We start from the raw sequence: 112822 nt of genomic DNA, 5'->3' as shown, positions 1-112822 counted from the left end.
AGCAACATGCGCTTGACGTCGGCATGCTCGATGATGCGTATCTGCGGCTGGGAGGCGTCCTTGCCGCCCACACCCACCGGCCTGCCCTGTGGCCGGTTTTTGGCGTAGTCCAGGCTGGCGTAATAACCCGCCATGCCCAGCATGGTGGCGGCCGTGCCCACGCCTATGCGCGCCTCGTTCATCATGTGGAACATGCAACGCAGGCCCTCATGCGGTTTGCCCACCAGGTAGCCGACAGCGCCGGCCTGGCCGTCCACCGGGTATTTGCCTTCGCCAAAATTGAGCAAGGTGTTGGTGGTGCCGCGCCAGCCCAGCTTGTGGTTCAGGCCCGCCAGCGCCACGTCGTTGCGTACGCCGGTGAGTTCGCCCTTGATATTGACCATTTTCTTGGGCACGATGAACAGCGAAATGCCGCGCGTGCCGGCGATCAGCTTGCCGTCCGGCCCCGGTATCTTGGCCAGCACCAGGTGGATGATGTTGTCGGTCAGCTCATGCTCGCCGGCCGAAATCCACATCTTGTTGCCCTTGAGGCGGTAGCGCGCGCCCAGCGGGTCGGCCTCAAAACCTTCGCCGTCGGGCACGGCGCGCGTGCTCACGTCGCTCAGCGAGGAACCGGCCTGCGGCTCGGACAAACACATGGTGCCCGAGAAGCGGCCCGAGAACTCGTTCTTGGCGAAGACTTTTTTTTGCAGCTCGGTGCCGTGCACCATCAGCAGGTTGGCATTGCCGGTGGTCAAGAGGCCGGAACCTATGCTGACCGAGGCCATGGCAAAAAAAGCATTGGCCGCGGCTTCGACGGTATAGGGCAGCTGCATGCCGCCGACTTCATAGTCCTGCGCGGCGCTGAGCATGCCGGAGGCCGCATAGGCCTTCTGCGCATCGTGCGTGGCCTGCGGCAGTATCACTTTTTCGCCGTCGAAATGCGGCTCCTGCGTGTCCACCGTGCGGTTGAAAGGCGCGTATTTCTCGCGCGCGATGCGCTCGCAGGTGTCAAAGACCGCGTCAAAGGTCTCGCGCGAATGGTCGGCGAAGCGCTCGCGCTGGTTCAGCGACTCGGCGTCCAACCATTGGTACAGCAGGAAGTCCAGCGTGGGCCTGAGGCTCATGACGGGCTCCCCGGTTGGCAGGCAGGCGGGAAGGCAGGAAACACCTGCCCTTTCTGAAGGAGCAGGGTTTCATCCATGGTGCTTGCCCGGTTTAGAGAACTTCGTAAATGCCGGCCGCGCCCATGCCGCCGCCAATGCACATGGTCACGCAGACGCGCTTGGCGCCGCGGCGCTTGCCTTCGATCAGCGCATGGCCCGTCAGGCGCTGGCCGGTCACGCCATACGGGTGGCCAACGGCGATCGCGCCGCCGTTGACGTTGAGCTTGTCCATGGGAATGCCCAGCTTGTCGGCGCAGTACAGCACCTGCACGGCAAAAGCTTCATTCAGTTCCCAGAGGTCGATGTCGTCGATCTTCAGGCCCAGCTTGGCCAGCACCTTGGGGATCGCGAAGACCGGGCCTATGCCCATCTCGTCGGGTTCGCAGCCTGCGACCGCAAAACCGAGGAAGCGGCCCAAAGGCTTGAGGCCCTTCTTTTGCGCGACGGTTTCGCTCATGACGACCACGGCGCCGCCGCCGTCGGAGAACTGGCTGGCGTTGCCGGCCGCGATCACGCCGCCGGGGATCGCCGGCTTGATGCCGCTGATGCCTTCCTTGGTCGTGCCTTCGCGTATGCCCTCGTCCTTGCTGACGGTGACCTGTTTGGTCGTCAGGCCCATGACCTTGTCGGCCACGCCGGCCGTCACGGTGATGGGCGCGATTTCGGCTTCAAACAGGCCCGCGGCCTGCGCGGCCGTGGCCTTTTGCTGGCTCAGCGCGCCGTATTCGTCCATGCGGTCGCGCGAGATGTTGTAGCGCTTGGCGACCTGCTCGGCCGTCTGCAGCATGTTCCAGTAAATTTCAGGCTTGTTCTTGGCCAGCCAGGCTTCCTGCAGCATGTGGGTGTTCATTTCCTGCTGCACGCAGGAGATGCTTTCGACGCCGCCGGCCACATAGATGTCGGCTTCGCCGGCGATCACACGCTGGGCCGCCAGGGCGATGGTCTGCAGGCCCGACGAGCAAAAACGGTTGACCGTCATGCCCGACACGGTGACGGGGCAGCCGGCGCGCAGCGCGACCTGGCGCGCGATGTTGGCGCCGGTCGCGCCTTCGGGCGTGGCGCAACCCATGATCACGTCATCGACTTCACCAGCTTCGATGCCGGCGCGCTTAAGCGCGTGCTCGACGGCGTGGCCGCCCAGGGTGGCGCCGTGCGTCATGTTGAAAGAGCCCTTCCAGCTTTTGGCCAGGGGGGTGCGTGCGGTGGAAACAATGACTGCTGAGCTCATGAAATTCTCCGGAATCTGGGTGCGTTGATCTGTGCGGTGCGCTGGGTTCAGACGGTCGGGTTGAAGGTCTTGCCTTCAGCCGCCAGCTTGGCCAGCAGGGGCGCGGGCTTCCAGAATTTGGCGTCGTCCAGCGGGTTCTGGGCGAAGCGGTTCATGCTTTGCACCACGTTGAACAGGCCCAACTGGTCGGCGTAGAGCATGGGGCCGCCGCGGTAGACCGGGAAGCCGTAGCCCATGATATAGACCATGTCGATGTCGCTGGCCTTGGAGGCAATGCCCTCCTCCAGGATGTGCGCGGCCTCGTTGACCAGCGAGAACACCAGGCGCTGCACGATCTCCTCGTCGGAGATCTTGCGCGGCGTGATGCCCAGGCTCTTGCGGTGGTCTTCAATCATCTTGACGACCTCGGCGTTCGGGATGGCGTCGCGCTTGCCGGGCACATAGTCGTACCAGCCGGCGCCCGTCTTCTGGCCGAAGCGGCCTTTTTCGCACAGCAGGTCGGCCGTCTTGCTGTACTTCATGTCGGGCTTTTCGGTGTAGCGGCGCTTGCGGATGGCCCAGCCGATGTCGTTGCCGGCCAGGTCGCCCATGCGGAAAGGGCCCATGGCGAAACCGAATTTTTCGATGGCCTTGTCGACCTGCTCGGGCGTGCAGCCTTCATCGAGCAGGAAACCGCCCTGGCGGCCGTACTGCTCGATCATGCGGTTGCCGATAAAGCCGTCGCACACGCCGGAAACCACGGCCGTCTTGCGGATTTTCTTGCCCACTGCCATCACGGTGGCCAGCACGTCCTTGCCGGTCTTGGCGCCGCGCACCACTTCAAGCAGCTTCATGACGTTGGCGGGGCTGAAGAAATGCATGCCCACCACGTCCTGCGGGCGCTTGGTGAAGGCCGCGATCTGGTTGACGTCCAGCGTCGAGGTGTTGGACGCCAGGATGGCGCCGGGCTTCATCACGCGGTCCAGTTCCTTGAAGACTTTTTCCTTGACGCCCATGTCCTCGAACACGGCCTCGATCACCATGTCGGCGTCTTTCAGGTCGTCGTAGCTCAGCGTGGTGCTCAGCAAGCTCATGCGCTGCTCGTACTTGTCCTGCTTGAGCTTGCCCTTTTTGACCTGGGCTTCGTAGTTCTTGCGGATGATGCCCAGGCCCTTGTCCAGGGCTTCCTGCTTCATTTCCAGGATCTTGACCGGAACGCCGGCGTTCAGGAAGTTCATGGCGATGCCGCCGCCCATGGTGCCGGCGCCTATCACCGCAACGGAATTGATCTCACGCTTGGGCGTGTCTTCCGGCACGTCGGGAATCTTGGAGGCGGCGCGTTCGGCCATGAAGATGTGGCGCAGCGCGCGGCTTTCAGGCGTCCACATCAGGTTGATGAAAAACTCGCGCTCCAGGGCCATGCCTTCTTCGAATTTCTTCTTGGTGGCGGCTTCCACGGCGTCCACGCACTTGAGCGGCGCGGGGAAGTTCTTGGACATGCCCTTGACCATATTGCGGGCGAACTGGAAGTAGGCGTCGCCGTTGGGGTGCTTGGCGCGCAGCTCGCGCACCAGCGGCAGCGGCCGGGTGTCGGAGATCGACAGCGCGAAGGCCAGCGCTTCCTGGGCCAGCGATTCGGGCGAGGCGGCGAGCTTGTCAAACAGCTTCTGGCCGGGGATTTGCGCGAGCAGTTCGCTCTTGACGGGTTCGCCGCTCACGATCATGTTCAGGGCCGGCTCCACGCCGAGCACGCGCGGCAGGCGCTGCGTGCCGCCGGCACCGGGCAGCAGGCCCAGCTTGACTTCGGGCAAGGCGATGTTGGTGCCGGGTGCGGCGATGCGGTAGTGGCAGCCCAGGGCCAGCTCCAGGCCCCCGCCCATGCAGACGGAATGGATGGCTGCCACGACGGGCTTGGCGGAATTCTCGACGGCGCGGATCACGCTGAGCAGGTTGGGCTCGGTCAGCGCCTTGGGCGTGCCGAATTCCTTGATGTCGGCGCCGCCGGAAAAGGCCTTGCCGGCGCCGGTGATCACGATGGCCTTGACGGCCGCATCGGCATTGGCTTTTTGCAGGTTGTCGGTCAGGCTCAGGCGGGTAGCGTGGCCCAGGCCGTTGACGGGAGGGTTGCTCAGGGTGATGACGGCCACGCCGCCGTGAACTTCGTAAAGGGTGGTCATTGCTGCTTCTTTCCTTGATGGGAGTTTCAGTTGTTCAGTTGTCTCGGCTGGCGCTACGGCCCTGCAAGCCCGGGTCAGTCGCCCAAAAAAGTACGACCGTTCTTTTTCTATTGTAGGGGGCGTTTGTGACGGCACAAGGCCTCGGTTGGGGTGTTTGGTCTATTTTTGTCCCTGCGGCGACAGGCCCGGGACAGTCCATACCATTTTTTACACCTCAAGCCACTCTTTGCGGATGTAGGCATCGGCCCGCAGGCTGTCGGGCGTGCCGTCAAACACGATGCTGCCGTGGCCCATGACCAGTGCACGGTCGGAAATCGCCATGGCAATCGTCAGCTTCTGCTCGATCAGCAGCACTGAAATGCCCTTGGCCTTGAGCGTTTGCAAATACTGGCCCACGAGTTCAACGATTTTGGGCGCCAGGCCCTCGGTGGGCTCGTCGATGATGATCAGGTCGGGGTCGCCCATCAGCGTGCGGCACAAGGTCAGCATCTGCTGCTCGCCGCCCGAGAGCACACCGGCCTCGGTGTGCTGGCGTTCGCGCAGCCGGGGGAACATCTGGTACATGTCTTCAAACGACCAGCGCGAGCCCTTGCCCGATCCCTTCTGGCCCAGCAGCAGGTTCTGGTGCACCGTGAGCTTGGGGAAGATGTCGCGATTTTCAGGCACATAACCAATGCCCAGGTGGGCGATCTGGTAGGCCTTCTTGCCGACGATCTCCTGTTTTTTCCAGAGTATGGAGCCCTGGCAGTCGACCAGGCCCATGATGGCCTTGGCCGTGGTGGAGCGCCCCGAGCCGTTGCGGCCCAGCAAGGCGACGATCTGGCCGGGCTGCACGTCAAAGTGCACGCCGTGCAGCACATGGCTTTTGCCGTAGAAGGCATGGAGGTTCTGGATATGCAGCATCAGTGGCCTCCCGCCTGGGCATCTGCAACGGATGAGCCGAGATAAGCCTCTTGCACACGCTGGTCGGCGCGCACGGCCTCGGGTGTGTCGTAGGCAATGATTTCGCCGTAAACCACCACCGCGATCTTGTCGGCCAGACCGAAGACCACGCCCATGTCGTGCTCCACCGTCAGCAGGGTTTTGCCCACGGTGACTTCCTTGATCAGGCTGATAAAGCGGCTGGTTTCCGAGCGACTCATGCCGGCCGTGGGTTCATCCAGCAGGATGACGCTGGCGCCACCGGCGATGGTAATGCCGATTTCCAGCGCGCGCTGCTCGGCGTAAGTCAGGTTGGTGGCCAGCACGTCGCGTTTTTTGTCGAGCTTGATCATGGCCATCAGTTCCTCGGCGCGCTGGTTGGCGTCGTCCAGGTCGGCCAGGAAGCGCAAGAAGGTGTATTTGTAGCCCAGGCTCCAGAGCACGCCGCAGCGCAGGTTTTCAAACACACTGAGCTTGGGGAAGATATTGGTGATCTGGAAGCTGCGCGACAGGCCCAGCCGGTTGATCTCAAAGGGCTTCTTGCCGTCTATGCGCTGGCCGTTGAGCAACACCTCGCCGCTGGTGGGTTCAAAACGCCCGCTGATGAGGTTGAACAGCGTGGACTTGCCCGCGCCGTTGGGGCCGATGATGGCGACACGCTCGCCGGCCTGCACCTTCAGGTTGGCGCCGCGGATGATTTCGGTCTTGCCGAAGTTTTTCCGTAAATCCTTCAGTTCAAGCGAACAGGTGATTGCACTCACAACAGTTCCCTCCGCTTGATTTCTTTTTCAATGTCATCCTGGACTTCACTCCATTGCGTGAGGAATTGGCGGCGCGTGAGTTCAAACAGCCCAAGGCCGGTGGCCAGCACAAAACCCGCGCCCAGCCAGCTGTTGAGATTGGTCGCGTTAAGCCGCACACCCATGAAGCCGAGCTCGGGGCCCAGGGCCGCGTTGAGCTGCAGGTGGTAGACCATCTCGACCATGGCGGCCGCGCCGGCCAGCGCGGTGAAGGCCGTCACGGCCAGGCCCAGGTAGCCTACCCACAACTCCCTGAGCTTGCCGAAGGCGGCCACGCGCAGGTTCATCATGATGAGGCTGGCGATGCCGCCGGGCGCATACATCACCATGAACAGGAAGATCAGGCCCACATACAGCAGCCAGGCCATGGACAGCTCGGACAGCAGGATCAGCGCCACCACCAGCAGGCCCGCGCCGATGATGGGGCCGAAGAAAAAGGTCGCCCCGCCCAGGAAGGTGAACAGCAGCAGGCTGCCCGAGCGCACGCCGCTCACGACTTCGGCCGTGACGATTTCCGAGTTGATGGCCGCCAGCCCGCCGCCTATGCCAGCGAAAAAGCCGGCGATGATGAAGGCGTAGTAGCGCACGCGCTGCGTGTTGTAGCCGATGAACTCCACGCGCTCGGGGTTGTCGCACACGGCGTTCAGGATGCGGCCCAGCGGGGTGCGCGTGAAGGCGAACATCGCGGCGGTGCAGATAAAGCAGTAAAGGGCGATCAGGTAATAAACCTGGATCTGCGGGCCGAAACTGATGCCGAACACCGGCTTGCCGTAGGCCCGGTTGGTGGTGATGCCGCCCTCCCCGCCGAAGAATTCGGGGAACATCAGCGACATGGCGAACACCAGCTCGCCCACGCCCAGCGTGATCATGGCAAAGGTGGTGCCGGCCTTTCTGGTGGTGACGTAGCCGAACAGCACCGCGAAGAACAGGCCCGACAGGCCGCCCACCAGCGGGATCAGCGACAGCGGGATATAGAACGTGCCCTTGCCGGCCAGGTTCATCGCATGCACGGCCAGGAAGGAACCCAGCCCGGCATAGACCGCATGGCCGAAACTAAGCATGCCGCCCTGCCCCAGCAGGATGTTGTAGCTCAGGCAAATGATGACCAGGTAGCCGGCCTGCGACAGCATGGTCAGCGCCAGGCTGCTCTTGAACATCAGCGGCGCGGCGATCAGCAGCAGTGCGTACAGCGTCCACAGCAGCCAGCGGCCGACGTTATAGGGTTTGAATTGGTAGTAGGGAGTGGTAGCCATATGCGCGCCTCAGCCTTCCCGCGTACCGAGCAGGCCCTTGGGCCTGAAGATCAGGATCAGCACCAGGAACAGGAAGGGCAGTATCGGCGCCACCTGCGAAATCGTGAGTTTGAGCAGCGGGTAGCCGAAGGTCTCGGGTGTCACCCGGTAGTTAAAGTGGGCCAGCAAGGACATCAGCGACTGGTCCAGGGCCACCGCGAAGGTCTGTATCAGGCCTATCAGCAGCGAGGCCAGGAAAGCGCCGCTCAGCGAGCCCATGCCGCCCACCACCACGACCACAAAAATGATGGCGCCCACCGAGCCGGCCATGGCGGGCTCGGTGATGAAGGTGTTGCCGCCTATGACGCCGGCCAGGCCCGCGAGCGCCGCGCCGCCGCCGAAGACCAGCATGAAGACGCGCGGCACGTTGTGGCCGAGTGCCTCCACCGTTTCAGGATGGGTCAGCGCGGCCTGGATGACCAGACCTATGCGGGTGCGCGTGAGCAGCAGCCAGATGCCGGCCAGCATGGCCAGCGAGATGAACATGATGAAGGCGCGCGATTTCGGGAAGTTGGTGCCGAACACCGTGAACAGCGGGCCCCGCAGGCCTTCGGGCAGCACGTAGTTGACGGCCGAGCGGCCCCACACGAGTTGCACCAGCTCCAGCAACAGGTAGGACAGCCCGAAGGTGACCAGCAGCTCGGGCACATGGCCGAACTTGTGCACCTTGCGCAGGCAAAAGCGCTCGAAGGCCGCGCCCATGGCAAACACCAGCAGCGGCGCCACCAGCAGCGACCACCAAAAGCCTATGACCTGCGAGGTGCTGTAGGCGACGTAGGCGCCGACCATGTAGAAGGAGGCGTGCGCGAAATTGAGCACGCCCATCATGCTGAAGATCAGCGTCAGGCCGGAGCTAAGCATGAACAGCAGCAAGCCGTAGCTGAGGCCGTTGAGCATCGCGATGGTGAAGGATTCCAGATTCATCGATAAGCGCCTGTTGCAATAAAAGCCGGATGAAAAAAAGGCCCGAACTCGGATCGGGCCTGGGTCCGTCAGCGGGACGCCGGTGTCATCCCGGGCGCTTCATCTGGCACGAGGTGGGCGTGCTGGCCACATAGGGCTCATAGTATTTGACCGGCACAAAGGTGTAGCCCGTGTTCTCGGCATCGTAGGGGTATTTGCCGCCGGCTTTTTCCCATTTGTCGATGTAAAGGCCCTGTTGCAGCTGGTGGTCGGTCTTGCGCATCTCAACGTCGCCGTTAAAGCTCTTGAAGCGCAGGCCTTCCATGGCCTTGGCCACCACGGCCGGCTCGGTCGACTTGGTCTGCGCCATGGCTTCGGTCAGGATGGTGAAGGCGTGGTAAATCGCGCCGGTGTAGAAGTCGTCATTGAACTTCTTTTTGTACTCGGCCTGGATCTGCTGGATCTCGCCGCCCATGTTGAGGTGGTTGTAGGACACCATGTAGACGCGCCCGGCCGAGCCCGCGCCCAGCGCGGTCGGCGTGCCGGTGACGCCGGCGTAGTAGGTGTAGAACTTGACGTTGTTCAGGCCCGCCTCGTTGGCGGCCTTGACCAGCAGCGAAAGGTCGGAGCCCCAGTTGCCGGTGATCACGGTGTCGGCGCCCGACTGCTTGATCTTGGCGATGTAGGGCGCGAAGTCGCGCACCTGGGCCAGCGGGTGCAGGTCTTCACCGACGATCTGGATGTCGGGGCGCTTGGATGCAAGGTTGGCCTTGGCAAACTTGGCGACCTGCTGGCCGTGCGAGTAGTTCTGGTTGATCAGGTAGACCTTCTTGATGTCCGGCTGCTCCTTCATGAAGGCGGTCAGCGCCTCCATCTTCATGGAGGTGTCGGCATCCAGGCGGAAGTGCCAGTAGTCGCACTTGCTGTTGGTCAGGTCAGGGTCCACCGCGGCGTAGTTGAGGTAGACGACTTCCTTGCCGGGGTTGCGTTCGTTGTACTTGGACAGCGCGTCCATGATGGCCAGCGCCGGGCCCGAGCCGTTGCCCTGCACGATGTAGCGCGCGCCCTGGTCGATGGCGGACTTCAGCGCGTTGGTGGTTTCCTGCGGGCTGAGCTTGTTGTCGATGCCGATGATCTCGAACTTCACGCCGGCCTTGTTCTTTTTGCTGAACTGCTCGGCCAGGAACTGGAAGCCCTTGAGCTGGTTGGTGCCGACCGCCGCCATCAGGCCGGACAGCGGGTCCAGCCAGGCGATCTTGACGGTCTGGTTCAGGTTCACGGCGCCGCCGGCAGCGGGCGCCGCGACGGCGGCTTTGGCCGGAGCGGCGGCCTTGGCCGGCGCCTGGGCCAGCGTCATGCCGCTGTAGAGCATGGAAGACACCGCCAGGGCGATGCCTGCATGCCGCGCGAAAAATCGGGTTTGGGTTGTCATCCCTTGTCTCCTGAAAATTTATGAAAGTGCGAACGAAAACCTGACGGGGAAGCGGCAAAGGTTAGGTTAATTAATGCTGCACTGCGTCAGGGAATGCCCTAGCGCCATGTCGCCCTTGTGACCCGGGCCTAAGCGGCGAAAACTCTTCAGTACCAGCCGGGGCCGCGGAACCGGCTTTGCCGGGCCGCAGGCGCAGCGCCCCCTCGGGGGGCAGAGAGCTACACGCAGTGAGCGAAGGTGGGGGCTCATGTCTGTGGCAGTTTGTAATCCTTGAGCATCTCGCGCAGCTTGGTCTTGAGCATCTTGCCGGTGGCGCCCAGCGGGATGGCGTCGACAAAAACCACGTCGTCGGGGATTTGCCATTTCGCGGTCTTGCCTTCGTAGAAGCGCAGCAGCTCATCGCGCGTGACCTCCATACCCGGTTTTTTGACGACGGCGATGATGGGGCGCTCGTCCCACTTGGGATGGGCCACGCCTATGCAGGCGGCCATCGCCACGGCCGGGTGGGCCACGGCGATGTTCTCGATCTCGATGGAGCTGATCCATTCGCCGCCCGACTTGATGACGTCCTTGCTGCGGTCGGTGATCTGCAGGTAGCCGTCGGGGTCTATGGTGCCGACGTCGCCCGTGGGAAACCAGCCGTCCACCAGCGGGTCGCCGCCCTCGCCCTTGAAGTATTCGCGCACGATCCACGGCCCCTTGACGTGCAAGTCGCCGAAGACCTTGCCGTCCCAGGGCAGTTCCTCACCGTTGGCGTCAACGATCTTCATGTCGACGCCGTAGATGGCGCGCCCCTGCTTGAGGCGTATCTTCATTTTTTCGGCTTCGGGCAGCGCGTCGTGCTTGTTCTTGAGCGTGCACAGCGTGCCCAGCGGGCTCATCTCGGTCATGCCCCAGGCGTGCAGCACCTCCACGCCGTAGTCCTCGCGGAAGGCATGGATCATGGCCGGCGGGCAGGCCGAGCCGCCTATGACGGTGCGCTTCAGGGTGGAGAACTTCAGGCCCGCGGGTTTCATATGGGTCAGCAGCATCTGCCACACAGTGGGCACGCCGGCCGCGTAGGTGACTTTCTCGGCCTCTATCAGCTCATAGATCGACTTGCCGTCCAGCGCCGGGCCGGGGAACACCAGCTTGGCGCCGGTAAGCGCGGCCGAGTACGGAATGCCCCAGGCGTTGACGTGGAACATGGGCACCACGGGCAGGATGGAATCGCGCGCCGAGATGCACATCACATCGGGCAGCGCGGCCGCATAGGCATGCAGCGTGCTGGAGCGGTGGCTGTAGAGCGCGGCCTTGGGGTTGCCGGTGGTGCCGCTGGTGTAGCACATGCTCGAAGCCGTGTTCTCGTCAAAGCTGGGCCAGGTGTAGCCGGTGTTTTGCGCGTCTATCCAGCTTTCATAGCTCTGCAGGTTAGGCACACCCGAATCGGCCGGCAGCTTGTCGGCGTCGCACAGCGCGATGTAGTGCTTGATGGTGGGGCAGCGGGCGTGCACGGCCTGCACCAGCGGCAGGAAGCTCAGGTCGAAGCACAGCACCTGGTCCTCGGCATGGTTGGCAATCCAGGCGATCTGGTCCGGGTGCAGGCGCGGGTTGATGGTGTGCAGCACGCGGCCCGAGCCGCTCACGCCGTAATACAGCTCCAGGTGGCGGTAGCCGTTCCAGGCCAGCGTGGCGACCCGGTCGCTGAAGGCCAGCTTGAGGCCGTCCAGCGCCTTGGCGACGCGGCGGGCGCGCTGGCCCATGTCCTTGTAGCTGTAGCGATGCAGGTCGCCTTCCACGCGGCGCGAGACGATTTCGGCGTCGCCGTGGTGGCGCTCCGCAAACTCGATCAAACCGGAAATCAGCAGTGGCTGGCTTTGCATCAAACCTAACATCGTCGGCTTTCCTTTCCTGCCCGGTGGGCGTGTGGGTGAATCAACTGTCTGCGCGGCCATGGTACCCCTGGGCTTGCGCCTCAGGCCTCGGGAAAGTCCCCAGCGCCGCCGCCTTGGCGACACCGCGTGCCTGACTGTCGCCGCCAGTCGCGCGAAACGCAAAGCCTGTCGTCCGGCCGACAGGTTCTAGGTAAATACCCCCGTGCCGCGGCCGGAGGACAATGACGCCCATGCCCTTTGACCTCGCCTCTTTGCCGCATCGCTTCCTCAGCGGCCAGCCCTGGTTTCCCGGCCTGACGGCCGAGCACCAGGCGCGCTTGCTGGAGCGCAGCTTCACGCTGGACGGGCGCAAAGGCGAAGTGCTGCTGGGCGCGGGCGCGCCGGTCCAGGGCTGGTATGCGGTGCTGTCGGGTTTGGTGAAACTGCAAAGCACCTCGCCCGAAGGCCGGGTGTCGGCCTTCCTGGGTGTGCCCGACGGCGAGTGGTTTGGCGAGGGCTCGACGCTCAAGACCGAGCCGCGCCGTTACGACGTGATCGCGCTGCGCGACACCACGCTGCTCTGCCTGCCGCGCGCTGAATTCGACGAGCTGCTGGCCGGCTCCCTGGACTTCAACCACTACCTGGTCGCCCACCTGAACCGGCGCCTGGCCCAGGCCATGACCATCATCGAGGCGGGCCGTTTGCGCGCACCCGAGCAGCGTGTGGCGCTGTACCTGAGCCGGGTGTTCTGGCAGGGCCGGCGCAAGCTGCTGCTGTCACAAGAAGAACTGGGCCACCTGGCTGGCCTGTCGCGCCAGACCGTCAACCGCGTGCTGCAGACCCTGGAGGGGCTGGGCCTGGTGTCGCTGGAGTTCGGCCGCGTGGCCCTGCTCGACGAGCAGGCGCTGGCGGCCTATGCCAGCCGGCCAACGCCGGACAAGGCTTGACCCCAGTCCGGCACAGGTACCGGGGCGATAGCACAATGAGGCCATGAGCCTTCCACTCCCCGCCACCGACGCGCCCGAAAACACATTGGCGCAGGCCGGCTCCCCCGGCCTGAACTGGGTCAACAGCTTTGCCGCCCTGGGCCCGGACTTTTACACCGAGCTTCAGCCGACGCCCCTGCCTTCGCCCTACTGGGTGGGTAAAAGCCGCGCGTTCGCGCGTGAGCTCGGGCTTGAAGACAGCTGGCTGGAATCGGCCGACACCCTGGAAGCCCTCACGGGCAACCGCCAGTTGCCGGGCTCGCGGCCCCTGGCCAGCGTTTACAGCGGCCACCAGTTCGGCGTCTGGGCCGGGCAACTGGGTGACGGCCGCGCGCTGCTGCTGGGCGAGATCGACAGCCCGGGCGGCCCGCAGGAAATCCAGCTCAAGGGCGCCGGCAAAACCCCGTATTCGCGCATGGGCGACGGCCGGGCCGTGCTGCGCAGCTCGATTCGCGAGTTTTTGTGCTCCGAGGCCATGCACGGCCTGGGCATACCGACCACACGGGCGCTGTGCGTCACGGGCTCAGACGCGCCGGTGCGGCGCGAGGAAATCGAAACCGCCGCCGTGGTGACGCGCGCCGCACCCAGCTTTATCCGCTTCGGGCATTTCGAGCACTTCAGCTACAGCGGCCAGCACGCCCAGCTCAAGGCCCTGGCCGACTACGTCATAGACCGCTTTTACCCCGATTGCCGCGAGGCACCGCAGCCTTATGCGGCCCTGCTGGAGGCCGTCAGCGAACGCACGGCCCATCTGATGGCGGCCTGGCAGGCCGTGGGCTTTTGCCACGGCGTGATGAACACCGACAACATGAGCATCCTGGGCCTGACCATAGACTACGGCCCCTTCCAGTTCCTGGACGCCTTCGACCCCAACCACATCTGCAACCATTCGGACGCCCAGGGCCGCTATGCCTACAACCGCCAGCCGAACATGGCCTACTGGAATTTGTTCTGCCTGGGCCAGGCCCTGCTGCCGCTGATAGGCGAGCAGGAACTCGCGCTGGCCGCGCTGGAGCCTTACAAAACCTTGTTTCCCGACGCCCTCTACGCGCGCATGCGCGCCAAGCTGGGCCTGGCGGACGAGCAGCCGGATGACAAGGCCCTGGTGGACAATTGCTTCAAGCTGCTGGCCGGGAACAAGGTCGACTACAGCATCTTCTGGCGGCGCCTGAACGGCTTCACGCCGCAAAGCGGCCACGAACCTGTGCGCGACCTGTTCTTCGACCGCGAATCCTTCAACACCTGGGCGCAGGACTATTCGCGGCGGCTGGCCGGCGTGGACCAGGCACTGCGGGCCGGCCTGATGCACAAGAGCAACCCGAAATTCGTGCTGCGCAACCACCTGGGCGAAGAAGCCATACGCGCGGCGAAACTAAAAGACTTTTCGGGTGTCGACACCTTGCTTGCCCTGCTGCAATCCCCATGTGAGGAGCATCCCGGCCATGAGAGTTTTGCCGGTTTCCCGCCCGACTGGGCTTCGTCGATTGAAATTAGTTGCAGTTCGTAACATCAAAGCCACACCACAGGACCCGGAATATGAGCGCCAAGATCCAGAAAACCGACGCCGAATGGAAAGCCCTGCTGGCCGAAAAAGGGGCCGAACCAGCCGCCTTTGAAGTCACGCGCCACGCCGCCACCGAACGCCCCTATACCGGCAAGTACGAAGCCGTCTGGGCCGACGGCAGCTACCACTGCATTTGCTGCGGCGCCAAGCTGTTCGACTCCGAGACCAAATTCGACGCCGGCTGCGGCTGGCCCAGCTTTTCCGAGGAGGCCGTGCCGGGCGCGATCGAGGAAATCGTGGACCGCAAGCACGGCATGGTGCGCACCGAAACGGTGTGCGCCAGCTGCGGCGCGCACCTGGGCCATGTGTTCCCGGATGGGCCGACGCCAACCGGCCTGCGCTACTGCATGAATTCGGCCTCCCTCGACTTCAAACCAAAAGCCTGAGGGCGCACGGAATGCATGGGGGCCGGGCCGCGCGCCCGGCTGGGGATCGTTCAAAGGCCAGCGCTTAGGCCAGATAATCAGCACATGAAAATTCTTTTCGACTTTTTACCCATCGTCCTGTTTTTCGGCATGTTCAAGTACGCCGAAGGCCACAAGGATTGGGCCGCGACGACGGCCACCGACTGGCTGGGTTTTATGGTCTCGGGCGGCGTGGTGGGCCCCTCGGAGGCGCCGGTGCTGCTGGCCACCGTGGTGGTGATCATCGCCACGCTGGCGCAAATCCTCTGGCTCAAGGCGCGCGGCAAAAAGGTGGACACCATGCTGTGGGTCAGCCTGGCGCTGGTCACTGTGCTGGGCGGCGCCACGATCTATTTCCACAGTGAAAACTTCATCAAATGGAAGCCCACGGTGCTCTACTGGGTCATGGGCAGCGCCCTGCTGGTCGGCCAGTTGGTCTTCAAGAAAAACGGCATCAAGTCGCTGATGGGCGCGCAGATGGAGCTGCCGGACGCCATCTGGCGAGCCGTCAATTTCAGCTGGATCGGCTTTTTTGCCGTCATGGGCCTGCTCAACCTGTGGGTGGCCTTCACCTTCTCCACCGACACCTGGGTCAATTTCAAGCTCTTCGGCGGCCTGGGCCTGATGGTGGTGTTTGTGCTGGCGCAGGCGGTGTACCTCAACAAGCACATCAAACCCGGCACCACGCCATGATGGCCGGCGTTTCCAGCGCCCTGCCCGTGCGCGCCCATGACATAGAACTGCAGCTGCAGGCGCGGCTGCAGCCCACAAGGCTGGAGGTGCTGGACGAAAGCGCCGCCCATGCCGGGCATTCGGGTGCCAACGCCGAAGGCTACGGCAGCCACTTCCGCATCCGCATCGCGAGCCCGCTCTTTACCGGCCAAAGCCGGGTGGCGCGCCACCGCCTTGTGTATGATGCACTGCAAAATTTCATTGACCAGGGCCTGCACGCCCTGGCGATCGAGATCATCGAGTCACCCTGAAAACCGCGGCGCCTCTATAACTCCGGCCGCGAAGGCCAGGCCCCCTCCAGACGCCAACCCAAGCATTCACCAAAGGACTGCAAGACACCATGAAGAAACAATTTGTACTGGCTACCGCTGTTGCGGGCCTGCTGGCCCTGGGCGCCCAAGGCGTCCTGGCGCAAAACCTCGCCATCGTCAATGGCAAGGCCGTTCCCAAGTCCCGCCTGGACTCGCTGGCCCAGCAGGTCGCCAAGTCGGGCCGGCCCGTGACGCCGGACATGGAATCCCAGCTGCGCGAGGAAGTGATCGCGCGCGAGGTCTTCATGCAGGAAGCCGAAAAACGCGGCCTCTCCACCAGCGAAGACGTCAAGGTGCAGATGGAACTGGCGCGCCAGACCATCCTGATCCGCGAGCTGTTCGCCGACTACCAGAAGAACAACCCGGTCACCGAAGCCGAAATGAAGGCCGAGTACGACAAGTTCGCCGAAGCCAACGGCGGCAAGGAATACAAGGCGCGCCACATCCTGGTGGAAAAAGAAGCCGAAGCCAAGGAAATCATTGCCAGCCTGAAAAAAGGCGGCAAATTCGACGAGATCGCCAAGAAGAAATCCAAGGACCCCGGATCCGGCGCCAAGGGCGGCGACCTGGACTGGGCCAACCCTTCCAGCTACGTGCCTGAGTTCAGCGAAGCGCTGGGCAAGCTGGCCAAGGGCCAGACCACCGAAACCCCGGTGAAGACCCAGTTCGGCTACCACATCATCCGTGTCGACGACATCCGCACGGCGCAGCTGCCTTCGTATGAGGAAGTCAAACCACAGATCGCCCAGTCGATGCAGCAGCAAAAGCTGGCCACCTTCCAGGCCGACCTGCGCAAAAAAGCCAAGGTCGAATAAACCGCACAGCACCGCGGGCATCCTGCCCGCCCTGCCTCTTCTGAAAAAGCAGCCTTTGGGCTGCTTTTTTCCTGGGGCCAAGCGGATGGGGCGAATTGCCGATTGACGTCGGTGGCGGGGGCCGTTCCAATGGCTGACCCCCCTTCTGGAGCCTCCATGCCCAAGCGCTTTGTTTTTTCCCTGTGTTCCGCCGCGCAGTCGAGGCACGCATGACCCCTCCTGAACCTCTTTCCGCCCCCAGCCTTCCCCAGCCTGTGCAGGACGCCTTGCAGCGCGGCAACCTGGTCGAAGCCATCCAGCTGATGCGCGCCGGCACCGGCCTGGGCCTGAAGGAAACCAAGGACGCGCTGGAAGCCTATCTGCGCGGCGAAGCACCAGCGGGCGGCTTCGCGCCCAAGGCCTTGCCCGCCGGCGCGCCCCTGCCCGCGCAGGTGCAGGAGGCGCTGGACCAGGGCAACAAGATCGAGGCGGTACGGCGCTTGCGGGGCCTGACGGGTATGGGGCTGAAGGAAGCCAAGGATGCGGTGGAGGCCGGGCGCACGGGACTGGACACGGATACGGGTATGGGACCGGGCGCGAGCGAAGGACTGTCCCCGGGCCAGGTGCGCAGCTCCAACGGCTTGTGGTGGTGGCTTGCCGCGCTGGCCGTGCTGGCGCTGGCGGCTTTTGTGCTGCTGGGCTGCGCCACCAAGCCGCCGGCGCCCATCGCCGAACTGGCGCCTTCCGGCAAGCTCAAAGCCGCCATCAATTTCGGTAACCCCATCCTGGCGATTCGCTTGCCGGACGGTTCACCGCGCGGCGTCTCGGTGGATTTGTCCAACGAGCTAGGCAGGCGGCTGGGCGTACCGGTTGAACTGGTGACCTTCACGTCGGCCGGCAAGGTGGTGGAGGCGGTCAGGGATGCTCAGGTCGACATCGCCTTTGTCGCGATAGACCCGGTGCGCGGCGCCGACATGCTGCAGACGCCGCCCTACGTCATCATCGAAGGCGCCTATCTGGTGCGAAACGACTCGCCGATACGCCGCAATGAAGACGTGGACCAGGCGGCCCACCGCGTCGTGGTCGGCAACGGCAGCGCCTACGACCTTTACCTGAGCCGCGAACTCAAGGCCGCCAGGCTGGTGAAGGCCCCAACCTCACCGGCGGTGACCGACGTCATGGTCGCGCAAAACCTGGAGGTGGCGGCCGGCGTCAAGCAGCAGCTCGAAGCCGACGCCAAACGCCTGGCCGGCCTGCGCCTGCTGCCGGGGCGCTTTATGGTGATCAACCAGGCCATTGGCCTGCCCAAAGGGCGTGAAGCCGGCGCGCGTTACCTGGCGGCCTTTGTCGAAGAGATGAAAGCGTCCGGTTTTGTGGCCGCGGCGCTGTCGCGCCATGGCATTGAGGGCGCGGCGGTTGCGCCGCCCGTGAAGCCCTGACCGGAATCCCTGTAAGCATGGGCCTACGCCCAGGCAATAGGCGAGACTACGGCCGCTCATATGGTTGGGGTTAAGGTGGTGCTTACGGGGCCGGCAGCAGTTCGGCCCCATCAACAAGGTAAGCACTTGAAGGAGATTTTCATGTACACCATCAAGGAAGTCATGACTCGGCAGGTCGATGTCATCAGCCCCGACGCGAGCATCGCCGAAGCCGCCCAGCGTATGCGCACGGGCGATTTTGGTCTGCTGCCGGTGGGCGAGAACGACCGGCTGACAGGTGCCATCTCCGACCGCGACATCGTCATGCGCGCCGTCGCCGACGGCAAAGGGGCGGATACCCGCGTGCGGGAGGTCATGTCGGAAGGCATTCTTTGGGCCTATGACGACGACACGGTCGAGAATGCCGTGAAGATCATGAGCAAGCACCAGGTGCGCAGGCTGCCCATCGTCAATCACGACAAGCGCCTGGTCGGTATCGTGGCCCTTGGCGATCTTGCGATGAACAAGGCCGAGCTGCAACCCGCGGCCAAGGCCTTGGCCGGCATCTCAGCTTGAGCGAGACGCCAGGGCCCGCGCCCTAGCGTTCTGCTAACCCACCCACTTGCGCGCGTTGTGCCACAGGCTCATCCACGGGCTGCGCTCGCTGGGGTTGCCTGAGGTCCAGCTTTTCTGGATGTTACGGAACACGCGCTCGGGGTGCGGCATCATGGCCGTGAAGCGGCCGTCGGCCGTGGTCACACCCGTCAGGCCGCCGGCGCTGCCGTTGGGATTGGCCGGGTAGGCCTCCGTAGGCCGGCCGTGGTTGTCGGTAAAGCGCATCGCGGCAATCGCCTTGGAGGCGTCGCCCCGGAAGGCAAAGTTGGCATAACCCTCGCCGTGCGCAACCGCGATCGGCAGGCGGCTGCCGGCCATGCCCCGCAGGAAGATGCTGGGCGATTCCAGCACCTCGACCATGCTCAGGCGCGCCTCGAAGCGTTCGCTGCGGTTGGTGGTGAAACGCGGCCAGGCCTCGGCGCCCGGGATGATGTCGGCCAGCTCGGCAAACATCTGGCAGCCGTTGCATACGCCCAGGCCGAAGGTGTCCTGGCGCGCGAAGAAAGCCTTGAACTCGTCGGACAGCACCGGGTTGAAGGTGACGGAGCGCGCCCAGCCCACGCCGGCCCCCAGTGTGTCGCCGTAGCTGAAGCCGCCGCAGGCGACGATGCCCTTGAAGTCGGCCAGTTTGGCGCGGCCGGTTTGCAGGTCGGTCATGTGCACGTCGCAGGCTTCAAAACCGGCTTCGGTGAAGACGTAAGCCATTTCGATGTGCGAATTGACGCCCTGCTCGCGCAACACCGCGACGCGCGGCCGCGCCGACAGGTTGAGCGCGGGGGCGGCCGGGACCTTGGCCGGGTCAAAACTCAGCTTCACATGCAAGCCCGGGTCGGCGGGGTTGCCGGCGGCCGCGTGTTCGGTGTTGGCGCAGTCGGGGTTATCGCGCTGCTGGCAGATCTTCCAGCTGACCGAATCCCAGACCTGGTGCAGGTCCTGCAGCTTGGCCGAGAACACGGCCTTGGTGTCGCGCCAGACCTGGATCTCACCCTTGCCGACCTCGAGCGAAGCCTGCTGGGGCCGGGCCTTGCCGATGAAATGGCTGAATTTGGACAGGCCGTGTTCACGCAGGGCCTGCATGACCTCGTTGCGCTCTGAAGTCGCCACCTGGATGACGGCACCCAGTTCTTCGTTGAACAGCGCCTTGAGCGTGAGCTCTTCGCGGCGCGCGCCGACCTGGCTTGCCCAGTTCTTGCTGTCGCCGGTGTCCATGCGGCTGTCGGAAATGCCGTCGCCTTCGACCAGCAGCATGTCGATGTTGAGCGATACGCCCACATTGCCGGCAAACGCCATTTCGCAGACCGCGGCGAACAGGCCGCCGTCGCTGCGGTCGTGGTAGGCCAAAAGCTTGCCCTCTTTGCGCAGCGCATTGATGGCATTGACCAGCTTGACCAGATCCTGGGGGTCGTCGAGGTCGGGCACCTCGCCCTCTTCCTTGTCCAGCGTCTGCGCGAGAATGGAGCCGCCCATGCGGTTTTTGCCCTTGCCCAGGTCGACCAGGATCAGCGTGCTGTCGGCCTCGTCGCGGTCCAGCTGCGGCGTCAGCGTGCCGCGCACGTCGGGCAGCGTGGCGAAGGCGCTCACGATCAGGGAGACCGGCGAGGTAACCTTTTTGCCGGCGTCACCCTCGCTCCACACGGTGCGCATGGACAGGGAATCCTTGCCGACGGGAATCGACACGCCCAGCGCCGGGCACAGTTCCATGCCCACGGCCTTGACGGTTTCGTACAGCGCGGCATCCTGGCCGGGCTCGCCGCAGGCGGCCATCCAGTTGGCCGAGAGCTTGACGCGCGGCAGCTCGATCGGCGCGGCCAGCAGGTTGGTGATGGCCTCGGCAACCGCCATGCGGCCGGAGGCGGCCGCGTTGACGGTGGCCAGCGGCGTGCGTTCGCCCATGCTCATGGCCTCGCCGGCAAAACCGCTGTAGTCGGCCAGCGTGACGGCGCAATCGGCCACAGGCACCTGCCAAGGACCGACCATCTGGTCGCGATGCGTGAGGCCGCTCACGGTGCGGTCGCCAATGGTGATCAGGAAACGCTTGGAAGCCACGGTCGGGTGGCTCAGCACGGCGATCGCGCTTTTCTGAAGGTCCACGCCGGTCAGGTCTATGGGCTTGATCGCGTGTTTGACGGTTTTCACGTCGCGGTGCATCTTGGGCGGCTTGCCCAGCAGCACATTCATGGGCATGTCGACCGGTGCGGCGGCATCCTTGTCGGACAGCACCAGCTGTTTTTCTTCGGTGGCGACGCCGATGACCGCAAACGGGCAGCGCTCGCGTTCGCAGAAAGCCTGGAACTGCGGCAGCGACTCGGGCGCGACCGCCATCACGTAGCGTTCCTGGCTTTCGTTGCTCCAGATTTCCTTGGGCGAGAGGCCGCTTTCCTCAAGCGGCACGGCGCGCAGGTCGAACTTCGCGCCGCGGCCGGCGTCGTTGACGAGTTCGGGGAAGGCGTTGGACAAACCGCCCGCACCCACATCGTGAATGGCCAGAATGGGGTTGGCCGCGCCCAGCTGGGCGCACTGGTTGATGACTTCCTGGGCCCGGCGTTCGATTTCGGGGTTGCCGCGCTGCACCGAGTCGAAGTCGAGCTGGGCCGCGTTGGCGCCCGAGGCCATGGAGCTGGCCGCGCTGCCGCCCATGCCGATGCGCATGCCGGGGCCGCCCAGCTGGATCAGCAAGGTGCCGGCCGGAAACAGGATCTTCTTGGTCAAGGCTGCATCAATCGTGCCGACGCCGCCAGCGATCATGATGGGCTTGTGGTAACCCCAGCGCTGGCCGGCCACGGTCTGCTCGTATTCGCGGAAATAACCGGCCAGGTTGGGCCGGCCGAACTCGTTGTTAAAGGCCGCGCCGCCCAGCGGGCCCTCGGTCATGATCTGCAGCGGGCTGGCGATGTGTTCGGGCTTGCCATAAGACGTGCCGGCATCGTCAAATAGCCTGGAGACCGTAAAGCCCGTCAAACCCGCCTTGGGCTTGGAGCCGCGGCCGGTCGCGCCCTCATCGCGGATCTCGCCGCCGGCGCCGGTGGAGGCGCCCGGGAAGGGCGAAATCGCCGTGGGGTGGTTGTGCGTCTCGACCTTCATGAGCACGTGCATCTGCACGCCCTCGGTGGCGCTGTAGGTCTGGCGGCCGGTGGCGTCCGGCTTGGCGTAAAAACGCTGGCTTTTGTAGCCTTCCATGACGGAGGCATTGTCCGAATAAGCCACCACCGTGTGCTGGGGATGCAGCTTTTCGGTGTTGCGGATCATGCCGAACAGGCTTTTTTCCTGCGGCACGCCGTCAATCGTGAAATCGGCGTTGAATATCTTGTGGCGGCAGTGCTCGCTGTTGGCCTGGGCGAACATCATGAGTTCGACGTCGGTCGGGTTGCGCTTCAATTGCGTGAAAGCATTGACCAGGTAGTCGATCTCATCGGCGGCCAGCGCCAGGCCGAACTCGGCATTGGCTTTTTCGAGCGCGGCCTTGCCGCCGGCCAGCACGTCTATGGTCTGCAGCGGTGCGCCCTGCAGCTCGGTGAAGAGGCCCGCGGCTTCCGCGCGGTCGAACATCACGCTTTCAGTCATGCGGTCGTGCAGCAGGCCGGCGACCTGCTCGCGCTGGGCGGTGCTCAAGGCGGTCTTGCTGAAGAAGCCGCTTTTCAACGTGACGCGGTATTCGGTGATGCGCTCCACGCGCTTGACGGCCAGGCCGCAGTTGTGGGCGATGTCCGTGGCCTTGGAAGCCCAGGGCGAGACGGTGCCGAAACGCGGGGAGACGATAAAAACCAGGGCATCGCCCTCCTTGCCGGCAGCCGGCGCGCAGGGCTCGCCATAGCTGAGCAGCGCCGCGAGCTGGGCTTTGGCAGCCTCTGAAGGCGGCGATTCGGTGGCCACCAGGTGCACAAAACGGGCGCTGATGCCGGCGATCTTGTCATGGATGGCTTGCAGGCGGGGAAGGAGTTGCTGGACGCGGAAGTCGCTGAGGGCGCTGATCCCGTGGGGTTCGCCCTCAAAAGTCGTCAGGTGCAGGGTCACGGTAGCGGTGGCCTTGTAGTGGGAAGTGGGCAGCTCATGGCTGTTTGGGGGGTTAACACCACCTGCAAGCGCCTGTTGCCCTGTTTATGGCCGGCCTTTGCGGGGTTCGCGTTAACCCGTAATTTTATCAGCGACTGGGGGCTTGCCGGGCTTGCTGAGCGCCAGACACGGGCACTTTCGCGGATGATTCAGGCCAAAAACGCAAAAGCCCTGGCACTCATGCTGTAAGAACCTGCTCACGGCCTAAACGGGGTCGCGCAAACGCCTTCCCGGGATGGGATGCAAGGCGCGGTGCGCCGCCCATAGCACGGCTATGGGCTAGCGCCGCAACGCCGCAGACCGCCCGGGAAGGCATTTGCCCTCCGGGTTGGGGTGAAATCGGGCGATTGAGCCACCCAGGCCCTTGCATGGGCATTAGCCCACGCGGCGTGCCCGGTCGGCCCACTCATCCCGATTGCACCCCAACGCGGCCACGTTTAGGCCGTGAGCAGGTTCAATGCATGCCCCCGGGAGCGGTGGGATAATCAGGGCCATGAGTATTACTTACAAAGATGCGGCCGGGATCGAAGGCATGCGCCTGGCCGGCAGGCTGGCTTCCGAGGTACTGGACTATCTGGCCCCCTTCGTGAAACCGGGCGTGACCACCAATGAAATCGACCGGCTGGCCCATGACTATATGACCCAGGTCCAGGGCACCATTCCCGCGACCCTGGGCTACGGCCCCCCGGGCTATGTGCCCTACCCCAAATCGCTGTGCACCTCGGTCAACCACCAGGTCTGCCACGGCATTCCCAACGACAAGCCGCTCAAAAAGGGCGACATCGTCAACATCGACGTGACCGTCATCACCAAGGACGGCTGGCACGGCGACAACAGCCGCATGTATCTGGTCGGCGAGGCCTCGATCGCCGCCAAACGGCTGTGCAACATCACCTACGAAGCCATGTGGCAAGGCATCATGCGCGTCAAACCCGGCGTGCGGCTGGGCGACATCGGCTTTGCGATCCAGACCTTTGCCGAAAAACAGGGCTTTTCGGTGGTGCGCGAGTTCTGCGGCCACGGCATAGGCAAAAACTTCCATGAGGAACCCCAGGTGCTGCACTACGGCCGCCCCGGTACGCTCGAAGAGCTGGTTCCCGGCATGACCTTCACCATAGAGCCCATGATCAACGCCGGCAAGCGCGACATCAAGGACGGTCCCGAAAAAGACGGCTGGAGCATCGTGACGCGCGACCACTCGCTGTCGGCGCAGTGGGAGCACACCATCCTGGTGACCGACACCGGCTACGAGGTGCTGACCCTGTCGGCCGGCAGCCCGCCGATCCCGGCCTTTGTGCCGCAGCAAAGCCCGGTCCAGGCCACGGTCAGCGCCTGAGCGGCGCTCCTATGGCCCCCATGCCCGTGCCGCGCGCGTCCCCTGACACGGCCTCTACGGCAATGGCCGGCCTGCCCCAGCTGCGCGAGCAGTACAAGGCCGGCAAGGCCGCCCTACTGGCCTCGCTGGCCGCCAGCGGCGCGTCCTCGCGCGGCATCCACGGCCTGCTGCAAAAATTCGCCCGCCACACCGACGCCACGCTGCAGGCGCTCTGGGAAGGTGCCGGCTTTCCGGCCGCGGCCTGCCTGGTCGCCGCAGGCGGTTACGGCCGCGGCGAGCTGTTTCCCCACTCGGACGTGGACGTGCTGCTTCTGCTGCCGGACCACACCGACGTCGATGCCGACCCGGCGCTGAAAGCCAAGGTCGAGCGCTTCATTGGCGCCTGCTGGGACGTGGGCCTGGAAATCGGCTCCAGCGTGCGCACCGCGTCCGATTGTGTGGAGGAAGCCTCCAAGGACGTCACGGTGCAGACCTCGCTGCTGGAGGCCCGCCTGGTCGCCGGTGCCAAAAAGAACTTCCAGCAGCTGCAAAAACGCCTGGCCGCCGTGCTGGACCCGCAGGCTTTTTACGTGGCCAAGACGCTGGAGCTGCGCCAGCGCCACAACAAGTTCGAGAACACGCCCTACTCGCTGGAGCCCAACTGCAAGGAGTCACCGGGCGGCCTGCGCGACCTGCAGGTGATCCTCTGGGTGGCGCGCGCCGCCGGCCTGGGCAAGTCCTGGGACGACCTGGCGCGCAAGGGCCTGGCCACGGCCTTTGAGGTGCGGCAGATCAAGGCCAATGAAGCCCTGCTGAGCCTGATACGCGCGCGCCTGCACCTGATCGCCGGGCGCCGCGAAGACCGCCTGGTGTTCGACCTGCAGACCGCCGTGGCCGAATCCTTCGGGTATTCGGCCGAGGCCGACGACGGCAGCAAGCTGCCGCGTCGCGCCAGCGAGGCGTTGATGAAGCGCTACTACTGGGCGGCCAAGGCCGTGACACAGCTCAACCAGATCCTGCTGCTCAACATCGAGGAGCGGCTGAACCCCAACACCTACCCGCTGCGGCCCATCAACGAGCGCTTTTGCGACAAGGCCGGCATGCTGGAGGTGGCCAGCGACGACCTGTACGCGCGCGAGCCGCACGCCATCCTCGAGACCTTTTTGCTCTACGAAACCACGGTGGGCATCAAGGGCCTGTCGGCGCGCACGCTGCGCGCGCTCTACAACGCCCGCGGCCTGATGAACGCCAGCTTCCGAAGGGACCCGGTCAACCGCGCGACCTTTCTGCGCATCCTGCAGCAGCCCGAGGGCATCACCCATGCGATGCGGCTGATGAACCAGACCTCGGTACTGGGCCGCTACCTCTGGATCTTCCGCAAGATCGTCGGGCAGATGCAGCACGACCTGTTCCATGTCTACACGGTGGACCAGCACATCCTGATGGTGCTGCGCAATGTGCGGCGCTTCTTCATGGCCGAGCACTCGCACGAATACCCCATGTGCTCGCAGCTGGCGGCCGGCTGGGACAAGCCCTGGATCCTGTACATCGCCGCGCTGTTCCACGACATCGCCAAGGGCCGCGGCGGCGACCATTCCGAGCTGGGTTGCAAGGAAGTACATATTTTCTGCCGCCAGCACGGCATCGCCACCGAGGACGCAAAACTCATCGAATTCCTGGTCGGCGAGCACCTGAGCATGAGCCGCATCGCCCAGAAGGAAGACTTGAGCGACCCGGAAGTCATCGCGGCCTTCGCCAAGCGCGTGGGCAACGAGCGCTACCTGACGGCGCTTTACCTGCTGACGGTGGCCGACATACGCGGCACCAGCCCCAAGGTCTGGAACGCCTGGAAGGGCAAGCTGCTGGAAGACCTGTACCGCTACACCCTGCGTGTGCTGGGCGGCCGCGCGCCCGACGCGGACGCCGAGGTCGAGGCCCGCAAACGCGAGGCCCTGACCGTCCTGGCCCTGCATGCCGAGCCCTTCGAGGCGCACAAGGCGCTGTGGGACACGCTGGACGTCAGCTATTTCATGCGCCACGAGGCCTCCGACATCGCCTGGCACGCGCGCCAGCTCTCGCGCCACGTCGGCAAGGCCAAGGCGGTGGTGCGCGCGCGCCGCTCCCTGGCCGGCGAAGGCATGCAGGTGCTGGTCTACACGCCCGACGCGCCCGACCTGTTCGCGCGCATCTGCGGCTACTTTGACGAAGCCGGCTTCAGCATCCTGGACGCCAAGATCCACACCGCCCAGAACGGCTATGCGCTGGACACCTTCCAGGTCGTCAGCCCCACGCTGGCCGACCACTACCGCGAACTCGCGGCCATGGTGGAGGCCGACCTGGACCGCACCATCGAGGAGCCCGGCCCCCTGCCCCCGCCCGGCAAGGGCCGCGTGTCGCGCCGGGTCAAGAGTTTCCCGATCGCGCCGCGCGTGGACCTGCGGCCCGACGAAAAAGCCCAGCGCTGGCTGCTCAGCGTCTCGGCCAGCGACCGTGTCGGGCTGCTGTACCGTATCGCGCGGGTGCTGGCGCGCCACCGCATCAACCTGCAGCTGGCCAAGGTCAGCACCCTGGGCGAGCGCGTGGAAGACACGTTTTTGATCGACGGGCCCGAACTGCAGCACAACAAGGCGCAGATCGCGATCGAGACCGAGCTGCTCGAAGCGCTCAATACCTGAGTTTCAAGCCCGCAAGTACTGCAACAGGCGGCCCTTGTAGCTGCCCCCGGCCGGCAATTGCGTCACGCGCGTCTCGGTGCGTGAATAACCCAGCCCGTCCATCCTGCGATTAAAGCTGGCCCGGTTGCCGCGGTCCGGGTCCACGATCAGCACCTCGACCCGCGGCTGCGCATGCAGCTCGATAAAGCGCGACAGCGCCTCGGGCTGGCCGCGGTCGTAAAGCACGTCGCTGCCTATGATCAGGTCAAAGCGCTCCAGCAGGGGGTTGGCGCGCGACCAGTTGCCGGCCTGGTATTTCATCGCCGGCAGCTGGTTGAGCTTGAGGTTTTCCAGCAGAAACTCCGCCGCCAGCGGATGGCAGTCACTGGCGGTGATGTTGCCGCCGCGCCTGTGCACCACCAGGCTGGCCAGCGCCAGGCCGCAGCCCAGCTCCAGGATGCGCTTGCCTTCCAACTCGAAACTCAGCATGGTATGGGCCAGCACCCGGCCCGAGGGCCAGAGCAGGCCGAACAAGGGCCAGGCCGAGGAAGAAATGCCCTCGCGCTCGGCCTCGCCCAGGGGATCGTGGAATTGCTGGCGGTCCAGCAGGGAGCGCAGCTGCAGGTCCTCGCCGCTGCCGCTCACGGTTTCATACTTGAGCAGGTAGGGCTCGGCAGAGGCGGTTCCGGCGGCGGGAACCGGGCCCGGAACGGGAGCGTGCGGCATGCGGAAAACTTTCCTTGCGTACTACACGCTCAAACGGGGCGAAATAGCCCTCAACCTGGGCCAGTGTACCCCTGGCCCTTGTCAGCGCTCAGTCGTCGTCGGAGGCATCGAGCCCGGGAAACAGCACCTCGGTAAAACCAAAGCGGCTGAAATCGCGGATGCGCATGGGATACAGCGTGCCTATCAGGTGGTCGCACTCATGCTGCACCACACGCGCATGGAAACCCTCCACCGTGCGCTCTATCGCATCGCCGTACTGGTCAAACCCGGCATAGTGGATGCGCGAAAATCGCGGTACCACGCCGCGCAACCCGGGCACCGAGAGGCAGCCTTCCCAGCCCTCTTCTTCCTCAGGGCCCAGGGGCTTGATCACAGGGTTTAGCAGCACCGTGCGCGGCACCAGCGGCGCGTCGGGATAGCGCGGGTTCACCGCATCGGTACCGAAAATCACCAGTTGCAGGTCCACGCCGATCTGCGGCGCCGCCAGGCCCGCGCCGTTGACGGCGCGCATGGTGTCGAACATGTCCGAGACCAGCTGGTGCAGCTCATCGGTGTCAAAGGCGGTGACGGGCTGGGCAACCCGCAGCAGCCGGGGATCGCCCATCTTGAGGATTTCGCGAATGGTCATGCGCCGATTATGGCGGCGCGAAGCTTTTTTGGCTTAGCGCCAGTGCCTGTAGCCCCACCCGCGATAGTAGCCAGGTGCCGGTACCACCACGACGGGAGCGGGTTCGACATAAACGGGGCGGGACGGGTAAACCGCCACGGGAGGGCCGACAGGGGCGACGACACAACCGGACAGCAAGGCGGCCAGGCTGGTGGCGGCCAGCAAGGCGGGCAAACGTTTGTTATTCATGGAAAAGCTCCTGTGTACAGGTCTTTTCAACGTCCGGCGGGGGCGGCCGGCCTGACGTCCGGCATGCAAACCCCGGTAACGCCATGTAAGCCGAGGCCGGCGACAGCTACCTCGTGGTGCTGGCCCTTCGGCAGCCCCGGCTCAGCATCGGAAGAACGTCAGGAAACGTCACTCGGACGGCCCGGCCAGCATGGCCAGCAAGGCTGCCTCGTCAATCACCGGCACACCCAGCGTCAGCGCCTTGGCCAGCTTGCTGCCAGCCTCCTCGCCCGCGACCACAAAATCGGTCTTCTTGCTGACCGAGCCGGCCACCTTGCCGCCGGCGGCTTCCACTTTGTCCTTGGCCTCGTCGCGGCTCAGCGTGGGCAAGGTGCCGGTGATGACAAAGGTCTTGCCCGACAGCGGCTGCGGCGCGCGGGCGGCGGGTTCGCCCTCTTCCCAGTGGACGCCGCAGGCGCGCAGCTGTTCCACCACCTCGCGGTTGTGCGGCTGCTCGAAGAAAGTGCGAATACTTTGCGCAACGATGGGGCCGATATCGCTGACTTCCAGCAACTGCTCCTCGGTGGCGTCCATGATGGCGTCGAGCTTGCCGAAGTGGCGCGCCAGTTCCTTGGCGGTGGCTTCGCCGACATGGCGTATGCCCAGGCCGAACAGGAAACGCGGCAAGGTCGTCTGCTTGGATTTTTCGAGCGCCTCCAGCAGGTTGTTGGCCGATTTTTCGGCCATGCGGTCCAGGCCGGCCAGCGCCGTGAGGCCCAGCTTGTAAAGGTCGGGCAAGGTGCGGATGATGTTGGCGTCCACCAGTTGCTCAACCAGCTTGTCGCCCAGGCCTTCGACCTCGACGGCGCGACGGTGCGCGTAATGCAGAATGGCCTCCTTGCGCTGGGCGCCGCAGAACAGGCCGCCGGTGCAGCGGTAGTCGGCTTCGCCCTCTTCTCGCACAGCGTCGGAGCCGCAGACCGGGCATTTGCGCGGCATGGTGAACTGCGGCGCGTCCTGCACGCGCTTGTCCAGCAGCACGCTGACGACTTCGGGGATCACGTCGCCCGCGCGGCGCACGATCACCGTGTCGCCCACGCGCACGTCCTTGCGGCGCGCTTCGTCCTCGTTGTGCAGCGTGGCGTTGGTCACGGTGACGCCACCCACAAACACCGGCGCCAGCTTGGCAACCGGCGTGAGCTTGCCGGTGCGCCCCACCTGCACCTCGATGGCCTGCACGGTGGTGAGCTGCTCCTGCGCCGGGTATTTGTGCGCCACGGCCCAGCGTGGTTCGCGCGTGACAAAGCCCATCTTTTTTTGCAGCGCCAGGCTGTTGACCTTGTAGACCACGCCGTCGATGTCGTAAGGCAGGCTGTCGCGCTGCCGGCCCATGGCTTCGTGAAAGGCGATCAGCTCGGGCGCGCCCTGCGCGAGCTGCGTCTGCGACGCCACCGGAAAACCCCAGGATTTGAGCGTCAGCAGCATCTGGAAGTGGCTCTCGAAGGCCGGGCCGCCCTCTTCCGCCGGCGTGATCTCGCCCAGGCCATAGGCAAAAAAGCTCAGGCGCCGCCGCGCTGCCAGGGCCGGGTCCAGCTGGCGCACACCGCCGGCCGCCGCATTGCGCGGGTTGACGAAGGTTTTTTCGCCCTTGGCACCTTGCGCGATCTTCTCGCGCTGCTTTTCATTGAGCGCTTCAAAGTCGGCGCGGCGCATATACACCTCGCCGCGCACTTCCATTACAGGCGGAGCGTCAGCGGGCAGGCGCAAGGGAATCTGATTGATGGTGCGTATGTTCTGCGTGACGTCCTCGCCGACTTCGCCGTCGCCGCGCGTGGCGGCCTGCACCAGGATGCCGTTCTCGTAACGCAAGCTCATGGCCAGGCCGTCGAACTTGAGCTCAGCGACATACTCGACCGGCGGTTCGGACTCGGCCAGGCCCAGCTCCTTGCGCACGCGGGTGTCGAAGTTCTGCGCGCCCGTGGCCTCGGTGTCGGTCTCGGTGCGTATGCTGAGCATGGGCACCTTGTGGCGCACGCTGGCGAACTGGTCCAGGGGCTTGCCGCCCACACGCTGGGTCGGTGAGTCCGGCGTCAGCAGTTCGGGATGGGCGGCTTCGAGTTCCTGCAGTTCCCTGAAGAGCTTGTCGTACTCGGCATCGGGAATCGTCGGTTCGTCGAGCACGTAGTAGCGGTGCGCGTGCAGGTGCAGCTCGGCGCGCAGGGCGGCGGCCCGCGCCGCGGCGGCTGTCGGCTGCGGCGAAGGCTCGGGTGGCGCAAACAGGTCTTTGGTGGCCATGGAAATATCGAGAAAGGGCAACAGGGCCCGAGGAAATCAGGAAAAAAGCCGGCGCCCCAGCACCGAGCCGGCCGACAAATCGCGGCTGTCCAGCGTGTCATAGAGCTGCTCGAGGTCGGCATGTATGACTTCCATGGCCTCGGGGCGGATCAGGTTGCCGTTGTCGTCGATGATCACGCCGTCCATATTGGCGGCCAGGGACAGCGCCGCCTCGCACATGCGGGCGAAGGGCTGCTCGGAGCGCAGCACCTGGGGCACATCCAGCGACAGCGTGAGTTCGCGCAAGGCCGTCTGTTCGGGGTCTTCGGCCATGGCGGCCTGGGTGTCGAAAGCCAGGCCCAGGATGGGCGCATGGCCCGGCTGGCTAGCCGGCAGCACCATGCGGCCGGGGATGGAGCCCGGCACAAAACCGAGCCGGGCCGCGCTTTGCTGCACATAGCCGGGGCTCCAGGCGGTGTTGACGGCGCGAAGCGTGAAACTGAGCTGCGCATCGTGGGCGCTGGCGAACTGGTCGAGTTCGCGGGCGCGGGCGACCTCGTCCAGCATTTCGGGGAACTCGGGCTCACCGCCCACGGCGTCGGCAAAGGCCTGGGCCTTCATGACAAATTCGGAGTATTCGATCTGGTTGAGCGCGCCGGTGCGATTGGCCAATTGCACGCCGCACTGGAAAGCGCTGTAGCGGTGGCCGGCCGTCGGGAACTCCCATTCGCCGGTGATGACGCTCAGGCCCTCAACGCCGAAAGGCTTGCTGCCGGCGCGGCGCGTGCTGGGCATGGCAGCCAGCGCGGCCTCGCCCGAAACCACGTTGTCCAGGGCGATGGCCGCCATGGCGTCGATCAGGATGTCCAGGCCGGGCTTGCGCTCGGGCGTGGTGAGCCGGGTCAGCGCGTTCAGCGAAGCCAGGCCCGAGTCGGCGTCAAAGCTGGGCTCCAGCCGTTCAGCCTCGCCTTCGCCTGCAGTTGGCGGCTGCTGATCCGCCGCGGCGGGAGTTTCCGGCGCAGGCGCGGCCTCGGGTGTGGCGCGCTTGGGCAGGTTCCGGCGTGAGGACCAGGCGCTGTGGGCCACGACGCCGGCCAGCACCAGGCCGCCCACCACCGCCAGACTGATCTGCAAACTACTCATACGGGGATCAGGCCGCCTCGGCGAAGCCAATAGCGGCTTCCATGTCCACGGCCACGATGCGCGAGACACCCTGCTCCTGCATGGTCACACCTATCAGCTGCTCGGCCATTTCCATCGCGATCTTGTTGTGGCTGATGAACAGGAACTGGGTTTCCTTGCTCATGGAGCGCACCAGCTTGGCATAACGCTCGGTGTTGGCGTCGTCCAGCGGCGCGTCGACCTCATCCAGCAGGCAGAAAGGCGCTGGGTTGAGCTGAAAGATGGCGAACACCAGCGCGATGGCAGTCAGCGCTTTTTCGCCGCCGGACAGCAGGTGGATGGTCTGGTTCTTCTTGCCGGGCGGCTGGGCGATCACCTGCACGCCGGCGTCGAGGATTTCCTCGCCCGTCATCATGAGCTTGGCGTTGCCGCCGCCGAAAAGCTCGGGGAACATGCGGCCGAAATGACCGTTGACGGTGTCGAAGGTGCTGGAGAGCAGGTCGCGCGTTTCGATGTCGATCTTCTTGATCGCGTCTTCCAACGTGGTCATGGCCTCGTTGAGGTCCTTGGACTGCGAATCGAGGAACTGCTTGCGTTCGCGCGCGGCGCTCAGCTCATCAAGCGCGGCCAGGTTGACGGCTCCCAGCGACTGGATTTCGCGGTTGATGCGGTCGATTTCGCCCTGCAGGCCCGTGAGGCGCACATTGCCGGACTGTATGGACTGCTCCACAGCGGCGAGGTCGGCCTGGGCGTCGGCCAGCAACTGCTCGTACTGCTCGAAGCCCAGGCGCGCGGCCTGTTCCTTGAGCTGGAACTCGGTGATGCGCTGGCGCAGCGGGTCGAGCTCGCGCTCGAGCTGCAGGCGGCGCTCGTCGCTGGCGCGCAGCTTGCTGGTCAGGTCGTCGTACTGGCTGCGTTTGGCGCCCAGGTCGGCCTCGCGCTCGAGCTTGACGCTCAGGGCGCTTTGCAGGCCGGCCTGCGCGGCGGCATCGGTCAGGCGCGACAGCTCTTCGCGGGCCTGCGCCTCCTCGCTGGCGATGGAGGCCGCCTGCTGGGCGGCCATGTCGATGGAGCGGGTCAGTTCCTCGCGGCGCGAGGCCAGGCTGCGCAGCGCGAAGGCGGCTTCCTGGGCCTGGCGCTCCAGCGTGCGCTGCTGCTCGCGCGACTCGCCGAGCTTGCGTTCGGTCTCTATCACGCGGTCGTCGAGTTGGGCATGGCGTTCCTGGCTGTCGGCCAGCTGCATGTCCAGCTCTTCAAAGCGGCCCTCGGCCGTGACCTTGCGCTCCTGCAATTCGCCGAGCTGGGCTTCGATTTCGGCCATGTCGGCCTGGATCTGCTCGCTGCGGGCGCGGGTCTGCTCGGCCAGCTGCGTGAGGCGCAGCACTTCGACCTGCAGCTCGTGGGTACGGCTCTGGCCTTCGGCGGTTTCGCGGCGTGCCGTGGCCAGGCGCTGGGCGGCATCGGCATAGGCGGCTTCGGCACGCACCAGCGCGGAGCGGGCTTCTTCGCTGATCAGGGCTTGGGCCTTGAGTTGCTTGTCGAGGTTTTCAATTTCCTGGGCGCGCGCCAACAGGCCCGCCTGCTCGGAATCCTGGGCGTAAAAACTCACGCTGTGGTGCGTCACGGCATGGCCGCTTTGCACATAGATCACCTCGCCGGCCTGCAGCTTGTCGCGCGCGGCCAGCGCGTCGTCCAGGCTACCCGCGGTGTAGCAACCGTTGAGCCAGTCGCCCAGCAGCGCCGACTGGCCGGCGTCGTTCAGGCGCAGCAGCTCGGTCAGGGGCTTGAGGTTGATCGCGGGATTGACGCGCGCGGGCGCGGCAGCGCTGGGCGGCGAGTAAAACGCAAGCTTGGCCGGCGGCGTGCCCTGCCCGTCGCTGCCGGCAAAGCCGCGCACCATGTCGAGCCGGGACACCTCAAGGGCGCCAAGCCGCTCTCTGAGAGCGGCTTCCAGCGCATTCTCCCAGCCCTGCTCGATGTGGATGCGGCTCCACAGGCCCTGCAGGCCGTCCAGGCCGTGCTTGGCCAGCCAGGGCTTGAGTTTGCCGTCGGTTTTGACCTTTTCCTGCAAGGCCTTGAGGGCTTCCATGCGCGCCGACAGGTCGGCCCGCTTGGCCGATTCGGTGTTGACGGTCTGCTGCAGCGTGCGGCGCTCTTCGTCGAGCTGGGGCACGCTCTCGGTCAGCTCGTGCAAGCGGGCTTCGGCTTCGGCCTGGGCTTCCTGCGCGGCGGCGAACTGGGTGTTCAGGTTGGCCAGGCGGGCTTCGTCGGGCGCATTGAGCGCGTTGCGGTCGGCCGTGAGCTTTTCCAGGCGCAAGCCCAGGCTGCGCGACTGCTCCTCGATGTTGCGCTGGTCGGCGGCCAGCACCTGGATCTGCTGCTGCACCTGGCCCACGCTGGTGCGCTGCTCGTTGGCCTTGGCCTGGGCCTGGCGCAGCGCGTCCTCAAGGGCCGGCAGCTGCGTCAGGTGTTCTTCGGTCTGCGCGGCCAACAGTTCGGCCTTTTCCTCGGCTTCGATGGCCTGGGCGGCCAGGCTTTCGGTCTCGACGGCGGCGTCTTCCTTGCGGGTCGCCCACTGCGCGGTTTGTTCCTTGAGCTGGTTCAGCCGCTGCTCGACGCGCTGGCGGCCGTCGACCACGAAACGGATCTCGGCTTCCAGCCGGCCGACTTCGGCACTGGCCTCATACAGCTTGCCCTGGGCCTGGTTGACCTGGTCGCCGGCCGCGTAGTGCGCCTGGCGTATGGTTTCCAGGTCGGCCTCGATGTGGCGCAAATCGGCCACGCGGCTTTCCAGGTCGTTCACCGCCTTTTCGGCATCGGCCTTGACCTTGGCCTGGTCGGCCTCGCTTTCGGCGCGCTTCAAAAACCACAGCTGGTGCTGCTTGAGGCTGGCATCGGCGTGCAGGGTGTTGTAGCGCAGGGCCACTTCGGCCTGCTTTTCCAGCCGGTCCAGGTTGGCGTTGAGTTCGCGCAGGATGTCTTCGACGCGGGTCAGGTTTTCGCGGGTGTCGGACAGGCGGTTGGCCGTCTCGCGGCGGCGTTCCTTGTACTTGGAAACCCCGGCGGCTTCCTCGAGGAACAGGCGCAGCTCTTCGGGCTTGGACTCGATGATGCGGCTGATGGTGCCCTGGCCGATGATGGCGTAGGCGCGCGGGCCCAGGCCGGTACCCAGGAACACGTCCTGCACGTCACGGCGGCGCACCGGCTGGTTGTTGATGTAGTAGCTGGAAGTGCCGTCGCGCGTGAGCACGCGCTTGACGGCGATCTCGACAAACTGGCCCCACTGGCCGCCGGCGCGGTGGTCGGCGTTGTCGAACACCAGTTCCACGCTGGAGCGGCTGGCCGGCTTGCGCGAGGTGGTGCCGTTGAAAATCACGTCCTGCATGGACTCACCGCGCAGTTCAGAGGCCTTGCTCTCGCCCAGCACCCAGCGCACCGCGTCCATGATGTTGGACTTGCCGCAGCCGTTGGGGCCCACCACACCCACCAGTTGGCCCGGTAATACAAAATTGGTGGGCTCCGCGAATGACTTGAAACCAGATAGCTTGATCGAATTGAGACGCACGGCTGTCCCTGTTTTTGTGAGCTTGCGGTTAGCCCTAGGCTAACTCGTTGATTTTTATAGCGTTTTTACAACAACGCTGGCATATCGGGTGCCGCTTTCGGCAAGCGGCACGGTCCGCCATGTTACCCGAGCGGGACCGGGATTTTGCCGGGAAAAAGGCCCTTGACGGGGCCGGCGTGAAACACTTTGCTTCGCGCCGCACGCACCGGCCGGTGCGGCTACCGGCCTGCCGTGGCGGGCCGGCCTCAAAGCAGCGGCACCAATGCCGCCCCAGCGGCACCCAGCCTGACGCCCAAGCTATCAATTTGGCAGCAAGCCGGCCGTCCCGGAGGTGCGAGCCCGGCAGCCGGTCGTTTTGGGCCGGCCGCGAGGCTGGATAATCCGGGTATGAATCCCCTGCTTTCACGCCTCCAGCCCTATCCTTTTGAGCGGCTGCGCCAGTTGCACGCCGACGTCACCCCCAATCCCGCCTACAAAGCCATCAGCCTGGGCATAGGCGAGCCCCGCCATGCCACGCCGCAGCTGATCAAGGACGCGTTGACGGCCAGCCTGAGCGGCCTGGCGAACTACCCGGGCACCCTGGGCGAGCCCAAACTGCGCCAGGCCATGGCCGACTGGGTGGCCCGCCGCTACGACCTGAAGCTGGACCCGGCCACACAAATCCTGCCCGTCAACGGCTCGCGCGAGGCGCTGTTTTCGCTGGCGCAGACCGTGCTGGACGCCGGCAAGCCGGGCGCCACCGTGGTTTGCCCCAACCCGTTTTATCAAATCTACGAAGGCGCGGCCCTGCTGGCCGGCGCCCAGGCCTGGTTTGCCCCCAGCGACCCGACGCGCAATTTCGCGGTCGACTGGGCCGGTGTACCCGAGGCCGTCTGGGCCAGGACCCAGCTGGTGTTTGTCTGCTCGCCGGGCAACCCCACCGGCGCCGTGATGTCGCTGGATGAATGGAAGCTGCTGTTCGAGCTCAGCGACCGCCACGGCTTTGTGATCGCCTCTGACGAGTGCTACAGCGAAATCTACTTCCGCGACGAGGCGCCTCTGGGCGGCCTGCAGGCGGCGGCCAGGCTGGGCCGGCATGACTTCAAAAACCTGGTGTCGCTGACCAGCCTGTCCAAACGCAGCAATGTGCCCGGCCTGCGCAGCGGCTTTGTGGCCGGCGACGCTGCCCTGATCAAGCCCTTTTTGCTGTACCGCACCTACCACGGCAGCGCCATGAGCCCGGTCGTGCAGGCCGCCAGCATCGCGGCCTGGAATGACGAGCGGCACGTGGTGGACAACCGCGCGATGTACCGCGAAAAATTCGCCCAGGTCACGCCCATGCTCTCAGCCGTGATGGACGTCGCGCTGCCCGACGCGGGCTTTTACCTGTGGGCCGGAATCCCCGAGACTTTCAAGGGCTCGGACACCGCGTTTTCACGCGAGCTGCTCGCTCTCTACAATGTCGTGGTGTTGCCGGGCAGCTACCTGGCGCGCGACGCGCAGGGGCACAATCCCGGCGCCGGCAGAATCCGCATGGCGCTGGTGGCAGAAACCGCTGAATGCGTGGAAGCGGCGCAGCGCATCGTTCAATTCATCCAATCCAGAAACCCCTGACTTCACTGACAACAAGACTGAAACCAACATGACACAAGACAACCTGCAAAGCACCATTGACGCGGCCTGGGAAAATCGCGCGAACCTGTCGCCCCAATCGGCCCCCAAGGAAGTGCTGGACGCCGTCGAGCACACCATCGCCCAGCTCAACAGCGGCAAGCTGCGCGTGGCCACCCGCGAAGGCGTGGGCCAGTGGACCACCCACCAGTGGATCAAGAAGGCCGTGCTGCTGAGCTTTCGCCTGAAGGACAACGAACTGATGCGCGCCGGCGACCTGGGCTTTTTCGACAAGGTGCCCACCAAGTTCGCCCACCTGAGCGAAAGCGAAATGCGCGCCACCGGCGTGCGCGTGGTGCCGCCCGCCGTGGCGCGCCGCGGCAGCTACATCGCCAAGGGCGCGATCCTGATGCCCAGCTACGTCAACATCGGCGCCTGGGTCGGCGAAGGCACCATGGTCGACACCTGGGCCACCGTGGGCAGCTGCGCGCAGGTCGGCAACAACGTTCACCTCTCCGGCGGCGTGGGCCTGGGCGGCGTGCTCGAACCCCTGCAGGCCAACCCCACCATCATTGAAGACAACTGCTTCATAGGCGCGCGCTCCGAAGTCGTCGAAGGCGTGATCGTGGAAGAAAACTCGGTCATCTCCATGGGCGTTTATATCGGCCAGAGCACGCCGATTTACGACCGCGAAGCCGACACCGTCACCTACGGCCGTATTCCCGCGGGCTCCGTCGTGGTCTCGGGCAACCTGCCTAAGGCCGGCGGCAAGTACAGCATGTACTGCGCGGTGATCGTCAAGCGCGTGGACGCGAAAACCCGCTCCACCACCAGCCTGAACGACCTCTTGCGCGACTGAGCACTTTCCTTGCGGTTTGATTGACAGATTGAAATGACTGGGAGCGGACTATGAGCACGATGGAAAGAATCCTTCGTTTGATGGCGGACAAAAAGGCATCCGACGTTTACCTGTCGGCCCATTCCCCCGCCCTGATCAAAATCAACGGCCAGGCCATTCCGATCAACGCGCAAATCCTGCCGCCGGACGCGCCGCGCAACCTGCTGGCCGAGGTGCTGCCGCCCGAGCGCATCGAGGAGATGGAGGAAATCGGCGAGCTCAACATGGCGCTGCCGATTGCCGGCCTGGGCAACTTCCGTATCAGCGCCTTCAGGCAACGCAGCACCTATGCCGCGGTGATCCGTTTCATCCCCACGGAAATTCCGCCGCTGGACAGCCTGAACGTGCCGCCCATCCTGGCCGACCTGATCATGGAAAAGCGCGGGCTGCTGCTGATGGTGGGCTCCACCGGCGCCGGCAAGAGCACCACGCTGGCGGCCATGATGGACCGCCGCAACGAAATTTCGCTGGGCCACATCCTCACGATCGAGGACCCGGTCGAATTCCTGTTCACCAACAAGAAGTCGGTCGTCAACCAGCGCGAGGTCGGCAGCGACACACAATCGCTGCAGGTGGCGCTCAAGAACGCGCTGCGCCAGGCGCCCGACGTGATCCTGATCGGTGAAATCCGCGACCGGGAAACCATGTCGGCCGCCATTGCCTATGCGCAGTCGGGCCATCTGTGCCTGGCCACCATGCACGCCAACAACAGCTACCAGGCGCTCAACCGTATCCTGAGCTTTTACCCGGTCGAGGTGCGCAGCACCATGCTGGGCGACCTGGCCGCGGCGCTCAAGGCCATCGTCTCGCAGCGCCTGCTGCGCACCCAGGACGGCGGCCGCACGCCGGCGGTGGAGGTCATGCTCAACACCAAGCTGATCGCCGAGCTGATTGAAAAAGGCGATTTCTCGGGCGTCAAGGAAGCCATGGAAAAATCCATGGCCGAGGGCTCGCAGACCTTCGAGCAGGACATCGCCAAACTGATTGTGGACGGCACTGTCACCCGCAAGGAAGGCATTCTGTATGCCGACTCGCCGACCAACCTGATGTGGCGCCTCGAAAACGACTTCGCCGTCAAGGCCAAGGCGCTGGAGCCCGAAGAAGACCCGGATGACGAACCGTCCTTCACCGAAATCACGCTGGACGTGAAACACTGAAAAACACGACGGTGCTCGCTTCTTCGGGCCGACTCGAACGCGATTGACCGACCATGTCCCGAACCCTGCACCTCGTTGAACAACTGATCTCCCGCCCCTCCGTCACCCCCGACGACGCCGGCTGCCAGGCCCTGCTGATTGAACGCCTGGCGCCGCTGGGCTTCCAGTGCGAAACCATCAGCAGCGGCCCTGAAAACTTCCGCGTGACCAACCTCTGGGCCAAGCGCGCGGGCAAGCCGGCATCCGCCAAGACGCCGGCCAAGACGCTTGTATTTGCCGGCCATACCGACGTAGTGCCCACCGGCCCGCTTGAGCAGTGGCAGAGCCACCCCTTCACGCCCAGCCATCGCAACGGCCAGCTTTACGGGCGCGGCGCCGCCGACATGAAAACCTCCATCGCGGCCATGGTGGTGGCGGTCGAGGAGTTCCTGGCCGCGCATCCCGATCCAACCCTGTCCATCGCCTTCCTGGTCACCAGCGACGAGGAAGGCCCGGCGGTCGACGGCACGGTCGTGGTCTGCGAGCAGCTCAAGGCGCGCGGCGAGGTGCTGGACTACTGCATCGTGGGCGAGCCCACCTCGGTCGCCCAGCTGGGCGACATGATCAAGAACGGGCGACGCGGCACCCTGAGCGGCAAACTCACGGTCAAGGGCGTGCAAGGCCACATCGCCTACCCGCACCTGGCCAGAAACCCTATCCACCTGTTCGCGCCGGCGCTGGCCGAGCTGGTGGCCACCGAATGGGACAAGGGCAATGCCTTTTTCCCGGCTACCAGCTGGCAGGTGTCCAACATCCATGGCGGCACCGGCGCGTCCAACGTGATCCCGGGCGAGCTGGTGGTCGACTTCAACTTCCGCTTCTGCACCGAATCCACGCCCGAAAGCCTGCAGCAGCGCCTGCAGGCCTTGCTGAGCCGGCACCAGCTCGATTACGACCTCAAATGGACGCTGGGCGGCCTGCCCTTTCTGACCACACCGGGCACGCTGGTCGATGCGGTGCGCGGCGCCATCGAAGCCGAAACCGGGCTGCAGACCGAGCTGTCCACCACGGGCGGCACCAGCGACGGCCGTTTCATCGCCAAGATCTGCCCGCAGGTCATTGAATTCGGCCCGCTCAACGCCACCATCCACAAGATCAATGAATGTGTGCCGGTGAGCTCCCTCGATCCGCTCAAGAACATCTACAAGGGCGTGCTGGAACGGCTGGCGGCATGACAAAGGCCGCAACGCCCCTGACGGTGCTGGCACTGGTCGAGCAGATGGCGGCCAGGCTCGACGCCGCGGGCCTGAACTTTTCCAACGGCTTCGGCCAGGGCACGACCAACGCCTTCGACGAAGCCGCCTGGCTGGTGCTGTGGAAGCTGGGCTTGCCGCTGGACGACCTTGATTCTGTCGAAACTCGGCTGGTGACCACCGAAGAAGAAGCGCAGGTCGCCGCATTGCTGGATGCGCGCATCAGCACACGCAAGCCGGCTGCCTACCTCACGAACGAAGCCTGGCTCATGGGCCTGCCTTTTTACGTCGACGAACGCGTGATCATCCCGCGCTCGCTGATCGCCGAGCTGCTGGCCGACGCCAGCATAGACCCCTGGCTGGGCGAGCACACCCACCGCGTGCTCGACCTGTGCACCGGCAACGGCAGCCTGGCCGTTCTCGCGGCCATCACCTATCCCGACGTGATAGTGGAGGCCGCCGACATCAGCCTGGACGCCCTGGCCGTGGCCCGCATCAATGTGGACCGCCACCACCTGGACAACCGCATCACGCTGATTGAATCGGACGGACTGGCCGCCTGCGCGGGCCAATACGACCTGATCCTGTGCAATCCGCCCTATGTGAACGCGGCCAGCATGGCTGCCCTTCCCCCCGAATTCCGCGCGGAACCGGACCTGGCGCTGGCCGGCGGCAGCGACGGCATGGACTTCATTCGAGGCCTGATTCAAAACGCGGCGCGCCATATGAGCGAAAATGCGGTCCTGGTGCTGGAAATCGGCAATGAGCGCGAGAATTTCGAGCGCGCCTTCCCGACGCTTGAACCGCTGTGGTTCGAGACCAGCTCGGGCGCCGACCAGGTTTTGCTGCTGACGCGCGAACAACTGGCCTGAGCCGGCTTGACGGCCGGCATGAAGCCCTGGCGCGGCTCTTGCACCGCAAGGGCCAGGCGTGGACACCGCCGCCCGACTACTTTTCCTGAAATTGCACATTAAATGATTACCCTTAAAAACGTCGTGCTGCGCCGCGGCGCCAAAGTGATTCTGGACAGCGCGTCCGTCACCCTCAACCCCGGTGAAAAAATCGGTTTGGTGGGCCGCAACGGCGCGGGCAAATCCTCGCTGTTCGCCATGCTCAACGGCACGCTGCACGAGGACGGCGGCGATTTTTCGATTCCCGCGCAGTGGAGCATGGCGCAAGTGGCGCAGGACATGCCCGAGACCGACCAGAGCGCGACTGCCTTCGTGGTCGAAGGCGACGTCGTTCTGCTGGCCGCGCAGACCGAGGTAGAGGCCTCGGAGGCCAGCGGCGACGGCGACCGCATGGCCCACGCCTATATGGCGCTGTACGACGCCGGCGCGCACGACGCGCAAGCCAGGGCCCAGGCCCTGATCCTCGGGCTGGGTTTCAAGGTCAGCGAGCTCGACAACCCCGTCAACAGCTTCTCCGGCGGCTGGCGCATGCGCCTGCAGCTGGCGCGCGCGCTGATGTGCCCGTCCGACCTGCTGCTGCTCGACGAGCCCACCAACCACCTGGACCTGGACGCGCTGGTCTGGCTCGAAGCCTGGCTCAAAAAATACCAGGGCACCATGCTGGTCATCAGCCATGACCGCGAATTCCTCGACGCCGTGACCGACGTGACGGTGCACATCGAAAACGCCAGGCTGACACGCTACGGCGGCAACTACAGCAAGTTCGAAGACTTGCGTTCCGAGCAGATGGCCTTGCAGCAAACCGCCTTTGCCAAACAGCAGGACAAGATCGCCCACCTGCAGAAATTCATCGCGCGCTTCAAGGCCAAGGCCAGCAAGGCCAAGCAGGCGCAAAGCCGCGTCAAGGCGCTGGACCGCATGGAAAAAATCGCGCCGCTGCTGGCCGAGGCCGATTTCACCTTCGAGTTCAAGGAACCGGCCAACCTGCCCAATCCCATGCTCTCGATGCAGAACGCCTTCTTCGGCTACCCGCCGCCCGAAGGCTCACCCGAAGGCACGCCGCCCACGGTCATCGTGCAAAACGTCAGCAAGTCGGTGCTGGCCGGCCAGCGCATAGGCATCCTGGGCGCCAACGGCCAGGGCAAATCGACGCTGGTCAAGACCGTGGCGCGCGCATTGGCACCTATTCAAGGAGAGATGACCGAAGGCAAGGGCCTGAACATCGGCTACTTCGCCCAGCAGGAACTCGACGTGCTGCGCCCGGCCGACACGCCGCTGGAGCACATGATCCGCCTCGTCAAGGAAGTCACCGCCGCCGGCAAAATCAGCGGCCAACAAACGCGCGAGCAGGACCTGCGCGCCTTCCTGGGCATGTTCAATTTCAGCGGCGATATGGTCAAGCAGGCCGTGGGCAGCATGAGCGGCGGCGAAAAAGCCCGCCTGGTGCTGTGCATGATTGTCTGGCAGCGCCCCAACCTGTTGCTGCTCGACGAGCCGACCAACCATTTGGACCTGGCCACGCGCGAGGCGCTGTCGATGGCACTCAACGAGTTCGAAGGCACGGTGATGCTGGTCAGCCATGACCGCGCGCTGCTGCGCGCCGTCTGCGACGAGTTCTGGATGGTCTCGCGCGGCGGTGTTGCGCCCTTCGACGGCGACCTTGACGACTACCAGCGCTACCTGCTCGACGAGGCCAAGCGCCAGCGCGAAGAGGCCAAAAAAGCCGGCGCGGCCCCGGCCGCCAAAGCAGAAACACCAGCCCCCGCGCCCGCGGAAAAGAAACCCGTGCCGCGCGACACGCCCGAGCAGCGCAAGCTCGACGCGCAGCGCCGCCAGCAGCAGGCCGAGGCCACCAAGCCGCTGCGCAAGGAGGTCGAGAAAATCGACCAGCGCATGAAGGCGCTCAACACCGAACGTGACAGCCTGCAGGCCCTGCTGGCCACCACCACCGCGCCGGCCGAGCTGGCCCAGGCCGGCAAGCGCCTCAAGGCCATCGAAGGCGAAATAGGCATGCTGGAAGAACGGTGGCTGGAGCTGACCGAGCAGATAGAAACCGCTGCGGTGTAAAGTGGCTGCAGGCCTGCGCCTGCACCCCTTGTTTGCCCATGCAGGGCCGTCCTTGAAAGGATTTGATCCATGCCTTCCGCCTTGCACATGGCCGCGGATAACGCCGCGCTGTCAGCCGCCGTCAAACGCAGCCGCAAACTGCTCAACAGGCGCGCCGTGGTCGCGGCCGCGGCCAGCGCCGTGCCGGTGCCCGGCCTCGACTGGATGGTGGACGCGGCCATGCTGTCCCGGCTCATCCCCGAGATCAACAAGGAATTCGGCCTCACGCCGCAGCAGCTCGACCAGCTCGAACCGAAAAAGCGCGATCAGGTGCAAAAAGCCGTGGCCCTGGTGGGCTCAGTACTGATCGGCAAATTCATCAGCCGCGACCTGGTCATCAAGGCCGCCACCAAGATAGGCGTGCGCCTGACGGCCAAGCAGGCCGCCAAATACGTCCCGCTGGCCGGCCAGGTTGTCGCGGCCGCCGTCGGCTACGCGGCCATCCGCTACTTCGGTGAAGAGCACATGAAAGACTGCATACGGGTGGCGCGGCAGGCCCAGCTTGACGTGCCGGCGCTGGGGCATTCGGCCTGAATCGGACTGAGGCCGGACCCCGCGATGTCCCCGCGCAAAAACAAAAGGACTTGGCCTTTCGGCCAAGTCCTTTTGAGGGATGGTGGGTTCTGACAGATTCGAACTGTCGACCTACGGATTAAGAGTCCGCTGCTCTACCAACTGAGCTAAGAACCCGGAAATTCTGGTGGGACCAGCGGGGGTCGAACCCACGACAAACGGATTAAAAGTCCGCTGCTCTACCAACTGAGCTATGGTCCCGAGTTATATCACAGGGTTTCCCTCGCGATACATTCCGGTATTTGCCACTTCAAGAGCAGCAAAGCCTTGAATTATAGCGTGGTTTTTTAGCCCTTCGCAAAAACTCAGGCGGCAATTTTGTCGAGCGCCCAACCAGCTGCGCACAGGCCGAAGGTCGAGGTCACGCTCACGACCGACCCGTAGCCATGGCAGTTCAGGCTGCCGTCGCTTTGGGCCGCGGCGGCGGGCTGCAGCACGGCCTCGCGGCTGAATACGCATGCCACGCCCATCTTGCCCTTGCGCGCCGCGCCGTGCTCCTTGCGCAGACGGTAGCGCAGTTGCGCCAGCAAGGGGTCGTGTGTGACCAGCGACAGGTCGTCGATGTCGACACGGTGCGCCAGCCGCTTGCCGCCCGCCGCGCCCACACTGACGAGGCTCACCTTGTTGGCGATGGCCCAGGCGGCCATGGCGGTCTTGGCTTTCACCTGGTCGCAGGCGTCGATCACTGCCAGCTGCTTGCGGTCAAAACCGCCCTCAAGGCCCAAGATGCCGGGCCAGTTGGCGGCATCAACAAACTCCTCGATGCCGTCGACTCGGCAGCCTGGGTGGATTTGCGCGATGCGTTCACGCATGGCCTGCACCTTGGCCTGCCCCAGGGTGCTGTCCAGCGCATGGACCTGGCGGTTGATATTGGATTCGGCGATGTGGTCCAGGTCTATCAGGGTCAGCCGAGCCACGCCGCTGCGGGCCGCGGCTTCCGCCGCCCAGGAGCCCACGCCGCCCAGGCCCACGACCACGATGTGTGCCTCGCGTACGCGCTGCGCGCCCGCGGCGCCGTAAAGGCGCGCCAGGCCGCCGAAGCGGCGCTCCAGGTCGGCGGGGAGTTCTTCGATCAGGGAGGTCATGGCTGTGAAGCTATGCGCGCCTCAGGCCTGGCGCTCAAGGCGCCAGACCTGGTACTTCAAACCCGCCACGCAGCCCGCGAGTATGGCTGCCAGTGCCACAAAGCTCGTGAAGCTCAGGGTCGAGATGCCCGACAGGCCCTGCCCCACGGTGCAACCCATGGCGCAGACACCGCCCACGCCCATCAGCGTGGCGCCCACCAGGTGGTTGGCCGTGTCTTCCGCGTCGCGAAAGCCTTCCCAGCGGAAGCTGCGCGACAGCAGCGCATAGGCAGCCGAGCCGACCACCACGCCGAACACCGACACAATGCCCAGCGTGAGCACCTTGCTCTTGTCGCTGAAGAACATCAGCCAGTCCACGGTATAGGCCACGGGCGAAACAAAACTCAGCGCCTCGGCCCGGCCCGAATTGGTGGCCAGAAAAGCTTCCTGCAGCGTCTCGGGGTGTTCGGCCACATAGCCCAGGCGCCCGCTGACCCACCACATGGCCGCGATGACGCCGCCTATGCCCAGGCCCGCGAGCAGGCTGTCGAAGCGGCGGAAGTCCTCGCTGAACAAGGCCCAGACGATCAGGCCCAGGCCGATGAGAATGGCCAGGCCTATGCCGGCCGCGGCCGGCGTGATGCCGATGGCGCCGGCCACCCAGTTCGGCAGGGTCGCGTTGGCCGTGAAATCAATCGCCACCTTGTCGACGGTGGCCACGCGGACCACGGCGGTGATGCCCTTGAGCGTGGCGAAGGCCGCGATGCCCATCACGGCAAACACCACGACGGACTTGAGGCTGCCGCCGCCTATGCGCACCAGGGTTTTGCTGCCGCAGCCCGAAGCCAGCACCATGCCGAAACCGAACATCGCGCCGCCCACCAGGGCCGAGAGCCAGATGAATCGGTTGGATGCGTAAAGCGTCTTGGCGGGATCAATCACCCCGGCGGCCGCCATGGTGAAGAAACCTATCATGGCCACACCTATGGCCATGCCCCACATGCGCATGCGCGTCCAGTCGCCCATGTTCACGATGTCGCTGACGGCGCCCATGGTGCAGAAGTGGGTGCGCTGGGCAATCGCGCCAAAAACCATGGCCAGAATGAAACCGGCCCAGAGAACCTGGGCCGTGAGACTGTTGAGTGCGGAGATGTCCATTGCCCAATTTTAGTGGCGAATGGTCCACAAGCCCGGGCGTGCCGAATAGCCTGCCCGGGTTGCGGATTACTTCAGCTTGGCCAGGCGCTCCTTGGCGACGGAAGCCGCTTCGGCCTGGGGATAGGCCTTGATCAGGTCTTCCAGCGTCTTGCGTGCCGAACGGTTGTCCTTGAGCTCGCTCTGGCAGTTGGCCAGCGAAAGCAAGGCTTCCGGCGCGCGCATGTGCTCGGGTTCGGCCGTCACGAGCGCGCGGAAATTGGTCACCGCGTCACGGTAGTTGCGCAAGGCGTACTGCGCATTGCCCAGCCAGAACAGGGCGGAAGCGCGGTAACCGGTTTGCGGGTAGCGCTTCATGAAGGCCAGGAAGCTGGTCTGCGCGGCCGCGAAGTCGCCCTTGCGAAGCGTGGCCAGCGCGGCCTCGAACTCCTGCTTTTCGGCCGGCTCGGCGACAAACTCCTTGCCATCCACGTTGACCTTGCCCGGCTCGAACTTGCGCAGGCGCTCATCCACGCCCGTCGTCAGGTCCTTCTGGGTACGCTGCATCTCGGCCACGCTGCGCGTGAGGTTCTCGTTCTGCCCGCGCATGGTGGCGAGTTCATTGCGCAGGGCTTCGATCTGGTTGGACAGGTCCAGCAGGCTGCGGCGCAGCTGGGCATTGTCCTCGGTGGTCCTGCGCAGCTCTTCGGCCGTGCGGGTTTGCGCCGCATCGACTTTCTGGCGCAAATCGAGGATCGCCCGGCGAGCCTCGTCGTCTTCAAACAGTCCCGCGTGCGCGTTGAACGCCAGCAGGCCGGCCGCAAGGATCGCGGCGATCCGGAAGGTCTTCACGGTCGGCACCCGGCTTAGCGGTAGCTCAGTTCAGCGCGGCGGTTCTTGGCCATGGCTTCCTCGTCGGAGCCCGGCACCGCGGGTTTTTCCTTGCCGAAGCTCACGGCCTCGACTTGCGCATCGGCCACGCCCAGCAGGCCCAGCGCGCGGCGAACGGCTTCGGCGCGCTTCTGGCCCAGGGCCAGGTTGTATTCGCGGCCGCCGCGCTCGTCGGTGTGGCCTTCAATGGCCATCTTGCGGCCCTTGTTGGCGGTCAGGTACTTGGCATGGGCCTCGATCACGCCCTGGAATTCGGGCTTGACCACATAGCTGTCGAAATCAAAGTAGATAACCTTGGCCACATTGGCCGGGCCCGCGAGCGACGCATCGGCGCCATCCACCTGCACCGGCTGCACACCACGGCCGCTGGCGCCCGACGGGTCGCCTTGTGTGGTCTGGCCCGTGCGGTCTTCGACGGGAACGTCATTGAGCTTGACGCCGGAGCCGCAGGCCGTCAGCGTGGCCGCCAGGACCAGGGAGGAGATGATGGAAAAAATTCTGCGTTTCATGAAGTACCTCTACAAAAAATAAAAATGGGCCGGATCGAAAACGGTGGCTTGAAGCGCCTGGCTGGCGCCGTGGGTCAACGCTGGAAGGGTCCCCAATCGGGCTCCCGGATGTCGCCGCTGGCGCCGGACAGCTTGGCTTTGATCTTGCCGTCCAGCGTGGTGGTCATCAGCGCTTCCCTGCCCTGCTGGTGGGTCGCGTAGACGATCAGGCGGCTGTTGGGCGCGAAGCTCGGGCTTTCATCGGCTGAAGTGTCGGTGATTGGAGTGACGGTCCCCGTCGCAAGTTCCATGACGTGCAGCTTGAAGGCGCCGCCCACCCGCGAGATGTAGGCCAGCCAGCGCCCGTCGGGGCTGATGGCGGGTGAGATGTTGTAGCTCCCGGTAAAGGTGACGCGCTCGGCGTTGCCGCCATTCGGGCCCATGCGGTAGATCTGCGGCGCGCCGCCGCGGTCGCTGACGAAGTAGATATAACGCCCGTCGGGCGAGAAGGCGGGCTCGGTGTCTATGCTGGAAGACTGGGTCAGCCGTTTGGGATCGCCCCCATTGAGGCCTATGGCATAGAGCTGCGAGCCGCCGTCGCGGCTCAGCGTCGCCACCAGCTGTTTGCCGTCCGGCGACCAGGCCGGCGCGCTGTTGGAGCCGCGGAAATTGGCCAGCAGGCGGCGCTTGCCGCTGGCCACGTCGTGGGCGTAGATCACCGGCTTGCGCGATTCAAAAGACACATAGGCCAGTTGCGTGCCGTTGGGCGACCAGGCCGGCGAGATGATGGGCTCGGGACTGGTCAGCGCGGACTGGGCGCCCTCCCCGTCGGAGTCGGCCACCCAGAGGTTGTACTTCTGCGCCGCCTTGGTCACATAGGCGATGCGCGTCGAGAAAATGCCCTTCTCGCCGGTCAGTTTTTCATAGACAAAATCGGAGATGCGGTGCGCCGACAGGCGCAGGTCGGCCGGGCCCACGGTGTAGCTCTGCCCGCCCAGGTCCTGGCCGCGCACGATGTCCCAGAGGCGCAGGCGCACGTCGTAACGGCCGTCGGCCAGCAAGGTCACGCTGCCCGTGACCATGGAGTCCGCGCCCTTTTGCCGCCAGGCCGTCAGGTCCGGCCGGGTGTTCTCGTCGGCGGTGACACCGGTGGTGTCGACCGGGCGGAACATGCCGCTGCGCTCCAGGTCGGCCCGCACGATGGCGCCGATTTTTTGCGGCGCCTGCGCATCCCCGCGAAACGCGGCGACGGCGATGGGCAATTGGGTCAGGCCCACACCGGACACCTCGACGCGAAATTGCGCAAAAGCCGGCAGAACAGGGAAGGCGCCGGCCGCCAGCAGGCTGACAAGGGTGCGGCGGCGTAGAAAAGGTGCAATGCTCATAGGGAAGAATTGGATCCGTTCAGGGGGGTTATTTTGACGGTGGATTTGACGCCCGGGGAAGAATCAAGTTCACGAAGCCCTTTGTCGGCCAGGACCACATCGGTTTTCATGCGCTCAAGCACCCTTTTTTTGTTGATGGACTCCTGGTCGCGCGGGTTCTCGCGGTGCCAGAGGTGAAAGACTTCGGTGCCCATGAAACCGTTTTTGCGGTGAATGCCCAGGTGGTGAAGCCTGAGCACGAGGTCGGCATCTTCATGCCCCCAGCCTTCGAAGGTTTCATCAAATCCGTTGACATCGACAAAGTCCGCGCGCCAGACACCCAGGTTGCAGCTGCGTATGCCATGCCAGTGAAAGTCCGGTTTTACCCTGAATAAACGCCGCCCCCAGGGGAGCAGGTGCAATAATTTGTTGCTGCCCCCCGAGAGCCGCGCCCCCAGCCAGAACCATACAGGACGGCTGGGCAGGTCGATAGCGCCATTGACTACACGTTCTGTCAGACGTTGGCTGATAAGCACCCGGCTGCCGTTCACAAAGCAGCCTTTTTCGGCAAGCCGCGTGTGCGCTGCCACAAACGCCTTGTTGGGCACGCAGTCGCCGTCCAGAAAGACCAGGTAGTCGCCCGTGGCCCGGCTGGCCCCGAGGTTGCGCGCCCGCGCCGCGGTAAAGCCCACGTCGGGGTGCCAGATGTGGCGGGCCGGGCACCTGAACACGGGGCACTGCGCGAGCAGCATCTGCACCTGCTCGGGCCGCGAGCCGTCGTCGGCCACCAGCACCTCATGGTCCTCGCCGCACTGCGCAGCCAGCGACCGCAACACGGCCAGCAAGGCATCGGTGCGGTTGTAGGTCAGGACGATAAAGCTGATCTTCATCGGCCGGCCGGCGCTCCCTTGGCGCCCTGCTGCAGCAGCCACAGCTTGAGGTAGCGGTAATAGGTTCCCTCGGCGTTGGAGATGGCCAGCACCAGGCCCATCCGGCCGTCGAGGAAACCCAGGCGCAGAAAGTAGGTGCGGATAAAGGCCCACAGGCCGTGCCCTATGGCCTTGCCGACCGAGGCCGTTTTGCCCTTGCCCAGCAGACTCTGCGCGCCCGCCGTGGAATAGCGGTTGGCCTTGTCCAGAACCGCCTCGAAGTTGCGGAAACTTTCGTGCAGCAGCTCGGAGCGCAACTGGCCGACCGGCCCCTGGGCCAGCACTTTTTCATGCACCAGGTCCTCGCTGAAGCGGGCCGCCGTGCGGCGAAACAGCCGGGTGACCCGGTCGGGGTACCAGCCTGAATGGCGCATGTACTGCCCGCAGTAGCTCGAGAGCCGGGGAAAGGCATACACATCGAAGGCCGGGGCCCGCAGGCAGGCCAGGATTTCCAGCTGCAGCTCGGGCGTCACGCGTTCGTCTGCGTCAAGCGACAGCACCCAGTCCGAGGTGGCGAGCGCCAGGGCCCGGTTCTTCTGGATGCCGAAGCCCTGCCAGTCGGGGCTGACGCTGACTTCGGCGCCCAGGGAGCGGGCAATTTGCACGGTGTTGTCGGTACTGCCGGAATCGAGCACCACGACCTGGTCCGCGAAGCTCACGGAGCGAAGGCAGGCCTCCATGTTGTGGGCCTCGTTGTGGGTGATGACTGTGACGGACAAGCTTGCCAACGAATGCCTTTGCAATGAGGTGAAGGAGGAAACCACCCGGGATTTTGCCAGTGAAACCGGCCCCGCACGACGCGCTGACAGCATAGCAGAGCCCCCCGGCATTCAAGGCCTTGGCGGCAAATGGAATCGCCGATAATGCGGCATCCGCCAGGCAACCCCCACGACCATTTTGCGAATCAAGACAATCAATTTCCGGCTTGCCGTCATTTGCCTGGCGGCGGCTTCCGTGGGGTTGTCCATCGCCATCATCAGCATCGCCAAGCTGCTCTTGCTGCTCTGCGCCGTGGCGACCCTGCTCTTGCGCAAAGGCCTGTCCCGGGACGGCGTGGCCCTGGCACAAACCTTCACGCTGCCGGCCGTGCTGGCCGTGCTGCTGGCCTTTGTGCTGAGCCTGTTCTGGACGGTCGCCCCGCTGCAGGAGGCCGCCGGCTCCCTGGCCAAGTACGGCAAGCTCCTGCTCATCCTGGCGATGATGGCCTTGATCCGCGACCGCCGCGAAGCCCTGTATGCCCTCGCGGCCTTCGCCGTCACGCAACTGCTGGTGGTCATCAGTTCCTGGATGCTTTTTGCCGACATGCCGGTTGCCTGGGCCAGCTCCCGCACCACCGTCTCGCACTACACGGTGTTTTCGGGCTATCTTGACCAGGGCATCATGAGCGCCGTGTTCGCCGCGCTGTGCTGGCATTTGCGCGGCCTGGTGCCCGGCCGCTTCGGCCCGCGAATCGCTGCCGCGGCAGCCGTCCTCTCCCTGGCCAATGTGTTCTTTGTCATGGTGGGCCGCAGCGGCCAGCTGGTCGGCGTCGCGCTGCTGTCCCTGGCCATCATGTGGCAGTTGCCCGGAAGGTACCGCATGATCGTGGCCGCGCTGCCCTTCCTGCTTGTCACCGTCCTATTTTTCAGCTCGCCCATGATGCGCGACAGGTTGACCCAGCTCAAGACGGAGGTGCAAGGCTACTCGGCCAAACACGACGCCAGCACCTCGTCGGGTATACGGCTCGCGTTCTGGCGCCGGGCCGCCCAGGTGATTGCCCAAAGGCCGCTTGCCGGGGCGGGCGTTGGAAGCTGGAGCAGCGAGTACGACCGGCTGGAGCGCCTGGACAATCCCCGGCATGAGGACATCAACCGCGGCAGCAACCCGCACCAGGAATACCTGCTCTGGGGCGTGCAACTCGGCATTCCCGGCCTGCTGCTGATCGCCGGCTTCATGCTCTCGGTGCTGCGCGACACCCTGAAGATGGAGACGCCTTACGCCCGGGCCGCGCAGTCCGCCTTGCTGGCGCTGGCGGTCGCCTGCCTGTTCAACTCCACCCTTTACGATGGCCTGATCGGCGATTTCTTCTGCGTCCTGATCGGCCTGCTGCTGGCCTTGGGACTGAGCAAACCCGACAGCCTGCCCCCAACCCAACACACAACGTGAGCTCCACCACCGACATCCAAGCCCCCGCCACGGCCGCCAGACTGAGCCTGTGGCGCCGCCTCGCGCGGGTCTGGCCCTACTTCAGCGGCTCCCGCACGGGCTGGGCGCTGGCCGTGGGCGCAACCATCGTCGCCTCGGCCACCGAGCCCTTTGTGCCGGCCCTGCTCAAGCCGCTGCTGGACCGCGGCTTCCAAAAAGGCGCGCTGGACCTCTGGCTGGTGCCGGTGACCCTGATCCTGCTGTTCGCCGTGCGCGGCATCTCCGGCTTTGTGGCGCAGTATGCGCTGGCCAAGGTCACCAACGAGGGCCTGCAGTCGCTGCGCCGCGCGATGTTCGGCAAGCTGCTGAGCTCGCGCCTGTCGCTGTTCGCGGACCAGTCCTCCAGCGCCCTGGCCAACACCGTGGTCTACGAGGTCTTCAACGGCTCGTCGATGATGATCAACGCGGTCATGAAGCTGGCGCGCGACGTGCTCACGCTGGCGGCGCTGGTGGCCTACCTGCTGTTCCTCAACTGGAAGCTGATGCTCATCGTCTCCCTGCTGTTCCCGGCGGTCGCGCTGGTGATCCAGCTGCTGACGCGGCGCCTGTACCGCCTGACCCGCGAAAGCCAGGTAGCCACCGACAACCTGGCCTATGTCGTGGAAGAAAACGTGCTGGCCCACCGCGACGTGCGCCTGCACGGCGCGCAGGCCGGCCAGGCTTCGCGCTTCGAGGCGCTGAGCAATACGCTGCGCCGGCTGTCCATCAAATCCACCGTCGCCTATGCCGGCATGAGCGCCATCACCCAGGTGCTGGCCGCCATGGCCCTGTCGGCGGTGATCTCAATCGCCCTGCTCCAGGGTTCGGAAAACACCACCACGGTGGGCGGCTTCGTGGCCTTTGTGACCGCCATGCTGCTGCTGATCGCGCCCATCAAAAGCCTGTCCGACGGCGCCACGCCCATCACGCGCGGGCTGGCGGCGCTGGAGCGCGGGCTGGACCTGGTCGACCTGGTCGAGGACGAAAGCAGCGGCGGCTTCACCCTGCCCAGGGCCGCCGGGGACATCGAATTGTCCGGCGTGAGCGTGGTCTACAAGCCGGACGCGCCGCCGGCGCTGGAGCAGGTGAGCCTCGCGATACGCGCGGGCGAAACCGTGGCCCTGGTGGGATCATCCGGCTCCGGCAAGACCACCCTGGCCAGCCTGTTGCCGCGTTTTGTCGACTACAGCGCCGGCAGCATCAGGCTGGACGGCACCGAGCTGCGGGACTGGAACCTGGCATCCCTGCGTTCGCAGTTTGCCTTCGTGAGCCAGCACGTCGTCATGTTCAACAACAGCATGGCCTTCAACGTCGCGCTGGGCCAGTCTTTTGACAGGGACAAAGTCGTGCGCTGCCTGGCCGCCGCCAACCTGGGGCAGCTGCTCGAGGAATTGCCGCAAGGCATAGACACGGTGCTGGGCCACAACGCCATGCAGCTGTCCGGCGGCCAGCGCCAGCGGCTGGCGATTGCCCGGGCGCTGTACAAGGACGCGCCCGTGCTGATCCTCGACGAAGCCACCTCGGCCCTGGACACCGAATCGGAAAAAGCCGTCCAGGAGGCCATACAGCGGCTGGCCGCGGGCCGCACCTCGCTGATCATCGCCCACCGGCTGTCCACCATCCAGCACGCCGACCGGATCATCATGATGAACGCCGGCCGCATCGTCGAGCAAGGCAGCCACGCGCAGCTGCTCCAAAATAACGGCGCTTACGCCCACCTTTACCGCCTGGGCTTCCAGGGCGCGGCCTAAAACGGAACCTTATCGATGCCAGTCTCCATCAGCGGCTTTACCTTTATTCGAAACGGCGTGGGCCTGGGCTTTCCTTTTGAAGCCTCAATACGCTCCCTGCTGCCTTTGGTTGACGAATTCGTCGTGGCCGTCGGCAAAGGCGAGGACGACACGCTGGAGCGCGTCAGGGCCATCAATGACCCGAAAATCCGCATCATCGAAACCCTGTGGAACGAGCGCATGGCCGACCGCGGTTTTGTCTATGCCCAGCAGAAAATGATTGCGCAGTATTCGTGCACCGGCGACTGGGCTTTTTACCTCGAAGGCGATGAAGTCGTGCATGAGGGCGAACTGGCCGCCATCCGCGCCAGCGTCGAGCGCCACCACAACAACCCGGCCGTCGAGGCGCTGGTCTTCGACTACTTCCACTTTTACGGCTCGCCTGACTGGATTTCCATCAGCCCCGGCTGGTACCGCCGCGAATGCCGTTTGATCCGCAACACCATACGCAGCTACGCGCCCGACGGCCAGTACTGGCTGGTCACCACCCGGCACAAACGCGGGCGCAATCCCCAGGCCGCGCTGGCCAACGCCCACATCTACCACTACGGCTGGATACGCCGCAACGAGGAAATGCAGAAAAAACTGGACCAGGTCAGCAAATACTGGGGCGAAGCCCGCGCCGCGCAGATCACCTACAGCCAGTTTGACCGCCGCGCCCTCGCCCCCTTCGCCGGCACCCATCCCGAGGCGGTGAAGCAATGGCTGGCAACCGAGGCCGAACCGGTGCTCAACATAGACCCGGCCTACAAACCCACGCCCAAGGAAAACAAGTACCACTTCATGCGCCAGGTGGAGACGCTGACCGGGCTGGACTTCAGCCGCAAACACTTCAAGCTGGTCGCCTGAAGCCGTACACAAATCAGCGCGGCAAAGCCTTCGCCGCGACGGCTGAAAAATACAGCGCTTCCTGCTGCTGCGCGATTTCGCGCCACTGGTAGCGCTCGGCAAAGGCCGCGGCGCCGCGCGACAAGCCTTCGCGCAGCGCCGGCTGGCACAGCAAGTCCCCTAGCACCCGCGCCAGCTCGCCCGCATCGCGCGGGTCGTCCAGCAAGAGCGCATTGGTGCCCTGCGCCAGCAGCCCGGCAATGCCGCAGTACCGGGGCCCGCTGACCACCACCGGCAGGCCGTGGGCCATGGCCTCCAGCACCACCATCGCAAACGTGTCCTCGAAGGTGGGATGCACCAGGGCATCAGCCGCCTCGTAGGCCGGGCCCACGTCCTTGAGCGCGCCCAGGAAGAAAACGCGCGCGCCCAGCTTCAGCGCATCGGCGATCGCGCGGAATTCGGCGATATGCGCCGCGTTACCAACCACCGCCAGCACCACCTCGCCCGGCAGCTGGGCCAAAGCCCGCAGCAGGCCCTCCAGGCCCTTCTTGCGGTAGTCATTGCCGACAAACAGCAGGCAAGTGCCCGCGGCCGGCAAACCCAGCTGGGCCCTCGCCTCGCTTTTGCGGCTCGCGCTGATGGGCAGCTGCGGCATCGTGATGCCCGGGGTGACCACCGACAGCGCGGGGCGGCTGGCCGGGTAGGCGGCCTCCATGATGGGGCGCAGGCTTTCAGAGGTCACCACTACCTGCCGGCCCGGCTGGGGCGCATAACGCGCGCGCTCCAACCCCAGGTAAGCCAGCAAGCGCGGGCTGGTCACGACCTTGATCCAGCGCAGGACGCGGCGCACACCGCGGCGCCCCTGGAACAGGCTGTGCTTGACGGGCAGCACGTGCACCGTCTGCACCTCGCCATGCCAGGTGTTTTCGTGGGAATGCACGATGTCGAAGCCGCTTCGTGTCGCCCACCAACTGGCCGTGGCAAACCACAGCTGGTTGATCCAGCGCGGCTTGCGCAGCGGGGCCGAGACCTTGTGATACGTCACGCCCGGCCAATGGTGGTCGATTTCCTGCGCAAACACATGCAGCTCATGCCGGGCCGACAGCTGCTCGACCAGGGCGATGGAATAACGCTCCGCGCCGCCGCCCGTCGGCGAAAAAGTCCGGTTGAAAACGGCGATACGCAGTTTCCGGGGTAGAGCCGCCATAGGCGTGGGCTGGCTCATTTTTTCCGGCGGTCTTCGTAGGCCGTGGCGACCTTGAGCCAGAACACCGGCAAGGTGGTCGAGCGCAGCACCGGTACCCGCGGCAGCCGCAGCAGGTCCATGCCTTCATGGCAGCGGCTGCGCTGGGTGGTGGTGGCGGTGACAAAGCCCAGCATCCGCGCCGTTTCCACATGGCCGGCGTTGAAATGGCCGAAGGGGTAGCAAAAATGCGTCACCGGGCCGCCCGTGACGGCCTCCAACCCGCTTTTGCCCAGCACCATTTCCTCGACGCAGCCCGCCTCGTCGGTTTCCAGCAGGTTGGCGTGGCTGCGGGTGTGCGAACCTATCTCCTGCCCGCCCGCCACCCACTGGCGGATCTCGCCCTCGTCCATCAGCGGCGTCTGCGGGATGCCGATGTTCTGATCCCAGATGTTGGTCTTGCCCAGCAGCCCACTGACCGCGTAGCAAGTCGACGAAAACCCGTGTTTCACCAGCACCGGCAGGGCATGGGTCAGGTTGTTGCGGTAGCCGTCGTCAAAAGTAATGCCCACCACCTTGCCGCTGCGCTCGCCGCGCAAATAAGGCATCAGGCCGCCCATGGACAGGCCCGTGTAGCCCAGGCGCTTAAGCCAGGCCATTTGCCGCGCGAAAGCCGCGGGCGCCACATAGAGCCCGCGAAACGGGCTGCTGCCCTTGGGCGGGGCCTCGGCGATCTGGTGGTAGACCAGAATGGGAATCGGTTGGCGGTTCAGGGTCGGCATGAAGAAAGAAACATTCAGAGCAGGACGATGTCATATTGCTCCTGCGCCATCGCGGCCTCGGCCTGCAGGGAAATCGGCTTGCGGATGAAATCGCTGAGGCTGGCCAGGTGCTGGCTTTCCTCGTCGAGGAAAAGTTCTATCACCTTGGGTGAGGCCACCACCCGGAATTCGCGCGGGTTGAACTGGCGCGCCTCGCGCAGGATCTCGCGCAGGATGTCGTAAGTCACGCTGCGCGCGGTCTTGACCACGCCCTTGCCCATGCAGGCGCTGCAAGGCTCGCAGAGCTGGTGGGCCAGCGATTCGCGGGTGCGCTTGCGTGTCATCTCGAGCAGGCCCAGCGCCGAAAAACCGTTGACCGTGGTCTTGATGCGGTCGCGCGCCAGCTGCTTCTGGAATTCGGCCAGCACCGCCTCGCGGTGGTTTTCCTTGATCATGTCGATGAAGTCGACGATCACGATGCCGCCCAGGTTGCGCAGCCTGAGCTGGCGCGCGATGGCCTGCGAGGCCTCCAGGTTGGTCTTGAAAATCGTGTCGTCGAAATTGCGCGCGCCGACAAAACCGCCGGTGTTGACGTCCACCGTGGTCAGCGCCTCGGTCTGGTCGATGATCAGGTAGCCGCCCGACTTGAGGTCCACGCGCCGGCCCAGGGCCTTGGCGATTTCCTCGTCGATGTTGAAGAGGTCAAAAATCGGACGCTCGCCGCCGTAGTGCTGCAGCTTTTGCTCAGTCGCCGGCATGAATTCCGCGGCAAAGGTCCTGAGCTTGTCGAACTGCTCGCGCGAGTCTATGCGTATGGTCTGCGTGCCCTCCACCACCAGGTCGCGCAGCACGCGCTGCAGCAGGTTCAGGTCCTGGTGCAGCACCGAGGCCGGCGGCATGCGCAGCGAGGCGTCCTTGATGCGCGCCCAGGTCTTGCGCAGGTAGGTGATGTCCTCGGCCAGTTCATCGTCGGTCGCATCCTCGCCGTTGGTGCGCAGGATGAAACCGCCGCCCATGTCGCTGGCCAGGGCCTGCACGCGCTGGCGCAGTTCCTCGCGCTGGCGGGGTGGTATTTTCTGCGAGACGCCGATGTGGTTGTCCTGCGGCAGGAACACCAGCAGGCGGCCGGCGATGCTGATCTGCGCCGTCAGGCGCGCGCCCTTGCTGCCTATCGGGTCCTTGAGGACCTGCACCATCACCGCCTGGCCTTCAAAAAGCTGCTTTTCGATAGGCTGCAGCGAAGCCATGGCCGGCGAGGTGAGGCCGCCGGCGGCCTGGGCGTCGCTGTCGGCATGGCGGCTGTTGATGCTGCTCATGAGGTCGGCCACGTGCAGAAAAGCCGCGCGGTCCAGGCCGATATCGATAAAGGCCGACTGCATGCCGGGCAGCACGCGGGCGACCTTGCCCAGGTAGACATTGCCGACCAGGCCGCGTTCCAGGGTGCGTTCAACGTGAAGCTCCTGCACCGCGCCGTGCTCGACCACCGCCACCCGGGTTTCCTGGGGCGACCAGTTGATCAGGATGTCTTGTTGCATGGGGGTCCTGAAAAATGTGTGTGGAAGCTAGAGGCGAATACCGGCGGCTTTCAGCAAAAGCGCCGTTTCCCTCAGCGGAAGCCCCATGATGCCACTGTAGCTGCCGTCGATGCGGCTGATGTGCATGGCCACCCTGCCCTGCACCGCATAGGCGCCGGCCTTGCCCATGGGCTCGCCGCTGGCCACATAGGCGCGTATCTCGGCGGGCGTCAGTTCGTCGAAACTGACCTTCGAGTTGCTCAGCGCCTCGAAACGGCGGCGCCCGGCCTGCACGGCCACGGCCGTCAGCACGCGGTGCGTGCCGCCCGAGAGCTCGCGCAGCATGCGGGCCGCGTCCTTGGCGTCCTCCGGCTTGCCGTAAATCACGCGCCCCATGGCCACCGTGGTGTCCGAGCAGAGTATGGGCGCCGGCGGCAGCTTGCGCCGCTTCATGCGGGCGACTGCCGCGTCCAGTTTCAGGCCGGTGACGCGCTGGACATAAGCCGTGGGCGCTTCGTTTTTGAGCACCGCCTCCAGCGACTCGGCATCTTCATCGGCATCCGGCAGCAGCAGTTCGTGGCGTACGCCGAGCTGCTCCAGCAGTTGCCGCCGCCTGGGGCTTTGCGAGGCCAGGTAGATAAAGTCAGCCATGAACGGGCTACTCTCGATGATAAGGATGGTTAATCGTGATGCTCCAGGCCCGGTAGAGCTGCTCTATCAGCAGCACACGCACCATGGCATGGGGCAAGGTCAGGTCCGACAGGCGCAGGCGCTCGTGCGCGGCCTGCTTGAAGCCCGCGTCCAGCCCGTCGGGCCCGCCTATCACGATGGCCACGTCATCGCCCGACAGCTGCCAGGCTTTCAGCCTTTCGGCCAGGGCCACGGTGGTGACGGCGGTGCCGCGTTCATCGAGCGCCACGACACGGGTGCCGCGCGCGATGCTGGCTTCTATGCGGCCGCGCTCGGCGGACAGCAGGTTGTCCAGGGTCTTGGAGGCACGCGGCTCGGTCTTGACGGCCTTGAGCTCGACCTTGATTTCCGGCGGAAAGCGTTTGGCGTAGTCCTCATAGGCCGTCTGCGCCCAATCGGGCACCTTCTGGCCTACAGCTACGATCGTCAGCCTCATTTGCTCCGGGGAGCGGTTTTCCTGGCGGCGGGTTTCTTGGCCGCGGTCTTGGCGGCTGTTTTGGCCGCCGTCTTGCGCGCGGCGACCTTTTTGGGTGCCGGCACCTTGATGATGGGCGTCTTCACCGCGGGCTTGGCGGCCGGTTTGCCGGTCGCGGCCTTGGCGCCGGCGCGGGCCGGTTTGGCGGCGGGTTCGGCCGCCGTCGCGGTCGCATTGCGTTTGGCGGTCCAGTCGTTGCTCTTGCCGACCCGGCCCACATAGCTGGAGTCGGCGGTTTTGGCGGGCGCCTTGGCCGGTGCTTTTGCCGCGGATTTGGCCGCGGTCTTGGCGCCTGGCTTGGCAGCGGTTTTTGCGCCGGCGCGGCTTGCCTTGGGCTTGGCCTCGGGTTCGGCGTCGGCCCTGGACGCTTTCACCAACGGCGCGGGCGCGCCCAGCTTGAGCTTGATGGGCTTGTCGCCCCAGATCTCTTCGAGGTGGTAGTACTGGCGTATGGCCGGCTGCATGATGTGCGCCACGGCGGCGCCGCAGTCGACGATGATCCATTCGCCGTTGTCTTCGCCCTCGATGCGCGGCTTGGCGAAGCCCGCATCACGCACCGCATCGCGCACGCTGGCGGCCAGCGCCTTGGTCTGGCGGTTGGAGCTGCCCGTCGCCACGATCACACGCTCGAACAGCGAGGTGATGTGTTCGGTGTCGAAGACCTGGATGTCCTGCGCCTTGACGTCCTCCAGGCCATCGATGATGGCGCGCTGCAATTTCTGCACATCCTTTTTGTCGGCGGCGGCGGAGGTTTTGGCGGTGGTGGAGGTCATGCAGTGATGTGCTTCGATAAGGTAAGGAATTAATGGGAACGGTACAGCTGGTGCAGTGAAATATAACGTGCAACGGCTTCAGGGACCAAGCGGGTAATTTCCCCGGCCGTCGCCGCGCCCGAGGCCGTCAACTGGCGGATCTGGGTGGCGCTCACGGGCATCAGGGGGAGATCGAGCAGCGTAAAACGGCTGCTGCGGCTTTCATAGGCCTCAAATTGAGGCTGGGCCGGCATGGATTGTGCACGGCCAGCTATACAAATTATAGCAATATCCAGGATGTCCTGCCAGCGGTGCCATTGCCGGAAGGCGGCGAACTGGTCGGCGCCTATAAACAGGTAAATCTGGGCGCCCGGATTCTCGGCCTGCAGCGCCAGCAGCGTGTCTATGGTGAAGGTCGGCCCGGGGCGCTGCACCTCGCGCTCGTCCACCTGGACATGGGGGATGGACTCAAACGCCAGCCTGGCCATGGCCAGGCGATGCGCCGGCGCGCTCAGGGCCTGCGACTTGTGCCAGGCATGGCCGGTGGGCACCACAAACAGCGTGTCCAGGCCGAACTGCGCGATCGCCGCCCCGGCCAGGGCCACATGGGCATTGTGCGGTGGGTCAAAAGCGCCGCCGAAAACGCCTATGCGCCTGCCCGGCGGGAGCGGCTGTGTGCTCAAACCCAGTCCCGCCTCGGCAGAAACTCGGTGTAAAGCCGCTCTTCGGCGCTGCCGGCCTCGACGCCGCGCTGGTAGGACCAGCTCGCCAGCGGCGGCATGGACATCAGGATGGACTCGGTGCGCCCGCCCGACTGCAGGCCGAAATGCGTGCCGCGGTCCCAGACCAGGTTGAATTCCACATAGCGGCCGCGCCGGTACAGCTGGAATTCGCGTTCCCGCTCGCCGTAAGGCGTGTCCTTGCGACGCTCCACAATGGGCAGGTAGGCCTGCAAAAAAGCATCGGCCACGCCCTGCATCAGGGCAAAGCTGCGATCCGGGCCCAATTCCTGGAAATCGTCAAAGAACACGCCGCCTATGCCGCGCTGCTCCTGCCGGTGCTTGAGGTAGAAATACTCGTCGCACCACTGCTTGAAGCGCGGATATTTGTCCTCACCGAAAGGCGCCAGCGCGTCCTTGCAGGTCTGGTGGAAATGCACCGCGTCCTCTTCAAAGCCGTAATACGGCGTCAGGTCCATGCCGCCGCCGAACCAGCAGACCGGCGCATCGGGGCTGGAAACCGGCGCCGCGGCCAGCATGCGCACATTCATGTGCACCGTCGGCACGTAAGGGTTGCGCGGGTGGAATACCAGCGAAACCCCCAGGGCCTCAAAGGGCGCGCCGGCCAGCTCGGGCCGGTGCTGCGTCGCCGAGGGCGGCAGCTTGGGCCCGCGCACATGCGAGAAACCGCAGCCGGCGCGCTCGAACACCGCGCCCTGCTCCAGGATCATGGTCAGGCCGTTGCCCTGCAGCGGCTCGCCCGGCTCCTTCTGCCAGCGGTCGGCCACAAAAGCCTGGCCGTCAATGGCGGAAATGGCGCCGGTGATGCGCTGCTGCAGCGCCAGCAGAAAGTCTCTCACGCTTGAAATATCGGTCATGCTGAGGTGTTCCCCGGGGGACGAAAGCCGCACAGCGGCCTCCGTGCGATGGTCAGGGCTTGAGCGCGCGCCAGCCTATGTCCTTGCGGTACTGCGCGCCGTCAAAGCGTATGCCCTGGGCGACTTCGTAGGCGCGCTGCTGCGCGGCCTTCACCGTGCTGCCCAGCGCGGTCACGCAGAGCACGCGGCCGCCCGCGGTCAGCGTCGCGTCGCCCTCCTTGCGGGTGCCGGCATGGAACACCATGGCGTCTTCGGGCGCGTCGGCGGGCTTGACCAGGCCGTGGATGGCATCACCCTTGCGCGGGTTCAGCGGGTAGCCGTGCGCGGCCATCACCACGCCCAGCGCGGGCCGGCGGTCCCAGTCGAGCTCGATCTGGTCCAGCGTGCCCGAGGTCGCGGCCATCATCACGTCATAAAGGTCGGTCTTGAGCCGCATCATGATGGGCTGGGTTTCCGGGTCGCCCATGCGGCAGTTGAATTCCAGCGTCTTGGGCTTGCCTTCGGCATCGATCATCAGGCCGGCGTACAGAAAGCCGGTGAAAGGGATGCCGTCTTTTTCCATGCCCTTGATGGTCGGCAGGATGATCTCGCGCATGGCGCGGGCATGCACCTCGGGCGTGACCACCGGTGCCGGCGAGTACGCGCCCATGCCACCGGTGTTGGGGCCTTCATCGCCGTCCAGCAGGCGTTTGTGGTCCTGGCTGGTGGCCATGGCCGCCACGTTCTTGCCGTCGCACATCACGATGAAGCTGGCTTCCTCGCCCTGCAAAAACTCCTCGATGACCACGCGCGCGCCGCCCTCGTTGTGCGTCACGCCCAGCGGGTTGAAGTCCGGGTTGGGCGCGAGCATGAACTCGATGGCCTCATGCGCTTCCTGCAGCGTCATCGCCACCACCACGCCCTTGCCGGCCGCCAGGCCGTCGGCCTTGACGACGATGGGCGCGCCTTTTTCGTCCACATAGGCGTGGGCCGCGGCCGCGTCGCTAAAGGTTTCGTATTCGGCCGTGGGAATGCCGTGGCGCTTCATGAAGGCCTTGGAAAAGGCCTTGGAGCTTTCGAGTTGGGCGGCCGCCTTGGTCGGGCCGAAAACCCGCAGGCCGTGCGCGCGGAACTCATCGACCACACCGGCGGCCAGCGGCTGCTCGGGGCCGACCACGGTCAGCGCGATTTTTTCGGCTGTCGCCCATTCGCGCAACGCCTTGACGTCGGTGATCGCGATGTTTTCCAGCCGCGCATCGAGCGCGGTGCCGCCATTGCCGGGCGCAACATACACCGCCTGGACCTTCGGGGACTGCGCCAGTTTCCAGGCCAGCGCGTGCTCACGGCCGCCGCCGCCAATAACAAGAACTTTCACGGGAGGTTCAATCTAAAAAACAGCAAATAGCTGAGGTACACAACAAGAATAAATACGATGCCGAAGATGAGCTTGGCGGCCACCCTGGCGCGCCGCTGGATGTCCAGCGCCTGGTCGTTGACTTTGCCGGCTTTCACGATGTTGGCGCGGGTTTCGTCGACCAGCGACTTCTGCATTTCCAGGGATTCCCTCTGCAAGGCGATGGCCTCGCCGCGCAGGCGGTTGCCCTCCTGCAGCAGGTTTTCAATACGGGCCAGCCGCTCGGAATCATCCATCATGCCTCCATGGCCGTTCAGTTTTCGAGGACCGCGTTGTGGAACACGTCCTGGGTGTCGTCCAGGTCTTCCAGCACGTCCAGCAGCTTCTGCATTTTGCGCGCGTCCTCGCCGCTGAGCTCTATGGTGTTGTCGGCGCGCATGGTGACCTCGGCGATCTCGGGCTTGAGGCCGGCCGCCTCCAGCGCGTTGCGCACGGCTTCAAAGCCGGTGTAGGGCGTGAGCACCTCGATGGCACCGTCTTCATGCGTGATCACGTCGTCGGCGCCGGACTCCAGCGCCACTTCCATGATCTTGTCCTCACTGGTGCCGGGCGCAAAAATAATCTGGCCGCAGTGCTTGAACTGGAAGGCCACCGAACCTTCGGTGCCCATATTGCCGCCGTGCTTGGAAAACGCGTGGCGCACCTCGGCCACGGTGCGCACCTTGTTGTCCGTCATGCAGTCGATGATGATGGCCGCGCCGCCTATGCCGTAGCCCTCATAGCGCACCTCTTCGTAATGCACGCCTTCCAGGCTGCCGGTGGCCTTGGCGATGCCGTATTTGACGTTTTCATTGGGCATATTGGCCGCTTTGGCCTTGTCCACCGCCAGGCGCAGCCGCGGGTTGGTACCCAGGTCGCCGCCGCCCATGCGGGCCGCGACCATGATTTCGCGCATCACGCGCGTCCAGATACGCTGGCGTTTTTCGTCCTGTCGGCCCTTGCGGTGTTGAATATTCGCCCATTTACTATGACCAGCCACGACAGAAACCCTTTATTCGGTGATTAATTGATTTAATCTACAAACCGCATTTTACTTTTTCACCCACCGCACACCCCCATGGCCGAAACCACCGCCCTCCCCCTGCTCATCGCCCGCAATGCCGACACCCAGTGCGAGCTGTTGCCCGGCCTGGCGAACCGCCACGGCCTGATCACTGGCGCCACTGGCACCGGCAAGACCGTCACGCTGCAGACCCTGGCCGAGAATTTCTCCAAAATCGGCGTGCCGGTCTTCATGGCCGACGTCAAGGGCGACCTGACCGGCATCAGCCAGGCCGGCAGCATAGGCGCCAAGATGGCCGCCGTTCTCAAGGAGCGCGGCATAGCCATTCCCGAATCGCTGGCCTGCCCGGCCACGCTGTGGGACGTCTTCGGCGAACAAGGCCACCCGGTGCGCGCCACGGTCTCCGACATGGGGCCGCTGCTGCTGGGCCGCATGCTCAACCTCAACGAAACCCAGGCCGGCGTGCTCAACCTGGTGTTCAAGATCGCCGACGACAACGGCATGCTGCTGCTGGACCTCAAAGACCTGCGCGCCATGCTGCAATACGTGGGCGACAACGCCGGCGAGTTCACCACCCAGTACGGCAACGTCAGCGCCGCCAGCGTGGGGGCCATCCAGCGCGGCCTGCTGCAGGTCGAAAGCCAGGGCGGCGACAAGTTCTTCGGCGAGCCCATGCTCAACATCAGCGACTTCATGCAGACGGTGGATGGCAAGGGGGTGATCAACATCCTGGCCGCCGACAAGCTCATGAATTCGCCGCGCCTGTACGCCACCTTTTTGCTGTGGATGCTGTCCGAGCTGTTCGAGCAGCTGCCCGAAATCGGCGACCCCGAAAAACCCAAGCTGGTGTTTTTCTTCGACGAGGCGCATTTGCTGTTCAACGAAGCGCCCAAGGCGCTGGTCGAGCGCATCGAGCTCGTGGTGCGCCTGGTGCGCTCCAAGGGCGTCGGCGTGTATTTCGTGACGCAGAACCCGCTGGACATCCCCGACTCGGTGCTGGCCCAGCTGGGCAACCGCGTGCAGCACGCGCTGCGCGCCTTCACGCCGCGCGACCAGAAGGCCGTCAAGGCGACCGCACAGACCATGCGGCAAAAGCCCGGCCTGGACATCGAAACCGCCATCACCGAGCTGGCCGTGGGCGAGGCGCTGGTCAGCCTGCTCGACGCCAAGGGCCGGCCCGGTATCACCGAACGCGCCTATGTATTGCCGCCCGGCAGCCAGATCGGCCCCATCACGCCGCAACAGCGCCAGGCGCTGATCCAGGGCTCGCTGGTCGCGGGCGTTTATGAAAAAACCGTGGACCGCGAGTCGGCCTACGAAAAAATCAAGGGCCGTGCCGAAGTGGCGGCCGCCGAAGCCGGCAAGGCGCCCCAGGGCGGTGCGGCCGGCACCAGCGACTCCGGCGGCATCCTGGGTGGGCTCAACGACGTGCTCTTCGGCACCACCGGCCCGCGCGGCGGCAAGCACGACGGCCTGGCGCAAAGCATGGCCAAGTCGGCCGTGCGCACCATGGGCTCGGCCGTGGGCCGCGAGATCATTCGCGGCGTACTGGGCAGCATCTTCGGCGGCAAAAAACGCTGACACCGGGCGCGGCCCAAAGGGCGCGCCGCCTGTCGCGAATTAACGACCTCCGGCAGGCAGCGGGCTTGTCAAGCCCGGCACGCATCGCTACATTGGTTTTTTTGAAGGATACGCAATGCCTGCTGAAGTTGCCGCCCCGTCTTCCGGCGCACCTGGTTCTTCCCCTGGGCCTGCCGCGCCAGCCACCTCCAATGCCTCCACGTCCCACATCCGGCTGACCTCCCACGCGGGCGGCCACGGCGCGCTGCCCATCCATTGGGGCGCGGCCACGCCGGCCGAACGCGGACCCGTGGTCGGCACCACCACCAAGCGCAGCCACCGCAACGTCATCGGCACGCACAGCGGCTCCTACAGCGTCTACCGCGCGCTCGCCGTCGCTTCGGGTGCACTGTCGGCCAAACACAAGGCCGACCTCACCAACACCTCGCCCACCGACATCATCGGCCCCTACCCGCAGTGGAGCGAGCCCGGCCGCATCGCCGCCATGGACCCCTGGGGCGCCACGGTGGCCGACGTTTTTTCGGCCGAGCTGGCCGCGGGCTACGACATACGCCCGACCATCGCGGTGACACAAGCCCATGTGATCCTGCCCGAGGTCATAGAAGCCCTGCAGTCCGGGCGCCTGAAGGCCGACGGCAAATACCTCACGGCCGGCGGCGCGGCCGTGGTCACCAAGGTCGCGGTCGAGCCGGTCTGGTACCTGCCCGAAGTCGCCCGGCGCTTCGGCTGCAGCGAAACGGATCTGCGCCGCGTGCTGTTCGAGGAAACCGGCGGCATGTACCCCGAGCTCGTCACGCGCAGCGACCTGGAGGTGTTCCTCCCTCCCATCGGCGGCCTCACCGCCTACATCTTCGGCAAGCCGCGCGACTTGGCCAATCCCGAGATCGAACTGACCGCCCGCGTGCACGACGAATGCAACGGCTCGGATGTCTTCGGCTCCGACATCTGCACCTGCCGCCCCTACCTCACGCACGCCATCGAGGAATGCATACAGGGCGCGCAGCGCGGCGGCGTGGGCCTGGTCGCCTATTTCCGCAAGGAAGGCCGGGCGCTGGGCGAAGTCACCAAGTTCCTGGTCTACAACGCCCGCAAGCGCCAGGTCGGCGGCGACACCGCCGACCAGTACTTCGCGCGCACCGAATGTGTGGCCGGCGTGCAGGACATGCGCTTTCAGGAGTTGATGCCCGACGTGCTGAGCTGGCTGGGCATACGCAAGATCCACCGGCTGGTCTCCATGAGCAACATGAAATACGACGCCATCACGCGCGCCGGCATCGAAGTCGTCAAGCGCATCAACATCCCCGAAGGCCTGATCCCGGCCGACGCCCAGGTCGAGATGGACGCCAAGATGGCCGCCGGCTACTTCACGCCCGGCGCCGTGCCCGACGCAGAAGAACTCAAAAAAGCCAAGGGCCGGGGGCTGGATGCCTGAAGCCAACACGCCACCGCCCAATGCCAGCTACACCATCGCCGGCAACCTGCGCGGCATAGGCGCCGCCGCCGAACTGCGCTCCACCGCCACCATACGTTCGCGCGCCCGCGCCCTGCTGGCACGCGCGCGCCGCGGCGAATCGGCCTGGTTCAGCGTCAACGACGGCGCCATGGCCACCGCCGCCAGCCTGGTCGCCGAAATCACCCGCGCCCGCTACCCCAGCCTGGAGATTCCCTACCACTCGCGCTGGCGCCACTTCGAGGCCGGCGGCATCCAGCGCCCGGCCATGCTCAATGAAGCCCTGGCCTCGGCCACGTCGGCCGGCCGCGCGCGCGCCCAGATCGACCTGGCCCTGGTCAGCGTGCTGCTGGACGCCGGCGCCGGCCCGCAGTGGCGCTACCTCGAAGCCACCCAGGGCGAGCGGCCCGGCTGCGAATACAGCCGCTCCGAAGGCCTGGGCGTGGCCAGCTTCCATGCCTTCATGACCGGCATGTTTTCCAGCGACCCGCAGTACCCGCTGCAGGCTGACGCCGCCGGCCTGAAAGCCGTCACGGCCGACCAGCTGGCCGCCGCCTTCCAGGTCAGCGAAAGCAACCCGCTGGTGGGCCTGGAAGGCCGCGCCGCGCTGCTGCGCCGCCTGGGCCAGGCCCTGCAGGACCAGCCCGCGCTCTTCGGCCCGCGCGGCCGCCCCGGGCATTTGTTTGAAGTGCTGGTGCTGCCCGGCAAAAACACCGTCGAGGCGCATGAGCTGCTGTCCATCCTGCTGACCGGCCTGTCGTCCATCTGGCCGGCGCAGAACATGCTGGGCAGCATCCCGCTGGGCGACTGCTGGCGGCACCCGGCAGCCGGCGAAGCCGACAGCGGGCCCAGCCAGGGCTGGATGCCTTTCCACAAGCTCTCGCAGTGGCTCACCTATTCGCTGCTCGAGCCTTTTGAATGGGCCGGCGTGCAGGTCAACGGCCTGGACGCCCTGACCGGCCTGCCCGAGTACCGCAACGGCGGCCTGTTCCTGGACGCCGGCGTGCTGCTGTTCAAGGACCCGGCCCAGGCCCGGCGCCTGCACCAGGCCGGTGATGAATTGATTGTGGAATGGCGCGCGCTGACCGTGGCCCTGCTCGACGAACTCGCGCCCATGGTGCGCGAGCAGTTAGGATTGACGGCCGAGCAAATGCCGCTGGCCCGCGTGCTCGAAGGCGGCACCTGGGCCGCGGGGCGCGCACTGGCACAGCAATTGCATCAGGGTTTACCGCCCCTGAACATCGAAAGCGACGGCACGGTTTTCTGAGATTTCCGCTCTGCAAACCGGGCAAGGCACAAGAATGAAGAGGCATACACACACATGACGACCACCCGCAGCGACAAAGTCCACCTGGTAGACCACCCCCTGGTGCAGCACAAGCTCACCCTGATGCGCCGCAAGGACGCCTCCACCAACACCTTCCGCACCCTGCTCAACGAGCTCAGCATGCTGATGGCCTATGAGGTCACACGCGACATGCCCATGCAGGACATCGAGATCGAAACCCCGCTCGAAAAAACCACCTCCAGGGTCATAGATGGCAAGAAGCTGGTGTTTGTCTCCATCCTGCGCGCCGGCAACGGCATCCTCGAAGGCATGCTCAGCGTGGTGCCCGGCGCGCGCGTGGGCCACGTCGGCCTGTACCGCGACCCCAAGACGCTGACGGCCGTCGAGTATTACTTCAAGATGCCGCACGACATGGAAGAGCGCGACATCGTCGTCGTCGACCCCATGCTGGCCACCGGCAACTCGGCCATCGCGGCCGTCGAGCGGCTCAAGGAACTCAATCCCAAGTCCATCAAGTTTGTCTGCCTGCTGACCTGCCCCGAAGGCATCAAGGCGTTGCAGGCCGCGCACCCCGACGTGCCCATCTACACCGCCGCCATTGACCGCGAGCTCAACAGCCATGGCTATATCCTGCCGGGCCTGGGCGACGCAGGGGATCGCATCTTTGGCACCAAGTAGTCCCGCTTTCCCAACCTGAACCCACCAACCCGGAGAGTCCCATGTTTCAAGCCGCCCGTTTCAAGCGACGCCAGCTCGTCCTGCTCGCCACCGCCGCCGCCATCGCCCTGCCCGGCCTGGCGTTTGCCCAGGCCAAGACCAAGGTTGCCGCGCTCTACACCGTGCCGTTCGAGCAGCAATGGGTCAGCCGCCTGCACAAGGCGCTCAAAGCCGCCGAGGCGCGCGGCGAGATTGAATACAAGGCCACCGAGAACGTCTCCAACGCCGACTACGAGCGCGTGATGCGCGAATACGCCACGGCCGGCAACACGCTGATCGTCGGCGAGGCCTTTGCCGTCGAGGCCGCGGCCCGCAAGGTCGCCAAGGACTTCCCCAAGGTCTCCTTCCTGATGGGCTCGTCGGGCAAACCGCAGGCGCCCAACTTCTCGGTGTTCGACAACTACATCCAGGAGCCGGCTTACCTGACGGGCATGATTGCCGGCGGCGTGACCAAGAGCAACAAGATAGGCATGGTGGGCGGCTTCCCGATTCCCGAGGTCAACCGCCTGATGAATGCCTTTATGGCCGGCGCGAAAGAAACCAACCCCAAGGTCGAGTTCAGCGTGAGTTTTATCAACAGCTGGTTTGACCCGCCCAAGGCCAAGGAAGCCGCCTTCGCCATGATCGACAAGGGCGCCGACGTGATGTACGCCGAGCGCTTTGGCGTCAGCGACGCGGCCAAGGAAAAAGGCAAGCTGGCCATCGGCAACGTCATCAACACCCAGGACAAATACCCCGACACCGTGGTCGCCTCGGCGCTGTGGAATATGGAGCCCAGCATTGACCGCGCCATCAAGCTCGTCAAGGAAGGCAAGTTCACGGCCGAAGACTACGGCCCTTACTCCATGATGAAACACAAGGGCTCCGAACTCGCCCCGCTGGGCACCTTCGAGAAGAAGGTTCCCGCCGCCATCGTCGCCAAGGTCAAGGCCAAGGAAAAAGACATCCTAGACGGCAAATACAGCGTCAAGGTCGACGACAGCCAGCCCAAGTCCACCACCAAATAAGCCTGAGCTCCGGGAGGAAAGCGCCGTATGCATGTCCTTGTTTGCCTGCGGCGCATGCTCCCGTCCCGGCTGGCGGCTTTTGCCGTCGCCGGGCTGCTGGCGCTCAGCCTGGCCGGTTGCGCCACCGCGCCGGCCACCGGCACGCCGGTGCGGCTCGATGAAACCCCGCGCATCGCCGTGATCTCGGCCTTCGAGCCCGAACTCACCTTGCTGCTGCGGCAGCTGCAAACCCCGGCGCGGCACCGCGTCAACGGCGTCGAGTTCAGCACCGGCACGCTGCAGGGCAAGCCGGTCGTGCTGTTTCTCTCGGGCATCAGCATGGTCAATGCGTCCATGAACACCCAGCTGGTGCTGGACCGCTTCAACATCCAGGCCATTGTCTTCAGCGGCATCGCCGGCGGCGTCGACCCCAGCCTGCACATAGGCGATGTCAGCGTGCCGGCCCAGTGGGGCCAGTATCTCGAGGTGCTGATGGCGCGCGAAACCGCGCCCGGCCGCTACACCATACCGCCGCGCATGGAGGCCCAGACCCTGGCGCCCTTCGGCATGCTACACCCGCGCCCCGTCGAGACCCGCACCGCCGCCAGCCCGGCACCGGTGCGCAAATTCTGGTTCACCGTCGACCCCAGGATGCTGGAGACAGCGCGCGGCCTGGGCCCCATCGCGCTGCAATCCTGCAACGCCGGCGTCTGCCTGACACACAAGCCGCAGCTCCGGGTCGGCGGCAATGGCGTCTCCGGCCAGGCCTTTGTCGACAACGCCGCCTTCCGCGAATACGCCTTCAAGACCTTTGGCGCCAATGTGCTGGACATGGAAACCGCCGCTGTCGGCATGGTGGCCTACAGCAACAACGTGCCCTATATCGCCTTCCGCTCCCTCAGCGACCTGGCCGGCGGCGGGGAAGGCGCCAATGAGATGGTGACCTTCATGAATATCGCCGCCGATAACTCGGCAAAAGTGCTGCTGGCATTTCTCGCGGCCTGGAAATAGCATGCCCGAACTCACCGGGATCGACCACATCTACATTGCCGTGAGCGACATGGCAGCGTCGGAAGCGTTCTACGACAAACTCATGCTGACGGTACTCAGCTGCCGCAAAAACACCTTCACGATTGGCGGGGATCCGCACATCCAGTATTTCAACCGTTACTTCGGTTATGTCCTGCGGCCGGCCCGCTCCCAAGCCGCGCATGACCCCTACTCGCCCGGCCTTCACCACTTTTGCCTGCGCGTGGGCACCGTCGAAGACGTGGTCGAATGCGCCCGGCTGCTGCAGGCCTCAGGCATCAACGCCAGCGAGCCGCACCAGCACGACGAATACGCACCTGACTACTGGGCGACCTTCTTCAGCGACCCCGATGGCCTCCGTCTGGAAATCACCAACTACCGCCAGGAGCGGCGTGACCGGCATGACCACTGGACATCCCTCGGCTGAGAACACACAGCCGCCGGTGCTGCGCCTTGCCAACATCACCAAACGCTTCGGCCCGCTGCTCGCCAATGACGCAATTTCACTGGACCTGCAGGCCGGTGAAATCCTCGCGCTGCTCGGCGAGAACGGCGCGGGCAAGTCCACGCTGGTGTCCATTCTGTTCGGCCACTACACGGCCGACCAAGGCAGCATAGAAATCTTCGGCAAGCCGCTGGCGCCCGGCAACCCGCGCGCGGCGCTCGAGGCCGGCATAGGCATGGTGCACCAGCACTTCACGCTGGCCGACAACCTCAGTGTGCTCGACAACGTCATGATGGGCAGCGAGCCGCTGTGGCAGCTGTTCTCGCGCCGCGGCGCGGCGCGCGCCAAGCTGCTGGCCGTGGCGCAGCGCTTCGGCCTGCCGGTCGCACCCGAGGCCAAGGTCGGCAGCCTCTCGGTCGGCGAGCGCCAGCGTGTGGAGCTCCTCAAGGCCTTGTACCGCGGCGCGCGCATCCTGATCCTTGACGAACCCACGGCCGTGCTGACGCCGCAGGAAAGCGAGGCGCTGTTCGCCACGCTGGGCCAGATGGTGGCCCAGGGCCTGTCCATCATTTTTATCAGCCACAAGCTGGCCGAGGTGCTGCGCGTCTCGCAGCGCGTGGCCGTGCTGCGCGCCGGCAAGCTGGTCGCGCAAGCGCCGGCCGCCGGCACCAGCCAGGCCCAGCTTGCGCAATGGATGGTGGGCCATGCCGTCGCGGCCGCCCAGCGCCGGCCCGCACCGGCCACGGGCGCGGCGGTCTGCACGCTGGACGCCGTCAGCACCGCCGACGCCGGCCGTGACCGGCTCAACGGCGTCTCGCTGCAGCTCAAGGCCGGCGAGATCGTCGCGATTGCCGGCGTCTCGGGCAACGGCCAGCTCGCGCTGGCCGAGTTGCTGTGCGGCATGCGCACCGCCAGCCAAGGCATGGTCAGCCTGCTGGACCGGCCCATGAAGGCTTCGCCCGCCTGGCTGGTTTCGCAAGGCGTGGCACGTATTCCCGAAGACCGGCACGGCGTGGGTGTGGTCGGCGACCTTTGCGTCTGGGAAAACGCCGTATCGGAACGCCTGCGCAGCCCGGCGTTTTCCAAGGCGCTGTGGGTCAAACGCCAGGCCGCGCAAGCGCATGCGGCGCGCATTGTGCGCGAGTTTGACGTGCGCGGCGGCGGGCCGCAGACTGCAGCGCGTTCGCTCTCGGGCGGCAATATGCAAAAGCTGATCCTGGGCCGGGCCCTGGTCGCCCCCTCAACGGAAGCCATCGCGCAGCCACCCCAGCTCATCATTGCCCACCAGCCGACCTGGGGCCTGGACATAGGCGCGGTCGCTTATGTGCAGCAGCAGCTGATTGCCGCGCGCGATGCCGGCGCGGCCGTGCTGGTGATTTCCGACGACCTCGACGAAGTCATCGCACTGGGCGACCGCGTGGCTGTGATGCATGCGGGCCGGCTCACCGAAGCCCTGCCCGGCGAAGCCTGGACGCGCGAGGCCATAGGCCTGGCCATGGCGGGCGCCCAAGCCGCCCACGAGGCACAGCCATGAGACTGGAAAAGCGCACAGAGACTTCCAAGCTCGCCCTGCTGCTGGCCCCCATAACCGCGATCGCCTTCACCCTGCTGGTCAGCGCGCTGCTGGTGCTGTGGGCCGGCGCGCCGCTGGGCCAGACCTACAGCCTGCTGTTCAAGGGCGGTTTTGGTTCGGTCTTCGCGCTCAGCGAAACCCTGACCCGTGCGATTCCGCTGATCCTCACTGGCCTGGCCGCCACCGTGGCCTTCAAGGCGCGGCTCTTCAACATAGGCGCAGAGGGCCAGCTGTATGCCGGCGCGCTGGCCGCCGTGGCTGTGGGCGGCCTGCATGGCGGCACGGGTTTTGAGCTGCCCGTCTGGCTGCTGTTCGGCCTCATGCTGCTGGCCGCGGCGCTGGCCGGCGCCCTGCTGCTGCTGGGGCCGGCGCTGCTCAAAGCGCGGCTGGGCGTCGACGAGGTGGTCACCACCTTGCTGCTCAATTTTGTAATGCTGCTGTTTGTCTCGGCCATGCTGGACGGCCCCATGAAAGACCCCACCGCCATGGGCTGGCCGCAAAGCGTGGCGCTGCTGGGGGATCTGGAGCTGTCCAAACTGATTGAGCAGACGCGCATACACACCGGCTTGTTCTGGGCCCTGGGCCTGGCCGTGGCGCTGTGGGCCCTGCTCAAGTACACGGTGCTGGGTTTTGACATACGCGCCATGGGCGCCAACACCCGGGCGGCGGCCTTTGCCGGCGTGCCCGTCACGCGTACCGTGGTGCTGGTCGCCCTGCTGTCGGGCGCGCTGGCGGGCCTGGCCGGCGCCATCGAGGTGGCCGGCCGCACCAGCTATGTCACCCTGGACATGTCACCCGGCTACGGCTACACCGGCATCGTCATCGCCATGCTGGCCGCGCTCAACCCCCTGGGCGTGGTCGCCGCCGCCGTGTTTGTGGCCGGTGTGCTGGTGGGCGCCGACACCATGAGCCGCGCGGTCGGTGTGCCCACCTATATTGCCGATGTGATCGTCGCGGCTTCCTTGATTTCGGTATTGGTCGCAACCTTGATGACGCAATACAGGCTGGTGTGGGGGCGCAAGCCATGACCGAACTGCTTGACGTCCTCGCCGCCGCGCCCTTCTGGATCGCGGTATTGCGCATCGCCACACCGCTGATCCTGGGCACCCTGGGCGTGCTGCTCTGCGAGCGCGCCGGTGTGCTCAACCTCGGCATCGAAGGCATCATGGTCGCGGGCGCTTTCAGCGGCTGGCTGGCCGTCTATGGCGGCGCGCCGCTATGGCTGGGCGTGGTGGTGGCGGCGCTGACGGGTGCCGTCTTCGGCCTGCTGCACGCTTTCCTTACCGTGGGCCTGGCGCTGTCGCAGCATGTTGCCGGCCTGGGCATCACCCTGCTCGCAACTTCGCTGAGCTATTACGGCTACCGCGTGAGTTTCCCCAAGGTCGACACGCCGCCCACCGTCACGCCCTTTGCGCCCATGCACTGGCTGGACGGCACGGGCTTCAGCGTGCTGGCCGCGCAAACCCCGCTCACCCTGCTGGCCCTGGCCCTGGTGCCGCTGGTCGCCTGGCTGCTCTACCGCACGCCGGCCGGCCTGGCGATACGCATGGTCGGCGAGAACCCGCAAGCCGCCGAAGGCCAGGGTGTCTCGGTCGCGGCCACACGCACGGCCGCCATCGTGGCCGGCTCGGCCCTGATGGGTGTGGCCGGCGCCTTCCTCACGCTGTCGGCCTTTAACGCCTTTTTCTTTAACATGGTCAACGGCCGCGGCTGGGTGTGTGTGGCGCTGGTGGTGTTTGCCTCCTGGCGGCCCGGCAAGGCCTTGCTGGGCGCCCTGCTGTTCGCATTTTTTGACGCGCTGCAGCTGCGCCTGCAGACTTCCGGCCTGGTCAACGTGCCTTACCAGGTGTATTTGATGCTGCCTTATTTGCTCTCCATACTCGCACTCGTGCTGGTCGCGCGCAAGGCGGCGTATCCTCAGGCGCTGATGAAACCTTATCGCAAGGGAGAGCGCTGATGCGCAACCGCCAACCGGAAAACCCAGACCCGGCTTTCCTCAATGAAAAAACCGCCCGCAAGCAGGCCGAACGCCAGCTCCTGCTCGATGCCCTGGCCGGCGGCCTGGAAGCCGAGCCCATTGCCTGGGCGCCCGGCAACACCACCGTCATCGCGCCGGCCCTGCTGGCCAGCCCGCGCCTGCGGCTGCGCCCCTGGACGGACGCCGACCGCGAGCCCTTTGCCGCCATGACGGCCGATACCGAGGTCATGCGCCACTTTCCGGCGCCGCTCAGCCGCGCGCAAAGCGACGCCTGGATAGACCGCATGAACCGCAAGATCGAAGAACGCGGCTGGGGCTTCTGGGCCCTGGACTACCTGGCCGAAGGCGCGGCGCCGCAATTCGCGGGCTTTACCGGCCTCCATATTCCCGACCCGGAATTTCCTTGCGGCCCCTGCGTGGAAATCGGCTGGCGGCTGGCGCAGCGCTTCTGGGGCCTGGGCCTGGCCACCGAGGCGGCACGCCTGTCCTTGCGCGCCGGTTTCGAGTCCCTGGGCCTGCAGGAGATCGTCGCGATGACAACGCTGCGCAACACACGATCGCGCGCCGTCATGCAGCGCCTGGGCATGCAGGAAAGCCCTGCTGACGAATTCGACCACTGGGCTTACCCCGCGGACAGCCCTGAACGGCGCTGCTGTATCTACCGCCTGCCCCGCGCGCGCTGGTCCGCCGACCCGCAGCAACATCGCAGCTGAAAGGCCACGCCATGCTAGACCTGCTCATCACCAACGCCACGCTGCCCGACGGCCGCACCGGCATCTCCATCGCCGTGCAAAAGGGCAAGATCAGCGCCGTCCAGGCCGGCCTGCAGGCGCCGGCCCGCGAAACAGTCGACGCAAATGGCTACCTGCTCAGCCCACCCTTTGTCGACCCCCACTTCCACATGGACGCCACGCTGAGCTACGGCCTGCCGCGCGTCAATGAAAGCGGCACCCTGCTCGAAGGCATTGCGCTATGGGGCGAACTCAAGCCGCTGCTGACGGCCGAGGCCCTCATGGGACGCGCCCTCGCCTACTGCGACTGGGCCGTCGCCAAGGGCCTGCTGGCCATACGCAGCCACGTCGATACCAGTGACCCCAGCCTGCTGGCCGTCGACGCGCTGCTCGAAGTCAAAAAACAGGTCGCGCCTTATATAGACCTGCAGCTGGTCGCTTTCCCGCAGGACGGCGTGCTGCGCACAAAAGGCGGTGTCGACAACCTCAAACGCGCGCTGGACAAAGGCGTGGAGGTGGTCGGCGGCATCCCGCACTTTGAACGCACCATGGCCGACGGTGCGGCCAGCGTCAAGCTGCTCTGCGAGATCGCGGCCGAACGCGGCCTGCTGGTCGACATGCACTGCGACGAATCCGACGACCCGCTGTCGCGCCATATCGAAACCCTGGCCTTTGAGGCGCAGCGCCTGGGCCTGCAAGGCCGCGTCAACGGCAGCCACTGCACGTCGATGCACAGCATGGACAACTACTACGTCTCCAAGCTGCTACCCCTGATCGCCGGGAGCGGCGTCAGCGTCATCGCCAACCCCCTGATCAACATCACATTACAAGGCCGCCACGACACGTATCCGAAGCGGCGCGGCATGACCCGCGTGCCCGAACTCATGGCGGCCGGCGTGAATGTTGCCTTCGGCCACGACTGCGTCATGGACCCCTGGTACGGCATGGGCTCGGGCGACATGCTCGAAGTCGCCCACATGGGCCTGCATGTGGCGCAAATGACCAGCCAGAAAGGCATACGCCAGTGTTTTGACGCGGTGACGGTCAATGCCGCCAAGGTCATGCACCTGCAGGGCTACGGCCTGGACGTGGGCTGCGACGCGAGTTTTGTGCTGCTGCAGGCGCGGGATGCTGTGGAGGCGATTCGGTTGCGGGCGAATCGGCTCAAGGTGTGGAAGAAGGGAACGCTGCTGGCGCAGACGCCCGAAGTCTCGGCGCAACTGCGGCTGCCGGGCCGGCCGGTGACGACTGGTTTTACGGTTTCCCGATAGAGCCCATCAAGAAGTACCCCGTGAATTCATCCATAGCCCACGCCGAACTCATCGCCACATACAGGAAGGCGCAGGCAGAGGCCGCCCACAAATTCGGGTTGATCAAAACGGTTGCAGCAAAAGGCCCCAAGGCGATTCAGATGGCTGTCGAGACCGCGGAAAAGGCCGCAAAACGCAGGGATGCCTACGCCAAAAAGCTTGCGGCGCTCAAGGTGGATCTCAAGGATTAGCTCGCTGGCTTACGGATAATCAGGATTTGGAAAAAAACCGATGAACCCAGAAGTACCAGAAGAAGAACCCGAACCGATCGAGGAATACGTCCCCGGTGTCGCAAACGGCAGGCACTACATGGCCAGGCTGTGCCATCTCCCTGACGGCCCCTGGTACATCGACGTCATACACGTTGAATCGCTGCCGCCCCTGCACGGCAGCGACAGGACCTGGCCCACGCGCGAGGAGGCTGTTCAGGCGGCGGACAAGCTGGTCGCCGATCTGGCGCACTGAGCGGAGCGCCACTTTGCCGGCTAGCGTCCTCTCACCCCTTCCCCCGCTGGGGGAAGGCAGGGATGGGGGCCACCGGCCTCCAATCCAAAGCAGCCATGCCGTTGCGCGCCGCGGGCCCCCATCCCAACCTTCCCCCAAAGGGGGAAGGAGCAAAAAAGAATAAGCCGCACCCCAACACACGTCCCCTTGATGCAGACCCACCCCGTTTCACTGACCATTGCGCTCCCCTCCGGCGGCACCACTTCCGGCCTGCTGCAGGCGCCCGCCAGCGCCAAGGCTTGTTATGTGTTGGCCCACGGCGCAGGCGCGGGCATGAACCACGCCTTCATGGCGTCCATCGCCCAGGGCCTCGCGGAACGCAGCATTGCCAGCTTGCGCTTCAATTTTCCGTTCATGGAACAAGGCTCGAAACGCCCCGACTCCCCCGCCGTCGCGCATGCGGCGGTTCGGGCGGCAGTCGCTGAAGCAACGCGGCATATGCCTGCTGGTGTGCCGCTGTTTGCCGGCGGCAAGTCCTACGGCGGACGCATGAGCACGCAGGCGCAGGCGGCTGAGCCCTTGCCCGGAGTCAAGGGCCTTGTGCTGCTGGGCTTTCCGCTGCACCCGGCCGGTAAACCCTCCACCGAACGCGCCGCGCACCTGGAGGGCGTCAAGCTGCCCATGCTTTTTCTGCAAGGCACGCGCGATGGCCTCGCCGACCTGGAACTGATCACACAAACCACAGCAGGCCTCGGCAACAAGGCAAGCCTGTACATCGTGGACGGTGCCGACCACGCCTTCCATGTGCTGGTGCGTTCGGGCCGGACCGATGCGCAGGTGCGCGAGGAACTGTGCGACACCATGGCCGCGTGGATGACGAAGCGCTAGCGGTGCAAGAGGGTCATCAGCGACCGGCCGATGGCGCCTTAAGCCGTCACCAGTTTGGCGGACGCAACGGGCTCTTTCTCTTGAACCACCGCATACTCCACCGCCAGCCGCAGCATCGTCGGCGTGACGTAGTGGCGGTGCACATAGTCGATCGCCGCCATGTAAAAGCGGCCGAAGAAATTCTTGCAATGGACCCGGGTGCCCAGCATCACGTCCACGTGGTGCTTGTCGACGATCTCCACGCTGACGCAGGACCTGAACAGCAGGTGTTTGTCGTTGGCGCCCAGGATGACCTGCGCCTTGCTGTCGGTGGCATTGATGCTTTGGCCCAGCACCGGGTAGCGGTTGGCGAACAGGTTGCTGGTGTCCGGCGACAGCAGCGAAGATACCGGGCAGCCCAAGGGCGAGGTGCGCAGCCCCAGGGGTTTGACAAGCACGTTGCGCAGCGCCATGAGGTTGGACACACCGCTGGGTGCATTGAGCAAAAAACCCTCCAGAACCGCCGCCAGCAGATTCGTGGCGCTGGTGTGCCCGAAGTTGGTTCCGGTCACGCGCAGGCGAAAAGTGTCTTCATGGTGGATGCGCAAGCCGCTCAACTGCTCCAGCAGCAAGGAATCGGCCGGCGGGCTGCTGAGTTCCTTCACGCTTCGGGCGGAGCCGCCATGCGACAGAAAGCCTGAGGCCCCTTTCCACGAACCCCACAGGCCGCGCATCATGCCCGCGCCGCTGCGCACGGTGTTACAAACCACCCGATGAAAGGTCCCGGGCGGGGCGTCGAGTGACAAGGTCGTGGTCGGCACGGCCTCGGCCTTGAAGTCCTTGGCCTGAAGCAGCGCCTTCACCGCATCGGGCAACAACTCCGTCAGCGCCGGGATGCTGGCCTCGTTGTTCAATACTTTTTCTTTCAGGGCTTGCGGCAGATTACCGCCCAACTCATTGGTATGGCAGGACAGCGCAAAAAACACCGGGTGCAGGGAGTTGCGCGAAAGCGGCGCGAACTGGTGCCAGGTTTCCCCGCCAAAGCGCACGGTGAACAGGCAGTCCGGCGGTATGTTCACAAAACGCAGCGCGCGCATGAAGTTGTGAGGGTCTTCCTGAATTTGCTGCTCCGACGCGCTCGAAAAACGCAGCTGCGCCCCGCCGCTACCCGACACCGCCGTGAAGATGCGGTGGCCCGCATGACGGTGAAACGGATGGCCCTTGGGGCCCACCACAAAGGAATACAGCGAGGTAGCGTCGCCTTTGGAGAAGTCGGTTCCGCCCAGCTTGGCCGAGGGTTCATCGAGCTCATCGACAAACGCACTGTGCTGCCGCTGCCGGGACGCCACACTGGCAAACAGATGGTTGCCGGCGCCATGGCCTATCTGCGCGATCAAGGACACCTCAACGGCCAAGCCACCCGATTCGGATGGAATGCGAACCGATGGAAACGTTTCAATCACTTGCGTGAGATTCAGCATGAGTCCCTCTTTCCTGTTTTTGTCTCTGCTACTTACTTGGTTTTTTGTGTTTTGGCTGCGGCGCGTTCCCGCTTCAGGGGCCGCGCAACCGGGCAGAGTTCAAATGCGTAACCCGTGAGGCTGTTGACCAGGCTGTCGCCGTTGAGTTTGTAGAGCACAAACTGGCCGCTGCGCTCGCTGGTCACCAGGCCGGCGTTTTCAAGCACCGAGAGATGGCGCGAAATAGCCGGCGTGCTCATGGCAAAGCGCTCGGCCAGTTCGGTGGTGCTGAGCTCCTTCTCGGTGAGGTAGGCCAGGATCTGGCGCCTGGGGCCCGAGGCGAGGGCTTCAAAGATTTTGTCGACGGAGGCGGCCATTGGCTTGCTTGTTCGTTTACTTATTAACTTATTTGTTAATAACTTTATTCAAGAAGTTCGGCGCTGTCAAGCTTGAAGACCTGGTCGCGCTTATCACCAAGGGTTTACCCAAGCGACTGTCCTCCTACAAAGGGCGGATGTATCTATACCGATAAAGCGCTAAGGTAGCGACACAGATCTGCAATCTCTCTAAAGATCTGAATATAAAGAAGTGCTTCAACTCAAGGTGCCCTGTTAATCAACAGACAGTCAAAGTAAAGAAGGCAAAGAATGAAAAAAAACTTCGGAGTGGGAAATGGCTATTTATGAATACACCGGCAGTGAGATTGTTGAAGTACAGCCATCGACATTCGCGGCTCTAGATCTACGCGAACGCGAAGATGTGCAACGAGTACTGCGCGAGAACATTAACTCGATCACGCCGGAAACTGAGACGATGGTCCTCGCGGAGGAGTATTGCAACTGGGAAGACGCCAGGCGGCGTATCGACCTGCTTTGTGTTGACTCCGAGGCAAACCTGGTCGTCGTGGAACTCAAGCGAACGGAGACGGGCGGACACATGGAGCTGCAGGCCATTAGATACGCCGCTATGGTTTCCGCAATGAAGTTCGAGCATGCCGTTGAAGCTCATCGGACTTACCTCAGAGCTCTTGGAAGGCCAGTAGACCAAGCCGAAACAGCAATTCGGACGTTCCTAGGCAAGGAGGACGGTCCCGTAGCGTTTACCGACAAGGTACGTATCGTATTGGCGTCCGCCAACTTTTCCCGCGAAGTGACGACATCCGTGCTATGGCTTAACGCGCAAGGCCGGCTGGACATACGGTGCGTGCAAATGCGACCAATCGAATTTGCGGGACGCACCCTTTTTGATATTCAACAGGTCATACCACTACCCGAGGCGGCCGCATATCAGATAGCAATCCGCGAAAAGTCCATCGAACAAGAAGCTGCTGGCGGCGATGGCAGGGACTTCACACGGTATGACGTAATAGTCGCGGGAAAACTCTTTCCCAATCTGCCGAAACGCCGATTCATTTACCAGATGGTGGCCGAGGCGCTACGTTTGGGACTTACCCCTGAGGCCATCGGACAGGCCGTTCCTTGGCGACCGACAAGATTGTTCATCTTCGCGGAAGGGAACGTCTCAGGAGAGGAAGTGGCTCGACTTAACGGGAAAGATCCGGGCAGATATTTTTCTTCCGAAGAAGAGGTTTTTCGGATTGCCGGACGGACTTACGCCTTCATCAATCAGTGGGGTATCCGCACCGAGGAGGCCGTGAAAAATCTCTTGGCTCTAATGCCGAAAAACCACGGGATCTCATACAAAGTGGCGAACTGATGACTGAAGAGCGGTCTCGATCCAAAACGATAAACGAAGATGTCCACAAAGCACTAGAGAAAGAGCAATATGCCCCTCACGACACCAGAGAAACAGCATTTAAAAGAAATCGCGACCGAGGCTTTGAACGTCATAGACAAAGTTGCGGAAATTGCCGCTCAACAATTGAGAAGCCCCGGGCTCAGCGCTGAAAGTTTCGCTGTAGTGAACACATTGACATCAGAAAAGGCCACACAGAATCTCAACGATGTCAACGTCGCTCATCTGACGAGCAATGAGGTTCTAATGCGCGAACCAGTGATTGCTCGGGTGGTTGTTATCGACGAGCGTGAAAAGGAACAGGTTTACTACATTTGTCGCGCCACACCGGTCTCCGGTTCGCCGGGGTTACTAGCGAGCTACAAAGCCCCAGTTGGTCGACTCGCGTCACTTTCCATTGGCGACCAATATCTTCTACCGAATGGCAATAGCGTCGAGGTAGTGGAACGTACTCGCCTGCGCCCCCACCTAAAGTCAGACGGTTGGGACTCAAAGGATTCCATCTACGAAGATGTAAATCAACAACCACTCACCATCGAATCGCTACGCGCACTTCTGCGAAAAACTCCTGTCCAAGAAGCTGTACAGGACCTCCTTAGTCAAATACTCGAAGAAGATTCGAGCGCTATCCAAATATTTGAGGGGACTAGGCGCGATCGCATCACCAAGATGGGATTGCGTGATCAGCCGATACTTGATAAATATCAGGATGAGATTTTTCGTTTGCCATTAGATCAACGCCTATTGATATTGGGGCCGCCCGGCACAGGAAAAACAACAACCCTTATTCGACGTCTTAGCCAAAAGCTTGATATCGATGCACCTGACAGTCTGTCCGAAGGCGAGCGTCAGATCATTCGAACAGCAGTTCAAAACGGAGGAGTAGCACACTCAGACAGCTGGCAAATGTTTACGCCTACTGAACTCCTCAAACAGTACCTAAAAGAAGCCTTTGCTCGAGAAGGAGTTCCTGCATCTGACTTTCGCCTCAAAACTTGGGGGGATTACAGGCGTGATCTAGGGCGCAACGTACTAGGAATACTACGCGCCCCAGGAACAGGTGGCTACTTCACACTCAAAGACCAAGCACGCACACTAGTTGTCGAAGCCAATGATCGCCCTATTGCTTGGTTTGAGGACTTTGATATGTGGCAACGCCATGCATATTTAAAAGACCTCCAGCAAGGTGCACAATTTCTCACTCAGAGCGCAGACAAGCGAGCCACCGAACTTGGATCTCAGATTCAGGATTTGTTAAGGACGGCGAATATCACAAATATGCCGGCCCTATTTGTCGAGCTACAAACTACGGCAGTCGAGCTCCAAGCTCTCGCTGCGGAACTCAAGGTTCTGACGGATCGAAAAATTGATGACGCATTGAACTTGGCGCTAAACCGCAACGAGCGTTTTGTAGAAGAGCTAGGACAGTTTATTGATCAATTGCAGATCTTTGCCGAGCCTGAAACTGACACCGATGAAGATGCTGAGACGGAGGCAGATACCGAGGATGAAGATCCCTCGCTACCTAAGACTGGACGGGGACCAGCCATCAAGGCATTTCGACTGGCATTAAAAGCTCAAGCTCGCGCCGAAGTTACCAAGCGCAGCTTGGGCAAAGCAAGTCGTAACGCCAAGGTTATCGAATGGCTTGGTGAACGCACGCTCAGCAATGCTGATCGTGCCGTTGTTGGACCACAACTAATACTGCTAGCCACTGAGCGCCGCCTTCTGAATCCGGTAAGGCGATATCTGGACGGTCTGCCTAGGAGATACCGCCAATTTCGACGCGAGAAGCAGGAAGCAGGCACTTGGTATAGCCAAGAGAAATTTGCTGCAACAGATCTAAATCCTCTTGAGCTTGATCTCATCTTGCTTGCAAGCCTTCGTTGCGCGGGGGAGTTACTGAGCCGTCCCCAGATCGCCCGTCGTGTAGACGATGCGTACTGGGCTGCACTTCATACCATTCGTGGTCTTTACAAAAATCAGATACTCGTTGATGAGGCAACGGACTTCTCGCCAATCCAGCTTGCTTGTATGGGAGCACTGGCAAATCCTCAACTGCGATCATTTTTTGCCTGCGGAGACTTTAATCAAAGACTAACAACCTGGGGTAGTCGCAGTATTGATGAGATACGCTGGGTCTTCCCGGAGATTGATATCCGATACATCAACATTACCTATCGCCAAAGTCGTCAGCTTAACGAATTTGCCCGCTCCATCATCGAAGTACTGGGTGGAGACCTGCAAGACGCATTGCTTCCTCCGCACGTCAATAGTGATGGGGAAGAACCAGCGTTGCTGGAGCACGCGAGCTGGGATGACGCTATTGATTGGCTTGCCAAACAGATTCGTACAATTGCAGGCTACCTTAAACAGTTGCCCAGTACGGCGGTATTCGTTAATAGCGAGGCTGATGTGATTCCGATGGCCGATTCACTTAATCTAGCGTTAGAGGATGACAATATCCGTGTAGTCGCCTGTCCACGTGGACAGGTTATGGGGAACGATAACGATGTCCGAGTTTTCGACATTCAACACATCAAGGGCCTAGAGTTTGAGGCTGTATTTTTTGTTAGCATCGATCAACTAGCTAGGATGCATCCGTCACTCTTTAGTAAGTATCTCTATGTTGGTGCCACACGTGCAGCTATGTACCTCGGAATCACGTGCATGGAATCTCTACCGAAAACGATGGAACCTTTGCGCGGCCAATTCAGTAGCGGCTGGTAACCAGCATAAGCGCGAGAAAGCAGAAGCATGACAAGCTACTGGCTCATGAAATCCGAACCCGAAGAATGTTCAGTCGATGACGCGCTCGCAGCGAAAAATTCGACAGTCCCCTGGGTCGGCGTGCGCAACTACCAGGCGCGCAATTTCATGCGTGACGGGATGAAGGTCGGGGATGGCGTGCTGTTTTATCACTCGAGCTGCGCCGAGCCGGGCATTGTGGGCATCGCGCGCGTGGCGTCCACGGCCTACCCTGACCCCACGCAGTTCGATGCCAAGTCGCCCTACTACGACCCCAAGTCCAAGCGCGAGGAGCCGCGCTGGTTGCTAGTGGATGTGCAGGTCGTGAAAAAGATTCCCAACATCACCTTGCCTGAGCTGCGCGCGCGGCCCGAACTCGAGGACCTCATCATCCTGCGCAAGGGCAATCGGCTGTCGATCACGCCGGTGGAGCCTAAACACTGGAAGGCGATTGTGGGCGCTAAGCCTTAGTTCTTCATGCCGCGGGCGGTGGGCAAACCAATGGCTTAGGGTGTACCAAAACCGGCATCGCCCCTCACACTTTCGCGCGTGACAAACACACCACAGGCCAGTCTCGGCCCAATTAGTCACTGTCATTCCTGACACCGGCCGCCCCGGCCGGCATTTCGTCTGCATACATAGCGTTTCATCACGCCCGCCTTCCCCGCCCACACCCCCTATAACCGCCAAACCCTGTCAGGGCTAACAGGTTGACCGTTGCACGGGCCGCTCAACACAATGGTTCGCATCACAGGGGCGGGATTGACAGCAAGAGGGGGAGCGTTGGACGGCCCGCAGCATTGGCTGCGGGAACGGCCACGCGGGCATGCCGGGGCGCGGCAGTTGCCATCACTTGTCTTGTCATGAGTCCCACAGCGGTCAGGTTTTTTCACTCCAACAGAGGGCTTTTCATGACACGACTTCTTTCACGGCTTCTGTCACGGCGCGCGCTGGCCATCACGCAAGCGGCATTGCTGGCGGCGGCATCGTCCGGCGCCTGGGCCCAGGCCAATCCCGCCCAAGGCAACGCGGCCAGTGGCAAGCTGGCGCTCGCCAAGCCCGCGGCCGCGCGGCCTGCCGCCGCGGCGCCGGTGGCCATCGAGTGGCCGACCAAACCTATACGCCTGCTCATAGGTTTCCCACCCGGTTCGGTGCAGGATCTGTCGGCGCGCTCCATCAGCGAGCAGTTGTCAAAAACCCTGGGCCAGCCGGTGATTGTGGAGAACAAGGCCGGCGCTTCGGGCATCATCGCGGCCGACCAGGTGTCCAAGGCGACCGACATGCACACCTTTGGCGTGATGAACAACAGCCAGCTGACCATCGCCAAGCTGCTGAACCCGATGGCGCCTTACGACCCCGCCGTGGACCTGGCGCCCATCGCGCTGATAGGCACGACGCCCATGGTGATGGTGGTGAGCAATTTCGCGCAGGGCAACACGCCGCAGGAATGGCTGACCTGGCTGCGCAACCAGGGCGACAAGGCCAACTACGGCTCGCCGGGCGCGGGCACGCCGGGCCACCTGGGCATGGAGCTGATCAAGAGCCGCAGCGGCGGCCTGGGCGTGATGCATGTGCCCTACCCCGGCAACCCGCAGATCATCACGGCCATGCTGGGCGGCCAGCTGCAGGCGGCGCTGCTGCCGCCTGGCCTGGCGATGCAGCAGGTCAAGGCCGGCAAGATGAAAGTCATAGGCGTGACCTCGGAGCAGCGCAGCATGCTGGCGCCCGAGCTGCCGACGCTGCGCGAGGTGGGCATCATGGGCGCGGACATGGAGCTCTTCACCGCGCTGGCCGGCCCGGCCTCGCTGCCGGCCGCGGTGCGCGACAAGCTGGGCGCGGCGGTGATAGAGGCGCTCAAGACGGGCGACACGCGCCAGCGCCTGATCACGGTGGGCTGGCAGCCGGCGCCCTCCACGGCCGAAGGCCTGCGCACCCGCATGCGCGCCGACACGCGCAACCTGGGCGGCATCATCATGCTGCGCGGGATACGCGCGGACAGCTGAAGTTCTGCCATTGAACTGCACCGGCGCGGCGCGCACATGCCCGCGCCGCACGGTCGAAGGGCGGGCGCCAGGCAGGCGCGCCGCCCTTTTTTCTTTTCCACCCGTCCCGGGCCTGGCGGCTGCGGTTGCCCGCGCGGGGTGTGCAGTGCCAACGTAAAGTTGCCTGTTTCCGCCCGCGGTTTACGCGCGCTTTACCGCGGCCCTACCTGCCGGATGCGCAGGCGTTTTGAAATACGCGGGCGCAGAGGTTTGCGCGCCAGCACAGGAAAAGAACATGCGGATTTCATCGACACACTGGCGGACAGCTACGGCCGCCCTGCTGCTGGCCGCCACGGCCTGCGCCAGCCACGCCCAGTTCGGCGGCGGCGCGGGCGGCGGACAGCGCCACCGTGGCGGCCCCGGCCAGGGCCAGGCGGCGGGCCAGCCGCCGCAGCGCGCGCAAAGCTCATGGGAACAGGTCAGCCGCAAGCTCTACGACCTGCGCGTGCAACTGCTGGTCACGCGCGAACAGGGCCCGGCCTGGGAGAACTTTCGCGCCCGCTTCCTGGACATGGCGGCCAGCGGGCCGCCGGCCCCGCGCGTGGTGGACGAGCAGACGGCCAAAGACGCCTTCCAGCAATTGCTGGCCGACGCGCAGCGGCGCTCCAACACCCTGGCGGCGCTGGACGCGGCCGCGCAGGCCCTGCTGGCGCAGTTCAGCCCCGAGCAGCTGCAGATCGCCGACCGGGCGCTACCCGGGCTGCTGGCGGACTATGGCGGCAGCCGTTAAGACCCGGGCTAACCCGTCGTCGATTTCAGCGCCAGAATCAACCACGATGACCACAGCCAGCAGGAAGTCCTGGCTGGGGCGGCGCAGGTCGTGGACACCCTCTGACAGCTCGCCCTGGTATCCGGCGAATTCGCTATCCAGACGCAGCAAGGCCGTCCCCCGGCCCGGCGCTGTGTCACTATTTCCGCCCGCCCTGCATTGACAGGCTGTCGGGTGACCCACATAATTTGAACAAATGGATAAAACACTTGTTCAAACTAAAGGCCGGCGCCCGGCAGCGGCCAAAGCCGCGCCAGCCCGCGCCACGCGCGCTGACGGTATGTCCACCCGAACACTGATCCTCGAGGCCACCCGGCGGCGCCTGGTTGAGCAGGGCTACGCCAACCTCAATGTGCGCGACATCGCGAGCGATGCGGGCGTGAACCACGCCCTGATCGGCTACCACTTTCGCGGCAAGCAGCAACTGGTGCTGGCCGTGCTGGACGAGGCCAACACCCGCCTGCTCGAACGCCAGGCCGGCATGTATGCGGCGCCCACCCCTGCGTCGCAGAAGTGGCAGCAGGCGCGCGAGTTCTACGAAGAAGACCTGGCCTCGGGCTTCGTCAAGCTGCTGATGGAGCTGATGGCAGCGAGCTTTCACGACGAGGTGTTGCGCAGCGAATTCACGCCGCGGCTGCTGGCCTGGCAAAAGCTGATCGAAGGCGCGGTGGACGAATTTCTGGCCGGCTCGGGCCTGGAACTGCCTGTGTCGGGCCGGGCCATCTCGGCCTGGATCACCTGGTTCTGGATCGGCATGGAAGCCAGCATGGCGCTGGGCATTCCTGAAAAGCAGGGGCACCAGCACGAAGCCCTTGAAGCCCTGGCCTTGCTGCTGCGCCAGGCGGAGGCCCCTCAAACCCCACGCAACCGCAAGAGGACATGATGGCTGACACGTCCCCCCACATCCCCAAGCGCCTCGCGCTTGTCGCCGGCGAGCTGCCGGCGCCGGGCACCCTGCCCGAGCCCTATCCCTACGAAACCGTCGAGCCGCACCGCCAGGGCTTTGTTGAGCGGGACGGCGTGCGCACCTGGTACGGCCAGTTCGGCGAGAGCGGCCCATGGCTGGCCTTTGCACCCATCTACCAGATCGCCAACACCTACCTGCTGCGCGGCGTCGTGCCCTGGCTGTCGCAGCACTTCCGGGTGGCGGTGATGGACCTGCGCGGCAATGGCCGCTCCGACCGCCCCGCCACACAGGCCGGCTACAGCTTCGACCACTACTACGCGGATTTCGTGGCGGTTCTGGACGCGCTGGATATCGACCGCACCGCCGTCGTCGGCATCTCGGCCACCGCGATGACGGCCATCCGCCTGGCCCACGAGCAACCACAGCGCGTATCGCACCTCATCAGCGCCGGCGGCTGGGTGAACATGCGCATGGAAGACCCGGCCATGCACGAGGCCGCCCAGCAGGCGCTGCTGAAGATGCGCGGCAACTGGCCGGCCTTCCTGGACGGCTTCTTCGGCGCGGCGTTCAATGAACCGCATTCAACCAAGCCGCTCGAAGATGCGGTGGTTCGCAACGGCTGGGTCTCCAGCGGCGACACCGTGGCCATGGGCCGCACCGGCTGGCTGGGCAACGACGTGCGCGAACTGGCCAAGGGCGTGCGTTGCCCCACGCTGGTGATCCACGGCGACAACGACAGGATCGCGCCGCTCAGCCAGGGCGAAACCGTTGCCAGCCTGGTACCGGGCGCGCGCATGCTCAAAATCGAAGGCGGCGGCCATCTGCTGGCGGGCCGCGACCCAATTGCTTTTGCCCGCGCCGTGCGCGATTTTGTGGGTGCGGCGCCCACGCATGCCACCTGGGTGCGCGGCATGGCGCGCAAACGCAAAGCCCTTTTTATCTCCAGCGCCATCGGCCTGGGCCATGTGCAGCGCGACCTGGCGATCGCCCGCGAAATGCGGGCCCAGCAGCCCGACCTGCAGATCGACTGGTTCACCGTGCAGCCGGCGTCTACCTACCTGGAGCGCGAAGGCGAACGCGTCCACCCCATCTGCAAGCGCCTGGGCAACGAAAGCCGGCACTTCGAAAGCCAGGCGGGCGAACACGACCTGCAGGCCTTCTTCGCGCTGCGCACCATGGACGAGGTGATGGCGCTGAACTTCCTGGTCTTCGCCGAGCTGATGAAAGCCGAGCACTACGACATCGTCATCGGCGACGAGTCCTGGGAGGTGGACTACCACTACCATGAGAACCCCGAGCTCAAGCGCCAGCCATTCGTCTTCCTGACCGACTTCGTGGGTTGCCTGCCCATGGAAGAAGGCAATGAGCGCGAAGCCTTCCTGTGCGCCGACCGCAATGCCGACGACATCGAGCATGTGGCACGCTACCCCTGGATCCGCGACCGCGCGATTTTCGTGGGCAACGAGGACGACGTGCCCGACCTGCCTTTCGGCCCCGGGCTGCCCGACATCCGCGACTGGACAAAGCGCAACTTTGCCTTTACCGGCTATGCCCTGCCCTTTGACCCGAAGTCGCTGGCCGACACCGATGCCCTGCGCGCGCGCCACGGCTACGCCCGCGATGAAAAGCTGGTGATCGCGGCGGTGGGCGGAACCTCGGTGGGTGGCTCGCTGCTGCATCGCATCGCGCAGACCTTCCCGCTGATGAAGAAGCAGGTGCCCGAGCTGCGCATGGTGCTGGTAGCCGGCCCGCGACTGCCGCGCGACGCCTTTCCCACGATGGATGGCCTTGACGTTTTGCCCTATGTGCACAAGCTGTTCGAACACCTCGCCTGCTCCGACCTGGCACTGGTGCAGGGCGGGCTCAGCACCTGCATGGAGCTGGTGGCCACACGCCGCCCCTTCCTGCGCTTTCCGCTTGAGCGACATTTTGAGCAGTGCATCCACGTCACCAACCGCATGCGCAACTACTGCGCGGAGTGCACGGTGCGTTTCAGCGACCTGACGGTGCGCGAGCTGGCCGACAAGGCGCTGCAAACCATGCACGCGCCGGTCAGCTACAAGCCGGTGGAAACCGATGGCGCCGCGCGCGCAGCCCGGCATATCCTGGCGGTGATGGAGAACCGCGAGTGGGCGGCGGCCTGAGGACCCTGGCTAACCGGTGTGGGATTTCAGCGCCACCAGCACCACGATGACCGCTGCCAGGATCAGGGAAACACCCCGCCAGAAGGCCACGGGGTTGCGCTCGAGCAGCGGCTGGCGCGTCTTGTTCAGGAAGTCCTGGCTGGGGTGGCGCAGGTCGTGGACAAACTCCGAGAGCTCGCCGTAGCGTTTGGCCGGGTCGGGGTGCACGGCCTTGCGCAGCACCTCGTCTATCCAGGCCGGGATCTCTCGGTCGTCGCGCAGCGCGGAGTCGTAGCGCAGCTTGTTCTGCGCGGCGCGGGTGCGGCATTTGGCGACTTCGGCGCCGTAAGGCAGGCGGCCGGTCAGCATCTGGTAGGTGATGACGCCCAGGGAGAAAAGGTCGGAGCGCGGGCTGCCGCCCTCGCCCAGGAAATATTCAGGCGCCGAGTACTGGGCCGTGCCCAGGATCTTGTCTTGGCCGCCGGGTGTGTCCGCTTCCACAAGGCTGGCGACGCGGGTTGAGCCGAAGTCGATGATCTTGGCGGTGCCCGTGCCGTCGATCATGATGTTCTCGGGCCGCAAGTCCTGGTGCAGCATCTCGAGCCGGTGAAAGGCGCGCAGGCCTTTGGCGAGCTGCTCGACCAGGCCGCGCACCGCCTCGAGCGGGGGCCGGGGGTTGTCCCGCATCCATTGCGCCAGGGTCTGCCCGTCTATGTATTCGGTGGCCACATACACGTAGTGGCGCTTGCGGGTCGGCACATAGGGCTTGAGCACGTGCGCGCTGTTGATGCGCCTGGCGATCCACTCCTCGGTCAAAAAACGCTCCAGGTAGGCCGGGTCACCGCCCAGGTCTATGGATGGGGTTTTGAGGATGGCAAGCGCGCCGCTGTCGTTGTCGGTGGCCAGGTAGATATGGCTGCGGCTGCTGCCCTGCACTTCGCGAACAATGGTGTAGCCGTCAAACTGCGCCCTGGCCTCCAGCATGGGCGGCAGCGGCAGGCCCGACAGCTGCTGCAGCATCTCGCCGGCCTCGCGGCGCGGCAGCGCGTCGACGCGCACAACCTGGGCCGTGAGGTTGTCGGCGCTGCCGCGCTCAAAGGCCTTGCCGACGATGGACTTCGCGGCAGTATCCAGCCCGCCGGCTTCATCGGCATGGCTGCGAATGATGGCGGCCATGTCGTGCTCGCTCACGTGTTCGTACACGCCGTCGGTGGCCAGCAAAAAGATGTCGCCCGGCTCCAGCTGCTGGGTCTGGTAGTCGATTTCCAGCTGGGGCTTGAAGCCCAGCGCGCGGCCCAGGTAGCTCTGGCCCTGGGCGATCCACACGCGGTGGTCGCGGGTGAGCTGCTCCAGCGCCTTGCCGCGCAGGCGGTAAATACGTGAATCGCCAACATGAAAAATATGCGCGGTCGCCGACTTGATGACCATGGCGCTCAAGGTGCACACATAACCCTTGTCCTGGTCGTAGCGGTAAGGGCTTTTTTGCGTCTGCGCATGCAGCCAGGAGTTGGTGGCGCTCAGGATGCGCTCGGCCGATGTCTTGACCGTCCAGGCTTCCGAGGTGCAGTAATAGTCTTCCAGGAAACCGGCGACGGCGTACTGGCTGGCCACGTCGCTGACGGCGCTGCTGCTGATGCCGTCGGCCAGCGCGATGGCGATGCCCTTGGCGCTGAGCTGCGGCTCCTGCGGCACGTAGATGCCGTGGAAATCCTGGTTGCTTTCCTTGCGGCCCTTGTCCGAATACTGGCCTGCCGAGATCTTCAGTTCAGGGGACATAGGGGGTGGCGGCAAAACCCTCGCGCAACTGGCAGGCGCGAGGGCTTTTGTTGTGGAGGCGGATTATTTGAAGGAACGGGTCGGTCCGGTTTTAACGTGGGTGGCATACAGCGTCAAGCCGGTGAAGGCCAGGCCGCCCACCAGGTTGCCCAGCACCGTGGGGATTTCGTTCCAGATCAGGTAGTCCATGATGGTGAAGTGCGCGCCCAGCAGCAGGCCCGAGGGGAACAGAAACATGTTCACGATGGAGTGCTCGAACACCATGTAGAAAAACAGCATGATGGGCATCCACATCGCGATCACCTTGCCGCTGACCTGGGTGGAGATCATCGCGCCGACCACGCCGGCCGACACCATCCAGTTGCACAGCATGCCGCGCACGAAGAGCGTGAGCATGCCGTTGGCGCCGTACTTCTGGTAGCCCAGGGTGCGGTTCTCGCCCACCACGCCGATGGCCTTGCCGACCGCGCTGGGCTCCGTCGAGAAGCCGTTGGTGACGTAGATGGCCATCATCACGGCCACGGTGAAGGCCCCGAGGAAGTTGCCGGTAAAGACCAGGCCCCAGTTGCGCAGCACGCCCTTGACGGTGACGCCCGGGCGCTTGTCGATCAGCGCCAGCGGGCACAGCACGAAGACGCCGGTCAGCAAATCAAAGCCGAACAGGTAGAGCATGACAAACCCCACCGGGAACAGCACGGCGCCCAGCAGGGGCTGGCCGGTCTGCACATTGATGGTGACGGCGAACCAGGCCGCCAGGGCCAGGATGGCGCCGGCCATGTAGGCCCGGATAACGGTGTCGCGGGTGGACATGAATATCTTGGACTCCCCCGCGTCCACCATCTTGGTCACAAATTCCGAAGGCACTAGATAAGCCATATGTTCCTCAAGTTTTTTGCTATCGGCCTCAAACGGCCAAAAAAAAATCCACCCCCAGGCGCCCCCAAAGTGGGAGGCTGGAAGTGGACGTCGTTATCCATTGATCCGCCGGGCAACGGCCCCTACATAGGTACAGGCCGCGCCTTGCCCGGCCGTCGTTAGCCGGGCGGATCACTCAAAGCAACTACTGTGCCGCCGGGAATGCGGCCTGAAACCGGCTTTTTTGCCCCCGCATGCGCCGGCATGCCGGGCGCATTGCCCCAAATGCGTGCACCTTCCGGGGCTGGTTCACATTTTGGTGCCTACTTCACCAGTTCCAGCACCTCGGCTTTTTTCTTCTTGAGCAGCAGCACCAGGAATTTCGCGGGCTGGGTGGCGCTGGCATTGCGGCCCACGGTATGGATGTCGTTGGGGCCTTCATAAAAGCTCTGGCCGGCCGTCAAGGTGACTTCCTTGCCGCCTTTGACCTGCATCACGATGGAGCCCTCAAGCACATAGACAAAGGCATGCGCGTGATGGCGATGCACCGGGTCGGCGGCGCCGGGGGCGTAGTCCACCGTAATCATTAGAACCTGTTCACGGCCTAAACGGGACCGCGTTGGGGTGCAATCGGGATGAGTGGGCCGACCGGGCACGCCGCATGGGCTCATGCCCATGCAAGGGCCTGGGTGGCTCAATCGCCCGATTTCACCCCAACCCGGAGGGCAAGCGCCTTCTCGGGCGGTCTGCGGCGTTGCGGCGCTAACCCATAGCGGTGCTATGGGCAGCGCGCCGCGCCTTGCATCCCATCCCGAGAAGGTGCTTGCGCGGTCCCGTTTAGGCCGTGAACAGGTTCTTAGCCTTCCTTGCCCGGCAGGTCGGACAGGTCCTTGGCCATGACCGGCTTGACAGTCACGCCCTCGAGGCCGGCGGCCGTGGCGGGCTGGGCAAGCAAGGCGGCGCTTGCGAGAAACAGGGAAATACAGATTTTCTTCATGGTGAGGCTCTTTAAAGGGCTTGGTTGAGTGACTCGAATTGAGATGCACCTGCCCTTATGACGATTGACGGCACCGGTTTGTGACACCGGCGCCTACCTCCTCGCTGTTTAGGCGCGAGCCTGCGACTTGCTGAACCATTCTTCAAACCGGATGCCGCCCAAACGCGCCTTGCCGACCGGCACCAGGGTGTCGTCCTTGAGTTCGGCGCCAAAGTAGCGCGCCTGCGGGTCGGCGACGACCTTGCGCGGGTCATTGCTTGCCGTCAGGAAGCGCTGCACGAGGTCCGGCAAGCGCACTTTCTCCGGGCCGGCGATCTCGACCGTGCCGTTGACCGGCGCGCCCAGCGTGAAGTCGGCCATCGCGGCGGCCACGTCGTCGGACGCGATGGGTTGCACAAAGGCCGGCGACAGGCGCACCGTCTGCCCTTCGGTGCCCGACTGCGCGATACCGCCCAGGAATTCCATGAACTGGGTGGAGTGCACGATGGTGTAGGGGATGCTGCTGGCCCTGATGATTTTTTCCTGGGCGATCTTGCCGCGGAAATAACCGCTTTCCACCAGCTTGTCGGTGCCCACGACGGAGAGCGCGATGTGGTGCGTGACACCGGCGGCCGCTTCAGCCGCCAGCAGGTTGCGGCCCGAGGTTTCAAAAAATTCCAGCACGGCCTTGTCTTCAAATGAAGGCGAGTTGGCCACGTCGACCACCACCTGGGTGCCCGCAAGGACTTCCGCCAGCCCTTGGCCGGTGAGGGTGTTGACGCCGGATGCCGGTGATGCCGCGATGGCCTCGTGGCCGCGCTGGCGAAGGATGTTGACGAGTTTGGATCCGATGAGGCCTGAGCCTCCGATGACGACGATTTTCATAGATGTTCCTTCAGGTTGAGTGGCTCGAAGTTGAGTCCCACCTGCCTCTATGACGATTGACGCTGCCGGTTTGTGACGCCTGCGCCCTGCCCTGGCCATTTTTCTTGCCACTTCCCCCGGCGGGGAAGGAGTCGTTCACCAAGCGATGTCTACACGGAAAAAACCGGGCGCCCGCCGGCTGCCGGGAGCTCAGGCCGCTGCGGCTTTTCCTTCAAGCAGCTTGACCATGGCCCACAACACCCGGTTGGCGGGCACGGCCACGCCCAGCGCCTCGCCGCGTTTGACGATCAGGCCGTTGAGGTAGTCGATCTCGGTGGGCTTGCCGCGCGCCAGGTCTTGCGCGGTGGAGGCGTACTGCTTGGGCATGCTGCCGGCCAGCTTGTCGACGGCGGCATGCACGTCGCCGGCCACCTGCACACCTTCGGCCTTGGCGACCGCCAGGCATTCGGCGACCACGTCGCGCATGACGTCGATCACACCCACGCCCTGCACCGTCTTGCCGTAAGGCAGCTGGGCAATGGCCGAGACGGCGTTGTAGGCGCAGTTGAGGATGAGTTTGGCCCAGAGCGCGCCGCGCACATTGGCCGAGATCTCGGTGGGCACGCCGGCGGCAACCAGGGCTTGCGCCACGCTGTCGCTGAGGGCCGAAGGCTCGATCACCAGGTCGCCGCGGCCGTGGTGCTTGAGGTGGCCGGGGCCGGCCATTTCAGTCGCGACATAGACCACGGCGGCGGCCACGGCAGTTTCGGGCAGCACCGCGCGCAGGCGGTCGGCGTTGTCCACGCCGTTTTGCAGGCACAGCACCAGGGTGTCGGGCTTGAGATGCGGCCGCATCAATGCGCCGGCCGATTCGGTGTCGGTGGACTTGACGCAAAACAGCACCAGGTCGGCGCCCTTGACGGCAGCCGGTTCGCTGCTGGCGGCCAGGCGCACATGCTCGTCGAACATGCGGGTTTCCATGCGCAGGCCGTCGCGCTCAATCGCCGCCACATGCTGGGGCCGCGCGACCAGCACGACCTCATGGCCGGCACGCGCGAGCATGCCACCGAAATAACAACCGACGGCGCCTGCGCCCATCACGGCGACTTTGAGGGATTGGGTCATGACTGCCTTCTGGTGCGAGGGAGATGTGAAGACAGCGATTGTGGTGGAAGTCCGCCGTGCCTGCAGGCGGCGCCATGGAGTCCCTAACCCAGGCTGCCGGCAAATCGCCGGCCCAATTGTTCGCGCTCGAAGGCCTCGGCGACAAAGTCAATAAAAACACGGGTCCTGGCGGGCATCTGGCTACGCGTGGCGTAGTAAATCGAGATGGCGCCCGCATCCACATACCAGCGCGGCAGCAGCCTGACGAGCTCGCCGCGCTCCAGCTGCGGCAGCACGTCGGGCACGGCCAGCAAGGTCACGCCCAGGCCCATCAGGGCCGCGGCGCGCATGGCGGTGGGGTCGTTGACCACCACGGATTCGGGCTGGACGGCCGGCATTTCAGTGCCGGCCGCGTCGCGCATCAACCATTGCCGGACGCGGCCCGTGGCGCTGGAACGCATGAGGATGCCGCTGAGCGCGGCCAGGCCCGCGGGATCGGTGGGCAGCTGGCGGCCGGCCATAAAGGCAGGCGAAGCCACCGCGACCAGGTGTATGGGCGCCAGGGGTCGCGACACCACGCCGGGCGAGAGTTCAAAACCGCCGCCTATGGCGGCGTCGTAACTCTCGGCGATCAGGTCGACCGGGCGGTTCTCGAAATACCAGTCGGGGCGCACCAGCGGATAGCGCTCGAGGAAAGCCGGCAGCAGCGGCAGTATGTGTTCGACGCCAAAGGTGGGCGACATGCTGACCTTGAGCGGGCCGGCGGGCGCGCCGCTGTCGTCGGCCAGGGCCGCGATGGCGGATTGCAAAGCATCGAGGTTGCCGCCTATCGATGCCAGGAAGCGCTCGCCGGCTTCGGTCAAAGTGAGCTTGCGCGTGGAGCGCTGAAACAGGCGCACGCCGAGGTTGCGCTCCAGCATGGCGACATTGCGGCTGACGGCCGCCGGTGTCAGCGCCAGGCGCCGCGCCGCTTCGGAGAAGCTGCGGCCCTCTGCGCTGCGTACAAAGGATTCGAGGTTGGCCAGGGTCTCCATGGCTGCATCTTAAAGCAATGCTTGAAGATGATTCAAGTCATTACCTGCTTATCAAAACACAATCCAAATCCCATCATTCACTCTATCAACAACCCAAGGAGTGAATTCATGTCTACCCCCACCCACAACAGCAGCGCCAGCATCCCCAGCATAGGCATCATCGGTGCCGGCGCCATAGGCACGGCTTTCGCCAAAAACCTGGCCCGCCACGGCATACCCGCCACGCTGTCCAACAGCCGCGGTCCGGACTCGCTCAAGGACCTGGTGCGCGAACTGGGCCCGACCATCAAAGCCGGCACGCGCGAAGAAGCGGCCGCCAAGGACATCGTGTTTGTCGCCGTCAACTGGGGCCGCTTGCCGGCCGCGCTGGCCGGCCTGCCCAACTTCGGCGGCCGCATCGCCATCGACGCCAACAACCCGATTGAAGCGCCGCTGTTCAAGCCCGCCGAACTCAACGGCCGGCTTTCGAGCGAGGTGTTCAGCGACCTCGTTCCCGGCGCGCGTGTCGTGAAGGCGTTTAACCACCTGCAGGCCCAGCTACTGGCCGGCGACCCGGGCAGCGAAGGCGGCAAGCGTGTGTTGTTCTTCTCGGGCGATGATGCCGCGGCCAAAGCGACTGTGGCCGCGCTGATCGCCAAACTCGGCTTCTCGGGCATAGACCTGGGCGCGCTGGCCGTGGGCGCGCGCCTGGCGCAATTCCCGGGTGGCCCGCTGCCCATCCTGAACCTGGTGCACTTCGGCTGAGGCCCATCGGCCGGCGCGGCGCCTTGCGTAAAGTCACAGTTTTTTTACCGTGGGTTTACCGGTGCTAGACCGCCGCTATACCCAGCCATCGCTCAATGGCGGTGCGCAGGGTCCTGCGCGGCCTGGGCTGAACCAGGGCACTTGTTGCCCGCCCAGGCAGGTCAGAAGCTGCCGGCGCCATGCGCCGGCTTTTTCCGGAGAAAACATGAAGTTCACCTATTCATCCAAATTGTTGTGGCTGTCCACCGCCGCGCTGTCCCTGGGCGCCGCGCTGGCGCAACCGGCACAGGCGGCGCCGCTGGCGGCAAACTCACAGGATGTTTACATCGGCGGCAATATCGCCGCCAGCCGCGCGCCCGGCCTGGGCGGCAGCGTTGACGGCGCCCTGGCCAGCCAGGGGCTGGGCAGCAGCACCTCGACCGGCACGCCGGGCACCTCGGGCGGCCTGCGGCTGGGCTACCGCCTCAACCCCAATCTGGCCTTTGAGGCCAGCTATGACCGCATAGGCTCGACGGACCTGCAGTCGGCCATCGCCTCGCCGGCGGCGGACAGCGCCTCGGGCACCTGGAAGGCGCACGGCTTCGGCCTGCATGTGCTGGGCATCGCGCCGCTGGACAAGCAGTGGTCGGTTTACGGGCGCGCGGGTGTGGAGCAATGGCATACCTCGCTGGATACCGCTTCGGCCACCGGCAGCACTCCCAACGTCTCGACGACGGGCTCCAACACCTCGTTGGCGCTGGGCGCCGGCGTAGCCTATGCCATCTCGCCGAATGTGGATGCCACGGCGGAGCTGGTGCGCTACAACCGCGTCGGCACGTCGTCTACGGGCAGCAGCGCGGTGAACCAGGTCAACTTCGGCCTGCGCTACCACTTCCTCTGAGCGTACTTTTGAAATTACCCTGAAGGCAGGGTGATCCCAAGGCCGGCGCCTGCGCGCCGGCCTTTTTTGTTTTGGTCTTGTGCGGGCGAGCGTCAGGCCCGCGGCAGGCTGATCCGGGCGCACAGGCCGCCGCCTGCGGCCGGCAGCAGTTCAAACCTGCCGCCATGCACGCGCACGATGCGGTCCACGATGGCCAGGCCCAGCCCGGCGCCGGGAGGGCCGCCACGCGTGCTTTCAGCACGGCGAAAAGGCTGCTTCAAGGCCTCGGCCTGCGCGGCGGCAATGCCGGTGCCGTGGTCCGTGACCTCTATCCAGACCGAATCGCCCAGGCTGCCGGTGGCGATCGCGACCGGCGGCAGGCCGTGGCGCCAGGCGTTTTCGATGAGGTTGGTGAGCACGCGGCGCATCGCGCGCGGGCGCAGGGGCACGGGCGGCGGGTTGCCGGCCTCCAGCGCCACCGGCATGCCCTGGCCGGCCGAGGCGGCCGCCACCTCGGCCGCCAGCGCATCCAGCGACACGGGTACCGGCGCTTCGCTTTCGGTGCTGCGGGCAAAGTCCAGGAACTGGCCGATGATGGCGTCCATTTCTTCCACGCCGCGCGTCATGCGGGCCATGAGTTCTTCATCGGCCTTGTCACGCAAGATCTCTATGCCCAGGCGCAGCTTGGTCAGCGGCGTGCGCAGGTCGTGCGACACCCCCGCCAGCATCAACGCGCGCTCGTCATCGGCCCGGGCCAGGCCGCGCACCATCTGGTTGAAGCTGCGGCTCAGGTCGGCGATTTCCGTGGGGCCGTCTTCGGGCAGCGGCTGGGGGCTGCCGCCGCCGGCCAGTGTGTGCGCCGAAGCCACCACGCGGCGCAGGGGCCGGTTCAGGTGGCGGTGGATCAGCAGTGCGCCCAGCAAGGCCAGCAAGGCGCTGGTGAGCGAGGCCGCGATCCATGCGCCGGTGAATTCGCGCGCCGGCAGCACGCCGGGCAAGGTGACCCAATGGTCGGCGCCGTCCAGGCGCAGCCGCACCGCCAGGCTGCCGCCGGCTTCGCGGCGCCAGATGATTTCGGAGCCCTCGCCTTCCAGCGCAATGCCGCGTGAGGCTTCATGGACGAAGCGCCGCTCAAGCCGGCTCAGGAGCGGGCGCTGGCCGCGGCCGCCGCCCTCGCCGTCGTCCGCAATGCCCTGCATGGCACGGCGGTTGAACTGCGCCACAAAGGCTTCGCGCTGGGCAGCCGGCATGGCGGCCAGGCCGGCGCGGATGGCGCCGACGTTACGCGCCACCGCCACTGACAGCTGCGCCAGCCGCGGCTTGACGATCAGCTGGCGCACCAGCAGCGCGCTGGCCAGCTGGCCGACCACAACGAGCACCACGATGAGCAGCACGTTGCGCCCGAACAGGCTGCGCGGGAACAGCGTCATGGAAAAAACCTCATGGCTTGCCCGCCTTGCCGTGCCTGGCCGCGCCGCCTTCGGGCACAAACACATAACCGACGCCCCACACCGTCTGGATATGCGCCGGCTGTGACGGATCGGCTTCGATCAGCTTGCGCAGGCGCATGACCTGCACGTCAATGCTGCGATCGGTGGCTTCGTGGTCGCGGCCGTAGGCCAGCTCGATCAGCCTGTCGCGGCCCAGGGGACGGTTGGGGTGCAGGGCCAGCGCCTGCAACAGGCTGAACTCGCCGGTGGTGAGCGGCACGTCCTCACCGTTTTTGTCCAGCCGGCGCGCATCGAGCGCCAGGGTGAAGTCGCCGAAGCGCACCGTGCCCCGGCCGGGCAGCGGGCCGCTGTGCGCGCCCAGCATGCGCTGGCGGCGCACCAGCGCCTGGATGCGGGCCAGCAGTTCGCGCGGATTGAAAGGCTTGGGAAGGTAGTCGTCGGCGCCCATTTCCAACCCGACGATGCGGTCCACCGGGTCGCCGCGGGCGGTGAGCATGACGATGGGAATGGTTTCGCCCTGCGCGCGCAGGCGCCGGCACACGGCCAGGCCGTCTTCGCCGGGCATCATCACGTCGAGCACCAGCACGTCAAAGCGCTCGCGCGCCAGCAGGGTATCCAGGGTTTTGGCGTCTTCCAGCGTGCGCACGGCATATCCCTGGTCGCCCAGGTAGCGCTGCAGCAGGCTGCGCAGGTCGGCCTCGTCGTCGACCACCAGGACCCGGGCCAGCGGCTCGCTCATGGTGACGGACCCGTCCGCAAAAACGCCTTGGAAACAAGCATACGAAATCATCCCGACGCAAGAAAGATGCCCCCATGGTAGCGGCCCGCGCGAAGCCGGCCGTCCGGCAAATCATGACAAACGATGACAAAGCCGGGGTTTGTTCATGCCTTGTCATCAAGAGGCCGCTTGCCGCCATGCCTGGTTCACATCTGGCGGCCACAGTGGCGTCACGGCGCTGCAATACAGGTTTGCGCAGCGCCGAAAGCTCTCAAACCCCAAGCTTCCAGGAGTTCACCATGAAAATCACACTTTCCGCCACCGCCCTGACCTGTGCCCTGCTGGCCGCAGGTTTTTCCGCTACCCATGCCGAAGCGGCCGCCCGCCACGTGGTGCGAGCCAATGCCGACGGCGGCGTCTCGGCCACCACGGCCGTCAACCGCCACGGCCCGAACGGCGGCACACGGGTGCGCAACCGCAGCACCAGCACCGACGGGCAAGGCAATGCCAGCACCGCGGGCAGCGCCTCCACCACAGGCCCCAACGGTGCCACCGCCGTGCGTACCGGCCAGGCCAGCCGCAGCGCGGACGGCTCGGCCCAGCGCAGCGGCAGCTTTGCCGCCACCGGCGCCAAAGGCAATCTGGAAAGCAGCGGCAGCAGCAGCAAAACCGCCGACGGCAGCGTGAACGCCAGCCGCAACACCACGGCCACCAGCGCCGCCACCGGCAACAGCGTGCAAAGCACGGCTTCCTATAACCAGGCCACCGGCGTCACGCGCAGCACGACCTGCTATGACGCCACGGGTACGGCCATGAGCTGCCCCTTGCGCTGAGCGGGCCCGGCTTTTTTTGCCGAACCGGATTCTTCAACACCTTTCCAATCATCATCTGGAGCACTTTCATGACCCCCACCTTCAACCTCCGTGCGCTTTCCATCATGTCCCTGCTGGCACTGGGCACCTTGGCCCACGCCCAGTCGCCCAACGCCGGCCGCCTGGAAAAAGCCCGCACCGAACTGCAAAAGCGCTTTGACGCGGCCGACACCAACAAGGACGGCAAGCTGACACGTGAAGAAGCGCAGGCCAAAATGCCCAAGGTGTACAAAAACTTTGATGCCATCGACACCCGCCATAGCGGCAGCATTTCGCTGGCCGACATCGAGACCTTTTTGGTGTCGAAAAAAGGCTCGCGCAAGGCGGCCGGCTGAGCCGCATGCGTGGTTTTGCGTTCTTTCCGTCCCACCGGACGCTGATTGACTGGAGATTTTTGATGACGCTTCTTGCCACCCAGGCTCGGCATGCCGGCCTTGTCGCGACGCTGCTTTTGTCCGCCACCTTGAGCCTGGCCGCGCCGGCGCTACCCGAAGGCGTGCGCCGCATCGCCGACCTGCCCTACGGCCAGGACGAGCGCCAGCGCATGGACGTCTACCTGCCGACCTCAGCCACGGGCAGCACCGCGAAGGCGCCCGTCATCGTGATGGTGCACGGCGGCGCCTGGATGGTGGGCAACAAGGCCATGCCCAAGGTGGTGGACAACAAGGTGGTCTACTGGGTCAAACAGAAGGGTTACGTCTTTGTTTCGGTGGGCTACCGCCTGATGCCGCAGGCCGATCCCCTGCTGCAGGCGCGCGACGTGGCCACGGCGCTGGCCAAGGCGCAGGGCCTGGCGGCCTCCTGGGGCGGCGACCCGGCGAAGTTCATCCTGATGGGGCATTCGGCCGGCGCGCACCTGGTGGCGCTGCTGGCGGCCTCGCCGGCGCTGGCGCGCGAGGCCGGCGCCCGCCCCTGGCTGGGCACGGTCGCGCTCGACAGCGCGGCGCTGGACCTGGAACGCATCATGCGGGCGCGCCACATGCGCTTTTACGACAAGGTGTTCGGCGCCGACCCGGCTTACTGGCGCAGCGTGTCGCCCAGCACGGTGCTCGCAGCGGACGCCACGCCCATGCTGCTGGTGTGCTCGACACAGCGGGCCGACGGCTCATGCGCCCAGTCGCGCGATTTTGCCGCCAAGGTGATGGCCAAGGGCGTGCGCGCGAGCGTGCTGCCGCAGGACCTCACGCATGAGCAGGTCAACAGCACGCTGGGCCTGCCCGGTGCCTACACCGAGGCCGTCGACGGCTTTATGGCGAGCCTGCTGCCTCGTCCTTAGGTTGCTGCACTGGTGCGCGGCGGTGGTAGCTGAAGAAGGTCCACATCAGCAGCGAGGCATCGGGCCCATGCGGTTCGTTGAATTCGAGACTCGCATCGCCGCCGCTCCAGGCGTGGCCCAGCATGTCGACATCGCACTTGACGAGCTGCGGCTTGCGGCCCGCGTACCAGGTGGAGGTCTGGTAGGCATGGCGTGGCCGCCGGCCGCCGCGGCGCTCGGGGTGGCGGCGCACCACAGGCCCCTCGCGCGACGCGCCCTGGGTGATGACCGGGCCGTTGATGATTTCAAACTGCTCGGCCAGCTGGTCGGCATTGACCCGCCGCACCACGCTGTCGTGGTCGCCGTGAATCAGCAGGGCCGGCATGCCCGGGAACTCTGGCTGCTGGCTGGTAAAAAAACGCGCGGCCGCGCCGTAGGACGAGCCCGAGCCGTGCTGCATGGCGCGGTAGGCGCTGAAGGGTGAATGGGTGGTGCCGAAGACCGGCGCCGAATGCATGCCCACGGCCGCGATCAGCTGCGGGTGGCGCAAAGCCACGATGGCGGCCAGCGCGGCGCCGGCCGACAGGCCCGCGACGTAGGTGCGCGAGGCGTCCAGGCCGTGCTTGTTCTGCACCTGGGCAATCATCGCGGCGATGACTTCGACATCACCCTCGCCCTGCTGCGTGGCCCGCCTGTACCAGTGCCAGCAACGATGGGCATCGGCCGCGGCCGATTGTTGCGGATAAAGCACCGCAAAGCCCTTGCGCTCGGCCAGCGCGTTCATGCGGCTGCCCGCCGCGAAGTCGGCCGCTGTTTGCCGGCAGCCGTGCAGCATGACCACCAGCGGGCGCGGCGCCGCGGGGGCGGCATCAGGCGCCCCGGCCGCGGCGGCGGGCAGGTAAAGCCAGTACATCATGCGCCGCGCATCGGTGTAGAGGCCGTCCCCCGGCAAAGTGAACCAGGCCTTGCGCCAGGTACCGGGCAGACCGGCGGCCGCGCGCGCCTGCACCGCCGTAGGCCGGCGCGCTTTCCGGGTGGGCTGGGCCGCGGCAGGCTTGACCAGTTTGAGCTGGGGCTTGCGCGGCCTGCTGGCCGGCGCGGCCTTGGGCAACAAACTTTTGAACAGGCGCAATCCCTCCGCCTGCTGGACCTTGCTGACGCGGCGCATGCTTTTCAGCCAGAGGCTGCTCAGGCTTTTGGACATGGATGGGTCTGGGTTTGGGGGGTCATGGGAGATGTCCGGCACGGGGCCTGTCGGCATCCGTTTAATAAGTACACGGTTATTTTGCTGCATCGCAGCAAAATGTCCATCAGAAAGGTGCCTGAAACGGGGTACGCCGGCTTGAATCTGGTGCTTTTCGTCACAAAATCCGGCTTTCAAGGGCGTAAAAGTCCTGCCCGTTACCATTGCAGGCTTGGCTTACGCCTCCCGAAACGCCTGTTGGCATCCATTGACTCCGCTTTTTCTCCATGTCCCAGTTCCTGACCGCCGCCCTGTACCAATTCGTTGAGCTGCCCGATTTCGCCGCGCTGCAGGCGCCGCTGCTCGCGCATTGCGAGGCGCATGGCGTCAAGGGCACGCTGCTGCTGGCCGCTGAAGGCATTAACGGCACGATTGCGGGATTGCCTGAGGGGGTGCATGCGGTGCTGGCCTATCTGCGCGCCGACCCGCGCCTGGCGAAGCTGGAGCACAAGGAGGCCTGGGCCGAGCAGATGCCGTTTTACCGCATGAAAGTGCGGCTCAAGCGCGAGATCGTCACCATGGGCGTGCCCGAGGTCCACCCGGCGCTGATGGCCGGCGAATACGTCAAGCCGCAGGACTGGAACCAGCTGATCCATGAGCCCGGCGTGGTGCTGGTCGACACGCGCAACGACTATGAAGTCTCCATTGGCAGCTTCGAGGGCGCGATCAACCCGCACACCGGCAGTTTTTCGGAGCTGCCCGGCTGGGTGGAGCGCGAAATGGCCGAGGGCGGCAAGCTGGCCGAGCGCGACGGCAAAAAGCCCAAGGTGGCGATGTTTTGCACCGGCGGCATACGCTGCGAAAAATCCACCGCGCTGCTGCGCTCCAAGGGCTTTGAGGAGGTCTACCACCTCGAAGGCGGCATCCTCAAATACCTGGAGACCGTGCCCGAGGCGCAAAGCAGCTGGCAAGGCGAGTGTTTTGTGTTTGACGAGCGCGTCTCGGTGGGCCACGGGCTCAAGCCCGGCGGCTTCACGCTGTGCCGCTCCTGCCGCGACCCGCTCAGCGAGGAAGACCGGCGCTCGCCGCTGTATGAACTCGGCGTGAGCTGCCCGCACTGCCACGGCAAAACCAGCGACGAACAAAAAGCCGGCTATCGCGAACGCCAGCGCCAGGTCGAACTGGCCGAAAACCGCCAGGCCGCGCACATAGGCGTGCGCCAGCCCGGCGCCTGACCGTGGCCATGAGCGGCGCCCTGCCCGTCCTGTATTCCTTTCGCCGCTGCCCCTATGCGATGCGCGCCCGCCTGGCGCTGGCCGCGAGCGGCGAACCCTACGAATTGCGCGAAGTCGTGCTGCGCGACAAGCCGGCCGAACTGCTGGCCGCCTCGCCCAAGGGCACGGTGCCCGTGCTGGTGCTGCCTGACGGCACGGTGATAGACCAGAGCCTGGACGTGATGCTGTGGGCGCTGCGGCGCCATGACCCGCAGGGCTGGCTTGCGCCGCCGCATGCCTCCATGGACGAGATGCTCGCGCTGGTCGGCCACAACGACGGCGAGTTCAAGCGCCACCTGGACCGCTACAAATACCCCAACCGTTATCCCGACGAATCGGCCGGTGATGTGCAGGCGTTTGCGCTGCTGCACAGGACGGAAGGCGCGGCTTGGCTGGCCAGGCTGGACGGCATGCTGGGTGACGGCTGGCTGTTCGGCGCGCGCGCCAGCCTGGCCGACATGGCCCTGCTGCCCTTTGTGCGCCAGTTCGCCCACACCGATGCCGTATGGTTCGCCGCGCAAGCCTGGCCAAGACTGCAGGCCTGGCTGTCGGGCTTTGAGGCCGGTACGCTGTATGCGGGTGTGATGGGCAAACATGCGCCGTGGCGGGAAACGAACGCCCAGGTTCAATGCTGATATAAAGCACACAGCGACGCCCAGACCGGTCACACAACCGGCAGCGCCGCCGTCCAGGCCAGCCACCACCGGGAGGAATTTCTTGAACCAGCCCACGCAACCCAATCCCTTTGCGCCGCCGCAAGCACCCGTCGGCGATGTGGCTGAGCCGCTTGTTGCCTCGGACATCGACAACTTGCCTGTGTCCGACACCTGGAAAACCCGGTTCCGGATCATCGAGAAAGCCGGTGGCGTGAAGCTGCCGCAGTTCAAGGCCTTGAGCTTCGGCGAGCGCATGAAGATCAACTTCGGCGTGTTGCCTTTCCTGCTCGGCCCTTTCTATTACCTGGCCAAGGGCATGTGGAAAAAAGCCATCACCCTGTTTGTGGTGTGCCTGGTGCTTGTGGTGATCCTCGGCGTGCTGCTGGAATTGGCTGGCCTGGGCCGATTCAGCAACTCCCTGGGTTATGGGGTTGCGGCCATCTTCGCCGTGCGCGCGAACATCGATTACTACAAGAAGATGGTGCTCGGGCAAAACGGCTGGTGGTAGGCGCGGGTGCTGCGGGCAATGCATTGATGCGCTTCCCACCCATGCGTCCCCTCCTTCTGCTGCCCCTCGCCTTGCTGGCCGGCCCAGCCCAGGCCGAGGCACCGGCCTATCAAAAACTTCTGGCGCATTGCCAGAACCAGCAGCCTTCTTTTGATTGCGCCAAGACCATAGAACGCATCCAGGCGAAGTCGGCAATATCCCTCCGTTTTTCGAGAGCGGGCCCGCTTTTGAGCATCCGCACTGCCCAAAAGACCGTGCGACTGAGAGACAGGAACAACGAGAGCGACCAGGACGTGAGCTACATCTACCTCACCTACCTGGCCGATGCCCGGCTTCACGTTCTCTACGCCCACCTCTGGGAAGGCAGCAGCTACCTTGCCATCGACCACATCACCGGCCGGCAATACCCCATGCTGGGGTTTCCCGCCGTGTCACCCGACCACAAGAGAGCCGTAACGTTCTCGGCGGCCGGTGAGGCACGCTATGGCGCCAACGGCGTAGAGGTCTGGGAATTGCGGAAAGGCCGAGCCCGCGTTGAGTACACCTACGGGCCGGACGCCAGCGACTGGAGCCCTGTCGACGTGCGATGGAGCGGGCCTGCGACCGTCAAGGTCGCGGGCCGGTGCAACCCGGACCTGCTTGAAGCAAAGTCGTGTCCCAAGCGCCTTGAGTTGAAGGCAGGAATATGGTCTGTTGTGAACGACGACTAGCCCGGCAGTCAAATAAATGCATCCACCTGAAGCCATAAAACACCCCATGCGCAACATACTCACCGCCCTGGTCGTGCTGACGCTACTCTCAGCCTGCGTCACTCCGGTTGACATCTCACGCTACCAAAAGGCGGGTATCGCCCAGATGCGCGGAAACCGGGCTTTTGTTCCCGATCCCGCCTTCTCGCAGCCGGCGCACTTCAAGATCTCGCCCCAGGAAGTCGCCTCGTCGTTCGGGCATCTTTGCCAAGCCGATTACAACTGCACTTACTTTGCCGACCAGGACGCGTACTACCTCCTGCAGAATTTCGGTGCCGTACCATCCCTTTTCGTGAGTTCGCATGCCGTCGCCATCGTCGACGGTCGTACCGGAACGCTGCTGAAACCACCGGCCAAACCGTGAAACTCCCCTGCATGAAATGGCCAAATGCCATCGAGTTTGGCCGGCTACAAGCCTAGGGGTACTCAAATCCGTCTGCGCAAATCTTCGTCACAGATATGAAAACCATGACCTGGGTTGAAGTCCAAGGCGCCTTGCTGGCCGTGGCGCATGCGTCAAACCATGGCGCCACCGGTATGCCGGTACTTTTCCTGCACGCCAACGTCGCGGACAGCCGCATGTGGCAAAGCCAGTGGGATTTGCTGGCCACAACACATCCGGTCGCCAGCTATGACCGCCGGGGCTTCGGGGAGTCGCGCACCTTGCATCCAAGCCCGCATTCCAATGTGGCCGATCTTTGGGCGGTGATGGATTCCCTGGGCTATGACCGGGCAGTATTGGTCGGCTGCTCTTTGGGCGGCCGTGTTGCCATTGACGCGGCATTGGCCAGACCTGACCGGGTGGGCGGCCTGGTTCTTGTTGCGCCCGGCGTCAGCGGCGCGCCACCGGCGCAATATGGCGATCCGGTCAAGGCCTTGATGGATGCGATCAGCGATGCCGCGGCGCGGGGAGACCTCGATGCCAAGAATGAACTGCAGGCGCGCCTGTGGCTGGACGGCCCTTTAAGCCCGCCCAATCGGGTAGGCGGCGAGGCTCGACGGCTCTTTCTTTCGATGAACGGTGCCGCCTTGCGTGCCGCCAGCCCCGGTGCGGCGTCCGAGGAGCCCTCGGCATGGGAGCGCGTGGAGGCAATCCAGGCGCCTACGCTGGTGCTGTGGGGCGATCTTGACCTGCCGCACTTGCAGGAGAGATCCGAATTGCTTGCGCGGCGCATACCCGCGGCCCAGGGCTTGGTGATCCCAGGCACGGCACACCTGCCGCCGCTTGAAGCGCCCCGGCAATTCAACCCGGTGCTGGCGCGATACCTCCAGCAGTTGTAAGTTGGCATGCCGGGGCGGTCGCGCCCTCCTCAGCGCTGGATACGCGTGGACAGCACCACCGAGGTATGCGTGCGCTCCACCCCGTCGAGCAGGCCTATGCCGTCTATCAGCGCGTCCAGCCTTTCGATGGAGCCGGCCTGCACGATGGCGATCATGTCGTAGGCGCCGCTGATGGACAGCAGGGAGCGCACCTCGGGGATCTTGCGCAGCGCCGCCTCCACCGTGCCCGTGAGCTTGGGGCCTACGGTAAGCATCACGTGGGCAGACACCTGCGATTGCTCATAGGCCTCGCCGGTACGCGCGCCATAGCCGGTGATGACCTTGTCGCGTTCCAGCCGCGTGATGCGGGCCTGCACCGCCGTGCGCGACAGCCCGACCTTGCGCGCGAGCAGGGCCATGGGACAGCGCGCGTTGTCGCGCAGTTCGGCAAGCAGGGTCTGGTCTATGGCGTCGAGTTGCATGGCATTCATCCAAAATAGTTAAATCGCGTATTTAGATAGCCTGTTTATCTAAAGTATCACGTTATTTTGTCTAAATTGATACTGGTAACTGCCTGCCCGGGCTTCCACAATGGGCCATGCCTCGCACCGGGGCACATTCCCTTAGGAGAGCCTTATGAAGAAGATCATGGTCGCAGGCGCCGGAAAAATCGGCTCGGCGATTGCCGCGCTGCTGGGCGCCACCCGGGACTATTCGGTGACGGTGGCCGATGCCTCGCCGGCGGCGCTGGCGGGCATCAAGACCGGCCCGCGCGTGCAAGGGCTGGCACTGGACATCAGCAACCCGGCAGCCCTGCGCACCGCGCTGGCCGGGCACTATGCGGTGCTCAGCGCGGCGCCCTTCCACCTGACCACGGCGATTGCCGAGGCCGCCGTGGCCGAAGGCGTGCACTACCTGGACTTGACCGAAGACGTGGCGAGCACGCGGCGCGTGAAGGAGCTGGCCGCCGCGGGCGCGCGCACGGCATTGATCCCGCAGTGCGGCCTGGCGCCGGGTTTTGTCTCCATCGTCGCGGCCGACCTGTGCCGGCGTTTTGACAACCTGCACAGCGTGCGCATGCGGGTCGGCGCGCTGCCGCAGTTCCCGTCGAACGCGCTCAATTACAACCTGACCTGGAGCACCGACGGCGTCATCAACGAGTATTGCGAGCCCTGCGAGGCGATTGTCGAAGGCGTGCTGCGCCAGGTGCCGCCGCTGGCCGAGCATGAGGAGTTCTCGCTGGACGGCGTGACCTACGAAGCCTTCAACACCTCGGGCGGCCTGGGCACGCTGTGCGAAACCCTGCAGGGCAAGGTCACCCACCTCAACTACAAAACCATACGCTACCCGGGCCACGCGGCCATCATGAAGGTGCTGCTGAACGACCTGCGCCTGCGCGAACGCCGCCACGTGCTCAAGGACCTGCTCGAAAACGCCCTGCCCGTCACGCTGCAGGACGTGGTCATCGTTTTTGTCACCGTGAGCGGCCAGCGCGAAGGCCGGCTGATGCAGGAAACCTATGCGCACAAGGTCTACAGCCAGGTGGTGGACGGCGTGCTGCGCAGCGCGATCCAGGTCACCACTGCGTCTGGCATCTGTGCGGTGCTGGATTTGCTGGCGTCGGGCAAGCTGCCGGCACAGGGGTTTGTGCGGCAGGAAGAGATTGCGTTGGGGGATTTTCTGGCCAACCGCTTTGGCAGGGCTTATGCCGAGCATCCGGCCGAACGCGCCGCAGCCTGAGGACTGCGCTTAGAGCTCGGGCGCTATCGCCTCGGCATAGTCATACAACGAGCCCAAGATGGCCTCACCGCGCTCATCGGCAGTCTCCGAAAGCGTGTCTATGCGCGCAAACAGCGCGTCCACGTTGCGCGCCCCACCCTCGCCTTCGAGCAGCCACGCAACCCGGTGCGCCTCCCAGCGTTCGGCGTCTTCAGGCGACAGGGTTTCGGGGAAGTTGCGGGCGCGGTAGCGGAACAGCATTTCTTCAAGCCGGTCGTCGTCAAAGCCGGTGCGGCTGTGGGCGAGTTCGGCGGGCGACAGCGCGCGCAGCTGGTTCAGGCGGCGACGGTCGGCGTTGCCGACAAAACCACCATAAAGGTCTTCGTCGACGTCGGGCGCGGCCTCCTTGGGGCGCTGGAAGACTTCCGGCCAGATGGCGCTCATGTCGGGCAGGCCTGCGGCTTTTTCGGCGTTGCGCAGGGCCGCGGGGATGTCCACGCCCCACTGGGCCGCCATCTCGGGCGTCAGGGTGGCCAGCTTGCGCACCACCATGGGCGACTTGTTGAGGTGCACCGACTTGATGGGCAGGCGCTGCACGCCCTCGGGCAGGTCGGCGGAGCGGCTGAACAGGCGCTGGCGCAGCGTGGCGACGTCCAGCAGCGGCAGTTCGGCGGGGTCTTGCGACAGGTCCCAGGCCAGCAGCTCGTTCTTGTTGGTGGGGTGCGTGGCCAGCGGCCACATGACGGCCAGGCAGCCGCGCTCGGGCGGGAACATGCCGGAGATGTGCAAAAAGGGCTGGGCCGTCTGCGGGCTGGTGGGCAGGCCGAGTTCGGCGGCGACCCTGTCCTTTTTGTGCAGGCTCAGGGCAAAGTCGAAAAGCTTGGGCTGGGCCTGGCGTATCAGCCGCGCCAGCGCGATGGTGGCGCGCACGTCGGACAGCGCGTCATGCGCCGCATCGTGCATCAGGCCGTTGGCGCGCGCCAGGTCTTCGAGCTTGAAGCTGGGGCGGGTCACCTTGGGATCGTCCGGAAAACGTTCGTCGGGCTTGCGCGGCCAGGTGATGCCCTCAGGCCGCAGGGCGTAGCACATGCGCACCACGTCCAGCAAATCCCAGCGGCCGCAGTCGTTCTGCCATTCGCGCGCGTAGGGATCTATCAGGTTGCGCCAGAACAGGTGGCGCGTGACCTCATCGTCAAAACGTATGGTGTTGTAGCCCACGCCTATGGTGCCGGGCTGGGCCAGCACGGACTCGATGCGGGCGGCGAATTCATGCTCGGCCACGCCGCGCTCCAGGCACAGCTGGGGCGTGATGCCGGTGAGCAGACAGGACTCCGGGTCGGGCAGGTAGTCGCTGGCGGGCTTGCAGTAGAGCATCAGCGGCTCGCCGATTTCATTGAGCTCGGCGTCGGTGCGTATGCCGGCGAACTGGGCGGGCCGGTCGCGCCGCGGGTTGATGCCGAAGGTCTCGTAGTCGTGCCAGAGAAAGGTATGGGAGGCCATGGAGCGTCTCGAAAAGGATTTAAAGCAAGGGGGAGAACAGCCGCGCGGTGGCGTCGGCCAGCCGCATCAGGAAACGCTGCGGCCTGTGGGCGCGCACGGCTACGGCGCTGCGCAGGTCGATTTCAAACTGCTCGGCCAGGGGGCCAGCCAGCGCCGGGCCGTAGACCACCGCCATGACCTCGAAGTTCAGGCGAAAGCTGCGGTTGTCGAAGTTGGCGGTGCCGGCCATGGCGCAGTTGTCGTCGACCACCAGGGTCTTGGAATGCAGCATGCGGGCCTTGTATTCCCAGACCTGGACGCCGGCGGCAATCAGCTCGTCGTAATAGGAGCGCGCGGCGGCGCTGACGATAAAGCTGTCGCTGCGGCGCGGCAGCAGCAGGCGCACGTCGACGCCACGCAGCGCGGCGCTGGTCAGCGCCATCAGGGCCGGCTCGCCGGGCACGAAATACGGTGTGGTCAGCCAGGCGCGCTGGGTGGAGGCGTTGATGGCCGCGACCTGCATACGGTGTATGGGCTCCAGCGTGGTGTCGGGCCCGCTGGTGACGATTTGCACCGGGATATCGCCGGCCTCGGCGTCGGGCTGCAGGTGCGGCAGCAGTTGCGGCAGGTCGCGCTGCCCGCCTTTGAGTGGCTCGCCGGTGGTGTAGGCCCAGTCTTCGAGGAAGGTGGTCTGCAGCCAGCGCACGGCGCTGCCTTCTATGCGCAGGTGCACGTCGTGGTAGGCGTCGCGGCGTGCGCGCCGGTCTTCTTCGTCGGTGATGTTGACGCCGCCGGTAAAGCCTATGCTGCCGTCGCAAACCACGATCTTGCGATGGGTGCGGTAGTTGGTCACCGGACGCAGCCGCCGGCCTATGCGGGTATCGTGGAAAAACGCGACCTGGCCGCCGGCGGCCAGCAGCGGCGCCAGGAACTTGCTGCCCAGGCGCTTGGAGCCCAGCGCGTCGACCAGCAGGCGTACGGTGACGCCCTCCCCGGCTTTTTGCACCAGCAGGTCGCGCAGCAGGGTGCCTATCTGGTCGGGCTCGAAGATGTAGTACTCGAGGTGGACATGGTCGCGCGCGCCGCGCACGGCCTTGAAGATGCTGTCAAAGGTGCGCACGCCGCCAGAGAGCAGCTTGACCGAGGTCGCGCTGGACACCGGCAGGCCGCAGGCGGCGGTGCCCAGCGCCGCCATCTGCCGCAGCGCCGCGGGCGCTTTTTCAGCCGCCTCGCGCAGCAGGGCCAGGTCCGCTCCCGCGCGCTCGCCGGCACGGCTGCGCAGGCGCTTGAGGCGCTGTTTTTTCAGGCGCTGGGGCCCGAGGAAGTAATAAATGACAAAGCCCGCGAAAGGCAACAGGGCCAGCGACAGTATCCAGCTCATGGTGGACACCGGGGCGCGCTTTTGCATCACGATCCAGATGGACAGCACCGCGATGTAAAGGCTCCAGGCCAGGGAAAGGCCGGTTTTCCATTCGGAGCTGAGTTCGGGGAGCGTCAAGGCGGGGGCTGAAAGGGTTGGCGGCGCTGGCGGACATAAAAAAAGGCCGATAGCGTGATGCTACCGGCCTTTTGGGTGGGTGCCGGGAATTCAGCGCCCGGGTTTGCTTCAGTTGGTTTCCGCCGCCTCGGCTTCTGGCTTGGCCTTGCCCTCTTTCTTGGGCAAGGGCTGGATGTCGAGTTCGACTTCGCCGGTTTCCACGCC

104 protein-coding genes, 2 tRNA genes and 1 pseudogene (2 of these 107 only partly in view) are annotated in these 112822 nt (G+C 64.8%); 55 read left to right on the top strand and 52 right to left on the bottom strand.

What is annotated here, in order from left to right; genetic code table 11:
* From BLQ85_RS01340 to BLQ85_RS01300, 9 genes are all read right to left on the bottom strand, one after another.
* On the bottom strand, nucleotides 1-1106 hold the 5' portion of the coding sequence (locus BLQ85_RS01340) for an acyl-CoA dehydrogenase (RefSeq protein ID WP_074574257.1). The gene continues 718 nt to the left of window position 1, outside the view; 1106 of the gene's 1824 nt are visible here — the first part of the coding sequence; its start codon is at nucleotides 1104-1106; its stop codon lies beyond the left edge, outside the window.
* A gap of 91 nt (nucleotides 1107-1197) precedes the next feature.
* Nucleotides 1198-2373, bottom strand: coding sequence for an acetyl-CoA C-acyltransferase (locus BLQ85_RS01335; protein ID WP_074574256.1), 1176 nt, complete (start codon nucleotides 2371-2373; stop codon nucleotides 1198-1200).
* A 47-nt stretch (nucleotides 2374-2420) separates the two neighbouring features.
* Complete coding sequence (locus BLQ85_RS01330) at nucleotides 2421-4529, bottom strand: 3-hydroxyacyl-CoA dehydrogenase NAD-binding domain-containing protein (RefSeq protein WP_074574255.1); 2109 nt, start codon at nucleotides 4527-4529, stop codon at nucleotides 2421-2423.
* 207 nt (nucleotides 4530-4736) lie between these two features.
* Nucleotides 4737-5432: an ABC transporter ATP-binding protein gene (locus BLQ85_RS01325; RefSeq protein ID WP_074574254.1), complete on the bottom strand. Its 696-nt coding sequence runs from the start codon at nucleotides 5430-5432 to the stop codon at nucleotides 4737-4739.
* Nucleotides 5432-6211, bottom strand: coding sequence for an ABC transporter ATP-binding protein (locus BLQ85_RS01320; RefSeq protein ID WP_074574253.1), 780 nt, complete (start codon nucleotides 6209-6211; stop codon nucleotides 5432-5434). Before BLQ85_RS01320 ends, BLQ85_RS01325 begins: the two co-directional genes overlap by 1 nt.
* Entirely contained in the window at nucleotides 6208-7503 is a 1296-nt protein-coding gene (locus BLQ85_RS01315) for a branched-chain amino acid ABC transporter permease (RefSeq protein WP_074574252.1), read from the bottom strand. The genes BLQ85_RS01320 and BLQ85_RS01315 overlap by 4 nt, the downstream gene beginning before the upstream one ends.
* Before the next feature lie 9 nt (nucleotides 7504-7512).
* On the bottom strand, nucleotides 7513-8466 hold the full coding sequence (locus BLQ85_RS01310) for a branched-chain amino acid ABC transporter permease (RefSeq protein ID WP_074574251.1): 954 nt from the start codon (nucleotides 8464-8466) through the stop codon (nucleotides 7513-7515).
* Nucleotides 8467-8551: 85 nt separating this feature from the next.
* A complete protein-coding gene (locus tag BLQ85_RS01305) occupies nucleotides 8552-9817 on the bottom strand; it encodes a branched-chain amino acid ABC transporter substrate-binding protein (RefSeq protein ID WP_175456042.1) in 1266 nt (421 codons plus the stop codon).
* A gap of 305 nt (nucleotides 9818-10122) precedes the next feature.
* On the bottom strand, nucleotides 10123-11751 hold the full coding sequence (locus tag BLQ85_RS01300) for a 3-(methylthio)propionyl-CoA ligase (RefSeq protein ID WP_074574250.1): 1629 nt from the start codon (nucleotides 11749-11751) through the stop codon (nucleotides 10123-10125).
* A gap of 230 nt (nucleotides 11752-11981) precedes the next feature.
* Here BLQ85_RS01300 and BLQ85_RS01295 point away from each other — a divergent pair, with 230 nt between their 5' ends.
* From BLQ85_RS01295 to BLQ85_RS01255, 9 genes and pseudogenes are all read left to right on the top strand, one after another.
* Nucleotides 11982-12677, top strand: a complete 696-nt coding sequence (locus BLQ85_RS01295) for a Crp/Fnr family transcriptional regulator (protein WP_074575096.1) — start codon at nucleotides 11982-11984, stop codon at nucleotides 12675-12677.
* Between the two features lie 43 nt (nucleotides 12678-12720).
* Nucleotides 12721-14223 (top strand): protein adenylyltransferase SelO, encoded by a 1503-nt coding sequence (locus BLQ85_RS01290; RefSeq protein ID WP_254779635.1) that lies wholly within the window; start codon nucleotides 12721-12723, stop codon nucleotides 14221-14223.
* Nucleotides 14224-14252: 29 nt separating this feature from the next.
* Nucleotides 14253-14666: a peptide-methionine (R)-S-oxide reductase MsrB gene (msrB, locus tag BLQ85_RS01285; RefSeq protein WP_074574249.1), complete on the top strand. Its 414-nt coding sequence runs from the start codon at nucleotides 14253-14255 to the stop codon at nucleotides 14664-14666.
* An 84-nt stretch (nucleotides 14667-14750) separates the two neighbouring features.
* Nucleotides 14751-15377, top strand: coding sequence for a septation protein A (locus tag BLQ85_RS01280; protein ID WP_074574248.1), 627 nt, complete (start codon nucleotides 14751-14753; stop codon nucleotides 15375-15377).
* The gene (locus BLQ85_RS01275) at nucleotides 15374-15667 is read left to right on the top strand and encodes a BolA family protein (RefSeq protein ID WP_371327253.1); all 294 of its coding nucleotides are present in this window, start codon (nucleotides 15374-15376) and stop codon (nucleotides 15665-15667) included. Before BLQ85_RS01280 ends, BLQ85_RS01275 begins: the two co-directional genes overlap by 4 nt.
* A gap of 89 nt (nucleotides 15668-15756) precedes the next feature.
* Entirely contained in the window at nucleotides 15757-16542 is a 786-nt protein-coding gene (locus BLQ85_RS01270) for a peptidylprolyl isomerase (protein ID WP_074574247.1), read from the top strand.
* 209 nt (nucleotides 16543-16751) lie between these two features.
* A pseudogene (locus BLQ85_RS24735) lies at nucleotides 16752-17063 on the top strand (hypothetical protein); the annotation flags it as partial.
* 150 nt (nucleotides 17064-17213) lie between these two features.
* Complete coding sequence (locus BLQ85_RS24730) at nucleotides 17214-17960, top strand: ABC transporter substrate-binding protein (RefSeq protein ID WP_371327260.1); 747 nt, start codon at nucleotides 17214-17216, stop codon at nucleotides 17958-17960.
* A gap of 141 nt (nucleotides 17961-18101) precedes the next feature.
* A complete protein-coding gene (locus tag BLQ85_RS01255) occupies nucleotides 18102-18515 on the top strand; it encodes a CBS domain-containing protein (protein WP_074574246.1) in 414 nt (137 codons plus the stop codon).
* A gap of 33 nt (nucleotides 18516-18548) precedes the next feature.
* Here BLQ85_RS01255 and purL read toward each other — a convergent pair whose 3' ends face one another.
* Nucleotides 18549-22565, bottom strand: coding sequence for a phosphoribosylformylglycinamidine synthase (gene purL, locus BLQ85_RS01250; RefSeq protein ID WP_074574245.1), 4017 nt, complete (start codon nucleotides 22563-22565; stop codon nucleotides 18549-18551).
* Nucleotides 22566-23097: 532 nt separating this feature from the next.
* Between purL and map the strand changes: the two genes are divergently transcribed.
* Entirely contained in the window at nucleotides 23098-23940 is an 843-nt protein-coding gene (gene map / locus BLQ85_RS01245) for a type I methionyl aminopeptidase (RefSeq protein WP_074574244.1), read from the top strand.
* 62 nt (nucleotides 23941-24002) lie between these two features.
* Nucleotides 24003-26594, top strand: a complete 2592-nt coding sequence (locus BLQ85_RS01240) for a [protein-PII] uridylyltransferase (RefSeq protein WP_074574243.1) — start codon at nucleotides 24003-24005, stop codon at nucleotides 26592-26594.
* A 3-nt stretch (nucleotides 26595-26597) separates the two neighbouring features.
* Here the strand turns inward: BLQ85_RS01240 and BLQ85_RS01235 are convergent, their stop codons facing one another.
* The 6 genes from BLQ85_RS01235 to smc all read right to left on the bottom strand — a co-directional run bounded on the left by BLQ85_RS01235 (nucleotide 26598) and on the right by smc (nucleotide 35095).
* Nucleotides 26598-27299 carry a class I SAM-dependent methyltransferase gene (locus tag BLQ85_RS01235; RefSeq protein ID WP_074574242.1) on the bottom strand — a complete coding sequence of 234 codons (702 nt, stop codon included), beginning with the start codon at nucleotides 27297-27299 and terminating at the stop codon, nucleotides 26598-26600.
* A gap of 88 nt (nucleotides 27300-27387) precedes the next feature.
* On the bottom strand, nucleotides 27388-27927 hold the full coding sequence (def, locus tag BLQ85_RS01230; RefSeq protein ID WP_074574241.1) for a peptide deformylase: 540 nt from the start codon (nucleotides 27925-27927) through the stop codon (nucleotides 27388-27390).
* Nucleotides 27928-27960: 33 nt separating this feature from the next.
* Nucleotides 27961-28155: a hypothetical protein gene (locus BLQ85_RS01225; RefSeq protein WP_074574240.1), complete on the bottom strand. Its 195-nt coding sequence runs from the start codon at nucleotides 28153-28155 to the stop codon at nucleotides 27961-27963.
* 168 nt (nucleotides 28156-28323) lie between these two features.
* Entirely contained in the window at nucleotides 28324-30429 is a 2106-nt protein-coding gene (gene ligA / locus BLQ85_RS01220; protein WP_074574239.1) for an NAD-dependent DNA ligase LigA, read from the bottom strand.
* Between the two features lie 36 nt (nucleotides 30430-30465).
* Entirely contained in the window at nucleotides 30466-31551 is a 1086-nt protein-coding gene (locus BLQ85_RS01215; protein ID WP_074574238.1) for a cell division protein ZipA C-terminal FtsZ-binding domain-containing protein, read from the bottom strand.
* A gap of 7 nt (nucleotides 31552-31558) precedes the next feature.
* Complete coding sequence (gene smc, locus BLQ85_RS01210) at nucleotides 31559-35095, bottom strand: chromosome segregation protein SMC (protein ID WP_074574237.1); 3537 nt, start codon at nucleotides 35093-35095, stop codon at nucleotides 31559-31561.
* Nucleotides 35096-35482: 387 nt separating this feature from the next.
* On the opposite strand from smc, the gene dapC reads away from it, so the two are divergent.
* From dapC to BLQ85_RS01175, 7 genes are all read left to right on the top strand, one after another.
* On the top strand, nucleotides 35483-36688 hold the full coding sequence (dapC, locus tag BLQ85_RS01205; protein ID WP_074574236.1) for a succinyldiaminopimelate transaminase: 1206 nt from the start codon (nucleotides 35483-35485) through the stop codon (nucleotides 36686-36688).
* Nucleotides 36689-36716: 28 nt separating this feature from the next.
* On the top strand, nucleotides 36717-37544 hold the full coding sequence (gene dapD / locus BLQ85_RS01200) for a 2,3,4,5-tetrahydropyridine-2,6-dicarboxylate N-succinyltransferase (protein ID WP_074574235.1): 828 nt from the start codon (nucleotides 36717-36719) through the stop codon (nucleotides 37542-37544).
* 50 nt (nucleotides 37545-37594) lie between these two features.
* On the top strand, nucleotides 37595-38740 hold the full coding sequence (locus tag BLQ85_RS01195) for a PilT/PilU family type 4a pilus ATPase (protein WP_074574234.1): 1146 nt from the start codon (nucleotides 37595-37597) through the stop codon (nucleotides 38738-38740).
* 53 nt (nucleotides 38741-38793) lie between these two features.
* Nucleotides 38794-39954: a succinyl-diaminopimelate desuccinylase gene (gene dapE / locus BLQ85_RS01190; protein ID WP_074574233.1), complete on the top strand. Its 1161-nt coding sequence runs from the start codon at nucleotides 38794-38796 to the stop codon at nucleotides 39952-39954.
* A complete protein-coding gene (gene prmB / locus BLQ85_RS01185; RefSeq protein ID WP_074574232.1) occupies nucleotides 39951-40844 on the top strand; it encodes a 50S ribosomal protein L3 N(5)-glutamine methyltransferase in 894 nt (297 codons plus the stop codon). Before dapE ends, prmB begins: the two co-directional genes overlap by 4 nt.
* A gap of 102 nt (nucleotides 40845-40946) precedes the next feature.
* A complete protein-coding gene (locus BLQ85_RS01180) occupies nucleotides 40947-42950 on the top strand; it encodes an ABC-F family ATP-binding cassette domain-containing protein (protein WP_074574231.1) in 2004 nt (667 codons plus the stop codon).
* A 69-nt stretch (nucleotides 42951-43019) separates the two neighbouring features.
* Nucleotides 43020-43523, top strand: a complete 504-nt coding sequence (locus BLQ85_RS01175; protein ID WP_074574230.1) for a hypothetical protein — start codon at nucleotides 43020-43022, stop codon at nucleotides 43521-43523.
* A gap of 80 nt (nucleotides 43524-43603) precedes the next feature.
* Here the strand turns inward: BLQ85_RS01175 and BLQ85_RS01170 are convergent.
* The 9 genes from BLQ85_RS01170 to BLQ85_RS01130 all read right to left on the bottom strand — a co-directional run bounded on the left by BLQ85_RS01170 (nucleotide 43604) and on the right by BLQ85_RS01130 (nucleotide 50160).
* Nucleotides 43604-43679: transfer RNA gene (locus BLQ85_RS01170), tRNA-Lys, on the bottom strand.
* 8 nt (nucleotides 43680-43687) lie between these two features.
* Nucleotides 43688-43763 (bottom strand) — tRNA-Lys (locus BLQ85_RS01165).
* Nucleotides 43764-43867: 104 nt separating this feature from the next.
* Complete coding sequence (locus BLQ85_RS01160) at nucleotides 43868-44647, bottom strand: tRNA threonylcarbamoyladenosine dehydratase (protein WP_074574229.1); 780 nt, start codon at nucleotides 44645-44647, stop codon at nucleotides 43868-43870.
* A gap of 21 nt (nucleotides 44648-44668) precedes the next feature.
* A complete protein-coding gene (locus BLQ85_RS01155; RefSeq protein ID WP_074574228.1) occupies nucleotides 44669-45784 on the bottom strand; it encodes a YeeE/YedE family protein in 1116 nt (371 codons plus the stop codon).
* Nucleotides 45785-45850: 66 nt separating this feature from the next.
* Nucleotides 45851-46612 (bottom strand): tol-pal system protein YbgF, encoded by a 762-nt coding sequence (gene ybgF, locus BLQ85_RS01150; protein WP_074575092.1) that lies wholly within the window; start codon nucleotides 46610-46612, stop codon nucleotides 45851-45853.
* A gap of 14 nt (nucleotides 46613-46626) precedes the next feature.
* Entirely contained in the window at nucleotides 46627-47160 is a 534-nt protein-coding gene (pal, locus tag BLQ85_RS01145) for a peptidoglycan-associated lipoprotein Pal (protein ID WP_074574227.1), read from the bottom strand.
* Between the two features lie 74 nt (nucleotides 47161-47234).
* A complete protein-coding gene (tolB, locus tag BLQ85_RS01140; protein ID WP_074574226.1) occupies nucleotides 47235-48524 on the bottom strand; it encodes a Tol-Pal system beta propeller repeat protein TolB in 1290 nt (429 codons plus the stop codon).
* Nucleotides 48521-49393 (bottom strand): glycosyltransferase family 2 protein, encoded by an 873-nt coding sequence (locus tag BLQ85_RS01135; protein ID WP_074574225.1) that lies wholly within the window; start codon nucleotides 49391-49393, stop codon nucleotides 48521-48523. The genes tolB and BLQ85_RS01135 overlap by 4 nt, the downstream gene beginning before the upstream one ends.
* Nucleotides 49390-50160 (bottom strand): glycosyltransferase family 2 protein, encoded by a 771-nt coding sequence (locus tag BLQ85_RS01130; protein ID WP_074574224.1) that lies wholly within the window; start codon nucleotides 50158-50160, stop codon nucleotides 49390-49392. Before BLQ85_RS01130 ends, BLQ85_RS01135 begins: the two co-directional genes overlap by 4 nt.
* Before the next feature lie 169 nt (nucleotides 50161-50329).
* Here BLQ85_RS01130 and BLQ85_RS01125 point away from each other — a divergent pair, with 169 nt between their 5' ends.
* The 3 genes from BLQ85_RS01125 to BLQ85_RS01115 are packed head-to-tail and all read left to right on the top strand — an operon-like array spanning nucleotide 50330 to nucleotide 54234.
* The gene (locus tag BLQ85_RS01125; RefSeq protein WP_254779633.1) at nucleotides 50330-51577 is read left to right on the top strand and encodes an O-antigen ligase family protein; all 1248 of its coding nucleotides are present in this window, start codon (nucleotides 50330-50332) and stop codon (nucleotides 51575-51577) included.
* Nucleotides 51574-53346: a lipid A export permease/ATP-binding protein MsbA gene (msbA, locus tag BLQ85_RS01120; RefSeq protein ID WP_083336686.1), complete on the top strand. Its 1773-nt coding sequence runs from the start codon at nucleotides 51574-51576 to the stop codon at nucleotides 53344-53346. Before BLQ85_RS01125 ends, msbA begins: the two co-directional genes overlap by 4 nt.
* Before the next feature lie 15 nt (nucleotides 53347-53361).
* On the top strand, nucleotides 53362-54234 hold the full coding sequence (locus tag BLQ85_RS01115; RefSeq protein ID WP_074574223.1) for a glycosyltransferase family protein: 873 nt from the start codon (nucleotides 53362-53364) through the stop codon (nucleotides 54232-54234).
* Between the two features lie 13 nt (nucleotides 54235-54247).
* Here the strand turns inward: BLQ85_RS01115 and BLQ85_RS01110 are convergent, their stop codons facing one another.
* Genes BLQ85_RS01110 through BLQ85_RS01060 form a run of 11 tightly spaced genes read right to left on the bottom strand, consistent with a single transcriptional unit; the run spans nucleotide 54248 to nucleotide 63557 of the window.
* Entirely contained in the window at nucleotides 54248-55438 is a 1191-nt protein-coding gene (locus BLQ85_RS01110) for a glycosyltransferase family 4 protein (protein WP_074574222.1), read from the bottom strand.
* Nucleotides 55435-56178, bottom strand: coding sequence for a polysaccharide deacetylase family protein (locus BLQ85_RS01105; RefSeq protein ID WP_074574221.1), 744 nt, complete (start codon nucleotides 56176-56178; stop codon nucleotides 55435-55437). Before BLQ85_RS01105 ends, BLQ85_RS01110 begins: the two co-directional genes overlap by 4 nt.
* Nucleotides 56179-56192: 14 nt before the next feature.
* Entirely contained in the window at nucleotides 56193-57692 is a 1500-nt protein-coding gene (gene rng, locus BLQ85_RS01100) for a ribonuclease G (RefSeq protein WP_074574220.1), read from the bottom strand.
* 27 nt (nucleotides 57693-57719) lie between these two features.
* Complete coding sequence (locus BLQ85_RS01095) at nucleotides 57720-58322, bottom strand: Maf family protein (protein ID WP_074574219.1); 603 nt, start codon at nucleotides 58320-58322, stop codon at nucleotides 57720-57722.
* 7 nt (nucleotides 58323-58329) lie between these two features.
* Nucleotides 58330-58797, bottom strand: a complete 468-nt coding sequence (gene rlmH, locus BLQ85_RS01090; protein ID WP_007871802.1) for a 23S rRNA (pseudouridine(1915)-N(3))-methyltransferase RlmH — start codon at nucleotides 58795-58797, stop codon at nucleotides 58330-58332.
* Nucleotides 58794-59609, bottom strand: coding sequence for a ribosome silencing factor (gene rsfS / locus BLQ85_RS01085; protein ID WP_074574218.1), 816 nt, complete (start codon nucleotides 59607-59609; stop codon nucleotides 58794-58796). Before rsfS ends, rlmH begins: the two co-directional genes overlap by 4 nt.
* Before the next feature lie 29 nt (nucleotides 59610-59638).
* Nucleotides 59639-60271, bottom strand: coding sequence for a nicotinate (nicotinamide) nucleotide adenylyltransferase (gene nadD, locus BLQ85_RS01080; protein ID WP_074574217.1), 633 nt, complete (start codon nucleotides 60269-60271; stop codon nucleotides 59639-59641).
* Nucleotides 60268-61185: an oxygen-dependent coproporphyrinogen oxidase gene (gene hemF / locus BLQ85_RS01075; RefSeq protein WP_074574216.1), complete on the bottom strand. Its 918-nt coding sequence runs from the start codon at nucleotides 61183-61185 to the stop codon at nucleotides 60268-60270. Before hemF ends, nadD begins: the two co-directional genes overlap by 4 nt.
* 52 nt (nucleotides 61186-61237) lie before the next feature.
* Nucleotides 61238-62539, bottom strand: coding sequence for a phosphoribosylamine--glycine ligase (gene purD, locus BLQ85_RS01070; protein WP_074574215.1), 1302 nt, complete (start codon nucleotides 62537-62539; stop codon nucleotides 61238-61240).
* Nucleotides 62536-62814, bottom strand: a complete 279-nt coding sequence (locus tag BLQ85_RS01065; RefSeq protein ID WP_074575089.1) for a hypothetical protein — start codon at nucleotides 62812-62814, stop codon at nucleotides 62536-62538. Before BLQ85_RS01065 ends, purD begins: the two co-directional genes overlap by 4 nt.
* Before the next feature lie 17 nt (nucleotides 62815-62831).
* Complete coding sequence (locus tag BLQ85_RS01060) at nucleotides 62832-63557, bottom strand: YebC/PmpR family DNA-binding transcriptional regulator (RefSeq protein WP_074574214.1); 726 nt, start codon at nucleotides 63555-63557, stop codon at nucleotides 62832-62834.
* Nucleotides 63558-63635: 78 nt separating this feature from the next.
* On the opposite strand from BLQ85_RS01060, the gene BLQ85_RS01055 reads away from it, so the two are divergent.
* From BLQ85_RS01055 to BLQ85_RS00985, 15 genes are all read left to right on the top strand, one after another.
* Nucleotides 63636-65162, top strand: a complete 1527-nt coding sequence (locus BLQ85_RS01055) for a helicase HerA-like C-terminal domain-containing protein (RefSeq protein WP_074574213.1) — start codon at nucleotides 63636-63638, stop codon at nucleotides 65160-65162.
* Between the two features lie 115 nt (nucleotides 65163-65277).
* Complete coding sequence (locus BLQ85_RS01050; RefSeq protein ID WP_074574212.1) at nucleotides 65278-66594, top strand: GTP cyclohydrolase II; 1317 nt, start codon at nucleotides 65278-65280, stop codon at nucleotides 66592-66594.
* Nucleotides 66587-67879, top strand: a complete 1293-nt coding sequence (locus BLQ85_RS01045; RefSeq protein WP_217631792.1) for a URC4/urg3 family protein — start codon at nucleotides 66587-66589, stop codon at nucleotides 67877-67879. Before BLQ85_RS01050 ends, BLQ85_RS01045 begins: the two co-directional genes overlap by 8 nt.
* A gap of 54 nt (nucleotides 67880-67933) precedes the next feature.
* Nucleotides 67934-68578 (top strand): uracil phosphoribosyltransferase, encoded by a 645-nt coding sequence (upp, locus tag BLQ85_RS01040; protein ID WP_074574211.1) that lies wholly within the window; start codon nucleotides 67934-67936, stop codon nucleotides 68576-68578.
* 41 nt (nucleotides 68579-68619) lie between these two features.
* Entirely contained in the window at nucleotides 68620-69624 is a 1005-nt protein-coding gene (locus BLQ85_RS01035; protein WP_074574210.1) for a BMP family protein, read from the top strand.
* A gap of 27 nt (nucleotides 69625-69651) precedes the next feature.
* Nucleotides 69652-70614: a 5'-methylthioadenosine/S-adenosylhomocysteine nucleosidase gene (locus BLQ85_RS01030; protein WP_139200844.1), complete on the top strand. Its 963-nt coding sequence runs from the start codon at nucleotides 69652-69654 to the stop codon at nucleotides 70612-70614.
* Between the two features lies 1 nt (nucleotide 70615).
* A complete protein-coding gene (locus tag BLQ85_RS01025) occupies nucleotides 70616-71059 on the top strand; it encodes a VOC family protein (RefSeq protein ID WP_074574208.1) in 444 nt (147 codons plus the stop codon).
* A complete protein-coding gene (locus BLQ85_RS01020) occupies nucleotides 71034-72611 on the top strand; it encodes an ABC transporter ATP-binding protein (protein ID WP_074574207.1) in 1578 nt (525 codons plus the stop codon). Before BLQ85_RS01025 ends, BLQ85_RS01020 begins: the two co-directional genes overlap by 26 nt.
* The gene (locus tag BLQ85_RS01015; RefSeq protein ID WP_074574206.1) at nucleotides 72608-73678 is read left to right on the top strand and encodes an ABC transporter permease; all 1071 of its coding nucleotides are present in this window, start codon (nucleotides 72608-72610) and stop codon (nucleotides 73676-73678) included. Before BLQ85_RS01020 ends, BLQ85_RS01015 begins: the two co-directional genes overlap by 4 nt.
* Nucleotides 73675-74607, top strand: coding sequence for an ABC transporter permease (locus BLQ85_RS01010; protein WP_074575087.1), 933 nt, complete (start codon nucleotides 73675-73677; stop codon nucleotides 74605-74607). The genes BLQ85_RS01015 and BLQ85_RS01010 overlap by 4 nt, the downstream gene beginning before the upstream one ends.
* Nucleotides 74607-75341, top strand: a complete 735-nt coding sequence (locus tag BLQ85_RS01005; RefSeq protein ID WP_083336685.1) for a GNAT family N-acetyltransferase — start codon at nucleotides 74607-74609, stop codon at nucleotides 75339-75341. Before BLQ85_RS01010 ends, BLQ85_RS01005 begins: the two co-directional genes overlap by 1 nt.
* Before the next feature lie 11 nt (nucleotides 75342-75352).
* Entirely contained in the window at nucleotides 75353-76630 is a 1278-nt protein-coding gene (locus BLQ85_RS01000) for an amidohydrolase family protein (RefSeq protein ID WP_074574205.1), read from the top strand.
* Nucleotides 76631-76650: 20 nt separating this feature from the next.
* On the top strand, nucleotides 76651-76860 hold the full coding sequence (locus BLQ85_RS00995; RefSeq protein ID WP_074574204.1) for a hypothetical protein: 210 nt from the start codon (nucleotides 76651-76653) through the stop codon (nucleotides 76858-76860).
* Nucleotides 76861-76900: 40 nt separating this feature from the next.
* A complete protein-coding gene (locus tag BLQ85_RS00990; RefSeq protein ID WP_074574203.1) occupies nucleotides 76901-77134 on the top strand; it encodes a hypothetical protein in 234 nt (77 codons plus the stop codon).
* A 189-nt stretch (nucleotides 77135-77323) separates the two neighbouring features.
* Nucleotides 77324-78001, top strand: a complete 678-nt coding sequence (locus tag BLQ85_RS00985; protein WP_074574202.1) for an alpha/beta family hydrolase — start codon at nucleotides 77324-77326, stop codon at nucleotides 77999-78001.
* Nucleotides 78002-78039: 38 nt separating this feature from the next.
* Here BLQ85_RS00985 and BLQ85_RS00980 read toward each other — a convergent pair whose 3' ends face one another.
* Both BLQ85_RS00980 and BLQ85_RS00975 read right to left on the bottom strand, forming a co-directional pair.
* Nucleotides 78040-79461: a DUF2867 domain-containing protein gene (locus tag BLQ85_RS00980; protein WP_074574201.1), complete on the bottom strand. Its 1422-nt coding sequence runs from the start codon at nucleotides 79459-79461 to the stop codon at nucleotides 78040-78042.
* A gap of 32 nt (nucleotides 79462-79493) precedes the next feature.
* A complete protein-coding gene (locus BLQ85_RS00975; protein WP_074574200.1) occupies nucleotides 79494-79817 on the bottom strand; it encodes a metalloregulator ArsR/SmtB family transcription factor in 324 nt (107 codons plus the stop codon).
* Between the two features lie 295 nt (nucleotides 79818-80112).
* Here BLQ85_RS00975 and BLQ85_RS00970 point away from each other — a divergent pair, with 295 nt between their 5' ends.
* From BLQ85_RS00970 to BLQ85_RS00940, 7 genes are all read left to right on the top strand, one after another.
* Nucleotides 80113-81156 (top strand): PDDEXK family nuclease, encoded by a 1044-nt coding sequence (locus tag BLQ85_RS00970; protein WP_074574199.1) that lies wholly within the window; start codon nucleotides 80113-80115, stop codon nucleotides 81154-81156.
* Between the two features lie 69 nt (nucleotides 81157-81225).
* Nucleotides 81226-83925 carry an ATP-binding domain-containing protein gene (locus BLQ85_RS00965; RefSeq protein WP_074574198.1) on the top strand — a complete coding sequence of 900 codons (2700 nt, stop codon included), beginning with the start codon at nucleotides 81226-81228 and terminating at the stop codon, nucleotides 83923-83925.
* 27 nt (nucleotides 83926-83952) lie between these two features.
* Nucleotides 83953-84414: an EVE domain-containing protein gene (locus BLQ85_RS00960; protein WP_074574197.1), complete on the top strand. Its 462-nt coding sequence runs from the start codon at nucleotides 83953-83955 to the stop codon at nucleotides 84412-84414.
* Between the two features lie 440 nt (nucleotides 84415-84854).
* Nucleotides 84855-85946, top strand: a complete 1092-nt coding sequence (locus BLQ85_RS00955; RefSeq protein WP_074574196.1) for a Bug family tripartite tricarboxylate transporter substrate binding protein — start codon at nucleotides 84855-84857, stop codon at nucleotides 85944-85946.
* Nucleotides 85947-86220: 274 nt separating this feature from the next.
* Nucleotides 86221-86715, top strand: a complete 495-nt coding sequence (locus BLQ85_RS00950; protein WP_074574195.1) for a hypothetical protein — start codon at nucleotides 86221-86223, stop codon at nucleotides 86713-86715.
* A 319-nt stretch (nucleotides 86716-87034) separates the two neighbouring features.
* Entirely contained in the window at nucleotides 87035-87637 is a 603-nt protein-coding gene (locus tag BLQ85_RS00945; protein ID WP_074574194.1) for a TetR/AcrR family transcriptional regulator, read from the top strand.
* Nucleotides 87637-89805: an alpha/beta fold hydrolase gene (locus BLQ85_RS00940; protein WP_175456025.1), complete on the top strand. Its 2169-nt coding sequence runs from the start codon at nucleotides 87637-87639 to the stop codon at nucleotides 89803-89805. The genes BLQ85_RS00945 and BLQ85_RS00940 overlap by 1 nt, the downstream gene beginning before the upstream one ends.
* Before the next feature lie 9 nt (nucleotides 89806-89814).
* Here BLQ85_RS00940 and BLQ85_RS00935 read toward each other — a convergent pair whose 3' ends face one another.
* From BLQ85_RS00935 to BLQ85_RS00910, 7 genes are all read right to left on the bottom strand, one after another.
* Nucleotides 89815-91560: a bifunctional protein-serine/threonine kinase/phosphatase gene (locus BLQ85_RS00935; RefSeq protein WP_074574193.1), complete on the bottom strand. Its 1746-nt coding sequence runs from the start codon at nucleotides 91558-91560 to the stop codon at nucleotides 89815-89817.
* A gap of 63 nt (nucleotides 91561-91623) precedes the next feature.
* Nucleotides 91624-92436: a formate/nitrite transporter family protein gene (locus tag BLQ85_RS00930; protein WP_074574192.1), complete on the bottom strand. Its 813-nt coding sequence runs from the start codon at nucleotides 92434-92436 to the stop codon at nucleotides 91624-91626.
* A gap of 302 nt (nucleotides 92437-92738) precedes the next feature.
* Entirely contained in the window at nucleotides 92739-93092 is a 354-nt protein-coding gene (locus BLQ85_RS00925; RefSeq protein WP_371327251.1) for a cupin domain-containing protein, read from the bottom strand.
* 179 nt (nucleotides 93093-93271) lie between these two features.
* Nucleotides 93272-93412, bottom strand: coding sequence for a hypothetical protein (locus BLQ85_RS24035; RefSeq protein ID WP_254779631.1), 141 nt, complete (start codon nucleotides 93410-93412; stop codon nucleotides 93272-93274).
* 108 nt (nucleotides 93413-93520) lie between these two features.
* Nucleotides 93521-94276 (bottom strand): SDR family oxidoreductase, encoded by a 756-nt coding sequence (locus tag BLQ85_RS00920; protein WP_074574191.1) that lies wholly within the window; start codon nucleotides 94274-94276, stop codon nucleotides 93521-93523.
* A gap of 189 nt (nucleotides 94277-94465) precedes the next feature.
* Complete coding sequence (locus BLQ85_RS00915; RefSeq protein WP_074574190.1) at nucleotides 94466-95380, bottom strand: ketopantoate reductase family protein; 915 nt, start codon at nucleotides 95378-95380, stop codon at nucleotides 94466-94468.
* 83 nt (nucleotides 95381-95463) lie between these two features.
* The gene (locus BLQ85_RS00910) at nucleotides 95464-96393 is read right to left on the bottom strand and encodes a LysR family transcriptional regulator (protein ID WP_074574189.1); all 930 of its coding nucleotides are present in this window, start codon (nucleotides 96391-96393) and stop codon (nucleotides 95464-95466) included.
* A gap of 108 nt (nucleotides 96394-96501) precedes the next feature.
* Between BLQ85_RS00910 and BLQ85_RS00905 the strand changes: the two genes are divergently transcribed.
* Both BLQ85_RS00905 and BLQ85_RS00900 read left to right on the top strand, forming a co-directional pair.
* Entirely contained in the window at nucleotides 96502-97137 is a 636-nt protein-coding gene (locus BLQ85_RS00905; protein ID WP_175456024.1) for an NADPH-dependent F420 reductase, read from the top strand.
* A gap of 205 nt (nucleotides 97138-97342) precedes the next feature.
* Complete coding sequence (locus BLQ85_RS00900; protein ID WP_074574188.1) at nucleotides 97343-98017, top strand: porin family protein; 675 nt, start codon at nucleotides 97343-97345, stop codon at nucleotides 98015-98017.
* Nucleotides 98018-98109: 92 nt separating this feature from the next.
* Here BLQ85_RS00900 and BLQ85_RS00895 read toward each other — a convergent pair whose 3' ends face one another.
* Both BLQ85_RS00895 and ompR read right to left on the bottom strand, forming a co-directional pair.
* On the bottom strand, nucleotides 98110-99426 hold the full coding sequence (locus tag BLQ85_RS00895; protein WP_074574187.1) for an ATP-binding protein: 1317 nt from the start codon (nucleotides 99424-99426) through the stop codon (nucleotides 98110-98112).
* Nucleotides 99427-99436: 10 nt separating this feature from the next.
* A complete protein-coding gene (ompR, locus tag BLQ85_RS00890) occupies nucleotides 99437-100186 on the bottom strand; it encodes an osmolarity response regulator transcription factor OmpR (protein ID WP_074575082.1) in 750 nt (249 codons plus the stop codon).
* A gap of 278 nt (nucleotides 100187-100464) precedes the next feature.
* On the opposite strand from ompR, the gene BLQ85_RS00885 reads away from it, so the two are divergent.
* The 3 genes from BLQ85_RS00885 (at nucleotide 100465) to BLQ85_RS00875 (ending at nucleotide 102313) form a co-directional block, all read left to right on the top strand.
* Nucleotides 100465-100998 (top strand): hypothetical protein, encoded by a 534-nt coding sequence (locus BLQ85_RS00885; RefSeq protein WP_074574186.1) that lies wholly within the window; start codon nucleotides 100465-100467, stop codon nucleotides 100996-100998.
* Between the two features lie 68 nt (nucleotides 100999-101066).
* A complete protein-coding gene (locus tag BLQ85_RS00880; RefSeq protein WP_074574185.1) occupies nucleotides 101067-101372 on the top strand; it encodes an EF-hand domain-containing protein in 306 nt (101 codons plus the stop codon).
* Between the two features lie 62 nt (nucleotides 101373-101434).
* The gene (locus tag BLQ85_RS00875) at nucleotides 101435-102313 is read left to right on the top strand and encodes an alpha/beta hydrolase (protein ID WP_074574184.1); all 879 of its coding nucleotides are present in this window, start codon (nucleotides 101435-101437) and stop codon (nucleotides 102311-102313) included.
* Here the strand turns inward: BLQ85_RS00875 and BLQ85_RS00870 are convergent.
* The gene (locus BLQ85_RS00870) at nucleotides 102285-103496 is read right to left on the bottom strand and encodes an extracellular catalytic domain type 1 short-chain-length polyhydroxyalkanoate depolymerase (RefSeq protein ID WP_074574183.1); all 1212 of its coding nucleotides are present in this window, start codon (nucleotides 103494-103496) and stop codon (nucleotides 102285-102287) included. The genes BLQ85_RS00875 and BLQ85_RS00870 overlap by 29 nt on opposite strands.
* Before the next feature lie 266 nt (nucleotides 103497-103762).
* Here BLQ85_RS00870 and BLQ85_RS00865 point away from each other — a divergent pair, with 266 nt between their 5' ends.
* The 6 genes from BLQ85_RS00865 (at nucleotide 103763) to BLQ85_RS00840 (ending at nucleotide 107943) form a co-directional block, all read left to right on the top strand.
* Nucleotides 103763-104710 (top strand): oxygen-dependent tRNA uridine(34) hydroxylase TrhO, encoded by a 948-nt coding sequence (locus tag BLQ85_RS00865; RefSeq protein ID WP_074574182.1) that lies wholly within the window; start codon nucleotides 103763-103765, stop codon nucleotides 104708-104710.
* 8 nt (nucleotides 104711-104718) lie between these two features.
* Nucleotides 104719-105384: a glutathione S-transferase gene (locus BLQ85_RS00860; protein ID WP_074574181.1), complete on the top strand. Its 666-nt coding sequence runs from the start codon at nucleotides 104719-104721 to the stop codon at nucleotides 105382-105384.
* Between the two features lie 82 nt (nucleotides 105385-105466).
* Nucleotides 105467-105913 carry a DUF2628 domain-containing protein gene (locus BLQ85_RS00855; protein ID WP_217631791.1) on the top strand — a complete coding sequence of 149 codons (447 nt, stop codon included), beginning with the start codon at nucleotides 105467-105469 and terminating at the stop codon, nucleotides 105911-105913.
* Nucleotides 105914-105954: 41 nt separating this feature from the next.
* Complete coding sequence (locus BLQ85_RS00850; protein ID WP_074574180.1) at nucleotides 105955-106623, top strand: hypothetical protein; 669 nt, start codon at nucleotides 105955-105957, stop codon at nucleotides 106621-106623.
* A 46-nt stretch (nucleotides 106624-106669) separates the two neighbouring features.
* A complete protein-coding gene (locus BLQ85_RS00845; RefSeq protein ID WP_074574179.1) occupies nucleotides 106670-107026 on the top strand; it encodes a hypothetical protein in 357 nt (118 codons plus the stop codon).
* A gap of 95 nt (nucleotides 107027-107121) precedes the next feature.
* Entirely contained in the window at nucleotides 107122-107943 is an 822-nt protein-coding gene (locus BLQ85_RS00840) for an alpha/beta fold hydrolase (RefSeq protein ID WP_254779629.1), read from the top strand.
* Nucleotides 107944-107972: 29 nt separating this feature from the next.
* Here the strand turns inward: BLQ85_RS00840 and BLQ85_RS00835 are convergent, their stop codons facing one another.
* Nucleotides 107973-108404 carry an Lrp/AsnC family transcriptional regulator gene (locus tag BLQ85_RS00835; RefSeq protein ID WP_074575079.1) on the bottom strand — a complete coding sequence of 144 codons (432 nt, stop codon included), beginning with the start codon at nucleotides 108402-108404 and terminating at the stop codon, nucleotides 107973-107975.
* Between the two features lie 154 nt (nucleotides 108405-108558).
* Between BLQ85_RS00835 and BLQ85_RS00830 the strand changes: the two genes are divergently transcribed.
* Nucleotides 108559-109662 carry a saccharopine dehydrogenase family protein gene (locus BLQ85_RS00830; RefSeq protein ID WP_074574178.1) on the top strand — a complete coding sequence of 368 codons (1104 nt, stop codon included), beginning with the start codon at nucleotides 108559-108561 and terminating at the stop codon, nucleotides 109660-109662.
* A gap of 9 nt (nucleotides 109663-109671) precedes the next feature.
* On the opposite strand, the gene sbcB is transcribed toward BLQ85_RS00830, so the two are convergent.
* The 3 genes from sbcB to clpA form a co-directional block, all read right to left on the bottom strand.
* Nucleotides 109672-111141 (bottom strand): exodeoxyribonuclease I, encoded by a 1470-nt coding sequence (sbcB, locus tag BLQ85_RS00825; RefSeq protein ID WP_074574177.1) that lies wholly within the window; start codon nucleotides 111139-111141, stop codon nucleotides 109672-109674.
* A 19-nt stretch (nucleotides 111142-111160) separates the two neighbouring features.
* Nucleotides 111161-112618 carry a cardiolipin synthase gene (cls, locus tag BLQ85_RS00820; protein ID WP_074574176.1) on the bottom strand — a complete coding sequence of 486 codons (1458 nt, stop codon included), beginning with the start codon at nucleotides 112616-112618 and terminating at the stop codon, nucleotides 111161-111163.
* Between the two features lie 108 nt (nucleotides 112619-112726).
* A protein-coding gene (gene clpA / locus BLQ85_RS00815) for an ATP-dependent Clp protease ATP-binding subunit ClpA (RefSeq protein ID WP_007872500.1) crosses the window boundary here: on the bottom strand, nucleotides 112727-112822 show its final stretch. 2241 nt of this gene lie beyond the right edge of the window; only the last 96 of its 2337 coding nucleotides appear in the window; its start codon lies beyond the right edge, outside the window — the gene reads right to left on this strand; it ends in the stop codon at nucleotides 112727-112729.

The sequence above is a fragment of the Polaromonas sp. JS666 genome (genome assembly GCF_900103405.1).
Taxonomy (GTDB): Bacteria; Pseudomonadota; Gammaproteobacteria; order Burkholderiales; family Burkholderiaceae_C; genus Polaromonas.
Note: the sequence above shows the minus strand (reverse complement) of the source record. Positions and strands in the feature narration are given on the sequence as shown.

Excerpts from the sequence above, each read along its gene's own strand:
- BLQ85_RS01335 (WP_074574256.1), bottom strand. The coding sequence starts at position 2,373 with ATGAGCTCAGCAGTCATTGTTTCCACCGCACGCACCCCCCTGGCCAAA.
- BLQ85_RS01330 (WP_074574255.1), bottom strand. The coding sequence starts at position 4,529 with ATGACCACCCTTTACGAAGTTCACGGCGGCGTGGCCGTCATCACCCTG.
- BLQ85_RS01325 (WP_074574254.1), bottom strand. The coding sequence starts at position 5,432 with ATGCTGCATATCCAGAACCTCCATGCCTTCTACGGCAAAAGCCATGTG.
- BLQ85_RS01315 (WP_074574252.1), bottom strand. The coding sequence starts at position 7,503 with ATGGCTACCACTCCCTACTACCAATTCAAACCCTATAACGTCGGCCGC.
- BLQ85_RS01310 (WP_074574251.1), bottom strand. The coding sequence starts at position 8,466 with ATGAATCTGGAATCCTTCACCATCGCGATGCTCAACGGCCTCAGCTAC.
- BLQ85_RS01305 (WP_175456042.1), bottom strand. The coding sequence starts at position 9,817 with ATGCTCTACAGCGGCATGACGCTGGCCCAGGCGCCGGCCAAGGCCGCC.
- BLQ85_RS01300 (WP_074574250.1), bottom strand. The coding sequence starts at position 11,751 with ATGTTAGGTTTGATGCAAAGCCAGCCACTGCTGATTTCCGGTTTGATC.
- BLQ85_RS01295 (WP_074575096.1), top strand. The coding sequence starts at position 11,982 with ATGCCCTTTGACCTCGCCTCTTTGCCGCATCGCTTCCTCAGCGGCCAG.
- BLQ85_RS01290 (WP_254779635.1), top strand. The coding sequence starts at position 12,721 with ATGAGCCTTCCACTCCCCGCCACCGACGCGCCCGAAAACACATTGGCG.
- msrB (WP_074574249.1), top strand. The coding sequence starts at position 14,253 with ATGAGCGCCAAGATCCAGAAAACCGACGCCGAATGGAAAGCCCTGCTG.
- BLQ85_RS01280 (WP_074574248.1), top strand. The coding sequence starts at position 14,751 with ATGAAAATTCTTTTCGACTTTTTACCCATCGTCCTGTTTTTCGGCATG.
- BLQ85_RS01275 (WP_371327253.1), top strand. The coding sequence starts at position 15,374 with ATGATGGCCGGCGTTTCCAGCGCCCTGCCCGTGCGCGCCCATGACATA.
- BLQ85_RS01270 (WP_074574247.1), top strand. The coding sequence starts at position 15,757 with ATGAAGAAACAATTTGTACTGGCTACCGCTGTTGCGGGCCTGCTGGCC.
- BLQ85_RS01255 (WP_074574246.1), top strand. The coding sequence starts at position 18,102 with ATGTACACCATCAAGGAAGTCATGACTCGGCAGGTCGATGTCATCAGC.
- map (WP_074574244.1), top strand. The coding sequence starts at position 23,098 with ATGAGTATTACTTACAAAGATGCGGCCGGGATCGAAGGCATGCGCCTG.
- BLQ85_RS01240 (WP_074574243.1), top strand. The coding sequence starts at position 24,003 with ATGGCCGGCCTGCCCCAGCTGCGCGAGCAGTACAAGGCCGGCAAGGCC.
- BLQ85_RS01235 (WP_074574242.1), bottom strand. The coding sequence starts at position 27,299 with ATGCCGCACGCTCCCGTTCCGGGCCCGGTTCCCGCCGCCGGAACCGCC.
- def (WP_074574241.1), bottom strand. The coding sequence starts at position 27,927 with ATGACCATTCGCGAAATCCTCAAGATGGGCGATCCCCGGCTGCTGCGG.
- BLQ85_RS01225 (WP_074574240.1), bottom strand. The coding sequence starts at position 28,155 with ATGAATAACAAACGTTTGCCCGCCTTGCTGGCCGCCACCAGCCTGGCC.
- ligA (WP_074574239.1), bottom strand. The coding sequence starts at position 30,429 with ATGGCCACCAAAGACCTGTTTGCGCCACCCGAGCCTTCGCCGCAGCCG.
- BLQ85_RS01215 (WP_074574238.1), bottom strand. The coding sequence starts at position 31,551 with ATGAGTAGTTTGCAGATCAGTCTGGCGGTGGTGGGCGGCCTGGTGCTG.
- dapC (WP_074574236.1), top strand. The coding sequence starts at position 35,483 with ATGAATCCCCTGCTTTCACGCCTCCAGCCCTATCCTTTTGAGCGGCTG.
- dapD (WP_074574235.1), top strand. The coding sequence starts at position 36,717 with ATGACACAAGACAACCTGCAAAGCACCATTGACGCGGCCTGGGAAAAT.
- BLQ85_RS01195 (WP_074574234.1), top strand. The coding sequence starts at position 37,595 with ATGAGCACGATGGAAAGAATCCTTCGTTTGATGGCGGACAAAAAGGCA.
- dapE (WP_074574233.1), top strand. The coding sequence starts at position 38,794 with ATGTCCCGAACCCTGCACCTCGTTGAACAACTGATCTCCCGCCCCTCC.
- prmB (WP_074574232.1), top strand. The coding sequence starts at position 39,951 with ATGACAAAGGCCGCAACGCCCCTGACGGTGCTGGCACTGGTCGAGCAG.
- BLQ85_RS01180 (WP_074574231.1), top strand. The coding sequence starts at position 40,947 with ATGATTACCCTTAAAAACGTCGTGCTGCGCCGCGGCGCCAAAGTGATT.
- BLQ85_RS01175 (WP_074574230.1), top strand. The coding sequence starts at position 43,020 with ATGCCTTCCGCCTTGCACATGGCCGCGGATAACGCCGCGCTGTCAGCC.
- BLQ85_RS01160 (WP_074574229.1), bottom strand. The coding sequence starts at position 44,647 with ATGACCTCCCTGATCGAAGAACTCCCCGCCGACCTGGAGCGCCGCTTC.
- BLQ85_RS01155 (WP_074574228.1), bottom strand. The coding sequence starts at position 45,784 with ATGGACATCTCCGCACTCAACAGTCTCACGGCCCAGGTTCTCTGGGCC.
- pal (WP_074574227.1), bottom strand. The coding sequence starts at position 47,160 with ATGAAACGCAGAATTTTTTCCATCATCTCCTCCCTGGTCCTGGCGGCC.
- tolB (WP_074574226.1), bottom strand. The coding sequence starts at position 48,524 with ATGAGCATTGCACCTTTTCTACGCCGCCGCACCCTTGTCAGCCTGCTG.
- BLQ85_RS01135 (WP_074574225.1), bottom strand. The coding sequence starts at position 49,393 with ATGAAGATCAGCTTTATCGTCCTGACCTACAACCGCACCGATGCCTTG.
- BLQ85_RS01115 (WP_074574223.1), top strand. The coding sequence starts at position 53,362 with ATGCCAGTCTCCATCAGCGGCTTTACCTTTATTCGAAACGGCGTGGGC.
- BLQ85_RS01110 (WP_074574222.1), bottom strand. The coding sequence starts at position 55,438 with ATGAGCCAGCCCACGCCTATGGCGGCTCTACCCCGGAAACTGCGTATC.
- BLQ85_RS01105 (WP_074574221.1), bottom strand. The coding sequence starts at position 56,178 with ATGCCGACCCTGAACCGCCAACCGATTCCCATTCTGGTCTACCACCAG.
- rng (WP_074574220.1), bottom strand. The coding sequence starts at position 57,692 with ATGCAACAAGACATCCTGATCAACTGGTCGCCCCAGGAAACCCGGGTG.
- BLQ85_RS01095 (WP_074574219.1), bottom strand. The coding sequence starts at position 58,322 with ATGGCTGACTTTATCTACCTGGCCTCGCAAAGCCCCAGGCGGCGGCAA.
- rlmH (WP_007871802.1), bottom strand. The coding sequence starts at position 58,797 with ATGAGGCTGACGATCGTAGCTGTAGGCCAGAAGGTGCCCGATTGGGCG.
- rsfS (WP_074574218.1), bottom strand. The coding sequence starts at position 59,609 with ATGACCTCCACCACCGCCAAAACCTCCGCCGCCGCCGACAAAAAGGAT.
- hemF (WP_074574216.1), bottom strand. The coding sequence starts at position 61,185 with ATGACCGATATTTCAAGCGTGAGAGACTTTCTGCTGGCGCTGCAGCAG.
- BLQ85_RS01065 (WP_074575089.1), bottom strand. The coding sequence starts at position 62,814 with ATGGATGATTCCGAGCGGCTGGCCCGTATTGAAAACCTGCTGCAGGAG.
- BLQ85_RS01055 (WP_074574213.1), top strand. The coding sequence starts at position 63,636 with ATGGCCGAAACCACCGCCCTCCCCCTGCTCATCGCCCGCAATGCCGAC.
- BLQ85_RS01050 (WP_074574212.1), top strand. The coding sequence starts at position 65,278 with ATGCCTGCTGAAGTTGCCGCCCCGTCTTCCGGCGCACCTGGTTCTTCC.
- BLQ85_RS01045 (WP_217631792.1), top strand. The coding sequence starts at position 66,587 with ATGCCTGAAGCCAACACGCCACCGCCCAATGCCAGCTACACCATCGCC.
- upp (WP_074574211.1), top strand. The coding sequence starts at position 67,934 with ATGACGACCACCCGCAGCGACAAAGTCCACCTGGTAGACCACCCCCTG.
- BLQ85_RS01035 (WP_074574210.1), top strand. The coding sequence starts at position 68,620 with ATGTTTCAAGCCGCCCGTTTCAAGCGACGCCAGCTCGTCCTGCTCGCC.
- BLQ85_RS01030 (WP_139200844.1), top strand. The coding sequence starts at position 69,652 with ATGCATGTCCTTGTTTGCCTGCGGCGCATGCTCCCGTCCCGGCTGGCG.
- BLQ85_RS01025 (WP_074574208.1), top strand. The coding sequence starts at position 70,616 with ATGCCCGAACTCACCGGGATCGACCACATCTACATTGCCGTGAGCGAC.
- BLQ85_RS01020 (WP_074574207.1), top strand. The coding sequence starts at position 71,034 with ATGACCACTGGACATCCCTCGGCTGAGAACACACAGCCGCCGGTGCTG.
- BLQ85_RS01015 (WP_074574206.1), top strand. The coding sequence starts at position 72,608 with ATGAGACTGGAAAAGCGCACAGAGACTTCCAAGCTCGCCCTGCTGCTG.
- BLQ85_RS01010 (WP_074575087.1), top strand. The coding sequence starts at position 73,675 with ATGACCGAACTGCTTGACGTCCTCGCCGCCGCGCCCTTCTGGATCGCG.
- BLQ85_RS01005 (WP_083336685.1), top strand. The coding sequence starts at position 74,607 with ATGCGCAACCGCCAACCGGAAAACCCAGACCCGGCTTTCCTCAATGAA.
- BLQ85_RS01000 (WP_074574205.1), top strand. The coding sequence starts at position 75,353 with ATGCTAGACCTGCTCATCACCAACGCCACGCTGCCCGACGGCCGCACC.
- BLQ85_RS00990 (WP_074574203.1), top strand. The coding sequence starts at position 76,901 with ATGAACCCAGAAGTACCAGAAGAAGAACCCGAACCGATCGAGGAATAC.
- BLQ85_RS00985 (WP_074574202.1), top strand. The coding sequence starts at position 77,324 with ATGCAGACCCACCCCGTTTCACTGACCATTGCGCTCCCCTCCGGCGGC.
- BLQ85_RS00980 (WP_074574201.1), bottom strand. The coding sequence starts at position 79,461 with ATGCTGAATCTCACGCAAGTGATTGAAACGTTTCCATCGGTTCGCATT.
- BLQ85_RS00975 (WP_074574200.1), bottom strand. The coding sequence starts at position 79,817 with ATGGCCGCCTCCGTCGACAAAATCTTTGAAGCCCTCGCCTCGGGCCCC.
- BLQ85_RS00970 (WP_074574199.1), top strand. The coding sequence starts at position 80,113 with ATGGCTATTTATGAATACACCGGCAGTGAGATTGTTGAAGTACAGCCA.
- BLQ85_RS00965 (WP_074574198.1), top strand. The coding sequence starts at position 81,226 with ATGCCCCTCACGACACCAGAGAAACAGCATTTAAAAGAAATCGCGACC.
- BLQ85_RS00960 (WP_074574197.1), top strand. The coding sequence starts at position 83,953 with ATGACAAGCTACTGGCTCATGAAATCCGAACCCGAAGAATGTTCAGTC.
- BLQ85_RS00955 (WP_074574196.1), top strand. The coding sequence starts at position 84,855 with ATGACACGACTTCTTTCACGGCTTCTGTCACGGCGCGCGCTGGCCATC.
- BLQ85_RS00950 (WP_074574195.1), top strand. The coding sequence starts at position 86,221 with ATGCGGATTTCATCGACACACTGGCGGACAGCTACGGCCGCCCTGCTG.
- BLQ85_RS00945 (WP_074574194.1), top strand. The coding sequence starts at position 87,035 with ATGTCCACCCGAACACTGATCCTCGAGGCCACCCGGCGGCGCCTGGTT.
- BLQ85_RS00940 (WP_175456025.1), top strand. The coding sequence starts at position 87,637 with ATGGCTGACACGTCCCCCCACATCCCCAAGCGCCTCGCGCTTGTCGCC.
- BLQ85_RS00935 (WP_074574193.1), bottom strand. The coding sequence starts at position 91,560 with ATGTCCCCTGAACTGAAGATCTCGGCAGGCCAGTATTCGGACAAGGGC.
- BLQ85_RS00930 (WP_074574192.1), bottom strand. The coding sequence starts at position 92,436 with ATGGCTTATCTAGTGCCTTCGGAATTTGTGACCAAGATGGTGGACGCG.
- BLQ85_RS00925 (WP_371327251.1), bottom strand. The coding sequence starts at position 93,092 with ATGGGCATGAGCCCATGCGGCGTGCCCGGTCGGCCCACTCATCCCGAT.
- BLQ85_RS24035 (WP_254779631.1), bottom strand. The coding sequence starts at position 93,412 with ATGAAGAAAATCTGTATTTCCCTGTTTCTCGCAAGCGCCGCCTTGCTT.
- BLQ85_RS00920 (WP_074574191.1), bottom strand. The coding sequence starts at position 94,276 with ATGAAAATCGTCGTCATCGGAGGCTCAGGCCTCATCGGATCCAAACTC.
- BLQ85_RS00915 (WP_074574190.1), bottom strand. The coding sequence starts at position 95,380 with ATGACCCAATCCCTCAAAGTCGCCGTGATGGGCGCAGGCGCCGTCGGT.
- BLQ85_RS00910 (WP_074574189.1), bottom strand. The coding sequence starts at position 96,393 with ATGGAGACCCTGGCCAACCTCGAATCCTTTGTACGCAGCGCAGAGGGC.
- BLQ85_RS00905 (WP_175456024.1), top strand. The coding sequence starts at position 96,502 with ATGTCTACCCCCACCCACAACAGCAGCGCCAGCATCCCCAGCATAGGC.
- BLQ85_RS00900 (WP_074574188.1), top strand. The coding sequence starts at position 97,343 with ATGAAGTTCACCTATTCATCCAAATTGTTGTGGCTGTCCACCGCCGCG.
- BLQ85_RS00895 (WP_074574187.1), bottom strand. The coding sequence starts at position 99,426 with ATGACGCTGTTCCCGCGCAGCCTGTTCGGGCGCAACGTGCTGCTCATC.
- ompR (WP_074575082.1), bottom strand. The coding sequence starts at position 100,186 with ATGAGCGAGCCGCTGGCCCGGGTCCTGGTGGTCGACGACGAGGCCGAC.
- BLQ85_RS00885 (WP_074574186.1), top strand. The coding sequence starts at position 100,465 with ATGAAAATCACACTTTCCGCCACCGCCCTGACCTGTGCCCTGCTGGCC.
- BLQ85_RS00880 (WP_074574185.1), top strand. The coding sequence starts at position 101,067 with ATGACCCCCACCTTCAACCTCCGTGCGCTTTCCATCATGTCCCTGCTG.
- BLQ85_RS00875 (WP_074574184.1), top strand. The coding sequence starts at position 101,435 with ATGACGCTTCTTGCCACCCAGGCTCGGCATGCCGGCCTTGTCGCGACG.
- BLQ85_RS00870 (WP_074574183.1), bottom strand. The coding sequence starts at position 103,496 with ATGTCCAAAAGCCTGAGCAGCCTCTGGCTGAAAAGCATGCGCCGCGTC.
- BLQ85_RS00865 (WP_074574182.1), top strand. The coding sequence starts at position 103,763 with ATGTCCCAGTTCCTGACCGCCGCCCTGTACCAATTCGTTGAGCTGCCC.
- BLQ85_RS00860 (WP_074574181.1), top strand. The coding sequence starts at position 104,719 with ATGAGCGGCGCCCTGCCCGTCCTGTATTCCTTTCGCCGCTGCCCCTAT.
- BLQ85_RS00850 (WP_074574180.1), top strand. The coding sequence starts at position 105,955 with ATGCGTCCCCTCCTTCTGCTGCCCCTCGCCTTGCTGGCCGGCCCAGCC.
- BLQ85_RS00845 (WP_074574179.1), top strand. The coding sequence starts at position 106,670 with ATGCGCAACATACTCACCGCCCTGGTCGTGCTGACGCTACTCTCAGCC.
- BLQ85_RS00840 (WP_254779629.1), top strand. The coding sequence starts at position 107,122 with ATGAAAACCATGACCTGGGTTGAAGTCCAAGGCGCCTTGCTGGCCGTG.
- BLQ85_RS00835 (WP_074575079.1), bottom strand. The coding sequence starts at position 108,404 with ATGCAACTCGACGCCATAGACCAGACCCTGCTTGCCGAACTGCGCGAC.
- BLQ85_RS00830 (WP_074574178.1), top strand. The coding sequence starts at position 108,559 with ATGAAGAAGATCATGGTCGCAGGCGCCGGAAAAATCGGCTCGGCGATT.
- sbcB (WP_074574177.1), bottom strand. The coding sequence starts at position 111,141 with ATGGCCTCCCATACCTTTCTCTGGCACGACTACGAGACCTTCGGCATC.